Annotated in this window: 93 protein-coding genes and 1 tRNA gene; 49 read left to right on the forward strand and 45 right to left on the reverse strand. The window is 41.5% G+C overall.

Annotated elements, in window-relative coordinates; genetic code table 11:
• Positions 1-69: 69 nt before the first annotated feature.
• Positions 70-591: a YceD family protein gene (locus PSU78_RS10550; protein WP_300387760.1), complete on the reverse strand. Its 522-nt coding sequence runs from the start codon at positions 589-591 to the stop codon at positions 70-72.
• Positions 592-690: 99 nt separating this feature from the next.
• On the opposite strand from PSU78_RS10550, the gene PSU78_RS10555 reads away from it, so the two are divergent.
• The 5 genes from PSU78_RS10555 (at position 691) to PSU78_RS10575 (ending at position 7,174) form a co-directional block, all read left to right on the forward strand.
• Positions 691-2,109: an acetyl-CoA carboxylase biotin carboxylase subunit gene (locus PSU78_RS10555; RefSeq protein ID WP_300387762.1), complete on the forward strand. Its 1,419-nt coding sequence runs from the start codon at positions 691-693 to the stop codon at positions 2,107-2,109.
• 96 nt (positions 2,110-2,205) lie between these two features.
• Positions 2,206-4,062, forward strand: a complete 1,857-nt coding sequence (gene oadA, locus PSU78_RS10560; protein ID WP_300387764.1) for a sodium-extruding oxaloacetate decarboxylase subunit alpha — start codon at positions 2,206-2,208, stop codon at positions 4,060-4,062.
• 136 nt (positions 4,063-4,198) lie between these two features.
• Positions 4,199-4,780: a Maf family nucleotide pyrophosphatase gene (locus PSU78_RS10565; RefSeq protein ID WP_300387929.1), complete on the forward strand. Its 582-nt coding sequence runs from the start codon at positions 4,199-4,201 to the stop codon at positions 4,778-4,780.
• A 120-nt stretch (positions 4,781-4,900) separates the two neighbouring features.
• Positions 4,901-6,364: a DUF4139 domain-containing protein gene (locus tag PSU78_RS10570; RefSeq protein ID WP_300387766.1), complete on the forward strand. Its 1,464-nt coding sequence runs from the start codon at positions 4,901-4,903 to the stop codon at positions 6,362-6,364.
• A gap of 96 nt (positions 6,365-6,460) precedes the next feature.
• Positions 6,461-7,174 carry an SAM-dependent methyltransferase gene (locus tag PSU78_RS10575; RefSeq protein ID WP_300387768.1) on the forward strand — a complete coding sequence of 238 codons (714 nt, stop codon included), beginning with the start codon at positions 6,461-6,463 and terminating at the stop codon, positions 7,172-7,174.
• On the opposite strand, the gene rnhB is transcribed toward PSU78_RS10575, so the two are convergent.
• The 15 genes from rnhB to rpsB all read right to left on the reverse strand — a co-directional run bounded on the left by rnhB (position 7,163) and on the right by rpsB (position 21,910).
• Positions 7,163-7,747, reverse strand: a complete 585-nt coding sequence (gene rnhB / locus PSU78_RS10580; protein WP_300387770.1) for a ribonuclease HII — start codon at positions 7,745-7,747, stop codon at positions 7,163-7,165. The genes PSU78_RS10575 and rnhB overlap by 12 nt on opposite strands.
• Positions 7,748-8,881 carry a lipid-A-disaccharide synthase gene (lpxB, locus tag PSU78_RS10585; protein ID WP_300387772.1) on the reverse strand — a complete coding sequence of 378 codons (1,134 nt, stop codon included), beginning with the start codon at positions 8,879-8,881 and terminating at the stop codon, positions 7,748-7,750. It lies immediately after the preceding gene.
• 9 nt (positions 8,882-8,890) lie between these two features.
• A complete protein-coding gene (gene lpxA, locus PSU78_RS10590; RefSeq protein WP_300387774.1) occupies positions 8,891-9,673 on the reverse strand; it encodes an acyl-ACP--UDP-N-acetylglucosamine O-acyltransferase in 783 nt (260 codons plus the stop codon).
• Positions 9,674-9,676: 3 nt separating this feature from the next.
• Positions 9,677-10,153 carry a 3-hydroxyacyl-ACP dehydratase FabZ gene (gene fabZ / locus PSU78_RS10595; RefSeq protein ID WP_013148020.1) on the reverse strand — a complete coding sequence of 159 codons (477 nt, stop codon included), beginning with the start codon at positions 10,151-10,153 and terminating at the stop codon, positions 9,677-9,679.
• An 82-nt stretch (positions 10,154-10,235) separates the two neighbouring features.
• On the reverse strand, positions 10,236-11,273 hold the full coding sequence (lpxD, locus tag PSU78_RS10600; RefSeq protein WP_300387777.1) for a UDP-3-O-(3-hydroxymyristoyl)glucosamine N-acyltransferase: 1,038 nt from the start codon (positions 11,271-11,273) through the stop codon (positions 10,236-10,238).
• Positions 11,274-11,321: 48 nt separating this feature from the next.
• Complete coding sequence (locus tag PSU78_RS10605) at positions 11,322-11,825, reverse strand: OmpH family outer membrane protein (protein WP_300387778.1); 504 nt, start codon at positions 11,823-11,825, stop codon at positions 11,322-11,324.
• A gap of 105 nt (positions 11,826-11,930) precedes the next feature.
• Complete coding sequence (bamA, locus tag PSU78_RS10610) at positions 11,931-14,279, reverse strand: outer membrane protein assembly factor BamA (RefSeq protein ID WP_300387779.1); 2,349 nt, start codon at positions 14,277-14,279, stop codon at positions 11,931-11,933.
• 4 nt (positions 14,280-14,283) lie between these two features.
• On the reverse strand, positions 14,284-15,672 hold the full coding sequence (gene rseP / locus PSU78_RS10615; RefSeq protein WP_300387781.1) for an RIP metalloprotease RseP: 1,389 nt from the start codon (positions 15,670-15,672) through the stop codon (positions 14,284-14,286).
• Positions 15,669-16,859 carry a 1-deoxy-D-xylulose-5-phosphate reductoisomerase gene (gene ispC / locus PSU78_RS10620; RefSeq protein WP_300387783.1) on the reverse strand — a complete coding sequence of 397 codons (1,191 nt, stop codon included), beginning with the start codon at positions 16,857-16,859 and terminating at the stop codon, positions 15,669-15,671. The genes rseP and ispC overlap by 4 nt, the downstream gene beginning before the upstream one ends.
• A 16-nt stretch (positions 16,860-16,875) precedes the next feature.
• Complete coding sequence (locus tag PSU78_RS10625; RefSeq protein WP_300387785.1) at positions 16,876-17,703, reverse strand: phosphatidate cytidylyltransferase; 828 nt, start codon at positions 17,701-17,703, stop codon at positions 16,876-16,878.
• Positions 17,704-17,764: 61 nt separating this feature from the next.
• On the reverse strand, positions 17,765-18,523 hold the full coding sequence (locus PSU78_RS10630) for an isoprenyl transferase (protein WP_300387787.1): 759 nt from the start codon (positions 18,521-18,523) through the stop codon (positions 17,765-17,767).
• Between the two features lie 72 nt (positions 18,524-18,595).
• Positions 18,596-19,153 (reverse strand): ribosome recycling factor, encoded by a 558-nt coding sequence (gene frr, locus PSU78_RS10635; protein WP_300387789.1) that lies wholly within the window; start codon positions 19,151-19,153, stop codon positions 18,596-18,598.
• 91 nt (positions 19,154-19,244) lie between these two features.
• The gene (pyrH, locus tag PSU78_RS10640; protein WP_300387791.1) at positions 19,245-19,961 is read right to left on the reverse strand and encodes a UMP kinase; all 717 of its coding nucleotides are present in this window, start codon (positions 19,959-19,961) and stop codon (positions 19,245-19,247) included.
• 178 nt (positions 19,962-20,139) lie between these two features.
• Positions 20,140-21,015, reverse strand: coding sequence for a translation elongation factor Ts (gene tsf / locus PSU78_RS10645; RefSeq protein WP_300387792.1), 876 nt, complete (start codon positions 21,013-21,015; stop codon positions 20,140-20,142).
• A gap of 148 nt (positions 21,016-21,163) precedes the next feature.
• Positions 21,164-21,910, reverse strand: coding sequence for a 30S ribosomal protein S2 (gene rpsB, locus PSU78_RS10650; protein WP_300387794.1), 747 nt, complete (start codon positions 21,908-21,910; stop codon positions 21,164-21,166).
• Between the two features lie 397 nt (positions 21,911-22,307).
• Between rpsB and PSU78_RS10655 the strand changes: the two genes are divergently transcribed.
• From PSU78_RS10655 to PSU78_RS10665, 3 genes are all read left to right on the forward strand, one after another.
• Positions 22,308-23,159 carry an HDOD domain-containing protein gene (locus PSU78_RS10655; RefSeq protein ID WP_300387796.1) on the forward strand — a complete coding sequence of 284 codons (852 nt, stop codon included), beginning with the start codon at positions 22,308-22,310 and terminating at the stop codon, positions 23,157-23,159.
• Positions 23,160-23,235: 76 nt separating this feature from the next.
• The gene (gene map, locus PSU78_RS10660) at positions 23,236-24,063 is read left to right on the forward strand and encodes a type I methionyl aminopeptidase (RefSeq protein WP_300387798.1); all 828 of its coding nucleotides are present in this window, start codon (positions 23,236-23,238) and stop codon (positions 24,061-24,063) included.
• 4 nt (positions 24,064-24,067) lie between these two features.
• Positions 24,068-26,719: a [protein-PII] uridylyltransferase gene (locus PSU78_RS10665; RefSeq protein ID WP_300387800.1), complete on the forward strand. Its 2,652-nt coding sequence runs from the start codon at positions 24,068-24,070 to the stop codon at positions 26,717-26,719.
• A 102-nt stretch (positions 26,720-26,821) separates the two neighbouring features.
• Here PSU78_RS10665 and PSU78_RS10670 read toward each other — a convergent pair whose 3' ends face one another.
• The 5 genes from PSU78_RS10670 to PSU78_RS10690 form a co-directional block, all read right to left on the reverse strand.
• Entirely contained in the window at positions 26,822-27,100 is a 279-nt protein-coding gene (locus PSU78_RS10670; protein ID WP_300387802.1) for a cupin domain-containing protein, read from the reverse strand.
• Between the two features lie 261 nt (positions 27,101-27,361).
• Positions 27,362-27,985, reverse strand: coding sequence for a trimeric intracellular cation channel family protein (locus PSU78_RS10675; RefSeq protein WP_300387804.1), 624 nt, complete (start codon positions 27,983-27,985; stop codon positions 27,362-27,364).
• 10 nt (positions 27,986-27,995) lie between these two features.
• Positions 27,996-29,681, reverse strand: coding sequence for a choline dehydrogenase (gene betA / locus PSU78_RS10680; RefSeq protein ID WP_300387806.1), 1,686 nt, complete (start codon positions 29,679-29,681; stop codon positions 27,996-27,998).
• A 60-nt stretch (positions 29,682-29,741) separates the two neighbouring features.
• Positions 29,742-31,214: a betaine-aldehyde dehydrogenase gene (betB, locus tag PSU78_RS10685; RefSeq protein ID WP_300387808.1), complete on the reverse strand. Its 1,473-nt coding sequence runs from the start codon at positions 31,212-31,214 to the stop codon at positions 29,742-29,744.
• Positions 31,215-31,385: 171 nt separating this feature from the next.
• A complete protein-coding gene (locus PSU78_RS10690; protein WP_300387810.1) occupies positions 31,386-32,324 on the reverse strand; it encodes a TorF family putative porin in 939 nt (312 codons plus the stop codon).
• Between the two features lie 400 nt (positions 32,325-32,724).
• On the opposite strand from PSU78_RS10690, the gene PSU78_RS10695 reads away from it, so the two are divergent.
• The 18 genes from PSU78_RS10695 to PSU78_RS10780 all read left to right on the forward strand — a co-directional run bounded on the left by PSU78_RS10695 (position 32,725) and on the right by PSU78_RS10780 (position 55,429).
• A complete protein-coding gene (locus PSU78_RS10695) occupies positions 32,725-33,732 on the forward strand; it encodes a GlxA family transcriptional regulator (RefSeq protein ID WP_300387931.1) in 1,008 nt (335 codons plus the stop codon).
• A 200-nt stretch (positions 33,733-33,932) separates the two neighbouring features.
• On the forward strand, positions 33,933-34,922 hold the full coding sequence (locus PSU78_RS10700; protein ID WP_300387812.1) for a choline ABC transporter substrate-binding protein: 990 nt from the start codon (positions 33,933-33,935) through the stop codon (positions 34,920-34,922).
• A 269-nt stretch (positions 34,923-35,191) separates the two neighbouring features.
• Positions 35,192-36,445 (forward strand): sarcosine oxidase subunit beta family protein, encoded by a 1,254-nt coding sequence (locus PSU78_RS10705; RefSeq protein ID WP_300387814.1) that lies wholly within the window; start codon positions 35,192-35,194, stop codon positions 36,443-36,445.
• A 24-nt stretch (positions 36,446-36,469) separates the two neighbouring features.
• Positions 36,470-36,769 carry a sarcosine oxidase subunit delta gene (locus tag PSU78_RS10710; RefSeq protein WP_300387816.1) on the forward strand — a complete coding sequence of 100 codons (300 nt, stop codon included), beginning with the start codon at positions 36,470-36,472 and terminating at the stop codon, positions 36,767-36,769.
• Entirely contained in the window at positions 36,766-39,798 is a 3,033-nt protein-coding gene (locus tag PSU78_RS10715; protein ID WP_300387818.1) for a sarcosine oxidase subunit alpha family protein, read from the forward strand. Before PSU78_RS10710 ends, PSU78_RS10715 begins: the two co-directional genes overlap by 4 nt.
• On the forward strand, positions 39,791-40,429 hold the full coding sequence (locus PSU78_RS10720; protein ID WP_300387820.1) for a sarcosine oxidase subunit gamma: 639 nt from the start codon (positions 39,791-39,793) through the stop codon (positions 40,427-40,429). The genes PSU78_RS10715 and PSU78_RS10720 overlap by 8 nt, the downstream gene beginning before the upstream one ends.
• 4 nt (positions 40,430-40,433) lie before the next feature.
• Positions 40,434-41,840: an L-serine ammonia-lyase gene (locus PSU78_RS10725; protein WP_300387822.1), complete on the forward strand. Its 1,407-nt coding sequence runs from the start codon at positions 40,434-40,436 to the stop codon at positions 41,838-41,840.
• 59 nt (positions 41,841-41,899) lie between these two features.
• Entirely contained in the window at positions 41,900-43,177 is a 1,278-nt protein-coding gene (locus PSU78_RS10730) for a serine hydroxymethyltransferase (protein WP_300387824.1), read from the forward strand.
• A gap of 103 nt (positions 43,178-43,280) precedes the next feature.
• Entirely contained in the window at positions 43,281-44,264 is a 984-nt protein-coding gene (locus tag PSU78_RS10735) for a dipeptidase (protein WP_300387827.1), read from the forward strand.
• Positions 44,265-44,307: 43 nt separating this feature from the next.
• Entirely contained in the window at positions 44,308-44,868 is a 561-nt protein-coding gene (locus tag PSU78_RS10740) for a 4-vinyl reductase (RefSeq protein WP_300387829.1), read from the forward strand.
• A 20-nt stretch (positions 44,869-44,888) separates the two neighbouring features.
• Positions 44,889-46,952 (forward strand): NADH:flavin oxidoreductase, encoded by a 2,064-nt coding sequence (locus PSU78_RS10745; RefSeq protein WP_300387831.1) that lies wholly within the window; start codon positions 44,889-44,891, stop codon positions 46,950-46,952.
• Between the two features lie 8 nt (positions 46,953-46,960).
• Positions 46,961-48,850: a (Fe-S)-binding protein gene (locus tag PSU78_RS10750; RefSeq protein ID WP_300387833.1), complete on the forward strand. Its 1,890-nt coding sequence runs from the start codon at positions 46,961-46,963 to the stop codon at positions 48,848-48,850.
• Positions 48,847-49,980 (forward strand): electron transfer flavoprotein subunit alpha/FixB family protein, encoded by a 1,134-nt coding sequence (locus PSU78_RS10755; RefSeq protein WP_300387835.1) that lies wholly within the window; start codon positions 48,847-48,849, stop codon positions 49,978-49,980. The genes PSU78_RS10750 and PSU78_RS10755 overlap by 4 nt, the downstream gene beginning before the upstream one ends.
• A complete protein-coding gene (locus tag PSU78_RS10760) occupies positions 49,977-50,780 on the forward strand; it encodes a hypothetical protein (RefSeq protein WP_300387837.1) in 804 nt (267 codons plus the stop codon). The genes PSU78_RS10755 and PSU78_RS10760 overlap by 4 nt, the downstream gene beginning before the upstream one ends.
• 33 nt (positions 50,781-50,813) lie before the next feature.
• Positions 50,814-52,121, forward strand: coding sequence for an aromatic ring-hydroxylating dioxygenase subunit alpha (locus tag PSU78_RS10765; RefSeq protein ID WP_300387839.1), 1,308 nt, complete (start codon positions 50,814-50,816; stop codon positions 52,119-52,121).
• Positions 52,121-53,242, forward strand: a complete 1,122-nt coding sequence (locus PSU78_RS10770; protein ID WP_300387841.1) for a hybrid-cluster NAD(P)-dependent oxidoreductase — start codon at positions 52,121-52,123, stop codon at positions 53,240-53,242. Before PSU78_RS10765 ends, PSU78_RS10770 begins: the two co-directional genes overlap by 1 nt.
• 106 nt (positions 53,243-53,348) lie before the next feature.
• The gene (gene proV / locus PSU78_RS10775) at positions 53,349-54,587 is read left to right on the forward strand and encodes a glycine betaine/L-proline ABC transporter ATP-binding protein ProV (protein ID WP_300387843.1); all 1,239 of its coding nucleotides are present in this window, start codon (positions 53,349-53,351) and stop codon (positions 54,585-54,587) included.
• Positions 54,584-55,429 (forward strand): proline/glycine betaine ABC transporter permease, encoded by an 846-nt coding sequence (locus PSU78_RS10780; protein WP_300387845.1) that lies wholly within the window; start codon positions 54,584-54,586, stop codon positions 55,427-55,429. The genes proV and PSU78_RS10780 overlap by 4 nt, the downstream gene beginning before the upstream one ends.
• Before the next feature lie 57 nt (positions 55,430-55,486).
• On the opposite strand, the gene PSU78_RS10785 is transcribed toward PSU78_RS10780, so the two are convergent.
• Complete coding sequence (locus PSU78_RS10785; protein ID WP_300387847.1) at positions 55,487-55,699, reverse strand: DUF3820 family protein; 213 nt, start codon at positions 55,697-55,699, stop codon at positions 55,487-55,489.
• A gap of 225 nt (positions 55,700-55,924) precedes the next feature.
• Here PSU78_RS10785 and PSU78_RS10790 point away from each other — a divergent pair, with 225 nt between their 5' ends.
• The 19 genes from PSU78_RS10790 to mqo all read left to right on the forward strand — a co-directional run bounded on the left by PSU78_RS10790 (position 55,925) and on the right by mqo (position 75,657).
• Entirely contained in the window at positions 55,925-56,194 is a 270-nt protein-coding gene (locus PSU78_RS10790; protein ID WP_300387849.1) for a hypothetical protein, read from the forward strand.
• A gap of 173 nt (positions 56,195-56,367) precedes the next feature.
• The gene (locus PSU78_RS10795) at positions 56,368-58,071 is read left to right on the forward strand and encodes a type II/IV secretion system protein (RefSeq protein ID WP_300387851.1); all 1,704 of its coding nucleotides are present in this window, start codon (positions 56,368-56,370) and stop codon (positions 58,069-58,071) included.
• Positions 58,072-58,086: 15 nt separating this feature from the next.
• On the forward strand, positions 58,087-59,313 hold the full coding sequence (locus PSU78_RS10800) for a type II secretion system F family protein (protein WP_300387853.1): 1,227 nt from the start codon (positions 58,087-58,089) through the stop codon (positions 59,311-59,313).
• A gap of 23 nt (positions 59,314-59,336) precedes the next feature.
• Positions 59,337-59,816, forward strand: coding sequence for a hypothetical protein (locus PSU78_RS10805; RefSeq protein ID WP_300387854.1), 480 nt, complete (start codon positions 59,337-59,339; stop codon positions 59,814-59,816).
• Positions 59,817-60,016: 200 nt separating this feature from the next.
• Positions 60,017-60,592 (forward strand): prepilin-type N-terminal cleavage/methylation domain-containing protein, encoded by a 576-nt coding sequence (locus tag PSU78_RS10810; RefSeq protein WP_300387856.1) that lies wholly within the window; start codon positions 60,017-60,019, stop codon positions 60,590-60,592.
• Positions 60,593-60,670: 78 nt separating this feature from the next.
• Positions 60,671-61,147 carry a prepilin-type N-terminal cleavage/methylation domain-containing protein gene (locus PSU78_RS10815; RefSeq protein ID WP_300387858.1) on the forward strand — a complete coding sequence of 159 codons (477 nt, stop codon included), beginning with the start codon at positions 60,671-60,673 and terminating at the stop codon, positions 61,145-61,147.
• 65 nt (positions 61,148-61,212) lie between these two features.
• Entirely contained in the window at positions 61,213-61,674 is a 462-nt protein-coding gene (locus PSU78_RS10820) for a GspH/FimT family pseudopilin (RefSeq protein ID WP_300387860.1), read from the forward strand.
• Positions 61,664-62,296 carry a type II secretion system protein gene (locus PSU78_RS10825; RefSeq protein ID WP_300387861.1) on the forward strand — a complete coding sequence of 211 codons (633 nt, stop codon included), beginning with the start codon at positions 61,664-61,666 and terminating at the stop codon, positions 62,294-62,296. The genes PSU78_RS10820 and PSU78_RS10825 overlap by 11 nt, the downstream gene beginning before the upstream one ends.
• Positions 62,280-63,107 (forward strand): type II secretion system protein, encoded by an 828-nt coding sequence (locus tag PSU78_RS10830; RefSeq protein WP_300387863.1) that lies wholly within the window; start codon positions 62,280-62,282, stop codon positions 63,105-63,107. The genes PSU78_RS10825 and PSU78_RS10830 overlap by 17 nt, the downstream gene beginning before the upstream one ends.
• Positions 63,104-63,595: a hypothetical protein gene (locus PSU78_RS10835; protein ID WP_300387865.1), complete on the forward strand. Its 492-nt coding sequence runs from the start codon at positions 63,104-63,106 to the stop codon at positions 63,593-63,595. The genes PSU78_RS10830 and PSU78_RS10835 overlap by 4 nt, the downstream gene beginning before the upstream one ends.
• Positions 63,596-63,888: 293 nt before the next feature.
• On the forward strand, positions 63,889-66,867 hold the full coding sequence (locus tag PSU78_RS10840; RefSeq protein WP_300387867.1) for a DUF6701 domain-containing protein: 2,979 nt from the start codon (positions 63,889-63,891) through the stop codon (positions 66,865-66,867).
• 34 nt (positions 66,868-66,901) lie between these two features.
• Positions 66,902-67,840: an agglutinin biogenesis protein MshI gene (gene pilM / locus PSU78_RS10845; protein ID WP_300387869.1), complete on the forward strand. Its 939-nt coding sequence runs from the start codon at positions 66,902-66,904 to the stop codon at positions 67,838-67,840.
• Complete coding sequence (locus tag PSU78_RS10850) at positions 67,837-68,616, forward strand: PilN domain-containing protein (RefSeq protein ID WP_300387871.1); 780 nt, start codon at positions 67,837-67,839, stop codon at positions 68,614-68,616. The genes pilM and PSU78_RS10850 overlap by 4 nt, the downstream gene beginning before the upstream one ends.
• The gene (locus PSU78_RS10855) at positions 68,613-69,353 is read left to right on the forward strand and encodes an MSHA biogenesis protein MshJ (protein ID WP_300387873.1); all 741 of its coding nucleotides are present in this window, start codon (positions 68,613-68,615) and stop codon (positions 69,351-69,353) included. The genes PSU78_RS10850 and PSU78_RS10855 overlap by 4 nt, the downstream gene beginning before the upstream one ends.
• Positions 69,350-69,784 carry a hypothetical protein gene (locus tag PSU78_RS10860; protein ID WP_300387875.1) on the forward strand — a complete coding sequence of 145 codons (435 nt, stop codon included), beginning with the start codon at positions 69,350-69,352 and terminating at the stop codon, positions 69,782-69,784. Before PSU78_RS10855 ends, PSU78_RS10860 begins: the two co-directional genes overlap by 4 nt.
• A gap of 23 nt (positions 69,785-69,807) precedes the next feature.
• Positions 69,808-71,577: a pilus (MSHA type) biogenesis protein MshL gene (gene mshL / locus PSU78_RS10865; RefSeq protein WP_300387876.1), complete on the forward strand. Its 1,770-nt coding sequence runs from the start codon at positions 69,808-69,810 to the stop codon at positions 71,575-71,577.
• A 3-nt stretch (positions 71,578-71,580) separates the two neighbouring features.
• A complete protein-coding gene (locus PSU78_RS10870) occupies positions 71,581-72,486 on the forward strand; it encodes an AAA family ATPase (RefSeq protein ID WP_300387933.1) in 906 nt (301 codons plus the stop codon).
• A 42-nt stretch (positions 72,487-72,528) separates the two neighbouring features.
• Positions 72,529-73,824, forward strand: a complete 1,296-nt coding sequence (locus tag PSU78_RS10875; protein WP_300387878.1) for a tetratricopeptide repeat protein — start codon at positions 72,529-72,531, stop codon at positions 73,822-73,824.
• Positions 73,825-74,157: 333 nt separating this feature from the next.
• Positions 74,158-75,657, forward strand: coding sequence for a malate dehydrogenase (quinone) (mqo, locus tag PSU78_RS10880; RefSeq protein ID WP_300387880.1), 1,500 nt, complete (start codon positions 74,158-74,160; stop codon positions 75,655-75,657).
• A 10-nt stretch (positions 75,658-75,667) separates the two neighbouring features.
• Here mqo and rlmB read toward each other — a convergent pair whose 3' ends face one another.
• Together rlmB and rnr are read right to left on the reverse strand one after the other, a co-directional pair.
• Positions 75,668-76,423, reverse strand: coding sequence for a 23S rRNA (guanosine(2251)-2'-O)-methyltransferase RlmB (gene rlmB / locus PSU78_RS10885; protein ID WP_300387882.1), 756 nt, complete (start codon positions 76,421-76,423; stop codon positions 75,668-75,670).
• A gap of 64 nt (positions 76,424-76,487) precedes the next feature.
• Positions 76,488-78,962, reverse strand: coding sequence for a ribonuclease R (rnr, locus tag PSU78_RS10890; RefSeq protein WP_300387884.1), 2,475 nt, complete (start codon positions 78,960-78,962; stop codon positions 76,488-76,490).
• Positions 78,963-79,049: 87 nt separating this feature from the next.
• Here rnr and PSU78_RS10895 point away from each other — a divergent pair.
• Both PSU78_RS10895 and PSU78_RS10900 read left to right on the forward strand, forming a co-directional pair.
• Positions 79,050-79,134 (forward strand) — tRNA-Leu (locus tag PSU78_RS10895).
• A gap of 37 nt (positions 79,135-79,171) precedes the next feature.
• Positions 79,172-79,387, forward strand: coding sequence for an RNA-binding S4 domain-containing protein (locus PSU78_RS10900; RefSeq protein ID WP_300387886.1), 216 nt, complete (start codon positions 79,172-79,174; stop codon positions 79,385-79,387).
• Between the two features lie 7 nt (positions 79,388-79,394).
• Here the strand turns inward: PSU78_RS10900 and epsA are convergent, their stop codons facing one another.
• Both epsA and infA read right to left on the reverse strand, forming a co-directional pair.
• Positions 79,395-80,162 (reverse strand): XrtB/PEP-CTERM-associated transcriptional regulator EpsA, encoded by a 768-nt coding sequence (gene epsA / locus PSU78_RS10905; RefSeq protein WP_300387888.1) that lies wholly within the window; start codon positions 80,160-80,162, stop codon positions 79,395-79,397.
• Between the two features lie 346 nt (positions 80,163-80,508).
• On the reverse strand, positions 80,509-80,769 hold the full coding sequence (gene infA / locus PSU78_RS10910) for a translation initiation factor IF-1 (RefSeq protein WP_013147958.1): 261 nt from the start codon (positions 80,767-80,769) through the stop codon (positions 80,509-80,511).
• 401 nt (positions 80,770-81,170) lie between these two features.
• On the opposite strand from infA, the gene PSU78_RS10915 reads away from it, so the two are divergent.
• Positions 81,171-81,374 (forward strand): cold-shock protein, encoded by a 204-nt coding sequence (locus PSU78_RS10915; protein ID WP_013147957.1) that lies wholly within the window; start codon positions 81,171-81,173, stop codon positions 81,372-81,374.
• Between the two features lie 126 nt (positions 81,375-81,500).
• Entirely contained in the window at positions 81,501-81,755 is a 255-nt protein-coding gene (locus tag PSU78_RS10920) for a SemiSWEET transporter (protein ID WP_300387891.1), read from the forward strand.
• A gap of 12 nt (positions 81,756-81,767) precedes the next feature.
• Here the strand turns inward: PSU78_RS10920 and PSU78_RS10925 are convergent, their stop codons facing one another.
• From PSU78_RS10925 to rfbF, 19 genes are all read right to left on the reverse strand, one after another.
• A complete protein-coding gene (locus PSU78_RS10925; RefSeq protein ID WP_300387893.1) occupies positions 81,768-83,588 on the reverse strand; it encodes a PQQ-binding-like beta-propeller repeat protein in 1,821 nt (606 codons plus the stop codon).
• A 195-nt stretch (positions 83,589-83,783) separates the two neighbouring features.
• Positions 83,784-84,323, reverse strand: a complete 540-nt coding sequence (locus tag PSU78_RS10930) for a hypoxanthine-guanine phosphoribosyltransferase (RefSeq protein WP_300387895.1) — start codon at positions 84,321-84,323, stop codon at positions 83,784-83,786.
• 45 nt (positions 84,324-84,368) lie between these two features.
• On the reverse strand, positions 84,369-86,270 hold the full coding sequence (locus tag PSU78_RS10935; protein ID WP_300387897.1) for a nucleoside-diphosphate sugar epimerase/dehydratase: 1,902 nt from the start codon (positions 86,268-86,270) through the stop codon (positions 84,369-84,371).
• A gap of 112 nt (positions 86,271-86,382) precedes the next feature.
• Positions 86,383-86,946, reverse strand: a complete 564-nt coding sequence (locus PSU78_RS10940; RefSeq protein ID WP_300387899.1) for a sugar transferase — start codon at positions 86,944-86,946, stop codon at positions 86,383-86,385.
• Complete coding sequence (locus PSU78_RS10945) at positions 86,939-87,901, reverse strand: SDR family oxidoreductase (RefSeq protein WP_300387901.1); 963 nt, start codon at positions 87,899-87,901, stop codon at positions 86,939-86,941. Before PSU78_RS10945 ends, PSU78_RS10940 begins: the two co-directional genes overlap by 8 nt.
• An 8-nt stretch (positions 87,902-87,909) precedes the next feature.
• Positions 87,910-88,836 (reverse strand): glycosyltransferase, encoded by a 927-nt coding sequence (locus PSU78_RS10950; RefSeq protein ID WP_300387903.1) that lies wholly within the window; start codon positions 88,834-88,836, stop codon positions 87,910-87,912.
• A gap of 28 nt (positions 88,837-88,864) precedes the next feature.
• Positions 88,865-90,733: a glycosyltransferase gene (locus PSU78_RS10955; RefSeq protein ID WP_300387905.1), complete on the reverse strand. Its 1,869-nt coding sequence runs from the start codon at positions 90,731-90,733 to the stop codon at positions 88,865-88,867.
• Positions 90,734-90,754: 21 nt separating this feature from the next.
• A complete protein-coding gene (locus tag PSU78_RS10960) occupies positions 90,755-91,744 on the reverse strand; it encodes a glycosyltransferase family 2 protein (protein WP_300387906.1) in 990 nt (329 codons plus the stop codon).
• Positions 91,744-93,582 carry a glycosyltransferase family 2 protein gene (locus PSU78_RS10965; RefSeq protein ID WP_300387908.1) on the reverse strand — a complete coding sequence of 613 codons (1,839 nt, stop codon included), beginning with the start codon at positions 93,580-93,582 and terminating at the stop codon, positions 91,744-91,746. The genes PSU78_RS10960 and PSU78_RS10965 overlap by 1 nt, the downstream gene beginning before the upstream one ends.
• A gap of 5 nt (positions 93,583-93,587) precedes the next feature.
• Complete coding sequence (locus PSU78_RS10970) at positions 93,588-94,808, reverse strand: glycosyltransferase (protein ID WP_300387910.1); 1,221 nt, start codon at positions 94,806-94,808, stop codon at positions 93,588-93,590.
• Between the two features lies 1 nt (position 94,809).
• The gene (locus PSU78_RS10975) at positions 94,810-95,697 is read right to left on the reverse strand and encodes a class I SAM-dependent methyltransferase (protein WP_300387912.1); all 888 of its coding nucleotides are present in this window, start codon (positions 95,695-95,697) and stop codon (positions 94,810-94,812) included.
• Positions 95,698-95,778: 81 nt separating this feature from the next.
• Positions 95,779-96,645 (reverse strand): dTDP-4-dehydrorhamnose reductase, encoded by an 867-nt coding sequence (rfbD, locus tag PSU78_RS10980; protein WP_300387914.1) that lies wholly within the window; start codon positions 96,643-96,645, stop codon positions 95,779-95,781.
• A 40-nt stretch (positions 96,646-96,685) separates the two neighbouring features.
• Positions 96,686-97,780 carry a putative sugar O-methyltransferase gene (locus PSU78_RS10985; RefSeq protein ID WP_300387916.1) on the reverse strand — a complete coding sequence of 365 codons (1,095 nt, stop codon included), beginning with the start codon at positions 97,778-97,780 and terminating at the stop codon, positions 96,686-96,688.
• On the reverse strand, positions 97,777-99,051 hold the full coding sequence (locus PSU78_RS10990) for an ABC transporter ATP-binding protein (RefSeq protein WP_300387918.1): 1,275 nt from the start codon (positions 99,049-99,051) through the stop codon (positions 97,777-97,779). The genes PSU78_RS10985 and PSU78_RS10990 overlap by 4 nt, the downstream gene beginning before the upstream one ends.
• Positions 99,052-99,058: 7 nt before the next feature.
• Entirely contained in the window at positions 99,059-99,892 is an 834-nt protein-coding gene (locus PSU78_RS10995; RefSeq protein ID WP_300387920.1) for an ABC transporter permease, read from the reverse strand.
• A complete protein-coding gene (locus tag PSU78_RS11000; protein ID WP_300387921.1) occupies positions 99,892-101,121 on the reverse strand; it encodes a class I SAM-dependent methyltransferase in 1,230 nt (409 codons plus the stop codon). Before PSU78_RS11000 ends, PSU78_RS10995 begins: the two co-directional genes overlap by 1 nt.
• Positions 101,118-101,678, reverse strand: coding sequence for a dTDP-4-dehydrorhamnose 3,5-epimerase (rfbC, locus tag PSU78_RS11005; RefSeq protein WP_300387923.1), 561 nt, complete (start codon positions 101,676-101,678; stop codon positions 101,118-101,120). Before rfbC ends, PSU78_RS11000 begins: the two co-directional genes overlap by 4 nt.
• Positions 101,678-102,745, reverse strand: a complete 1,068-nt coding sequence (gene rfbG / locus PSU78_RS11010) for a CDP-glucose 4,6-dehydratase (RefSeq protein WP_300387925.1) — start codon at positions 102,743-102,745, stop codon at positions 101,678-101,680. The genes rfbC and rfbG overlap by 1 nt, the downstream gene beginning before the upstream one ends.
• Positions 102,745-103,515 carry a glucose-1-phosphate cytidylyltransferase gene (rfbF, locus tag PSU78_RS11015; protein ID WP_300387927.1) on the reverse strand — a complete coding sequence of 257 codons (771 nt, stop codon included), beginning with the start codon at positions 103,513-103,515 and terminating at the stop codon, positions 102,745-102,747. Before rfbF ends, rfbG begins: the two co-directional genes overlap by 1 nt.
• Positions 103,516-103,717: the final 202 nt, after the last annotated feature.

Raw genomic sequence — 103,717 nt, forward strand, 5'->3', positions numbered from 1 at the left:
TAGCCACACATAGTCTCAGTTTGCAAAATTATGGTGGATTTTTAGAGATGCCCTTTATATATATGCAGTCTAGCTCTTAATTAAACCCTTAAGCACCGCAAACGGATTTGGCTTCTCGCCACTTTGTGTCGTTAGCTCGCTGCAACCCTCTTCATGCATAGGCGCAATGGGCATGGCCATGATGATTTCATCTTCAATTAACGCGATTAAATCCATCGCTTTATTCGCCTGCTGTAAGTCATAATCGTCGCTATTATCAACATCAACCGCTTCGACATCTGTATCGCTCACTTCGCCGATTAAATAATTGAAATTTAAACTTAAATTAAGCGGCATTGCATTTAAGCAACGCTGACATGCTGTAGTCAGGTTGCAAGCTACCGTTAACTGTAAAATATGTTGGCCCACTGAGTCAGTCTTGCCTTGCAGCACGTAGCTAATTAAGCCTGTGTAGCTTATTTTTGTAGGGTTTGTTAAGTTAGAAGATTGCATTAACTCTTCTAACCTAGGAAAGTCTTGAAGAGATAACTCGCCTTCTATACGATCATTTTTTTTCGAAAAAGCAATGTTGTCTATTAATATTGTGTTCATGCTCATTTTTAGTGCTCAAAATTTAGTGTTGGGGATTTAGCTCTAACGATACACATGTTACAATTGCTGGGTTTGAGTATCAAATTTAAGGGCTGTAACGTGTTCAAAAAAATTCTCGTAGCTAACCGTGGTGAAATCGCAGTGCGTATTGTACGCGCTTGCTCAGAAATGGGCATTAAGTCTGTCGCGATTTATGCGGATGCAGATCGCCAAGCTTTGCATGTTAAAAAGGCAGATGAGGCTTATAACATAGGCGCAGACCCAGTTGCAGGCTATCTAAACGCGCACAATATTGTTAATCTTGCAGTAGCTTCCGGCTGTGATGCGCTACATCCTGGTTATGGATTCTTGTCAGAAAATCCAGAATTAGCGGAGATATGCGCACGCCGGGGTATTAAATTTATTGGGCCAAATGCTGCAGTCATTCGCCAAATGGGCGATAAAATCCAAGCTAGAAATGCCATGACAGGCGCTGGCATTCCATGCACTCCAGGTAGTGATGGCAATTTAAAAGACTTAAATGAAGCAGTAGCTTTAGCAGCAAAAATTGGCTACCCAGTGATGTTAAAAGCCACTAATGGTGGTGGTGGGCGTGGCATTCGTCGCTGCGATAGCGAAAAAGAATTATTAGGTAATTATGACCGCGTTATTTCAGAGGCAAGTAAGGCATTTGGTAAACCTGAAGTATTTTTAGAAAAATGTGTGGTTTCCCCACGCCATATTGAAGTGCAAATTTTAGCTGACTCACAAGGCAATGTGATTCACTTATTTGAACGTGACTGTTCAATTCAACGTCGCAATCAAAAGTTAATTGAAATTGCGCCATCACCACAACTTACTCAAGCGCAACGTGACTATATTGGCGGCTTGGCAGTTAAAGCGGCTAAAGCTGTTGGCTATGAAAATGCTGGGACGGTGGAGTTTTTATTAGATTCTGACAATACTTTCTATTTCATGGAAATGAACACGCGCTTACAAGTTGAGCACACCGTGACTGAAACCATTACCGGTATTGATATTGTACAAGAGCAAATTCGTGTAGCTTTCGGCCTGCCACTTCAATACGAGCAAAAAGAAGTGCAATTTAGAGGTTATGCGATGGAGTTCCGTATCAATGCGGAAGATCCAAAAAATGATTTCCTACCTAGCTTTGGCAAAATTACACGATACTACGCGCCTGGTGGACCTGGCGTGCGCATGGATGCTGCGATCTACAGTGGCTATGTTATTCCGCCCTATTATGACTCTATGTGTGCCAAGCTGACTGTTTGGGCGCTAGACTGGGAGAGCGTTATTGAACGTGGTCGTCGTGCACTCGACGATATGCTGATTTATGGTGTAAAAACTACGATTCCATATTACCAAGAGATTTTAAAACATCAAGATTTTAGGGATGCTAACTTTAACACTAGCTTTGTTGAGTCACACCCAGAACTCACAAATTACAAGAATGAAATTCCACCTGAGATGATTGCTGCAGCAATTTCAGCAGCAATCGCTGCGCATGAAGGTATTTAGTTGATTGATTCTTAATTTATAAAACAGGAATGTTTCATAAAAATATAATCATAAAAACATATAGTTAAACGTATTAATTAAAGTAAAGAGTTAAATATGAGCCAAACACCAAAAGTACACGTCACCGAGCTTGTTTTACGCGATGGGCATCAATGTCATATCGCAACGCGCATGCGCACAGAAGATATGTTGCCCATTTGTAGTAAGTTAGATGCGATTGGCTTTTGGTCACTTGAGGCTTGGGGTGGTGCTACTTTTGATGCTTGCGTACGCTATTTAAAAGAAGATCCTTGGGAGCGCTTACAAAAACTACGTAAAGCACTGCCAAACTCGCGCATTCAAATGCTTTTGCGTGGTCAAAATTTGCTTGGTTATCGCCATTACTCTGATGATGTAGTGCAGGCTTTCGTACAGAAGTCTGCTGATAATGGCGTTGATGTGTTCCGTGTTTTTGATGCACTTAACGACACACGCAATTTAGCAGTTTCAATTCAAGCAGTTAAAAAAGCTGGCAAACATGCTGAAGGTACCATTAGCTACACAACAAGCCCTGTGCATGATGTAGCGCACTTTGTTGGCATTGCTCAAGAACTCGAAGCAATGGGATCAGATACCATTGCTATTAAAGATATGGCTGGACTACTTACACCACAAGCCACTGTTGATTTGGTAAAAGCACTGCGTGCAAATGTAAACTTGCCGATTCACATACACAGCCATTCTACAAGCGGCTTAGCTAGCATGAACTTGCTACGCGCACTCGAAAATGGCGCTGTCATGATTGATACCTGTAGCGCAGCATTCTCAGAAGGCGCAAGCCATCCTACGACTGAGAGTATGATCGCGGCTTTGCAGGGTACTGAGTTTGATACTGGCTTGGACATTGCTGCCATGCAAGAGGTCACAGCCTATTTTCGCGAAGTTCGTAAAAAATATTGGCAGTTTGAAAGTGAGTTCTCAGGTGTTGATACACGCGTACTATTGAATCAAGTGCCAGGCGGCATGATTTCAAACTTGAGCAATCAATTAAAAGAGCAAGGCGCGTTAGACCGTATGGATGCTGTATTAGCTGAAATTCCATTGGTACGTAAAGACCTTGGCTACATTCCATTGGTAACACCAACTTCACAAATTGTTGGTACGCAAGCGGTACTCAACGTGATGACTGGCCAACGTTACAAATCTATTACCAATGAAGTTAAAAACTATTTCTTAGGCCAGTACGGTAAAGCGCCTAGCGCTGTGAATGAAGAAGTAAAAAAATTAGCAATCGGCGATGCCGAACCTATTACCTGCCGACCAGCTGATTTATTAACTCCTGAAATGGCAAAGCTCACCAGTGAATCTGAACGCTTTGCTCAATCTGAAGAAGACGTACTGACATTTGCAATGTTCCCAGACATCGGCAAAACGTTCTTACAAGAACGTATCGCTGGTTCGTTACAACCTGAAGCCTTGCTTGATAAAGCCGCAGTAAATGCTTCGGCATCTCGCTTTGCACCAAGTGAATTTAAAGTCACATTACATGGCGAAACCTTCCATATCAATCTCACAGGCAGCGGTCATGCAGGTGAAGAAAAGCGTCCATTCTATGTTTCTATCGACGGTATTGCAGAAGAGGTCATTGTTGAAACCTTGAGTGAAATTGAAGTTTCAGGCGGTGTTAACAATGGTGGCGGTAAGAAAAAGGCCGCTTCAGGCACAGCTAAAAGTGGTCGACCACGCCCTTCTCACGCGGGTCATGTCACGACATCAATGCCAGGTACAGTAGTTGCGGTGAAAGTAAAAGCGGGCGACAAAGTGACGGCAGGTGATGGTGTGTTAGTCATTGAGGCGATGAAAATGGAGAATGAAATTCAAGCTGCAGCTACTGGCGTAGTGGTTGCAGTCCATGTGGTTAAAGGCGACACAGTGACGCCCGATGAGTCTCTACTTGAAATTCAACCTGAATAAATATTTTAAAATTTAACCTAAAAGCCGACAGAATAATCCTGTCGGCTTTTTATTTACCTAGTAATTTATATAGAATCAATCATCTATAAAACATTTATAAACACTTACCAAACACATATAAGCTATGAAAAAAACTATGAAACAAACGCTGATATTAGCTTCCTCATCTGAGTTTAGGCGCGAGCTTCTGCAAAAGCTACAAATTCCATTTAGCAGCATTTCGCCACGCGTGGATGAAACTCCACTTAAAAATGAAAAGCCGCATGAAACGGCTTTAAGATTGGCGCAAGATAAAGCTAGAAAAATTGGAGCTGAATATCCACATGCTCTAGTGATAGGCTGCGATCAAGTGGCTACGTTAGATAGTGAACAGCTCGGTAAGCCTCTCAATCACATCAATGCCACTAAGCAGTTAAAGTCCATGCGTGGCCGCGAGGTTACTTTTCACAGCGCACTTTGCTTATACAATGCAGCTACAGGCAATATGCAGGCTGAAGTTGTGCCTTATCTCGTACGTTTTAGACAACTCAGTGATGAGCAAATCGAAAACTACCTCAATAAAGAACAACCTTACCAATGTGCTGGCAGCGCAAAATCTGAAGGCTTAGGTATCGCATTAATGGAACGCTTGATAGGTGAAGACCCGAATGCGTTAATTGGTCTGCCACTTATAAAGTTAATCAATATGCTAGAGAACGAAAATATTTCGGTTTTATAAATAACTTTAAAAATATTAAAATAATTTAACCCTTTTCGCAGCTTGCCACGTTTAATGAATCATAGCGTGTTGAACTTAACACTAACACGCTTATCATTTAACCAATTTTGGAGATTAAATATGTCACTTATTCGCCAGCCAATGAAGCACAAGCTCATCTTGCTAGCTACACTATCTACAATTTATACAGGAGCATTTGCGATGGATTTAGATGAAACGCGCAGCACATTAAACGACCAGCAGAATGTAGCCGTCACCATCTACAACGGTGATTTAGCGTTGGTCAAAGATACACGCCATGTGATGCTTAAAACTGGCTTAAATGCCTTAGCATTACGTGATGTGAGTGCACAAATTCGCCCAGAAACGGCACTGTTACGCAGCATCAATGCACCAGGCAGCCTGACCTTACTTGAGCAAAACTTTGATTTTGATTTACTGACTCCACAAAAACTACTTGAGAAATATGTAGGTAAATCTGTAAATATCGTAAAAACTCACCCAACGACAGGTGCTGAAACCACAGAGAAAGCCACAGTTCTTTCGGCAAACAACGGCATAGTGCTTCAAATTGGCAATCGTATTGAAACAGGCATTCCTGGCAGAATTGTTTATGATGACGTTCCAGATAACTTACGTGACAGACCAACATTAGTCACACGAATCAATAACAAAGGTGCAACTGACCAAACCGTTGAGTTGAGCTATTTAACAGGTGGGCTGGGCTGGAAGGCCGATTATGTTGCCGAGTTAAGTCCGAAAGAAGACAGCATTGATTTGTCTGGCTGGGTAACGCTCACCAACACGAGTGGTGCAAGTTATAAAAATGCTAAATTGCAATTAGTGGCTGGTGATGTGAATCGAGTTCAACCTCCACAAATTTTTCCCATGGCAAAAGCGATGCGCGGCGATGTGATGATGGCTGAAGCTGCCGCACCAATGTCTGAAGAGTCCTTACTCGAATATCACCTCTATACCTTGGATCGTGCAACCACAATTGCAGAAAACCAAACCAAACAAGTTGCCCTACTCTCTGCATCGAATGTACCTGCGCGTAAAGAATTAGTCTTACGTGGTGCGGATTATTACTATCAAAGTAGCTATGGCGATCTCGGGACTAAAATGAAAGTTGGGGTGTTTGTTGAGTTTGAAAATAAAGAAGCCTCAAAATTAGGCATGCCATTACCCAAAGGCATATTGCGTGTTTATAAAAAAGATGGTGCTGGCAATGCACAATTCGTGGGTGAAGACAGCATCGACCATACGCCTAAAAATGAAGTGGTACGCTTAAAACTAGGTGAGTCTTTTGATGTGACTGCCGATAAAAAGCAAACTAGTTTTAAAATACTACCTAATCCGCAAAAAGGTCACAGTGCGTATGAAAGCGCCTATGAAATTGTCTTAAAAAACGCGAAGAAAGAAAAAATGACGGTTATCGTGCAAGAGCCTATTTCTGGCGATTGGACCATTACCTCTGAAAGTCAACCTCACAAAAAGGTGAATAGCCATTTAGCTGTTTGGAAAGTTGAAGTCCCTGCTGAAAGCAATACAACATTAAGCTATAAAGCGGTTGTTAAGTACTAAATTAGTCTGCAAGTAAAACTCCGTTCCATCATATAAGTTGGCGGGAGTTAAGCAGAACAAGCAATATCCCCTAAAGATTACTATGAAATCAATAACATGCTAAAACTAGGAACACTTTACTTAATTCCAGTCACTCTTGGAGAAGATAATATCACTAAGGTGTTGCCGCCCGACGTCATCAGCATCGTGCAGCAATTAGATGTTTTTGTGGTGGAAAGTGAAAAATCCGCACGGCATTTTTTAAGCACAATTAAGACGGCTAAGCCAGTCCGTGAGCTCACGTTAAATTTGCTCAATGAACATACTGAAGATAAAGCCTTACCAGATTTATTAAAACCACTCCTAGCAGGTAGAGATGTAGGCTTAATGAGTGACGCTGGCTGCCCAGGTGTGGCAGATCCAGGGGCTAGACTAGTGGAATTAGCCCATCAAAAAGGGATTCGCGTCGTACCATTTGTGGGACCAAGCTCCATTTTATTAAGCATGATGGCCTCAGGTCTTAATGGTCAACAATTTGCGTTTCTAGGTTATTTACCAGTCGACAAAACGCAACGTAACCAAAAGCTCAAAGAAATTGAGAAGCGCTCGCTCTCACACAAAGAAACGCAACTATTTATAGAAACACCCTATCGCAACCAACATATGTTAGAGGCCATACTGAGCGTCTGCCAGCCCAATACAAGGCTGTGTGTAGCATGTGATATTAGTTTAGAATCTGAAATGATCGTGACAAAAACAATCACTAGTTGGAAAAAATCACAACTGCCTGATTTGCATAAACGGCCGACGGTATTTCTGTTATTGGCTTAAGCGTCTCACTGGAGCATAGCTGAGTCTATGCACTGGTGTAATTCCATGTGCATCCAACATTTCCAAATGAAAAGCCGTTGGATAACCTTTATGCTTTGCAAAGCCATATTGTGGGTAGATTTTATCTAGCTCGTACAATTCAGCATCGCGCGCTACTTTAGCAAGTATAGACGCAGCAGAAATAGCTTGTACTTTACTGTCGCCTTTCACTATAGCTTCGCATGGTAGACTAATTTTTGGACATTTATTGCCATCTACTTGTACTAAATCAGGAGTAATGCCAAACTGTGCTTGCATAGCTTCAATGGCACGTCTCATGGCTAGCAAGCTAGCTTGTAGGATATTGATTTCATCTATTTCTTGCGCGCTGCAACTAGCTATCGCCCAAGCCAGTGCATGTTGTTTAATTTCAGCGCTTAGAGAATCACGTTTCTTTTCAGAGAGTTTTTTAGAGTCTGCGAGTCCAATGATTGGTCTGTCAGGATTTAAGATAACGGCGGCAGCATAAACTGCACCAGCTAGAGGCCCACGCCCTGCCTCATCGGCACCACAGATTAACGTTGATGTTGTCACTTAGGCCAAGTAAGCAAGAATGGCATTTGCTGCTTTTTCTGCCGTATTTTGCTTTAAACTATGGTGAATTTTTGTAAATTCAGCTTTAATTTCTGCGAGGTTGTCAGCGTCACTTAACAGTTTGATAGTGGCTTCTGCAAGCTTTTCAGGGGTAGATTCATCCTGCAACAATTCGGGTACTACAAACTTCTCAGCTAATACATTAGGCAATCCTACATAAGGCTGCAAACGCATGCGCTTAAGAATTTGCCAGCTTAGTTTAGGCATTCTATAAGTAATCACCATCGGTTTCTTTAATAGCGCGGCCTCTAGCGTGGCTGTGCCAGAGGCTACAATTACAATATCAGCGGCTTCCATAGCATCATGCGCATGGCCGAATAATATTTGAATAGGCAAACTTTCATTTTCGTGAAAAATAGCTAATTCAAATATTTGTCTAGTTTCTCGTGTGATGAGTGGCACTAAAAACACGGCATTAGGAAAGTCTGCATAGATCAGTTTTGCCGTCTTAACAAACAACTCTGCATGTTGCTGCACCTCACTTTGACGGCTACCAGGTAACATAGCCACTACCAAAGCGGAAGGCTTTAGCTTTAAACCTTCACGTGCTGCTGTAGTATCTGGTTCCAACGGCAATATATCTGCTAACGGGTGACCAACATAGGTGACTGGTATACCGGCATGCTGATATAACGCAGGTTCAAATGGAAATAGTGCCAAGATATGTGACACTGAATGCTTAATTTTCTTAATTCTATTTTTACGCCAAGCCCACACAGAGGGACTCACATAATGAATAGCGGTAATACCTTTACTCTTTAATTTCTTTTCAAGCCAAAAGTTAAAGTCTGGTGCATCAATTCCTATGAATAAGTCAATGCGATTAGCAAGCAAGTGATTTAACAATTGACGACGTAATCTAAGCAGCCCAAAAAGATGTTTAATGACTTCAACATAACCACGTACGGATAATCGCTCGATAGGAAACAGCGACTGAGCACCTTCACCCAACATTTTTGGCCCAGCTATGCCGACAAACTCAATATCAGAGCGTTTTAACTTTAATGCTTGCATCAGGTGACTGCCAAGCAAATCACCTGAAGCTTCTCCAGCAACAATACCTATTCTCACCATGATGATAAATTAACGGACGATGCCGCGCGTTGAGACATTCAAGAAATCAGTCAGCAAACCGATTTCGGGGGTGGTAGCTTGCATCGCTGCAAGTTCAATTTTTGCCTCATCTAAAGTAAGGCCATTGCGATATAAAGCTTTATAACCACGTTTGATTTGTAAAATGCTGTCGGCACTAAAGCCGCGACGCTTCAAGCCCTCAGCATTAATGCCATGTGGTTTAGCATCATAGCCCGCAGCTGTTACGTAAGGAGGAATATCTTTGAACACAACCGAACCTACCGCAGTAATGACATGCGAGCCAACTTTACAAAACTGGTGAATCAGCGTAAAGCCACCCAATATTACATGGTCGTGAATATCCACATGGCCAGCCAGTGATGAGTTGTTCGCGAGAATAGTGTGATTGCCAACATCGCAGTCGTGCGCAATATGAACGTAGGCCATAATCCAATTGTCACTACCGATTTTAGTCGTGCCTTTATCTTGAATTGTGCCGCGATTAAATGTGCAAAACTCGCGAATAGTGTTGTTATCACCTATTTCTAATAGCGTTGGCTCATCTCGATACTTTTTATCTTGAGGCGCTTCACCTAGTGATGAATATTGAAATATTTGATTGTTTTTTCCAATGGTTGTTGGGCCGTTAATCATCACGTGGCCCGCTACACGCGTACCAGAATCAATTCTGACATTTGCGCCAATAATAGAATATGGGCCAATTTCCACACTAGAATCTAGTTCCGCCTTGGCATCAATAATAGCCGTTGGATGAATTTTTGTTACTGACATCGCTTATTTTTCTTTTTTTTCTATCGTTTTTAAAATGCACATCATTTCTGCTTCGGCAACCACCACACCATCTACACGTGCCACGCCAGAGTATTTCCATATACCTTTTAGAATACGGTCAATCTTAACGTTTAAAATAACCTGGTCGCCCGGGGACACTGGCTTTTTAAAACGTGCACTATCAATACCTGCAAAATAATAAACAGAGTCATCACTTGGTTTTGCACCCATTGTTTTAAATGATAATACTGCAGCAGCTTGCGCCATCGCCTCCACGATTAACACGCCAGGCATGACTGGATGGTGAGGAAAGTGACCAGGAAAAAAAGGTTCGTTGATAGTCACATTCTTTAACGCAGTGATTTCTTTACCTAACTCTAGTGAAACAATACGGTCTATCAGTACAAAAGGATAACGATGAGGGAGATGTTCAAGGATTTCATGGATGTCCATGCTGGTAGATTCGATATTAGTGGTCATTATTGCCTCAACTTACTTCTGATAGATTATGCTTCTTATAGATGATGACTATATTTTCAATAGTATTTATTTTCTATAGTTCTTAATTGTTAGATTTTAACAGAGCTAGCGCTTTTTCAAGTTGTTTAATTTTATCTGACAGCTCATCTAAATGACGAATCTTTGCTGCCGTATTAAGCCATGCTTTATGTGTTTGAAATGGCATCAGCGCTGTATAGGTGTCGGCAGTGGGTAATGAGCGCGTAATCATGCTGCCTGGCGAGATAGTGACGTTGTCTGCTATCTCTAAATGCCCCAATATCATGGCCGCACCACCAATCTTACAATGCCTACCAATTTTTGCGCTACCTGCAATCCCCGTACACCCAGCAATCACTGTGTGTGCACCAATCACGCAGTTGTGACCTATCTGAATGAGGTTGTCTAGCTTAACCCCTTCCTCAATAATCGTGTCATCTAACGCGCCACGGTCAACCGTAGTATTGGCGCCTATATCGACATAATCATGAATGATCACACGCCCAACTTGTGGGATTTTAAGCCATCTACCAGCTTCTTCTGCATAGCCAAAGCCATCTGAACCGATGACAGCACCAGAAAAAATATGACAATTTTTTCCAACAAGACAATGGTGTTTAATCGTGACATTAGGTTCTAAGCGGGTATTGTCGGCAATTTTTACGTCATTTTCAATCACACAACCACTGCCAATAATAACATTATTCCCTAGCACTACATTGGCTCCAACCACAGCTAATGCTGAAACACTACATGACTTAGGAATAGTCGCACTTGTATCGACAACCGCACTTGGCGCTACACCTAAAGTGTACTCCGCTGGTGGATTTAGAAATGCTGATACCTTAGCAAAATATGCATAAGGATTTTCTACGATAATTCTTGGTAGTGAAGTTAACTCAGCGTCTTTCTCTCTTAAAACAAACGCACTGGCTTGGCTGGCAGACAGCGCTTTTAGGTATTTGGCATCATTAATGAAGCAAATGTCGCCAGAACTGGCATTTTGTAGGGAAGAAACTCGTGAAATAATGGTCGTATTATCACCAACAATACGACCACCTAATGCATCTACAATATCACTAAGCGCGTAATTTTTACTCATAGCTCTTGCCCTAAAAATTACTTTTAGTGACTAAATGTTAACTTTAAATTATTTTTTACCTAACAGTTTCAATACCTTATCAGTAATGTCGATTTTATCTGCAGCATAAGCAACGCCACTATACATCACTAAATCATAGCTCTCAGCTTTAGCTACAGATTGCACTGCTTTGTTGATACGATCTTGTAAGCTACCTAACTCTTCATTTTTACGTAAATTGATGTCTTCACGTAACTCACGTTGCTTGCGTTGAAATTCTGTTTTGATATTTTGCACATCGCGCTCTTTACTGCGACGATCAGCTTCTGCAATGGTTAACCCATCTTTATCAAGTGCAGCTTCTAAATCTTTGATTTGCTTAGCCATGCGGTCTAACTCTTGAGAGCGCGGACTAAACTCCTTCTCCAATTTTTTACCACTTTCAGCCGTCTGCGGTGCTTCTTGTAGAATTTTGTCTACTTGCACATAACCGACTTTCAACTCTGCAGCATTTACACTCATGGCAAAAGTCATCAAACTTACTATCAATAATTTTTTCAAGGTACTACTCACTTAAAACCTCCTAAAACAACTACTTTAATTTACTCACACTATTATGCCATAAGGCTTGGCAACACTGCATCACGATTCATCTTACTTTGGAGAATAATCCAGAAACTAGAATTGAGAACCCAATTGGAATTGTATGCTCTGCGTATTATCAGTAGACTTGCTATTCAATGGTTTAGCATATACTAGCTTTAACGGTCCAAACGGTGAAAGCCAACTAATACCAAGTCCAGTTGAGTAACGAAGATCACTTAAACTGTATGATGAATCCGAACCCCATACATTACCGCCATCTAAAAATGCGCTTAGTCTAAATTGTTTTGAATCTTTTAACCCAGGAACTGGGAAAAACAACTCAGCATTACCTAATAAGCGCTTAGTACCACCTACAGCAAAATCTAACCCTGATATAGGGTCAATATCTCTAGGACCTAACGAGCCATTATCATAACCTCTCACGGAGTTGACGCCACCCATAAAGTAGTTTTTGAAGAAAGGGTAGTTTTTATTACCGTATGAATCGGCATAACCTATTTCGCCATTCAACATAAATGTGAAGTCTTTATATACGTTTTTGAACCACGCCTGTTTGTAATCGATTTTGTAGTAGTTCAAATCTAGCACAGGCAAAGAAACCTCGCCGCTAAGTTTTTGCAATACGCCATTATTAGTAAACATAATGCTATCGCGTGTATCGTGAGACCAACCTCCAGAAACTACGATAGAGTTGCTACTGCAGCCAGTAGCATTGCCACAAAATTTTTGATATTGTATGGGGCTGTTTGTATTTAAATCTACTGTAGTAAAGTCAGCTGCTAGTCCAAAGTTGATGCCATCGCGCTCATTTAAAGGTATCCCAAACCTTACGCCACCACCATAAGATGAGGTGTTATAAGATGCAACATTAAGTGAACTTGTATCAACATCACGACGGTATATATCAAACCCGCGGCTTACACCATCTGGCGTGAAATAAGGATCGGTATAAGAAAGTGAATATGTAGTATTTACCTTACCAGTGTTAATTTGAGCGCTTACACGATTACCAGTACCTAAAAAGTTATTCTGATTAACGGTAATTCCTAGCACCACTCCTTCACTACTAGATAAACCTGCGCCAAACTGTATACTTCCTGTCGACTTTTCAGTAACACTGATATTTAGATCCACTTGATCAGTTGTACCTGGTACAGCGGGTGTTTCTATGTTTACGTCAGAGAAAAAATCAGTACGGACTAAACGTTCTTTTGAACGATTAATCTTATCTGAAGCATACCAAGCAGACTCTAGCTGGCGCACTTCACGACGAAGCACTTCATCACGCGTTCTGGTATTACCAGCGATGTTAATACGTCGAACATATACGCGCTTACCTGGATCTACAAAAAAGGTAAATGCGGCAATATGTTGCTCTTTATTAACCTCAGGTACTGGGTTAACATTTGAAAATGCATAACCTTCATTGCTTAATCTATCACTAATGGCTTTGCTAGACTCAGTAATTTTTTCACGACTAAATGTATCGCCCTTTTTAACTGTAATTAGTTGCTGTATTTCAGCATCAGGCACAATGGTATCGCCAGCTAATTTCACTTCTGAAATTGTGTATTTCTCACCTTCAGTCACATTGACTGTAATGTAAATATCTTTTTTATCAGGTGTAATTGAAACTTGTGTTGAATCGATATTAAACTCAAGATAACCGCGATTTAAGTAAAATGAACGAAGTGCTTCAAGGTCGGCATTGAGCTTTTGTTTTGAATATTGATCGTCTTTATTCCACCAACTCATCCAATTAGGCGTGGTGAGTAAAAATTCAGCGCGTAAATCATCCATACTAAAGGCTTGATTACCCACGATATTAATACTGCGGATTTTTGAAACGGCGCCCTCTTCAATATCAAAACGCACAGCCACGCGATTACGTTCTAATGGCGAAACAACAGCCTTAACCGTTGCACCATATTTACCTTGAGATAAATATTGGCGCTTTACTTCTTGCTCAGCTCTGTCTAATTGCGACTTATCAAAAATCTGACCTTCAGCAATACCAATCTGCTTCAAGCCCTCTTTCATTTTATCTGTTGGGAATGATTTATTACCGCTGAAATCGATTTGTGCAATTGATGATCGTTCTTGCACTGTTACTACTAAAACATCACCTTCGGCCTCTATACGCACATCTTTAAAAAAACCAGTGTTGTATAGAGATTTAATCGCTTGCGAAGCAAGATCATCATTCATCGTTTCGCCAACTTTAACTGGCAAATAAGTAAACACGGTACCTGCCTCGGTACGTTGTAAACCTTCCACACGGATGTCTTTTACTACAAAGGGTTCAAGTGCCAATGCTGAATTTGCAAACAATCCAGAAACTAACATTAGAACAGACTTAAGTTTAAGGTTCTTGAAAATATGGTCTGTGTTATTTGAGTGTTTTAGTTTTTTTAATGCCATGCAATCAGCCTGTTATTAATCTGTTAATGTCGTTATAAAACGCTAAGATCATCATACAACCCAGCAGAAAAAAACCAACTCTTTGCCCAATATTCAAGGCGAAATCAGAAGTCGGTTTTCCCGTAAAAATTTCAACTATATAATACATCAAATGCCCGCCATCTAACACTGGTATAGGCAATAGATTCAACACTCCGATGCTTATGCTAATCAGCGCCAAAAATCCCACAAAGACATTCAAGCCCATTTGCGCACTTTGTCCAGCATAACTGGCAATCGTCAATGGCCCACTTACGCCTTTTAGTGAGACCTGCCCAGTAAACATTTTCCCCAACATTTTTAGTGTAAACACTGAAATATCCCAAGTTTTCTCGGTGGCTTTAATGAGTGCAGCAGATGCACTGTAATGTGTAGTGATAAAAAGCTTATCTTGAGTAGCTTCATCCATTTTAAATGCAACACCAATGCGGCCAAATTTTTTACCATTTTCAGTAAATTGCTCAGGTTTAATAGCGATGTTTAACACACTAGAATTTCTTTGAATCTCAATTTCTAATTTTTTATTAGGACTCTGTCTGACTTCTTGTACAAAGTCTTCCCACACGCTAATTTTAGTTTTATTGACACGTAACACCAAGTCGTTCACCTTTAAGCTGGCCAAATCGGCGATACCATTCTTAGTGACTATACCAATCTTCGCAGGAATATCAGGCTGGTCAATAGTTAAGCCCGATTCCGTTAAAATGTCTTTAGCTGCAGCCTCTTGATCAATACCTGATAAATCAAGTTGATGGAGATGAACTTCATGACTGCTATTTACAGTTTCAACTTCTACATTGCTATTTTTTAGTGACTCATTTAAAAGCAGCCAGCTAACGTCTTGCCAAGATGCTACTTCCTTACCATTAATTTTTTGTATAGTTTCACCATAGGTAAAATTTGCAACCGCTGCAGGGCTTTGCGCAATCACGTTGCCTAAAACAGGCTTCATACCAACGATGCCCATCATAAACAATATCCAATACAAACCAATGGCGAGCAATAAATTAGCCATTGGCCCTGCAATCACAATGGCGATACGCTTAGCTACTGATTGCCGATTGAATGCTCGCATCAACTCTGCTTCGGAGTATGTCACGGCTGGCGACTCTAATGTTGACTCAGCAGCCATCTCTCGCTCATCGAGCATTTTTACGTAACCGCCTAATGGAATAGCGGCAATTACAAACTCAGTTTTATCTACTCCAAATGGCTTAATCCATAATGGTTTACCAAAACCGATAGAGAATTTTAATATTTTTACACCGCACCATTTCGCTACTTGATAATGCCCGTATTCATGCACGGTCACCAATACACTCATGGTTAACAAAAAAGCGAGTGCCATTATCATAATGCGCTAATTTGCTTTCTAGCGGCCAATCTCGCACGCGTATCAATAGCCACAAGCTGCTCAATCGATTCTACTTGCTCAACACTAGAGGCTGCCAAAACGGCTTCAATGGTATTGGGAATATCCATAAAGCCAATTTCCTCAGCTAAAAATGCCTCAACAGCAACTTCATTGGCAGCATTTAAAATAGCTGGTGCTGTTCCTCCCATATTCAAAGCATCATAGGCAATGCGTAGACATGGGAATCGAATCAAATCTGGCGCACAGAAGTCTAATCTAGCAGTTCTTAGCAAATCTAAGCTACTCACGCCGCTAGCAAGCCGCTCTGGATAGCCCAAACCATAAGCAATGGGGGTACGCATATCAGGGTTACCAAGTTGCGCCAAAACACTGCCATCAACATACTCTACCATTGAATGAATCACGCTTTGTGGATGCACCACCACGTCAATTTGGTTTGGCAAAGCATTGAACAACCAATGTGCTTCTATAACCTCCAAACCTTTGTTCATCATGGTGGCGGAGTCTACAGTGATTTTTGGGCCCATCACCCAGTTTGGATGATTTAAAGCTTGCGCACGTGTAACGGTTTTAAGTTCTTGCAAACTAGCATTGCGGAAAGGTCCGCCTGATGCAGTTAGCAAGACACGCTTTACGCCTAAACTGCTTAATGTTGCATTTGATAGATTTTTTGTACGCTCTTGTGGCATTACTTGGAATATAGCGTTATGTTCGCTATCAATAGGTAATAAGCTAGCGCCGCCATCAATCACCGCCTGCATAAACAGATTGCCAGCCATGACTAAGGTTTCTTTATTGGCAAGCAAAATACGTTTACCTGCTTTTGCCGCAGCCATAGCTGGATGTAAGCCTGCTGCGCCAACAATGGCCGCCATCACAATAGCTACTTGCTCATGAGCTGAGATGTCATTCAGCGCAGCTTCGCCATGCTTCACGATAGTTTTTGAGCCAATGTTCTTTAGCTCAACGCTTAGCTCTGTTGCAGCAGCTTCTTGCAACATTACCGCATATTCTGGAACATAGGTGTTACATAGTGCCAGCATAGATTTAACGTTGCTATTAGCGGCTAAGGCAAATACATTAAAGCGTTCTGGATGTTGCGAAATAACATCTAAGGTTTGCAAACCAATGGTGCCTGTCGCCCCCAATATTGTTACATTTTGCATTTGGTGACTTACAGATTTAGCGTGCATGTAGTTGTAGGCTTGAGAATAAAGGATAGTAGATGTAAAACAGCACGAACGGTAAGGTGGGTATTAGCCCATCAATTCTATCTAAAACACCGCCATGTCCTGGCAATAAATGACTACTATCTTTCACACCAGCTTGGCGCTTTAATAGTGATTCAAACAGATCACCCATAACACTTAGTATCACTGTTAGCCATAAACCTACAATAATCCAACGACTATAGTGCATATAATAAGATAGCACTAAACCATAAATTGTTACGGCTAGGATTGCACCTGCAACGCCTTCCCAAGTTTTCCCAGGACTAATTTCAGGGGCTAGTTTATGACGTCCGAAACGTTTACCAGCAAAGTAGGCCGCAATATCTGCCAACCAAACAATTGCCAGCACCCCAAGCAACAGCCAAGGGCTTATGCTCTGCAATCCATTCAAAGCGAGCCAAGTTGACATTAAAAGCACTAAACCCAAAAAAGCCATCAGTATTTTTTGGTTTATTTTTTTTCGTGTAATCAACCAAAGCGGGGAAAATGCAATCCAAAATAAAGCAGACAAACTTAACAAGCTAAATACAATGCCATCGTGATATAAAGCTAACGGTGTATCAATAGTGAAAATCCACAACAAACCCATTGCAAGGGCTGAAGCCACATAAATAGGTACATAATGCTTATTGAGCTTAATGAGTTTAGCCCACTCCCAAACACCGACAAGCGTCGCAGCTAGCGTAAAACAAGTCCAAACCATTTTAGAAGCTAAAAATAACACCATTAAAAAACCAATAGTTAAAAATACAGCTGTGATGACTCTAGTTTTTAGCATAAGTATGGGGTTTGATTATTGAAATTGGCACTTTAACGTTTTTGTAATTAAGCTAGTGCAATTAAACTTTAGGTTCAACCAACTGCTCGCTAGTACGGCCAAATCGACGCTCACGATTTTGGTAAGATTGAATAGCCAAGTTAAAGGCCGCTTCATTGAAGTCTGGCCAAAGCGTATTCGTGAAATACAATTCGGTATAAGCCAGCTGCCATAAAAGAAAATTACTAATCCGAGTTTCCCCGCCAGTACGTATAAACAAATCTGGCTCTGGTGCGTAACTCATGGAAAGATAAGGGGTAAGATGATCTTCTCTATAAAAACCTGTGAGTTGTGGGGTCGCTAATTGCATTTTATTCACGGCCTGCAAAACATCCCAACGACCACCATAATTGGCAGCAATCGTTAAAACCAGACCGGTATTACTTGCGGTTAACTGCTCGGATGCCTCGATTTGAGCCACTAACTCTGCATCAAAACGACTGCGATCACCAATCATAATAAGCTTGATATTATTTTGATGTAATTTAGCAACCTCGCGCTTAAGTGCGTGCATGAATAGCCCCATCAGATATGAGACTTCTTCCGTTGGCCTGCGCCAATTCTCACTACTAAAAGCGAATAGTGTTAAATATTCAACCTTTAAAGTGACGCAGTATTTAACAAGATCACGTACTGTCTCCACACCGCGTTTATGACCTGCAACTCTAGGTAAAAAACGCTTACGGGCCCAACGACCATTACCATCCATAATAACGGCGATGTGCTTAGGAATTTCAGCCGCAGTCGGAATGGTTTGTGTCGCGCTAGTAAAAAAACCCACGTAGGCTCCAGTCCATTTGAGCTAGTTTTTTAAATTGAGGAATAATTTGCAAGTGTATGTTCGCTATTTTTCTTACACAGCCATCAATTCAACTTCTTTTACTTGCAGCATTTTATCAATCTCTATCACGGCTTTGTCTGTCGCTTTTTGAACATCATCTTGTGCACGACGCTCTTCATCCTCAGAAATTTCTTTGTCTTTTAGTAATTTTTTCAAAGTGTCATTGGCATCACGACGAGCATTACGGACAGAAACTTTAGCGCCTTCAGCTTCCGAGCGTACAATTTTGGTCATATCGCGACGGCGCTCTTCAGTAAGCATAGGCATCGGCACGCGAATTAAATCGCCGTTAGTTGCAGGGTTTAAACCTAAATCACAGTCACGAATGGCCTTTTCAACCTTACCTATCATGCTTTTTTCAAAAGGCTGCACGTGAATGGTACGAGAGTCGCCCAAATTAACGTTGGCCACTTGATTGACTGCAACCATAGAGCCGTAGTACTCGACCATTACATGATCTAGCAAGCCTGTATGAGCCCGGCCTGTACGCACTTTGGCTAAATCTGTCTTCAATGCCTCTAAAGACCTTTGCATTTTCTGATCTACAGTTTTTTTAATATCGTCTAACATTTCTTTCTCCAACTTAATACTTATAATTTTTATGCATTTACTACGATGCTAAAGATTCCATCTTTAAAGCTAAATATTGCTGGTGTAACGCTTATGGCGTCACCATCGTACCTTCATCTTCACCCATCACCACCCTTTTAAGCGCGCCTTGCTTAAAAATACTAAATACTGATATTGGTAATTTTTGATCACGGCACAAAGTAAGCGCTGTCGCATCCATTACTTTAAGATTTTTATTAATGGCTTCATCAAAGGTAATGGTTTTATAACGCATCGCCTCAGGATTGGTTTTTGGATCATCGGTATAAACACCATCAACTTTCGTTGCTTTAATGACGATTTCTGCATTCATTTCCATGCCACGCAAAGCAGCTGCAGTATCTGTAGTGAAGAATGGATTGCCTGTACCCGCACCAAATATGACCACACGCCCTTCTTCCAAGTAGCGGATGGCTTTGCCGCGAATGTAAGGCTCGGCTACTTGTGCAATGTTTAGCGCGCTTTGTACGCGTGCGTTCAAACCGATATTCTTCATAGCATCTTGCAGCGCCATGGCGTTCATCACTGTGGCAAGCATGCCCATATAGTCAGCTGTCGCTCTATCCATACCTTCAGCAGCGGGCGCAACTCCACGAAATATATTCCCACCGCCAATCACAACCGCGACCTGAACACCTAAATCAACAACTTCTTTCACTTCTGTGACAATTCGAGTAATGGTGGCGCGATTAATACCGTATGCATCATCCCCCATTAAAGCTTCGCCAGATAGTTTAAGTAAGATGCGTTTGTAGGCTGGTGTAGCCATAATATTCCTCTTTTTTAAGTTTGCTTATTTAAGCATAAAACCACTATTCATGGGCAAAATAAGCGCAATTATTCTTAATTTTTCGCTAAAAAAAATGGACTAAACGATTCGCTTAGCCCACTATTTTTGAATCTAGCAATCAATCAAGTCGCGTTATGCAACCTGATTGACGCGTAGATTACACTTTTGCAGCTGCTGCAACTTCTGCAGCATAATCCACAACAACCTTCTCAATACCTTCACCTACAGTGAACATTGTGAATGAAGCAACTGAAGCGCCTTTAGATTTAAGCAACTGCTCAATCGTCATTTTGTCGTCTTTAACAAAAACTTGGCTTAACAAAGTCACTTCTTTTAGGAATTTTTGCACTGTACCATCAGCAATTTTCTCTAGCATAGCTTCTGGCTTGCCAGCTTCTTTTGCTTTTTCAATCGCTACACGGCGCTCAGCTTCAATTAAGCTAGCATCAATACCTGAAGCGTCTAGTGATTTTGGTTTAGCTGCAGCAATATGCATAGCAATATCTTTAGCTAAGTTATCATCACCGCCAACCAAATCAACTAACACGCCAATTTTGCTGCCGTGTACATAACTAGCTAACTTACCTTGTACAGCTGGGCGCGTAAAGCGACGTGGCGTAATGTTTTCGCCAATTTTACCAACCAATTGAGCACGTGTTTCTTCAACCGTTGCGCCACTCATTGGTAGAGCTGCTACAGCCTCGATATCAGCCGCAGTACTGTTAGCAACAATGCTAGCCAATTCATTCACAAACTTCAAAAAGTCTTCATTTTTAGCGCAGAAATCTGTTTCTGAGTTAACTTCAACCATCGCACCTGTTTTACCATCAGCGCTGATTGAGATACCTACTGTACCTTCAGCAGCTACGCGGCCAGCCGCTTTACTAGCTTTGTTACCAAAACGTACACGTAGAATTTCTTCTGCGCGTGTCATTTCGCCTTCAGCTTCAGATAACGCTTTCTTACAATCCATCATAGGCGCATCAGTGCGCTCACGTAATTCTTTTACCATACTTGCGGTAATTTCAGCCATTTTGAGCTCCTAAATTTGATAAGTCACCTTCAATTGATGACTTAATATATTGATTTAATGTTTAATTTTATATTTAGAACAAAAATCTAATCAAACAAGTTCTAAAATTAAAAAAGGGGCTCTTAAGCCCCTTTTAAGGTGTAGCTAGTTACGCAGCTGCAACTTCAGCAACTTCTGCCGTCTCTTCACTTGCTGATTTAACAAGCTCAGTAATCACAGAGTTACGGCCTTCCAATACAGCATCAGCAATACCACGTGCATACAAGCGAATTGCACGGCTTGAGTCATCGTTACCTGGAATTACAAAAGCAACGCCATCAGGTGAGTTATTTGTATCAACAATACCGATTACTGGAATGCCTAATTTAGCAGCTTCAGTAATTGCACCGCTTTCATGACCAACGTCGATGATGAAAATAGCATCTGGCAAACCGCCCATTTCTTTAATACCACCGATTGAACGCTCTAATTTTTCAATTTCACGTTTGTAACCTAGCGCTTCTTTTTTACCGAATTTTTCTAAGCTACCATCTGCCAACATCACTTCAAAGTCATGAAGACGTTTAATAGACTGTTTAACAGTTTTAAAGTTAGTCAACATACCACCCAACCAACGGTGATTTACATAAGCACAACCAGCACGGCTAGCTTCTTCTTTAACGATGTCGCGCGCTTGACGCTTTGTACCAACGAATAAGATACGACCTTTGTTTGCAGCCAATGTGCGCACGTGTTTAAGCGCGTCTTCAAACATTGGTAATGTTTTTTCAAGGTTAACAATATGAATTTTGTTGCGATCACCGAAAATGAACGGTGCCATTTTTGGATTCCAGTAACGGGTTTGATGGCCGAAATGAACGCCGGCTTCCAACATATCACGCATAGTGACTGACATAATAATTCTCTTTTCAAAAGGGTTATATATTCACACAACTCCAAAAACACCTTAATTAACAAGTCATTACATTAACGTAACAAACGAAATTTTAGGCACCCTTGATTGGGTTGTATGTAAATTTTAAAACTGCACTCAAATACTACATTTTTACAAATGCATTTCTGCCAAATTGCAGAGGCAAGATAATACCACTAAGCAAATGAGTTTACTAGCTTATCCCTTCACTTTATTCAATATGAAATAAGACTTAATCTAATCAACCTGAATTCTGCGGAATGACATTTCAATTATAAATGCACCAATTGCAAGGTTAGCACTATTTTTGCAGCTCTTTTTATCGCATATAAAGCCACTTGACTAGCGTATGTTACGAAGTTACTGAAGGAGATTGTAAATGACATCAACACCCCAAGAGCTTGCCTCACAAGACATCCATACTTGGATTAACTTTATTCGGAGTGCAGAAATCCCTGTTCTAAAGCATACAGCACGAGAAGTCGCACGCCTTAAAGAGGATGAGGATAACATAAGCGCACGCGCCATTTCTACCGCCGTGCTTAATGACCCTATGATGGTATTTAAAGTATTAAGCTTTTCCCAAAATCATAGAGGTAAAAAACAGTTACAAGATTTAGTTCAGGCTGACCAAGCGATATTAATGATGGGGACAACGTCGTTTTTCACAAACCTATCACCTAAAATTTTAGTCGAAGATATGCTAAAAACCAACCTCCCTGCTTTAATGCACCTGCTTAAGTTAGTACGTCGCTCGCATCAAGCTGCTCATTTTGCAGCTGATTGGGCTACACATTTAGCCGATTTACATGCCGAAGAAGTACGAACTGCAGCATTACTACATGATTTATCTGAAATGCTGATGTGGTGTTTTGCACCAGACAAAATGAATGTGATATATGCTATGCAACAGGCAGATAAATCTCTACGCAGCGCGGCAGCGCAAGAAGAGGTGCTAGGCTTTAAGTTGTTAGACCTACAAAAAGAGCTAGTCGAAGCATTTCAACTGCCTCCACTTCTCTCCAAACTCATGCAGGATAGCGCATCAAGTGAACAACGAGTGCGCAACGTCACACTAGCAGTCAATCTTGCTCGTCACGCTGCTAACGGTTGGGATGATGCGGCCTTACCCGATGATTATAGTGAAATTGCCGAACTTTTACGCATGGATGTTGCCAAAGTAATAAGGATTGTTGGCGCACCTGCGATTGGCACTTCAAACATTCCGTAAACATTGAATTAGAAATTAAAATTATGAATATATTGCTATGCTAAAATACGACTAATATTCACAAGTTAGTAAGTTCATGGCGATCTCAATCAAAAATCAGCAAGATATAGAAAAAATGCGCATTGCGGGCAAGCTTGCCTCTGAAGTGCTCGATTTTATTACCCCGCATGTTGTACATGGCGTGACAACCGAGCAATTAGATAAACTCTGCCACGATTTTATTGTTGACGTACAGCAAGCAATCCCTGCACCGCTTAACTATGCGCCTGATGGACATAGACCTTATCCTAAGTCCATTTGCACTTCGATTAACCAACAAATATGCCATGGTGTTCCTAGCGATAAAGCACTGAAGAATGGCGACATTGTTAATATTGACATTACCGTGATAAAAGATGGCTACCACGGCGACACGAGCCGCATGTTTTATGTGGGTGAAGTCACCAGTCAAGCCAAGCGCTTATGTGAAATCACTTACCAAGCCATGTGGCTAGGCATCAGCAAGGTTAAACCAGGAGCTACCTTGGGCGACATAGGTTTTGCCATTCAAACGTTTGCCGAGAAAAGTGGCTATAGCGTAGTGCGTGAGTTTTGCGGCCACGGAATTGGTAAGGTGTTTCATGAAGACCCTCAAGTGCTGCATTACGGCAAACCAGGTATGGGTGTAGTACTTAAAACAGGCATGATGTTTACCATTGAGCCGATGATTAATGCGGGCAAGCGTGACATTAAACACATGCCAGACGGCTGGACCATTGTTACGAAAGACCGCAGCCTATCTGCGCAATGGGAACATACGATTTTAGTCACTGAAACAGGCTATGAAGTGATGACTTTATCTAGCGGTTCACCAGCAATCCCAGAGCTTGTGCAAAAAATAGAGTCATCTCAAAAGCCAATCTAACAAAATGTTGTTGGATGATCTGAACAGTCAAGTTAATACGGGAAGTCAGCCTGAAAAGAACAATATTGCGACGCTGAGACAATATCTGAAGGATGGCTTTGTAGCGCTAAAAACTGATTTCTTAAAGGCGCCTAATAATACTCGGCTATTTAAGCAGCATTGCAAGCTGATTGATCGCTTACTCCTCAACATTTGGGAGCAAGCAAACATAGATAAGCGTTGCTGCTTAATAGCAGTGGGCGGTTATGGTCGCGGTGAACTTTACCCCTACTCTGATATTGACTTACTTATATTACTGCCCGAGTCTGATGACCTACAAGCCAGTGCTGGCATCAATGCCAAACTTGAAACATTGGTAGGTTTATTGTGGGATATTGGCTTAAATGTCGCCCATAGCGTACGCAGTTTAAGTGAATGTATCCACGAAGCAGAAAAAGATATTACGGTACAAACTAATTTAATCGAATCTAGATTAATTACAGGTGAGGCTCATTTCTATAAGGAGTTTTTAGATGAAATTAATCAAACTTTCAGCAGCCCAGCAGCAATTGCCAACTTCTTTGCTGCCAAGGTAAAAGAACAAAACAATCGTCATGCGAAATTTAATGATACTGCCTATAATTTAGAACCCAATATTAAAGAAAGTCCTGGCGGACTGCGTGATTTACACATGATATTGTGGGTTGCACAAAGCTTAAACATGACCAGCGTACGTCCATCTGCCGCCAACAGCACTTGGGCCTTACTTACCAAACAGAATATTATTTCAGCGCTCGAAGCACGACAGATTCAACAGCATCAAAGCAATTTACAATTACTTCGCATACGCTTACATTTCATTAGTAAACGCCGTGAAGATCGCTTGTTGTTTGACTTTCAAAATGAATTAGCTGATTCGCTAGGTTACGTCAATACACCACGCAAACGCGCCAGCGAGCAGCTGATGCAAAGTTATTACCGCAGCGTAAAATTCGTTAGTCTGATGAACGAAGTATTACTCAAATCTTTTCAGCAAATCATTTCCATTAATCCGCCAATCATAAAATCAATTAATGCGCACTTTGAGTCGCATGACCAATTGTTAGAAGCTAAAACAGCGGGATTACTGCAGCAAGAACCTTCAGCTATTTTTGAGGCTTTCTTACTGTTGCAGCAACACCCAGAGCTAGATGGCATGGGCGCGACATTATTGCGCAACATGCAAAGAGTTAAGCGCTTAGTTAATCGTGATTTCAGACAAAATCCAGTCAATAAAAAACTATTCATTGACATCATTTCGCAGCCAAGCGGTGTCAATCATGCACTTCGCGCCATGAATCGTTATGGTATTTTAGGCAGTTACATTCCAGCATTCGGTAAAATTATAGGTCAAATGCAGCATGACTTATTTCACGTATACACCGTAGATGAGCACATCCTAAATGTATTAGCTAACCTACGCCGCTTTGCTAAGCCAGAGCTTAAACATGAGTTTCCATTATGCAGTAGATTATTTGCAGAGTTTGACGCACCGCATTTATTATATTTAGCTGCTCTATTCCATGACATTGCAAAAGGCCGTGGTGGCGATCATTCAACACTTGGCACGGTAGACGCGATTAAGTTTTGTAAACTTCACGGACTTTCTAAAGCTGATAGCACATTTGTTGCATGGTTGGTAGCAGCACACTTACAAATGTCCTCTACCGCACAAAAATCAGACTTATCTGACCCTAGCGTAATCGAAACATTCTCACGCTTCGTTCAAAATGAACGTAGACTGGTGGCACTATATTTACTTACCGTTGCAGATATTCGAGGCACAAGCCCATTAGTATGGAATGCCTGGAAAGCAAGGTTACTGGAAAGCCTATTCAACGCCACCAAGCACGCATTAGCTAACCAATTGCTCTATGTTCAACAAGCCATTACAACCCGTAAATCAGAAGCTGCCGAGCGACTAAACAAGTTTGGCCTAAGCAGACACTCATACGAGCATTTATGGGAAAAGTTTGGCTCCAACTACTTTATTCGACATGAAAGTGATGAAATCGCTTGGCATAGCCGCCTACTAACGCCACATCTCAATACCACACACGCCATAGTTCGTGCTAGATTAAGTCCTAGCGGTGATGGTATTCAGGTAATGATTTACAGCAAAGATCAAAATGACCTATTCGCTAGAATATGTAACTTTTTTGATCGTATGGCTTATAACATTGTAGAGGCAAAGATTTACACCACTGATCACGCCTATGCATTAGATAGCTTTATTGTTTTAGATCAATCAGGTAAGTCGGTAAGTTACAGTGGTTTATTAAAATTTATTGAAGTGGAACTTGCTCAAAAACTTGATAAAACCCAACCACTAGAATCACCACTTAAGGGCCGTATAAGCCGCCAAGTGAAGCACATGCCTATATTAGCGCAAGTCACTATTACACAAGAAGCCGACAACAATAACCATAAACTAGAAATAATCGCCAACGACCGCACAGGCTTACTAGCGACTTTAGCGCATCAGTTTTTAGTGCTAGAGGTCGAGCTACATAATGCAAAAATTAACACATTAGGTAATCGCGCTGAAGACATCTTTTTAATCTCGGCAAATAAAGGCCAAAAACTTGATGCTTTGCGCATCATCGCACTGAAAGAGGCTATTATTTCAGAAATTTAGCTTCCAATAATTTGGTAGCCAATCTAGAAGGCTAGGTATTTAAGCAATAAAAAAGCCTTGAATCATCAAGGCTTTTTTTATTTAACGCTCAGTCAGTGAAGACTATGAGTGTTTGTAGTGTTTTTTCAATTGTTTAGTGACTTCCCAGTTTGATTTCAAACCTTTTGGAAACACAACAAAGTCACCTGCTTTAACTACAACAGTTTCGCCACCAACTGGAGTAACGTGAATTTCACCTTCGAGCAAGTAAGCGCTTTCAGTTGCTGAATCAAAATTCAATGGGAATTTAGACGGTGCGCAATCCCAGATAGACCAGCTAGAAACGCCTAGTTCTTTTAATTTAGCTTCAGATGGGTTATGGTCAATGATAATTTGAGTCATTTTTTAGTCCTATATAAAATGGTTTGATTTAAAAACAAATGCCGCATCATGCGGCATTAAAAAATTTGGCGAAAACTACTATTCAACGCCTCCTAAATTGCAACAAAAATGCATTTGTTACGACTGTATCGCACAATTATAACAACCAACACAATTATCGTCAAAACTAATGGGAATTAACTTAACATCGGCTCTTAATAAAATACTGGTCACTTTATCGCCATCAGACGCTTTAATTACCCTTGCACCTAACAACAAGATTTAAAAAGGTAATTTAAGGTGATACTTTATTGAGGTTATTCTTAGTACAGTTGTAAAAGCAATTGCGACTAGTGTGCTAGGTAGTTCATCTAAACCTAAATATAGGCATATTAAAAATACCGCGCTACCTAGTGCGGCGCATGTCGCGTAAAGCTCGTTGCGACGAAAAACATTGGGGATTTCATTGCAAATAATATCGCGAATAATTCCGCCAAATACGCCTGTGACTACACCCAGCAACATTGAGATATAAAAATCACAACCCACTTGGTGGGCCATACTGGCACCTATTGTGCTAAATAAGCCAAGGCCAAGTGCATCTAATGTGACAAAAATTTTGGTAACCGTTGAGTTTTCATAAAAGTTGATCGAAAGCGGCGCGGCAGCTATTGCAAAACCCAGCAGCATTAAAGCATAGCCTGAGTGTTGCACCCAATATAGAGGATAATGCCCTATCATCAGATCTCGCACAGTTCCGCCACCAAAGGCGGTAATCATGCTCACAGTATAAACACCGATCAAATCCATCCCTTTTTTGCGCGCTTCTATAATGCCAGTAAATGCAAACGCTAGTACACCGAGTAGTTCAACTAAAGCTAGTACATTGATTTGGGAGAAAATCACTTAATATTTGTTATGTGTTTGAAGCTGCATCTGCATAGCGATGAAGTGGATGAATAAACACTGGTACTACTTTCGCAGAAAGTGGTTTGCGACCTCGAATATTATCTGATATTTTCTCAGCCATCATAATGGTAGGTGCGTTTAGATTGCCAGTGACGATTTCAGGCATGATAGACGCATCAACCACACGCAGACCTTGTAGACCATGCACGCGACCTTCTGTATCAACAACAGCCATTTCATCGTAGCCCATTGCGCATGAGCAGGATGGGTGATACGCCGTTTCGCCATGTTGGCGGACGAATGCATCTATTTCCGCATCGGTCTGTACGTTTTCACCAGGTGAAATTTCTCGCTCCACATAAGGTGCTAGCGCAGCTTGTTTCATGATATTGCGTGTAATACGCACACCAGCACGAAACTCCCGTTTATCTTGCTCGGTAGACATGTAGTTAAACAAGATACTTGGATACTCTAGCGGATCTTTTGAGCGTATTTGCACACGCCCACGGCTAGGTGAGCGCATAGAACCCATATGTGCCTGAAAACTATGAATCTTAATTGGATTACTACCATCGTAATTAATCGCCACAGGCAAGAAGTGATATTGAATGTTAGGCCAAGTAAAGCTATCGTCACTACGAATAAAACCGCCCGCTTCAAACTGATTACTCGCGCCTATACCAGTGCCTAAAAAGAGCCATTCGGCACCAATTAAGGGCTGATTATAGAGCTTTAGAGCCGGTGCTAATGACACTGGTTGTTTGCATTCGTATTGTTGATATATTTCCATGTGGTCTTGCAAGTTTGCACCTACTCCGGGCAAATCATGCACCAATGGAATGTCTAAATCACGCAACAAAGCTGCTGGACCGACTCCTGAGCGCTGCAATATAGGTGGCGAGGCGATAGCGCCAGCACACAACAAGACTTCACGCTTGGCATTGGCTTGTCGGGACTTGCCACCAAGCAAGTAAGCCACCCCCGTTGCGCGCTTACCCGTAAACAAAATGCGGTCAGTCAGTGCATGGGTAATAATAGTGAGGTTTTTACGATCGCGCGCTTGGTCTAAATAGCCGCGTGCAGTACTTGAGCGCCTACCTTGCGGCGTGGTTGTGCGATCCATTGGACCAAAGCCTTCTTGCTGGAAGCCGTTTAAATCTTCAGTATGCGGATAGCCCGCCTGGACGCCTGCTTCAACCATCGCTGCATATAGCACATTATTGCCGCGTTTTGGGGTAGTGACACTTACAGGGCCGTTATCGCCATGATAATCATTGGAGCCAATATCTCGTGTTTCGGCTTTCTTAAAATAGGGTAGGCAATCGAAATAAGACCAATTTTCCAAGCCCTTACGTTTAGCCCATCCATCATAATCTAAAGCATTACCACGGATATAACACATGCCATTAATCAAAGATGAGCCGCCTAAGCCTTTACCGCGACCACATGAAATTCGCCGATTATTCATATGCGGCTCTGGCTCGGTTTCATAAGCCCAGTTATAACGCCTACCTTGTATGGGATAAGCTAAAGCTGCAGGCATTTGTGTACGAAAATCTAATCGATAATCAGGCCCACCGGCTTCTAGCAAAAGTACCGTTACATCAGCATCTTCGGTCAGGCGCGTTGCCAAAACATTACCCGCAGAGCCTGCGCCTATAATGATGTAATCGAACTCAATACTTTTACCCATGACTTTCCTTAAAGACCATACGTTCAATCAATAGACCGACAATAAACTGGTAATCAACCACTAAAACACAGACGTATAATTACCCAACTCAACTTGAATCGACTTAACTCGCGTGTAGTTTTGTAGCGTCATTAAACCATTCTCGCGCCCTACTCCAGACTGCTTATAGCCACCAACTGGCATTTCGGCAGGTGACTCGCCCCAAGTGTTAATCCAACAAATACCTGCCTGAAGCTGATGTATAACACGGTGCGCACGACTAATATTTTCTGTAATTAATCCTGCGGCAAGACCGTATTCAGTATCGTTAGCGCGGCGAATCACTTCGTCTTCATCGTCATAAACGAGGATACTCATTACAGGCCCAAAAATTTCTTCACGAACAATCGTCATGTCATCTTTACAATCGGTGAACACGGTTGGCTGTACATAAGCACCATTAGCAAAATCGCCGCTAAGCTCTCGCTTTCCGCCAGCTAACAAGCGTGCGCCTTCTTTGATACCAGAATCAATATAGCGTAGCACGTTTTGCATATGCGACTGGCTAACTAGTGGGCCAAAATTCGTATTTTCGTCTTGTGGATTACCAAGGCGGATGCGCGCCACACGCTCGATAATTTTTTGTTCGAATTCCTGAATATTAGAACGATGCACAAACACGCGCGTGCCATTGGTACACACTTGGCCTGAACTATAGAAGTTCGCCATCATCGCAACATCTGCGGCTTTATCCATATTGGCATCTGAGAAAACAATCAAAGGTGACTTTCCACCAAGCTCCATCGTCACATCTTTTAAGGTTGAGCTTGAAGCACTCGCCATGACTTTTTTACCTGTAATCGTGCCGCCTGTGAATGATATTTTCTCAATGCCGGCATGTGCCGTTAACCATGCACCTACTTCAGCACCACTTCCGTTCAGTACATTAAATACGCCATCTGGTAACCCAGCTTCAGTATAAATTTCAGCTAATTTCAAGGTGCTCAGTGGCGTGACCTCGCTGGGTTTGAAAATCATTGCATTACCAGCGGCTAAGGCCGGAGCGGATTTCCACAATGCGATTTGAATGGGGTAGTTCCATGCGCCAATGCCAGCCACCACGCCCAGCGGCTCTCTGCGCGTATAAGCAAAAGCGCTTTCACGTAATGGAATTTGTTGGCCTTCAAGTGCCGGGACTAATCCAGCGTAATACTCAAGCACATCAGCGCCAGTGACAATATCGACATAACGCGTTTCAGAAATTGGCTTGCCTGTATCTAAGGTTTCCAACTCAGCAAGCGCATCATTACGCTCACGCAAAATTTCTACGGCCCGTCGTAAAATACGAGAACGCTGCATGGCCGTCATCGCAGCCCAAACACGCTGACCTTGATTGGCGCTGGCAACAGCAGCATCCACATCAGCTTCTGAGGCAACTTGCACATCAGCCAACACTTCACCATTGGCAGGGTTAATGGTCTGGAATGTTTTGCCGCTTGTTGCTTCTACCCGCTTACCACCTATGTAAAGTTGTTGTAATTCAAAACGTGGCAAAATGGCTCTCCAAATTAAAATTAATGAATATTACTCAATAGTAAGAGTCTAGAGTACTAAGCACCACTTAAATAACGACTTAAATTTAATCAAAACCGACTGATACTAAACAAAATTAAAAAGGACGCCTAGGCGTCCTTTTTTACTTCAAGTAAATTTGCTGAAGAGTTCTTACCAACTACGTTTAATATAGAAGGTAAATTTACGGTCATTAATCACTTGACCATTGTCATCTGTATAATATTTAGTATCAATTGAACATTGCTCTTCACCAAAAGTGCCTGTGTAATTAAAGCCTGCATTAAAGCCATCAAGCGGTTTGCCAGCCGTTGGTAACGAGAAGTTTCTGTTCAAACCAATCAAATAATCTTTTTGATTTAAGCAGATGTCGCTAGAGCGTTGATAACCGACTTTGGCAGCTAAGTTTAAACCTGCAAATGGCAAAGTATTAGCATATTTTAATTCATGATACTCAACACCACTAGTATCAGCAGCGGCATTAATCACATTAGCTGGGTTTGTAAAGCTTATAGCGCTTGCTGGATCACGCTTTGTGTTACCAATACCATACCAGTCTGTAAAGGCGTGATAGAACGTATAGGTGAAGCCGTAAGCAGAAACGTTTAAATTACCTTCAAAAGTGTCTTGGTTTCTATTGTGGTAAGATTTCTCACCTTCTGGATACCATACATAGTTACCACCCACACCCAACGTAACTGGGCCAAATGTATGTGCGTAGCCACCGTACCAATCAGTTTCCACATGGTTACCTGACCCTAACGGATTACCACTAGGGTCAGTAGCAGTAACGCTTCCTGCAGCTCCTAAAGTTTGTGGGTCAGTGGTTGAAAACCAAGTTCCCAGATAGAAACCACTGCTATGCGCCCAATCAACACCACCTTGCAACGCAGGGCCACCTCCCCAGTCATTACCACGTGAAATGTAATTAGAATAAACGCCAAGATTATAAGTTAGGGTATAAGCGGGTGCTGGCTCAGCTACGGCTGGAGCCACCTCTTCTGCTGAAGCATAAGCACAGCTTAATAAAATTGGTGCTGCGCACAGTGCGCTTACTACTTGACGATTTGTAATCCAACTCAGCGCTTTCATTTGATTTCTCCCATAATATTCAAAAGATAAAACTAAACAGACTATATATAAAAATTATATTCAATTATGCAACTTCATTATCAAAGAATACTTTAGAAAAAAATTAGTAATTACGACATTAATCATAGCAAAAACGCCGAGCTGGTTTTTTTATTTAAGAATCAGAAATATAATCAACTCAATACTGCTAACGCTTAAATGCAATCAAATCTTTGTGAGCATTAAGACTTTTTCATCATGGCTTACAGTAAAAAATAATATCTACAATTATTATTTCAAAATATGATCTTCGGGACTATCATGTTGTAAACCTTAAGAATTATGTGGCATTGAAAAATATATAAATTGTTAAGCGTTCATTGTAAGTCATCGTGATTGGGGTCGTATGTCTTGTAAGGAAATGTCACAGGTCAGGCATGTTGGGTTCTTGACCCTGAATAATTTTTCTATGATTGCATTTTCGAATGCGATTGAAATCCTTCGAATGGCAAACTACTTGCTAGGCCAAGAAGTCTACCAGTGGTCAGTCATCACCCCAGATGGCCTACCCGTTGAGGCAAGTAATGGTTTAGCTTTTGCCAAAACAACCATGCTAGACAATATCGCCATGCCAGACATGCTGCTTGTTTGTGGTGGCGTGGATGTGCAAACTTCCGTCAATTCAAGCGTTATCAAGTTAATCACCCAAGCTAGCAAGCAAAATGTATGGTTAGGCAGCTTATGTACTGGTAGTTACGCATTGGCAAAAGCTGGCGTGCTAGATGGCTACAAATGCACTATTCATTGGGAGAACATGGCAAGTCTGCGTGAGAAGTTTCCATATATCACCTTTATGGAAGAGCTTTTTGTGATTGACCGTGACCGCTGCACATGCGCAGGTGGAACAGCGCCGATAGACTTAATGTTGGCATTTGTTTTTGCGAGATTTGGCAAAAATTTAGTGGCTGAAATTTCAGACCAATTTATGGTGGTGCGTGCAAGAGATAGTAAGGATCAACAGCACATTCCAGTTGCAGCGCGTGTTGGTTATAGCCATAAAGCCTTAGTTGAAGTGTCGGCTTTAATGGAGGCAAATATTGAAGAACCTCTGCCGTTGGATGAGCTGGCGCGGCTTGCTGGACTCTCTCAGCGCCATTTACAACGTATGTTTAACCACACGCTTAACATGAGCCCTATGCATTACTATTTGAACCTTAGGTTAAGGCGTGCTAGATCTTTGCTTTTACAAACGGAGATGTCGATTATGAGCATTACGGTCGCCTGCGGATTTCAGTCTTCCTGTCACTTCAGCAAATCATACCGCACGCTGTTTGGCTACTCGCCAAGCAAGGAAAGACGTAAGAACCAGCATACGCCAGCTATTCATTCACTTACCAGCAACACCAATATGCACATAAGTCATACCTAAAATGACTTTTCATGCGCCGTGATTCACATGTCGTGATTTAACAAGATTCTGTCGTAATTCTTTATTTAAATGTTGACTACTCGCTATATTTTACTACCTGTAACAAAACTTTCTTATTAGTGAGAGTTTCAGTGCGATAACGGGCGTGGTTTAACCATGCTATCTTCTTTGGGTACGATCAATTTTACGTAGGAGCTAAAATGAATCACTTTGCAAAATCTGTTTTAATCGCCGCACTATTCCCTCTAGCCTTTACTGCCTGCGGCAAAAAGGAAAGTGAAGTTTCCACTCCTGCGGCCACTGCAGCAGCATCAAGTACTGGCGAAGCTGCTAGTTGTAGTGCTGTAAAATTTGCTGATATTGGCTGGACTGACATTACCGCAACCACCGCACTCTCCTCTGTCGTTTTAGAAGGTTTAGGTTACAAACCTGTTTCTACTATTGCATCTGTACCCATTGCATTTGCTGGCATTAAAAAGAGTCAGATTGATGTTTTCCTTGGTTACTGGTCACCATCAATGACACCAATCGTTGAGCCGTTTCTTAAAGACATTAAAGTACTCGAAAAACCTAACTTGGTTGGCGCCAAATATACTTTAGCCGTACCTACTTACGCCTATGAAGCTGGTTTAAAAAGCTTTGCTGATATTGCTAAATTTAAAGATAACCTTGAAGGCAAAATGTACGGCATCGAGCCAGGTAATGACGGCAATAAAATCATTGCAGATATGATTACTAAAAATGCATTTGGCCTTAAAGATTTCAAAATGGTTGAATCTAGCGAGGCGGGCATGTTGACTGAGGTTAGTCGCTCAGTTAAAAATAAGAAATGGATTGTATTCTTAGGTTGGGCACCTCATCCAATGAATGTACAACAAGACATTACTTACCTAAGCGGTGGTGACGACTTCTTTGGTGCAAATTATGGCGAAGCAAAAGTGTACACCGTGACAGCCACTGATTTAGGAACACGTTGCCCGAATGTGAATAAACTCGTTACCAATTTAGAGTTTAATTTGGACATGGAAAACCAAGTGATGCTGCCAATTATGGATAAAACAGCACCTAATGAAGCGGCAAAAGCTTGGTTAACTAAAAATCCTGCCGTGTTAGACAAATGGTTAGATGGTGTAAATACTTTAGACGGTAAACCTGGTTTAGAAGCGGTGAAAAAATACTTAGGCGTTTAAATCCAAGTAATATAAATTAAGTCATATTAAAAAGGCCATAACAGTATTTAGCTGTCATGGCCTTTTTTTCGTGCTGCTATCCTATTACTTTTCAACTAATCACCAAGGTCGTAGACGCAACGCGTTAACGCTTGATTATTTTATGTTGGCTTAAAACGTCACATGTCGTAAAAAGCCAAGAAACAGTCTGATGTAGCACATTAAACAAAGCGCTGAAACAGCAGAATGTAAATTAACAACTAGTGTTTTAGATTATCGCCGGAGGCCGCTTGAAAAAAGATTATTCCATTTGGAAACTACTCTCACAAGGGTTAAAACATCACGAAGGATGGACGCCAGCTTGGCGCAGCCCTGAAATTAAATCTTCCTATGACGTAGTGATTATTGGCGCTGGTGGTCATGGTTTAGCCACAGCTTACTATCTCGCTAAAGAGCATGGTATTAAAAATATTGCGGTATTAGAAAAAGGCTATTTAGGGGGCGGTAATACTGCGCGCAACACCACGATTGTCCGCTCTAATTACCTTTGGGATGAAGCCGCCATGCTTTATGAGCACTCACTCAAGCTGTGGGAAGGATTGACCGAAGATATTAACTATAACGTGATGTTTAGTCAGCGCGGTGTGTTCAATTTAGGCCATACACTGCAAGATATGCGCGATATTGAGCGTCGTGTGAACGCCAATAATCTAAACGGTATTGATGCCTTGGCGTTGAATGCGCAAGAAGTGAAAGACCGTATTCCAATGATTAACATCTCTAAGGACACGCGCTTTCCAATTATGGGCGCAAGTTTTCAACCTCGCGCAGGGGTGGCTAGGCACGATGCTGTTGCTTGGGGCTTTGCTCGTGCGGCGAGCAATTACGGAGTTGATATTATCGAAAACTGTGAAGTGACCGCGATGGATATTGTTAATTCAGCCATTAAAGGTTTACAAACAAGTAAAGGTTATATTTCAACATCAAAAGTTGGCTGTGTGACAGCAGGCCATTCATCAGTGATGGCAAAAGCTGCTGGTATCCGCATGCCGCTTGAAAGTCATCCGCTACAAGCGTTTGTTTCCGAGTCACTCAAACCTATATTAGATACGGTGGTGATGTCTAATGCAGTGCATGGTTATGTGAGTCAATCAGATAAAGGTGAGCTTGTGATTGGCGCAGGCATTGACCATTACACTAGCTATGCCCAGCGTGGCAGCCCACATGTAATTGAGCACACCGCAGCCGCGATTATCGAACTATTTCCGATGTTTTCACGCGTACGCATGAATCGCCAGTGGGGTGGCATTGTTGACACAACGCCTGATGCCTGCCCGATTATCAGTAAGACTAAAGTCAAAGGCTTGTACTTTAACTGTGGCTGGGGGACAGGTGGCTTTAAAGCAACGCCTGGGTCTGGCAATGTATTCGCCCACACCATTGCTCATGATGAACCACACCCATTAAACGCTGCATTCACGCTTGACCGTTTCCATACAGGTCATTTGATTGACGAGCATGGTGCGGCTGGTGTTGCGCATTAAAGCTTAAGCTAAAAAGGAAAAATCATGTTTGTTATTAAATGCCCGCATTGTTTTGAAGCGCGAGAAGAAGAAGAGTTTAGCTATGGTGGCGAGGCCTTTGTCGCACGCCCAACATCACCCGAAACTGAAAGCGAAGAAAGTTGGGGCGATTACTTGTTTATGAAACGAAATCCGAAAGGTTGGCACTGGGAAATGTGGGGACATAGCACAGGTTGTCGTAAGTTTTTTGTATTAAAGCGCAACACTGCAAATCACACCACAGTAGGCGCTTGGACATTGGCTGAAGCTCGTAAAATTTATGATGCAGAAGAGGCAACAGCATGAGCAACAGAATCAGTCATAAGAATAGTCGCGTTGATTTAAACCGCCCACTTACATTTACTTTTGATGGTCAAAGCTATCAAGGCTTTGCAGGTGATACCCTTGCTTCTGCGCTGCTTGCTAATGGTGTTAAAGTGGTTGCACGCAGTTTTAAATATGGGCGCCCTCGCGGTATTATTGGTTCGGGCGCAGAAGAGCCTAACGCTCTCGTGCAAATCGACGTTGGCGCACGTACAACCCCAGATTTAAAAGCTACTCAAGTTGAATTGTATGATGGTTTAGTGGCGGGCCGTACCAGCGGCTGGCCATCGTTAGCGTTCGATCTTAAAAGTGTAGGCGGTAAATTCTCACGCTTTATGCCTGCAGGCTTTTACTATAAAACTTTTAAATGGCCAACTAAGCTTTGGCCGTTCTATGAAGACATTATTCGCCGCGCAGCGGGTTATGGTAAATCACCTATTGAAGCAGATACGGAAACTTACGACCATCAGCATCATCACGTAGATTTGCTTGTGGTTGGCGGCGGCGCGACTGGTTTGCTAGCCGCGCTGTTAGCTGGACGTAGCGGCTTAAAAGTTTTATTGGTTGATGACCAATCTGAACTTGGTGGCTATTTGCTCTCTATGCCTAATATATTGATTGGTGGTGTAAGCGCAAGTACATGGTCAGCTAACATCATTAATGAGTTGCAGAGCTTGCCTAACGTATCCACTCTTTCTCGTACCACGGCCTTTGCCCTGCATGACATGAACATGATTCAAGCGGTAGAGTTACTGCAAGACCATCTGCCTCATGCAGCAAGAAACAATGCACAACGCCGCGAACGCTTGCATCGCATTCGTGCGTCTAAAGTAGTGTTGGCGACGGGGGCATTTGAGCGCCCTTTAGTATTCGGCAATAACGACCTGCCAGGCATTATGACGGCTTCTGCGTTAACCACTTATCTAAACCGCTATGGCGTTGCTTGTGGCAAAAATGCAGTGATTATGACGAGCAATGACTTAGTCTATCAAGGTGCGGTTGACTTGGCTGAGGCTGGTATTACGGTAACCATAGTTGACACTAGAGAACAGATTAACCCTGAATGGGCTGCTAAAACGAATCAATTAGGTATTAAAGTGTATGTTGGTTATGGCATTAGCGAGGCGGTTGGTTCTGGCGCGGTGCAAGGCGTACAATTAGTTAAATTAGGTAGCTTAAAAAATGTCGTCACAGCTAAAGGCCCTTATGTGCCATGCGATGTTTTAGCTAGCTCTGGCGGATTGTCTCCTACTGTGCACTTGTTCTGCCACGATGGTGGTCGCCCACAATGGGATGATGCTCGTCTAGCATTTGTGGTTTCTGCTAACGGCCGTGCCAAAGATGGCATTTTCTGTGTAGGCGCAATTACAGGTGTGTTTGCCTTACAAGAAGGCTTAGCCAAAACGCATGACACCATTGCAGAGCTTTTAACTGGCCTTGGTAAAACAATCAATGCCTCAGGATTAGTATTAGAAACCGATGAAATTGCTGTCACGCCAGCGCGTCGTATATTTAATGTGCCTGATGGTAAAGATGGATATGGTGCTAAAGCTTTTGTAGACTTTCAGAATGATGTTGCTGTCACAGATATTCACCTAGCTGTACGTGAAAATTATCGTTCAATTGAGCATATCAAACGCTACACCGCACTGGGTTTTGGTACGGACCAAGGTAAGTTATCCAACGTTAATGGCTTTGCTATTGCCGCTGAGGCTTTGGGTAAAACAATTCCAGAAGTTGGCACAACCACTTATCGCCCTGCTTACACGCCAGTTTCATTTGGAGCATTAGCTGGTGCGCATGTCGGTGATAGTTTTGAACCTCGCCGTTATACCGCAGTGCAAACCACGCATGAACGCTATGGCGCGGAGTTTGAGCCAGTCGGTCAATGGATGCGCCCTTGGTACTTTCCTAAACCGGGTGAAGATATTCACGCAGCAGTCAATCGCGAATGCTTAGCCACACGAAATAGTGTGGGTATGTTAGATGCTTCTACTTTAGGAAAAATCGACATTCGCGGTAAAGATGTACGTGAGTTTTTAAACCGCATCTATGCCAACGCATGGTCACAACTTGCGGTAGGGAAATGCCGTTACGGCTTAATGTTAGATGAAGCTGGCATGGTGATGGATGACGGTGTGACAGCTTGCATTTCTGACACACACTTTTTAATGACCACAACATCTGGCGGCGCAGCCCGTGTGATGACTTGGCTAGAAAAATGGCACCAAACTGAATGGCCTGAGCTAGAAGTGTATATGACCTCTGTGACTGACCATTGGACAACCGCCGCTTTAGTTGGCCCCAAAAGCCGAGAAGTATTAGCTAAACTTTGCACTGATATTGACTTATCAAAAGAAGCATTCAAGTTTATGGATTGGCGCGATGGCAAAGTTGCAGGCGTGCCTGCACGCGTGTTTCGTATCAGCTTCTCTGGTGAGTTAGCTTATGAAGTCAACGTTGACGCAAGTTATGGTGATTACATTTGGAACGAGCTTATGAAGGCAGGTAAGGAGTTTGACATTACGCCTTATGGTACTGAAACCATGCATGTGTTACGTGCAGAAAAAGGCTTCATTATCGTTGGGCAAGATACTGATGGTTCAGTCACGCCGTTTGACTTGGACATGGCGTGGGCAGTCGGTATGAAAAAACCTTACAGCTTCTTAGGAAAACGTTCACTTGCACGGTCTGATACTAGCCGCACTGACCGTAAACAATTGGTTGGTTTGCTACCAGAAGACCCTAATGTAGTACTGAAAGAAGGCGCACAACTAATTAATTCGTCAGATATTACGCCACCAGTCGCCATGTTAGGTCATGTAACGTCTAGCTACCACAGCGCATTTCTTGGTCGCTCTATCGCCATGGGGTTTGTGATTGATGGCATTAAGCGTCGCGATGAAGAAGGCAACAATATCGTTTACGCATGGGCAGAAGGTAAAGCCGTTAAAGTGAAAATCGTTTCATACGTGTTTGTTGATGCAGAAGGAGCGCGACATAATGCTTAACTCAACTACTACCAACATCTCCGAATTCAGCCCTGTTATGCAATCACCATTGCATCCATTTGGCTTAACTTCAAAACAAGAAAAAGTAAATGATGGCAAAGGCGTATGGGCGAATGAAATTCCACTATTAGGTTATATTAGCCTGCGTGGAAATTCGCAAAATGCGGCATTTGTTAATGCAGTCAACTCAGCACTCAATGTCGCACTGCCAACGCAAGCTTGCAGTATGAGTTATACAGCGTGGGGTTCTATTCTTTGGCTTTCCCCAGATGAATGGTTAATCACTTGCAAACGCGATCAACGCGCCTCGTTGCAAGGTGCACTTGAAACAGCATTGGCAGACATTCACAGCCAAGTCGTTGATAACTCTGGTGGGTATACCACGGTTTTACTTAAAGGTAAAAATGCCAGTGAAGTATTGCACCACTGCACGGTGTATGACCTCAACATGCTACAAGCAGGCAAGGTAGTAGGCACAACTTTCGGTAAATTGAACTTTTACCTGCATCAACATGAAGATGGGTACTACTTAGTGTTTCGTCGTAGTTTTGCAGACTATATCTGGCGTTATCTCGAGCGCAGCGCCCTGCCCTATGGCTTTGGCATTGCTCAACTAAACGACGGGTTGTAACAGCATGAACTATAGCGTATTTGAAGTTTTCCGCATTGGTATTGGCCCCTCAAGCTCACATACAGTTGGGCCGATGATTGCGGTAAACCGTTTTCTTTTAGAGATTGAAAAGCGCGGCTTAATTCAACAAGTCGCTGAAGTTAAAATCCACCTATTTGGATCGTTAGCGCTCACAGGTAAAGGTCATGGAACAGATTATGCCGTGATTGCTGGCTTGGTTGGCGCACTGCCTGACCAAGTTGACCCTGCAAGCATCATTCCGCTAGTTGAATCCATTAAAGAAACTGGCCGTTTAATGTTAATGAATACCGTTGAAATTCCATTTGATTTCAATACGCATTTGGTTTTTCATCATCATCAATCATTACCTCAGCATCCTAACGGCATGGTATTGCAGGCATTTTATGATGATGGAGATTCACTGCACCGTAATTCATACTTTTCAATTGGTGGCGGCGCAGTTTTGGATGAGCAAGAAATTCTCCGCACCACAAAAACTAGTGCTATCGTTAAAGAAACCCCTACTTCTACTCCATTCTGGTTTGATAATGCAGCAGATCTATTGAAAATGGGCAACGCAAAAAATCTTTCAATTGCTGAGATCGTTTGGGGCAACGAATTAAGATACCAAAATGCAGAAGAAACACGCAGCAAGTTACTGCGCGTTTGGGATGTCATGAATGCCAGCATTGAACGTGGACTTGTGACAGAAGGCATGTTGCCAGGTGGGCTAAAAGTAAAACGTAGAGCCCATTTACTCTACAAACAAGCCAGCACAGTCGGCGGTAAATTATCATCAGATTTTCAATCAATGGACATGGTGAGTGCCTTTGCCATTGCGGTGAATGAAGAAAACGCTTGTGGTGGGCGCGTAGTCACCGCACCAACTAACGGCTCTGCTGGCGTAATACCAGCCGTGTTAAGTTATTTCACGCGTTTTTGCCAACAGCAAAGAACAAAAACTGAAATCGAAGACAACATCATTAAGTTTTTACTCACCGCTGCGGGCATAGGCATGCTTTACAAAAAGAATGCCTCTATATCAGCCGCTGAAATGGGCTGCCAAGGTGAGATTGGCGTTTCATGCTCGATGGCGGCAGCGGGTTTAGCAGCTGTGCTCGGTGCAAATAACGAACAAATTGAAAATGCAGCTGAAATCGCTATGGAACACAATTTAGGCATGAGTTGCGACCCAATTGGTGGCTTAGTTCAAATTCCATGCATTGAACGCAATAGCATGGGTGCAGTTAAAGCCATTAATGCGGCACGCTTAGCGATGATGCATGAAGGTGGCCACATTGTATCGTTGGATGCCGTGATTGAAACCATGCGCCAAACGGGTGTGGATATGCAATCAAAATATAAAGAAACCGCGCTTGGCGGATTAGCGATAAATGTCGTCGCTTGCTAGTCATTAATTAAGTCAATGTCCTGCCAAAATCATATCTTAATGAATTGGAAAGAGTCCAAATGAACCAGACTAAAGCACCCTTCTTCTCAGCATCTCTTGCCGACGCTGACCCAGCAATTCAATCTGCGGTCAATGAAGAGCTAGTTAGACAACAATCACAAATTGAACTGATTGCTTCTGAAAATATTGTCTCGCGTGCGGTGCTAGAAGCACAAGGCACAGTGTTAACCAATAAATATGCTGAAGGCTATCCTGGTAAACGTTATTACGGCGGTTGTGAATTTGTCGATAAAGTTGAAACGCTGGCTATCGACCGATTAAAACAACTATTCGGTGCAAAATTCGCCAATGTGCAGCCCCATTCTGGCGCGCAGGCCAATGGTGCCGTGATGTTAGCCATTGCAAAACCTGGGGATACTATTTTAGGTATGTCACTGGATGCTGGCGGACACTTAACTCATGGTGCCAGACCCGCGCTTTCAGGAAAATGGTTTAACGCAGTGCAATACGGCGTGCGACGTGAAGACTATCGCTTAGATTATGAGCAAGTTGAGGCGCTGGCCAACGAGCATAAACCTAAAGTGATTATCGCTGGCTATTCAGCCTATCCACGTGCTGTAGATTTTGCTCGCTTCCGCGAAATTGCGGATAGCGTAGGCGCTACTTTGATGGTGGATATGGCGCATTTTGCTGGAATCGTAGCGGCTGGCCGTCATCAAAACCCAGTTGAACATGCACATATCGTGACATCGACCACACATAAAACGCTACGGGGCCCTCGCGGTGGTGTGATACTGACTAATGATGAAGATTTGATTAAAAAAATAAATTCTGCCGTTTTCCCTGGCTTGCAAGGAGGTCCACTCATGCACGTGATTGCAGGTAAAGCTGTTGCCTTTGGTGAGGCACTTCAACCTGAATTCAAAACCTATATTGACCGAGTATTAGCCAATGCAAAAGCATTGGGTGAAGTGCTAGTTGCTGGTGGAGTTGACTTGGTAACAGGTGGCACAGACAATCATTTAGTCTTGGTTGATTTGCGCCCAAAAGGTTTAAAAGGAAATCAAGTTGAACATGCATTAGAGCGCGCGGGTATTACTTGTAACAAAAATGGTATTCCATTCGATGACGAAAAACCAACCGTCACTTCTGGCGTACGTTTAGGCACACCAGCAGGTACAACACGTGGCTTTGGTGAGTCTGAATTCCGTCAAGTAGGTGAGTTGATCTTACAGGTATTTGAAGGTCTTAAAAACAACCCGGATGGCGATGAAGTCGTTGAAAAACGTGTTCGTGGTGAAATTTTGGTCTTATGTAATCGTTTTCCAATTTACTAATCATTACCCCTGCAAACATTAGTGACTTGAAATGAAGTTTTAATCACATAGCCTATGTAATATTACTTAATCAGTTTCTTAATTTTTTATTTAAGGAAGCAAGATGTCAGAATCGTCAACAAAAATACATCAAGAAAGCATCGTCATTGATGGTTTAAATATTTCAAAATGGGAACGCCCTGTTTTTGAAGATATGAAAAAAGGTGGTCTCAGCGCTGTCAATTGCACAATTTCCGTGTGGGAAGGCTTTCAAGGTACGGTTGGCAATGTCATCGACATGAAAAATCTCATTCGTGAAAGCAGCGATTTATTAACCTTAGTCAATAACGTTGCTGATATTCGTCGTGCAAAAGCTGAGGGTAAAACTGGGATTATTTTAGGCTTTCAAAATGCCCATGCTTTCGAAGATAATTTAGGTTATATCGAAATATTTGCTGATTTAGGTGTGCGTGTTGTTCAGCTCTGCTATAACACACAAAACCTTATTGGCACCGGTTGTTATGAGCGCGATGGCGGTTTATCTGGCTTCGGTCGCGAGGTGATTGCAGAAATGAATCGTGTTGGCATTATGGTAGATTTGTCACATGTAGGCGGCAATACTTCTACCGAAGCGATTCTAGCTTCAAGCAAACCAGTCTGCTATTCACATTGCCTTCCAACTGGCTTAAAACAGCACCCTCGCAACAAAGACGATGAACAACTCAAATTCATCGTAGATCATGGCGGTTTTATTGGCGTTACAATGTTCCCGCCATTTCTTAAACGTGGCAGCGAAGCCACCGTAGATGACTACGTTGAAGCTTTTGATTACATCATCAATTTGGTAGGTGATGACTGTGTCGGGATAGGTACTGACTTTACTCAAGGTTACGGAAAACCATTTTTTGAATGGTTAACACACGACAAAGGTCGCCATCGTCGGTTAACCGATTTTGGTACTGTGATAAACCCAGAAGGCTTCCGCACCATAGGTGACTTTCCAAATTTAACAGAAGCAATGGAACGCGCTGGTTGGAGTGAAAACCGTATTCGCAAAGTACTAGGTGAAAACTGGTTACGTGTTTTTGGCGAAGTTTGGACTGCATAATTTAAGCAGAGCAACACTATTATTAAGAATTTAGGAGATAGAAATGCAGCCATTAGTACCGATTGAAGTTGACGAAAAAACAGGCGTTTGGACCACTGATAGTCTTCCTATGTTGTATGTTCCACGTCATTTTTTTACAAACAATCATTTGGCGGTTGAAGACGCGCTTGGCGTTCAGAAGTATTCTGAAATTCTTTACGAAGCTGGTTATAAATCCGCCTATTTCTGGTGTGAAAAAGAAGCTGAAAAACACCAGTTAACTGGCATGGACGTATTTGATCATTATCTGAAACGTTTATCACAACGTGGCTGGGGTCTATTTAGCTTTGAGTCCGTAGACCCAAAATCAGGCCGTGCAGAAATCAAATTAGAATATTCATCATTCGTGCTTGCACAACCTGATAAACCTGGAAAGTTATGCTATATGTTCTCAGGTTGGTTTGCTGGTGCGATGGATTGGGTAACGCAAGAGAAAGGCCATACAGCACATACAAATTGTGGTGAGGTTAGCTGCGCTGAAACATATTGCACAGAATCACAGTGCGGTGGAAGTGGGCACGGTCACTGCATATTCACTGTGACGCCATTACCTCACAAAGCCTAACCTGACATATTGGAAAACCCATGCGCTACCCTAACCTTTTCTCACCCTTTACGCTGAATAAGCTAACACTTAGAAACCGTATTGTCAGCACAGCACATGCTGAAGTGTATGCAGAACAAGGCGGCTTGCCTGGTGAGCGTTACATTCGCTACTATGAAGAAAAAGCCAAAGGTGGTTTAGGATTGGCAATTTGCGGCGGTTCAAGCCCCGTGTCGATTGATAGCCCACAAGGCTGGTGGAAGTCTGTGAACTTATCTACAGACAAGATAATAGAGCCACTTTCAAACTTAGCAGAAGCCATGCACAGGCATGGCGCTAAGATTATGATTCAAGCTACACATATGGGCCGTCGTTCTGCATATTATGGTGAACATTGGCCGCATTTAGTCACCCCAAGTGGCGTGCGCGAGCCAGTACACCGCGGTAACGCAAAAACCATTGAAGCTGAAGAGATTCGTCGCATTATTAAAGACTTTGCATTAGCCGCCAAGCGCGTACAAGCCGCAGGCATGGATGGCATTGAGATATCGGCCGCGCATCAACATTTAATTGATCAATTCTGGAGTCCTCGCAGCAACTTTCGTACTGATGAATTTGGCGGTAGTTTAGCCAATCGCATGCGCTTTGGTGTTGAAGTGCTAACAGCAGTCCGTGAAGCCGTAGGTGCAGACTTTTGTGTCGGTATGCGCATGTGTGGCGATGAATTCCATGAAGATGGTTTAGATCATGAAACGCTAAAAGAAATTGCCCAGTACATGTCAGAAACTGGTTTGATTGATTTCATCAGCGTTGTTGGCTCAGGCGCCGACACACATAACACCATTGCCAATTGCATGCCACCGATGGCATTGCCACCTGAGCCATTTGTACATTTGGCAGCTGGTATTAAATCTGTGATTAAAATCCCATTAATGCATGCGCAAAGCATTCGCGATGCAACTCAGGCTGAACGAATATTAGAAAATTGCTGGGTAGATTTAGTAGGAATGACCCGAGCCCACTTAGCTGATCCGCATTTAGTGACCAAAATCCGTGACGGTCGCGAAGATGAAATTAAGCAATGTGTAGGTGCGAATTACTGTATTGACCGGCAATACCTTGGTCAAGATGTATTGTGCATTCAAAATGCGGCCACTTCACGTGAAGCCACCATGCCGCATATCATTGTTAAAACCACTGGTAAAAAACGTAAAGTAGTTGTAATTGGCGCAGGCCCAGCAGGTTTGGAAGCTGCGCGAGTTTCTGCAGAGCGCGGTCACGATGTGGTTTTATTTGAACGCAATATGAGTGTTGGTGGCCAAGTAAACTTAGCGTCAAAAGTGCCTCAGCGTGAACAAATGGCGGGCATTATCCGCTGGTTTGACATGGAAACAAAACGTTTAGGCATAGACAGACGATTTGGTGTAGCTGCCGACAGTGCGATGATACTTGCTGAGAAACCAGATATTGTTGTGTTAGCCACCGGTGGCAGCAGCCATATGCATCAAGTCCCCGCTTGGGGCGTTGCTGAAGGGCTAGCTGTTAGCTCATGGGATATTTTATCCGAGCGCGTAGCCCCTGGCAAAAACGTGCTTATTTATGACTCCATGAGCACCCATGCGGGCTTTGGTACAGCAGACTTCATTGCAAGTCGCGGCAATAATGTTGAACTAGTGACGCCTGACGTGAAAGTGGCAGATGATGTAGGTGGAACTACCTTCCCTATTTTCTATCGCCGCCTATACGCGCTTGGCATCATTCCAACACCTAACTACTGGCTAGACCGTGTGTATGCAGAAGGCGATAAAAAAATTGCCGTGATTCGTAATGAGTATACCGAAGAGCTAGAAGAGCGAGCAGTAGATCAGGTGGTGATTGAAAATGGCACCACCCCAAATGATGAGCTGTATTGGGCGCTTAAAGAACAATCAGCCAATCATGGTCAAACCGACATCAACACCTTATTCGCTTCAGAGGCACAGCCTGCTTTATCCATGCCGTTAAAAGAAGGTGAGTTTTTGCTCTACCGTGTAGGTGATTGTATTTCTATGCATAATATTCATGGTGCAATTTATGATGCGCTACGTCTATGTAAAGACTTCTAATCATGCTCATGATGAACTACAGCATTACCGCACTATTTTGGCTAGCAACAGCAACATTGTTGCTAGGTCTGTGGAAACGTACAAAATTATGGCGTGCAGGCCAGCCTGCGGAATTTGCATGGTTAAATCTATTAGCCATTCCTAAACGTTATTTTGTAGATTTGCACCATGTGGTTGCGCGTGAACCTTTTATTGCCCGCACTCACGTTGCCACCGCTGGTGGCGCTGTAGCAGCATTAGGCTTAGTCGCGATTAATTACGGTTTAATGCTGTATTGCGCGGCGCTAAATTGGGCTATATTAGCCGCCACGGCAATCATGTTGATTGGTGTGTTTTTTGTATGGTTAAGACGCCGCAACGCCCCCGCTCGCCTATCTCGTGGCGCATGGAGCCGACTACCCTACTCACTTGCTGCATTCGCACTAGGTTTGCTGATTGTTAATCTGCCAGTCACTGTACTTTCTGCTGGCGTTGCAGTGTTTGCTTTATTACTACTCTTAGTAGGCTCAGCCGAACTAGCTTTAGGCATTGGTCTCGGCGGCCCAATGAAGCACGCCATTGCTGGTTTGTTACACCTTGCTTTTCATCCACGCCAAGAGCGCTTTAGCGGTAAATTATCTACTGCACTCATGACCTTAGACCTGACCAATCAAGAGTACGGCATTAATAAACCTTCAGACTTTAAATGGAATCAATTATTGGGTTTTGACGCCTGCGTGCAATGCGGAAAATGTGAAGCGGCTTGTCCGGCCTTTGCTGCAGGCCAACCACTTAACCCTAAAAAACTCATCCAGGATTTAGTGCTAGGCTTATCCAATGATGAAAAATCTGGCAAAACGGATGCCAATTTTGCAGGTAGCCCGTATCCGGGACTGCCAATTGGTGAGCATTCTGGCAGCATGCATGCGCCTATTGTACCCTCGCTCATAGAAGCCGAAACACTATGGTCTTGCACTACTTGTAGAGCTTGTGTGCAAGAGTGTCCAATGTTAATTGAGCATGTAGATGCCATCGTAGGTTTGCGCCGCAACCTCACCTTAACGCAAGGGGCTGCGCCAGGCAAAGCACCTCAGACCTTAGAAAACCTACGTCAAACCGCTACGGTTGGTGGTTACGATAGAAATGCACGCTACCATTGGGCCGTTGATTTAGACGTTAAAACCATCCAGCCAAATATGCCTGTTGATCTATTATTGGTGGCTGGAGAAGGCGCATTTGACATGCGTTACCAACGCACCTTACGCGCACTAGTTAAGCTTCTCAAGGCAGCAAAAATGGATTTTGCGGTGATGGGTGCCTTAGAACGCGATACTGGCGATACTGCAAGACGACTTGGTGATGAAGCTACATTTCAGTCATTGGCAAAGCAAAATATTGATACGTTTAATAGCCTTACATTTAAGCGTATTGTCACGGCAGATCCACATGTGATGCACAGTCTAAAGAATGAATACCCTGCCCTTGGTGGCAACTATGAAGTATTGCATCACACCACATTACTTGCGCAGCTAGCTAGCAGCGGTCAATTAAAATTAGGTAAGTCCGCTGAAACTCGGAAATTAACTTACCACGACCCCTGTTATTTGGGGCGTTACAACGGTGAAACTGATGCGCCACGCGATTTGCTTAAAGCCATTGGTTTACAAGTGAATGAGATGGAACGTTCAGGCTTACGTGGTCGCTGCTGTGGAGGTGGTGGCGGTGCGCCGCTGACAGATATTCCAGGCAAACAACGTATTCCAGACATTCGTATTCAGGATGCTCGCAATATAGGCGCAGAGTTGGTTGCAGTCGGCTGCCCACAATGCACCTCAATGTTAGAAGGTGTCGTTAGAAATCGTCCTGACGTATTAGATATTGCTGAACTAGTGGCATCGGTTATGGAGCATGCATCATGAGTGATGAAAATAACATTAAGCGTATCAACCCGCGCCGGGCTTATAAAATCATGGCGGATGGCGTCAAGCGTATTGTATTAGGCAGTATCTCTGATTTCGTGGCGCATGAAGCGACATCTCACCATGGCACAAACAAACCTGTTCGTACACCAAGCGCACCGAAAGCGCGTGTATTGGTAATTGCTCATAGCGATAGAGGTATGCTGGATGACCATGCAAGGCAGGCGCTAGCCGCCGCGGCCATTCTAGCGGATGCCAATACGGCAGTTGTAGTTTTGGTGTTAGGTGAATTGCGTGAAGATTTATCCAATGCTGGTGCAGATGAAGTGCTAGTGATTGCTGAGTTAGATTATCAAACATTTCAACCTGATGTTGAAGTGAGTTGTGCAAAAACAATCATAGCGTCAATTGTGCCGAAGCATATTTTTATGCCAGATAATTTGATTGGTGACGGCGATCTAGGACGCAGGCTAATCGCTTGCTATCCAGAAAAATCAGCTGCAACGCATGTCATAGAGCTAAACAATGTACAAGTGGCGAACTATCAATTAGGCGGTACGTCTTTAGCATTAACCAGCTTACCTTATATCGTTTTACTTGCCGCCGATACAACTGACTCGCGCCTAGCCTTTAGCGCTGCAGCACAAAAACTGGATAGTACATTCGCTAACCAAAATACAGCTAAAAGCCAAAAAAGCAACTATACAAATTTAGGTATGCAAACTATCTCTGCAGCCAACATCGCTTTAGAAGAAGCTGACTTTATCGTTTCTGCGGGCAATGGGGTGGATAACGTAACAACCTTACAAGCATTGGCTGCGTCTTTAGATGCAGCGATTGGTGCCAGTCGCGTGGCGGTAGATGATGGAAAATTTACGCGCGACAAGCAGATTGGTGCAACGGGTAAAACAGTCACCGCCAGCACTTACTTAGCCATTGGTATATCTGGTGCGGTACAACATTTACAAGGTATTAAAGATTGCCGCCATGTGATTGCGATTAACCGCGACAATAGCGCGCCCATTATAAAGCGGGCAGATTTGTCTGTGATTGGCGATGCCGAAAGCATTATGCAAGAACTGATTACCGCTATTGCACAAGTTAAATCATCTGCGCAGGAGGCCGCATGAGCATTAAAAACATTGTTGCACTAGTTTCTGCTGGACGTCACCCCATTAGTGGTCAAGCTAGACATTGCCGAAATGACAGTTTGGCTATGACGATAGGCTTAGCATTGACCAGCGATCTCAATGCAGAAAATGCCAATAGCGTTAATTTAAAAGTGATACATGCGGGCCATGCGAAGAATGCCGCATTAACGGATTACTTAGCATTAGGAGCTAGTCAAATTGATGTAATTCCAGCTTTGGAAAATGCAGATATTGTCGATAGTCTTGCAGAGAATCTTAAAAATGTAGATGTTATTTTAATGGGCAGCCGTGCAGAAAGTGGACAAGATAGCGGCCTACTGCCCTACTTGCTTGCCGAAAAGCTGAATTATTCATTAGTCGCAAATGTACTCACCATCAAGCAAACAACTGAGGGTATCGAAGCCTTGCAGTTTTTACCAAAAGGCAAGCGTCGGAGTGTCAAAGTGACAATGCCGACGGTTATCGTCATTCACCCACTAGCACCCGTACAATTACGCCACGCTTACGCTCGCCAAGCAAATGGTCATATCAGCCAGTTTGCAACACAAACGCCAACACAAGAATCTAAATACTCATGTACGGTTGAATGGCAAACACAATCTACGATACGCAAACCAAACAAGCTAAAAGCCAAAGAAAACAAATCTGGACATGCGCGTATGTTATCGGCGACAGTCAGTGAAAACAAAGGTGGCGCTGTCGTAAACGATGGAAATTCTGTCGAAAAAGCACAAGTTATTCTGAGCTATTTGCGTGAACATCGTCTTATCAACTTTTAATGTAATTGAACGAAAATTAAGCTAGGAGATTTCATGAGTATTTCATCAGACATACAAAATATGATTAAAAATCGTCGCAAAGGCTACACGCTTGAAGCTCCCTTTTACTTGAGCCCTGAAATCAATGCGCTAGATATTGAAGCTATTTTTGGTCAGCACTGGATTTTTGTTGCTGTAGAACCTGAAATTTCTGAGCCTGGTGACTATATAAAAGTAGATATTGGTCATAATTCAGTGATTATTTTGCGTGACGACGATATGGATATTAAAGCATTTCATAATGTTTGCCGCCATCGTGGTTCACAACTTTGCGACGACGCTAAGGGTAGTGTTGGTAACTTAGTATGCCCATACCACCAATGGACTTACGATCTATCTGGCAAGCTTATTCACAATGCACATATGGGAGATGATTTTGATAAGAATATCCACAATCTAAAGCCAGTGCATGTAGGAAATATTGCAGGACTTATTTTTATTTGCTTGAGTGATGAACCGCCTGCTGATTTTGAAGTGATGAAACGCTCAATGGAGCCTTATATAGCGCCACATCAACTTGCGAATTGCAAAGTAGCCCTTCAAGAAGATATTATCGAGAATGGCAATTGGAAGCTGACGATGGAGAATAATCGCGAGTGCTATCACTGCGTGGCTAACCATCCTGAGTTATTAAACTCGATGTATGAATTTGGTTTTGGCTATCAGCCATCTCCAGAAAATGCTGAGAAAGTCCAAGAGTTTCGTGATCTGATTGAAACAGAAGCAAACCGCTGGGCTACGTGTGGTTTGCCGTCGGAAGAGATTGATTTACTAGATGGCTGCGCAACAGCTTATCGCACACAAAGACTTCCACTAGAGAAAGCTGGCGAATCTCAGACTATGGATGGCAAAGTAGCAAGCCAAAAACTATTAGGCAGTTTTACTCAACGCAACTTGGGTGGCTTATCATTTTGGACTCAACCCAACTCATGGCACCATTTCATGAGTGATCATATTATTACATTTTGCGCTTTACCAATTGATGCTGAACATACATTGGTTCGCACAACATGGTTGGTGCACAAAGATGCAATCGAAGGTGTGGATTACAACATTGAAAGATTATGCGAGGTGTGGCGCGCTACTAATAAGCAAGACTCTACGTTGGTCGAGCGAACACAACGTGGCGTGAATAGTGAGTGGTACGAGCCAGGTCCTTACTCTCCTTATACCGAAGAGTTAGTAGAAAAATTTACTAATTGGTATATACAGCGCTTAGAAGCAACACTAGAGAACCCTGAGTTTATTAAAAAGCAAGCTGCGGCTAACGCTAAAACTGTGCCGATTATGGTGTGTCGCTAATGATCTCAAGGAATACGCCTGAGCTTTGGAACGCTAACTTGCCACAATGGGATAGCGACAAGAACAATGTACTTGTTTGCTGTCAGATAAGGCAAGAAACGCATGACGTGAAAAGCTTTTTCTTTGCACCACAAGAAGCAAGCGTATTCAAATTTTTGCCAGGACAGTTTATTACTCTAGAACTCAGCATTGATGGCGAAATTATCAATCGTAGTTATACCATCTCATCTTCACCAAATCGCCCACATGTGATTTCGATTACCGTTAAACGTAAGCCTGATGGCGTCGTATCAAATTGGTTACATGACAACATGAAAGTGGGTATGCCAATATCGGCATTAGGGCCAACAGGCGATTTCACTTGTGTGCTTTACCCTGCGCAGAAATATCTATTTTTATCAGGCGGCTCTGGCATTACGCCACTTATGTCGATGGCGCGCTCTTTTCATGAGCTAGCCGAAGACGCTGATGTTATATTTTTGCATAGTGCAAGATCGCCAGCAGACCTCATTTTTAAACATGAACTTGATTTAATGGCGTTCAATCAAACGAATTTTCAGCCAGTCTATATTTGTGCAAAAGTGGATAAATCGCCTAATTGGCGCTTACAGCCAGAGTTTATCACCGAGGGTATGCTGACCGCAGAAAGCCTAAAACTAAGTGCGCCAGACTTTTTAGAGCGCGAAGTGTTTACCTGTGGCCCTGCGCCGTATATGGCATCGGTACGTCATTTACTGGCAACTGCTGGCTTCAATATGGCACATTACCATGAAGAAAGCTTCACTTTTGACGAGCTACCCGCAGAAACCCAAGCTAGCGTTCAAGCTGAAGAAGAACTCTCAAATCACAATAATATACAAACGTTTTCAGTGGAGTTAAGCAAAAGCGGAACGACTATTCAGTGCGCACCAGACCAGTTTGTTCTAGATTCGGCGCGTGCAGCAGGCTTAAGACTGCCATCGTCATGCAGCAAGGGTTTGTGCGGCACTTGTAAAAGTAAATTAATTTCAGGTCAGGTGGAGATGAAGCATGGCGGCGGCATTCGTCAACGTGAGATAGATCAAGGCATGTTTCTACCCTGCTGCTCTAAGCCATTAAGTAATCTGGTCATTGAAAAATAGGCTAATCGAAAGAAAAAATACAATTTATATTCAAATCATTATTTAGCATTTTCATTACTTCGCATTTTAGGGATAGCTTCATTTTTGTAGTAAAGGGGAAATTAAGATGGGGGTCATACAGTCTGTAAATACATCGACGACTGAAGCAAAAGTAGTCGTCAGAAATCTGCATAAAGTGTTTGGTAATAAACCTGAAGTTGCGTTACAGATGTTGAAAGAAGGATTCCATAAGGATGAAATTCTCAAAAGAACTGGACAAGTAGTTGGTGTACAAGACGCCTCCTTCGAAATTAACAAAGGTGAAATCTTTGTCATCATGGGACTTTCTGGTTCAGGGAAATCCACTTTAATTCGACTACTTAATCGACTCATAGAACCCACTGCTGGCAATATTATTGTTGATGGTGAAGACGTTGCGGCAATGAGTAAAGACAAGTTGCTTAATTTGCGTCGCAAAGACATGAGCATGGTTTTTCAGTCATTTGCATTGTTACCGCATAGAACTGTGGTCGAAAATGCAGCATTTGGATTAGAAATCGCTGGTATCAATCTTGCTGAACGTGAGCGTCGTGCAATGGAAGTATTAGAGCAAGTTGGTTTGCATACTTTTGCCAAACATTTACCCGCCCAACTCTCTGGCGGTATGCAACAACGTGTAGGACTTGCGCGCGCGCTCACTGTTAATCCTTCTTTAATGTTGATGGATGAGGCGTTCTCAGCATTAGATCCCCTACGCCGCACTGAGATGCAAGACGTACTGATGAAGCTACAACAAGAACAAAAACGGACCATTGTTTTTGTTTCTCATGATCTTGATGAAGCGCTTCGTATTGGTAACCGTATTTGTATTATGGAAGGCGGTCGCGTCGTGCAAGTCGGCACTTCAGAAGATATTCTTCAACGACCCGCAGATGACTATGTGAAAGCATTCTTTACCGGGGTTGATGTGAACAAATATCTGACAGCTAAAGATGTTGCTCAAAAAGAAGAAGTCACCATTTTTGATCGCCCAGATGATTTAGTGGCTGGGTTCAGTGCCGCGCTTGCTCGCATGCGCTTATTTAACCGAGATTATGCCTTTGTATTAGATGAACTACAGAAAGTGGTGGGGGTAGTTTCTGCAGAATCGCTGACTAATTGCATGAATCAAAAAGGGAAAAAACTGCGTGATGCGCTATTGCCCGGAGAGTTTGCTATTCCAGGAAAAACGCCAGTGAATGAAGTCCTGAATAAGGTAGTTGGCTGCGCTTGCCCACTGCCAGTCATTGGTTATAGCGGCGAATATCTCGGTGCAATCACTAAAACAGTTTTACTGCGCAAGCTATATAAGGAGAAAAAAGCATGAGCTATAAAATCCCTCTAGGTGAATGGGTTGCGGGTGCAGTTGGCTGGTTAGAAGTCAATGACCATGGTCTGTTCAATGGCTTGGGCGGAATCATTGACAGCTCAACCGCAGGTATTGAAAATGGCTTACAAGCCATCCCTTTTTGGCTATTCGCCATCATCTTTATAGCTATAGGCTATTGGCGCCTTGGCTGGAAGTTTGCCTTATTCTGTACGGCTTCTCTTTGGTTAATCAATAACATGGGCTTTACCGCTCAAACATTAGTGACACTCGCACTCATCATATCTGCGACATTAATTAGCTTAACTGTTGGTATTCCGCTCGGCATTTGGGCAGGCAGAAATGATAAGGCAGAAGCCATTATTCGACCAATATTAGATTTTATGCAAACTATGCCAGCGTTTGTTTACTTGATTCCAGCGGCAATGTTCTTTGGCTTAGGTCGAGTACCAGGCGTCATTGCCACTGTTATTTTCGCGATGCCGCCAGTGGTTCGTCTAACGTCACTTGGTATCCGCCAAGTGAATAAAGAGCAAGTGGAAGCTGGTATCGCTTTTGGTTGCACGCCTACTCAGTTGCTGATGAAAGTACAAATACCTAGTGCAATGGCTGCATTGTTTGCGGGCATTAATCAAACCATTATGATGGCATTATCCATGGTGATTATTGCTTCAATGGTTGGCGCTGGCGGCTTGGGTAATGATGTGTTATCAAGCATTTCACGCTTAGATATAGGCTTGGGGTTTGAAAGTGGTTTAGGCGTAGTATTGCTAGCCATTATGTTAGATAGAATTACTGAAAGCTTTGGGGTAAAACGTAACGCTAAAAATGGCATTAAGTAATTTCCATGCTGAGGTATCTGTACTAATTAAAGACTTTAAAATAGTAAGAATTTGACCTTAACTTTTGCGTAACGGCTCAAGTAACGGTGATAAACCGTTATGGTCAATTTCTTGCATTAAAGCCAATAAACGACCTAATTCATTTTTTGGAAAACCTTCACGCGCGAACCAATTAAGATACTGGCTAGGCAAATCTGCAATTAGTCTGCCTTTGTATTTACCGTATGGCATATTGGTGGTGACTAAGCGTTGCAAGTCGTCAGAGTTCATATTCGCTTTTATATTAGTTTTGTTGGCATTATAACCTGATGAAAATAGCGCATCGGGCTTTTGCACTGAAATTAACAACACAACAATCTGTTTTACATTGATAGTCTTTTTGCAGCATAATTATCCATATATTAGCACTCTGCTATACCCACTAAAACCGCAGGATAATGACCGATGAAAAGCCTAAAACCAATAGTAGCTCCCCTATTCATTTTGCTATGCCTAATGAGCTCAACACCAGCACTGGCAAAGGATGTCGCACTGGAGCAAGCCAGCGTTACGGCCGCGCGGCAGGATTACGACCGAGCTAAAACGGCTTATGATGATGTGACAAATTCGGTTAATTTACAAGAAAGCCGCATCAAGGATGAGCAAACACGCTTAAAAGAACTACAAGATGAACAAGCTGCCAATAAAGTGAACCTTACCAATGCAAAAGCACTGCTAGAGAAAAAGCAAAAGATGCTAGACCGCGCATGGAACAGTAGTAAATAGTTGCGCCAGCTTTGCTTATTGGCATTAGCTGCTGCCTCACACTTAACAGAGTCAAAACCTACCAGCGCCAGCCTGCAACTTAGATTTCAAGGCAAAACCCCTCTTTATTCTCACAATTGAATTGTTATCATCCCGTTTATATTTGAGCCTGTACGAATATAAATGAGGTTTAAATGGCACGTCCTGAAAAGATTCGCCTTGGTGAGATTCTAGTTCAGCAAAATTTAATTACTGCTGATGATTTAGATAAATCACTTGATGAGCAAAAACGCACCGGTCGCAAACTGGGTCGTATTTTTGTGGATAAAGGCTATGTCACAGAAATACAGATTTCTGAAGCTTTGGCACGTCAGTTAAAAGTTCCATTTATTGATTTACAGCAGTTCAGCACCAAACCTGAAGTCATCAACAAACTCCCAGAAGCGCAAGCGCGCCGTCTACGCTGTGCAGTGCTTGCAGACAAAGGGAGCAGCTACTTGGTGGGCATGGTTGACCCTACTGATTTATTCGCTTACGACGAATTAGTACGCTTATTACATCGTGATATTGAGTTAGCTGTTATTCAAGAAAGTGCCCTACTCCAGCTGATTGACCGCAGTTACCGTCGCACTGACGAAATTTCAAATCTAGCATTAGAATTAGGTCAAGATTTAGGTGATACCGCCATTGATTTTGCGGCAATGGGAATGGGCGGGAGCGCAGAAGAAGCGCCAGTCGTTAAGCTACTACAAACTATTTTTGAAGATGCCGTGCAAGTACGCGCTTCTGATATTCACATTGAACCACAAGAACATAAACTGCATATTCGTTTTCGTATTGATGGCGTGATGCATTTACAAACAGAGGCTGATTTAAAAATCGCTTCAGCTTTAGCACTACGTTTAAAACTCATGTCTGGCTTGGATATTTCAGAAAAACGCTTGCCTCAAGATGGTCGATTTGCGGTTAAAGTGAAACAACAAGCAGTGGACGTACGTATTTCTTCTATGCCAACACAGTACGGCGAATCAGTCGTGATGCGTTTGCTCATTCAAAATACCGCAGGTTTTTCATTAGAAAAGCTAGGTATGCCGCAAGATATGCTGGAGCGTTTCCGCAAGCTCATTCATCGCCCAAGCGGCATGGTCCTGGTAACAGGTCCAACAGGTAGCGGTAAAACAACAACTCTTTATGCGGCTTTAAGCGAGCTTAATTCCACATCAAACAAAATCATTACCGTTGAAGACCCTGTTGAATATCGCTTATCTGGTATCAACCAAGTGCAAGTGAATGAAAAAATTGATTTAAGTTTTTCACGGGTATTACGCTCAACATTACGTCAAGACCCTGACATTATTTTAGTCGGTGAAATGCGAGATCAAGAAACCGCCCAAATCGGCTTGAGAGCAGCCATGACAGGTCACTTAGTGCTTTCAACCCTGCACACCAATGATGCGATTAGCACGCCAATTCGTATGATAGACATGGGAGCGCCTCGCTATATGGTTGCAATGTCGATATTAGCCGTAGTTGCTCAACGCCTATTACGACTTGTGTGTGAAGGCTGCGCCGAAACTTATACGCCAGAACCATTTGAGCATGCATGGTTAAAGCATGAGCTTGGTGATGCCGTAGACAAACATCGTTATGTGCATGGCAAAGGCTGCAGTATGTGTAATGCCACAGGGTACCAAGGACGTGTAGGTGTTTACGAGCTGCTAGAAATGAATAATCAATTAATAGACGCTGCAAGTAACCACGACCCTAACCATTTTATTAAACTTGCCAGAGAGCACATGGCAGGCAAATCGCTACGTAAAAGTGCAGTAGATTTAGTGATTGCAAAACGTACAACCATTGCTGAAGCCATGCGCATCAGCAATCAATTTGAAGAATAGGCTAAGGAAAAGTAAATGCCATTTTTCACATACAAAGGTCGCGATAAACAAGGCGCTTTAGTGCAAGGCGTTTTGGAGAGCCAAGATAGCAGCACGCTTGCTAGCCAGCTTTTTGGACTAAATATTACGCCTATAGAAATCTTAGCCAAAAAAACGGAATCTGGCTCAAAAAATATTTCAATTCAACTATTTGAAGAGAAAATTGAAACGATAGATGTCATGTTGTTTAGCCGCCAAATGTACACGCTATTAAAAGCTGGTATTCCGATTATGAACGCGTTGAATGGCTTGCAAGCCTCTACCAACAATAAAGCATTTTCTAGTGTAGTTGGCAATATTCGCGAGAGCCTAGGGAGTGGACGAGAACTTTCGTCCGCCCTATCTCAACACCCAGAAGTATTTTCTAGCTTTTACATCAACATGGTACGCGTTGGTGAAACGACGGGTATGTTAGATACTGTATTTCTGCGCTTATTCGACCATCTAGAATTTGAGCGTTTTATGCACGATCAAATCAAGTCTGCCCTGCGCTACCCTACCTTTGTCGTGGTTGCGATGGCTGTGGCAATTGTTGTGGTGAATCTATTTGTTATTCCAGCGTTTGCCAAAGTCTTCCAAAGCTTTGGCGCTGAACTACCTTTAATGACGCGAATACTCCTAGGCTTTTCTCACTTTATGGTTGCAGCTTGGCCTTATCTACTTGTAGGTATTGTAGGTGCAGTAATACTGTTTCGTTCATACATCAAAACCAGTATCGGTAAATTCAAATGGGATAAATTCAAACTCGGTACACCGCTTGCTGGCAAGATTATTCATAAAGCGACCATGTCACGCTTTGCCAGAAGCTTTGCACTCGCCAGTAAAAGTGGCGTGCCAATTACCAGCGGGCTAAAGTTAGTGGCACAAACTGCCGATAACGATTATATCGCGAGCAAAATTGAAGGCATGCGAGAAGGCGTCGAGCGCGGCGAAAGTATATTACGCACCGCAACCAATAGCGGAGTATTCAACCCAATTGTATTGCAGATGATTGCGGTAGGTGAAGAATCTGGTGCACTAGACGACTTAATGCAAGAAGTGGCTGATATGTATCAGCGTGATGTGGAATATGAGATTAAAACGCTAGGCGCTCAAATTGAACCGATTTTAATTGTGTTCTTAGGGATCATGGTACTGATGTTAGCGTTAGGTATTTTCTTACCGATATGGGATTTAGGCAATGTGGCACTGCACAAAGGCTAACGCTCAGAAAGTAGAGAATTAAAGTGAGTGCGCATTTAGCAAGACATGCTCCAAGTGCGCGTCGTTTCGACTTTGCCGTCACGCTAATAGTGATTGGAATACTAGCGACCTTGTTACTAGGTTATTTAAACAAGGCGCAACAAGATATTGAAAGACTAATTGTTGAAACAGAGTTAAATAGCTTGCGCTTAAGTTTGGCTGAGAATTGGGTGGATAAAAGCGTTAGTAATCAATCTATTGATAGCGTGGCACTGCAAAACAGCAACCCGATGCTACTAATCGCTGATAATCCTGAAAACTATATAGGCGAGCTTTCGGAGGCGCCGAGTAACAAAATAGAAATTTGGTATTTTGATACCACAAGAAAACAGCTGATTTATGTATTTAATGACGGCAGCCAAGCCAGATATAGATTCAGTAAAACGGCTGGGCAGACTAAAGCCTCATTATTAACAGTGGGTGGTTTAGATTTAGTGAAAGACGTAGCAGAGGTAAAGAACTGAGTTACCGTCATTCTCGCGAAAGCGGGAATCTAATTTGACTTTGGTTTTAAAACCTAACATGGATTCCCGCTTTCGCGAGAATGACGGATGTTTGATAGGTTTACTCAAAACAACGAGTCAAATTGATTTGTACAAAACACTTTAGTAAAAACTTAGTAGAAGTAAATTGATAGATTATTATTTTTTAAGGATACAACATCATGAACAACACCAAACGCTTAAGCGCATTTAATCTAAGTAAGATTAAGCATGCCAAGGGCTTCACCTTAATTGAATTGATTGTGGTGATTCTCATTCTGGCTATTTTGGCAGCCATCGCATTGCCACGGTTTACTAACCTACAAAAAGACGCCCGCATTGCAAAACTTAACGCTGCTAGAGGTAGCGTTGCAGCCTCTTCAGCTTTAGTACGAGCCACCATACTTGCAAGAAACAGCTTGACTGATGCTGCAGCTTGCCCTGGCGGTGGTGGTACAGCCAACAATACCAGTAACGTTTGTACTGAAGCTGGAGTTGTTGCCGTCGTATTTGGTTACCCAGATGTAACTGCCATAGGCACTGCAGGTTTGTTGTCTGCAGCTGGTTTAACTACATCATTTAACCCAACATTAGCAGAACTTAATGGTGACGGTTACAACTACACAGCAACGGGCACAGTGGCGACATTCCAAATTCAAGGTGCAGTAGCGCCAGCAACCTGCCAATTCACTTACACAGAGCCAACTTTAGCAGGTGCATCACCTGTCATTACGCCTGCTGTGACAACGGGTTGTTAGTCATATAGATTTTTTAGTTGATTGTGATTTAAAGCGTGAATGTAGTCTAATTTTTATATTTTTTAAGGAGTCATTAAAATGAAACAGCAAAAGTTTGGTTTTTCAAAAGTAGGCGCAAGCCAATCTGGTTTTACATTAGTTGAATTAGTCGTGGTGATTGTCATTTTGGGAATTTTGGCAGCCACGGCTTTGCCAAGATTTATTAATTTAACAGGTGATGCTAGAAGGTCATCAATGAATGGTTTGGCTGGTGGTTTACGCTCTTCAATCGGCGTAGTGCAAGCGCGTTACTTTGCAACAGGTGATTCAGCAGCAACTTCAGTGACTATGGCTGATACTTCATCTGTAACGGTAATTGCAGTTAAAGGCTTCCCTACTGCTGATGCTGCTGGTATTGAAAAAGCACTAACATCTATTGATGGTTTTACCGCTGCATATGCAGCTGGAGTAGCTTCTTTCACACAAACCGGTGGTCCAGCGGCATGTAAAGTTACCTATACTGCTTCAACTGGGGCCGTAGATGCCTCTGCAATTACTACTACTAACTGTCCTTAATAGGGTATTCATCATCAGAGACAGGATATTCCCTCTGATGATGAGTCCTTAAGCGACACCTCAATATGCAGCAAGAACATGGATTCACAATAGTCGAGCTTGTCGCCGTAATGGTGATCACTGGCATTATTGCTGCCATCGCAGCGCCGCGCTTTATTGGTGTGGATGCTTTCGATGCACGGGGGAGTTATAGCACCTTAGTTTCTGCGTTGCGTTATGCACAAAAAACCGCAATAGCGCAACGTAGAAATGTCTATGTGAGTATTAATACGACTACTCGCTTTGTGTGTTTAGGTTATACCAACAACTGCAGTTCAGCGGTGATTGACCCGGCTACGCAAGCTGCGTACTCAAAAACCTTATCAAGCAATGTAAGCATTGCAGCAAGCACTACACCGCTTGGTTTTGACGGATTAGGCAGACCAGTGCCTAACGCCACAGCTACTTTTACCTTTCAAAATGCTGTTGTACCGAGTGAGTCTACACGCACGATTACCGTAGAAGCGGATACTGGCTATGTACGTTAATCAATCTAAATTTAAGAAAACTATTATTAAACATCAGCTTGGCGTATCTTTAGTTGAGTTAGTTGTTTTTATGGTCATTGTAAGTGTCGCCTTAGTGGGTGTGCTTAAAGTGCTTGATATTACCAATCGCGGTAGCGTTGATCCGCTTGTTCGCAAGCAGGCTATTTCGATTGCAGATTCATTATTGTTAGAAATAGAACAACAACCTTTTACGTTATGCGACCCAGAGGATACTAATGCCCCTACTGCGGTTACTACAGCCGACTGCACTGGTGGCGCTGCTGCTTCTGAAGATAAAGCCGGTGCGGCACTCATAGGCCCATCTCCCAGTTCTGAAAGCCGTTACAGCGCAACATCGCCGTTTGACAACGTTGCAGATTACGGCGGCTTTAGCATGCCAGATGCTAACTGTGCAGGCATTTGTAGCCCAGGTGATAATACGCCGTTAGCAGGTCTTGGCGCCTACAAAGCCGCCGTGACTGTTACCCGCGTAGGCGGTGCAACACCCTTTGCTAGTTTTCCACTGAGTGCAGTGCTGCAAATTGCTGTGCGCGTAACGGGACCAGCGAATACTGATGTGACATTAACAGGCTATAGGTTTAGGTATGCGCCCAATATTTAAATCCATATCAAAAGACTCAGCTGGCTTTACCTTAGTCGAAATGGTCGTAGTCATCACTATTGTAGGGATTCTTGCGGCAGGTGCGGCATTGTTTATTCGCAACCCTACTCAAGCATTTATTGATAGCGAAAATCGCGCCAATTTAACTGATCGTGCCGATACTGCGCTACGACGGATGGCGCGTGATATTCGAAATGCTTTACCAAATAGTGTTCGCACCTCAGTCAATGGGGCAGATAGCTTTATCGAATTTGTGCCAGTAAAAGCGGCAGGTCGATACCGTGCAGCTGTAGGTACATCAGTGAGTGATAATCCATTAGACTTTTCACTCACTGCAGATACTTTTGACGTATTAGGGCCAACGGTGAATGTTGATGCTGGCGATAATCTTGTGATTTACAATTTGGGCATTTCTGGTTCAGATGTTTATGAAGGCTCAGATAGGCACGCCTTACAGACGACAGGACTACTCAGCACATTAAGCTTTAGCGGTGGTACTTTTCCGCAAGCATCGCCTTCAAGCCGATTTTTTGTGGTTTCTACACCAGTTTCATATGTGTGCGATATGACAAATAAGCTGCTTTTAATGTATAGCGGTTACAACATGCAAACGACGCAACCAGCAAGTGTGACCGCCTTAAATGCTTTAACTACAGCAAAACTAATGGCCTCTAACTTAAGTTCTTGCCAAATCAATTACGTTTCAGGGGTATTACAACGAAATGGCGTAGTGACTATTTATTTAGGTTTTACTCAAGATGTGGCTAAAGTAACACTAATGCATCAAGTGAATGTGGTGAACTCACCATGAATAAAACAAGCGCAAAAATCACGTTCATGACTTCAAAAAAAATTCACCAAGGCTTTTTATTGCCAGCTGCAATATTTATTCTTGTTATTTTGGCTGGCTTAGGTGCTTATGCGCTTAACATTACCAGCATTCAACAAGTTACTTCTACACAAGATGTGCAAGGCACTAGAGCATACCAATCAGCGCGCGCAGGTGTGGAATGGGGAGCTTATCAAATTTTGCAAACAAGCCCAGATAACACCACAATTTTAGCTTGTTTTACTAGCCCTAGCGTATTAAGCCTTGATGGATTTACAGTCACGGTGCGTTGCACAAAGTACGGTGATTACAATGAGCAAAATAGTGATCACACAATAGCAGTTTATCAAATTACCAGCACAGCTACTTTTGGCACGGTAAATACTTCAAACTATATAGAACGGCAAATTCAGCTTAACTTAAGTAAGTGCCGCGGTACTGATGCCAGTAGCGCTTATATTTGTAGCTGAGTTACCTAGTAATTTTAATCATAGAAAATACTTAATAGAAACTTACTTAATAAGTAACTAATTGATTCTTGCTTAAAAGTGTGTTGCAAAAGTTTTTTTGTTGGATTAATCATTGTACTGACATTATCAAACTCATCTCATTCTAATAATTTAGCAGGTAATCACCTGTTTTTCTTTTGCTTAAAATCTAAATTTTTTCATCATAATTCAGTAGAAATTTCCGTAATACTTATTTGCTAAATTAAGAAGTAAGTATTTAAGTTGACTAACTATATCGACTGTATTGTAGGTAAATGATGATAAGTAAATATTTTTATGGTGTTTTATTAGTAGTGTTCTCAATGTGCACTCAGGCCGCATATTTCCCTATCGCATTATCAACCAATACATTAAATGTAGACCTCAGTACTAAAACAAATGGATCCGTTTACTCTCCGTACATGAGCGGTAACCAGACTTTTGGCGGCATACCTTTCTCAATGGTGACAGATGCTAACGGGGAGAACGTTATCCATAACACTACAACAACAATTAATACGAACTTATATGGCGCAACAACGGTTTACACGCTTATCAATTCTTTCTATGGCAAATCAGGAGTGACGATAGGTTCAATCAAATTTAATGCATCAGATGGTACAAATTACACAGTTAACTTGGTAGAAGGCGTCAACGTGCGCGACCATTATATTGGTTCATTTGTAAATACTACTAGCGCAAGTTATGTAACCCTCAATGTGATTGGTACAAATACAAATAATACGGCGCATCTTGACATGCAAGCATTCGCATTGCCTGCATCATTTAGCACTAGAACATTAACAAGTATTGTTTTCACAACCACTAATAGCAATGGTGGTGAACCATTTTTAGCTGGAGTTACAGCAAATGCTACAAATATGAAACCCATTGCCTACTATGCTATGGACGAAGCAAGTTGGAATGGAACATCAAATGAGGTATCTGATACGGCTGGATATGCTGGCGGGCCTTTTAACGGCCAGGGTATAGGCACACCAACACCAACTGCAACCTATACTAGCCCAGCCAGAGCAGGGTCTTCAGGCACATGTGGCTACGCTGTTTTTGGCGGTTCAGCAAATGGTGGCGGTGCATTTACCCTTGATAACTTACCCATTGATTTAACTGATAAAGCTAAAACATCAGTTAGCTTTTGGATGTATTGGGATGGGTCAGATGGCGTTATGCCTATTGGATGGGGGCTGTACGACCTTTGGTTTAGAGGTGGTACATTTGGCTTTAATACTGATAATAGTGATGTATATGGAATAAACTCATCTACTTTAAGTAATGGGTGGCACCATGTAGTGGCTGTATTTACTAATGGAGGTGTTACCTCAAATAAATTGTATATTGATAATGTTAGCCAAACAATCAGCTCACAAATTGGATCGCAAATCAACGCTAACGCCATCGTCCAATCTACATTGCAAGTAGGTGGGTACACTAAAACCACTTTATGGAGATTTAAAAGCCAAATTGATGAAGTTAAAATTTACAATGGTGAAGTAACCCAAACGCAAGTTTCACTTGATTACAATGCAACACATAGCTGTCCAAACTATAATGTAATACCTAGTAATTTCAATTGCACATTCGTTGGGGGAGCCGCCAGTACTGGACATCTTTATACGCAGGTAGCTAGCTCATCCTTTAATGTGGATGTTATTGCGCTTAAATCAACTGGAGCTGTTGAAACAAGTTATGTAGCGAGCGGCACTAAGAATGTCACCTTAGAATTTGTCGATGGTTCTGGCGCTACAGCTTGTGCTAGTCGCGCCGTGTTATCGCCCGTTGTTTCACAAACCGTCACATTTGCATCCACCGATGCTGGTCGTAAAACCGTGAGTAATATTACAATCGCCAAAGCATATCGTGATTTAATGTGTCGCGTAACAGATGCCAATCAATCACCCAGTGTAGTGGGTTGTTCCACAGATGACTTTGCCGTGCGTCCTTCAAGCTTGTCTGTAACATCCTCAGCAAATGCCGATAGTGCTGGTACAAGCACCAGCTTAGCGCCTATAGTAAAAGCTGGTGCAAGCTTTACTTTAGCGGCGGGTTCTGGCGTGGTGGGATATGATGGCGCGCCTTTGTTTGATACCACTAAGCTAAATGCACATACTGGCGCAACTCAAGCAGGCACATTGGGTGGTAGCTTTAGTGCCGCCAATGCTACAACGGGCACTGCCACAGGCAGCGCCTTTAACTATAGTGAAGTGGGCTATTTTAGGTTAGCCGCTAACGGTGTTTACGATAGTACATTTACCGCAGTAGATTCTGCCAATGGTGATTGCGTGTCAGGCTTTGTGGGCAGCGGCGGAAAATATGGTTGTAGTTTTGGCAATACCGCTACTACCAACTATTTTGGGCGGTTTATTCCAGATCATTTTTCTTTAACAACTGGCTCAACCACCCCAGCATGTAGCACGAGCGCTGTGACTAGTGACCGCTTTACATACTTGGGTCAAGATGGCTTCACTACAAGCTTTACTTTAGTTGCACAAAATTCGAGTAACCAAACAACCCAAAATTATGTAGGTAGCTTTGCAAAATTTGCCTTAAACACTTGGGCAAATTACACCTTTAAAGCCAATGGATTACCTGTAGGCACTAGGTTAACAGCCAGCTCCACTGCGCCGACAGGCACTTGGAGCAATGGCACATCTTCTGTTGTGGCAAAACACATTGTCACTCGCCCCAGCGCACCCGTTGCAGGTGGAAGTATTAGTATTAGTACAACCCCTACGGATAGTGATGGCGTCACCATGCCATTAACATATGTCTCATCCTCAAGTTTATTCCGATATGGCAGATTGTGGGTACCTAATACTTACGGTTCTGAGTTACTACCACTTTCGGTACCCATTGAAGCACAGTATTGGAACGGCACAAGCTACCAAAGAAATCAATTGGATATCTGTAGCGTCATTACTGCTGCTAGCATCATTATGGACAGCTACAAAGCTAACTTAACGGCCTGTGAAACGCAAATTGGTTACTCAAGTAGAACAGGTACTTTTGTAAATGGCTTATCTAAATACTTAAGATTAACTAAACCAGGTGCAGGCAACAATGGCAGCGTAGACTTAACGCTTAACCTGAACGCTGCGAGCGGTAGCACCTGTAATACAGCAAGCCCAAGTGCCGCAACAGCTGCAGGCATGTCATGGTTTGGTAGCAACCCTGTATCACGCGCAACTTTCGGCATTTACAAAACGCCGATTATTTATATGCGCGAAAACTTTTAATAGACACTTTAAGCCACGAATAGAGATATTGATTATGCGACTATTTTCTAAGAAAAAATCACCAGGCTGGTTTGCATTACGCAACTCAGAAAACGGCACTTGCGTGGCGCATGTCATTAATTCAGAAGCAAAACCCACTGTTGAATATATCGCCATTCAGCGAGGTAGTTTAAAAGACGACAGTTCCGTAAAGACCTTAACTACCAATTTAAGTATGGCTAACTTGCACTGCTCACTTTTACTCGCTCAAAATGAATATCAACTATTTCAAATTGAAAAACCAAACGTACCTGCCAATGAGCTAAAGCAAGCCATTAGCTGGAAACTAAAAGACATGATTGATTACCCTGTAGATCAGGCCACGATAGATGTCATTGATATTCCAGCCGACCCCAATAATGCTAATCGACAGTCTTATGTATACGCTGTTGCCGCTAAAAATAGTGTGATTGGTGACTACATGACGCGACTCATTGATTATGCAGGTTCGGGCTTAGAGGTGATTGACATCCCCGAGCTTGCACAGCGCAATATCGCAGCTTATTTAGAACAAGAAGGTCGTGGACTGGCCATGCTTTCCATCAACAGCCATGGCGGATTGCTTACTTTTACGTCAGGCGGCGAACTTTACCACTCAAGACGAATTGAAATAGATACCAAGCAAATACAGGACGACAATAGTGAACTAAAATCCAGCGTTTTTGAGCGTTTATTACTAGAAATTCAACGTTCACTCGATAACTTTGAACGCCAATTTCCCTACATTACAATCAATCGTCTTGTATTGGCGCCATTTATGGGTCGTGAAGACTTCTATGATTATTTAAAAGCTTATCTCTATATACCGATAGATCGGTTTGATCTATCCGACGTATTTGAATTTAAAGATCAAGCCAGTCTGGGTGATTTATCCATGCAGGCCAGCCTAATGCCCGCGCTAGGGGCGGCATTGCGAGGAGCCTCTTCATCATGAGTCAGCAGATTAACCTACTAAATCCATCTCTTATCAAACAAAAGGATTTTCTAAACCCTAATACTATAGTGATAACGCTTGGGGTTTTATTGGCGTTGATGTTGGGATATTACAGCTATGCGCAAAAACAATTGTCCATGTTAACAGCACAGCGTAGCCAAACAGCGCAAGAACTATTGGCAATACAAGCAGCATTGCAGCAAACGACTTTGTTACATACACCGCATATAGCGAACAAAGCCTTAGTAGATCAAATTGCACAATTGGAACAAAAAGAGGCCATGCAACAGCACATTTTGCAGACTGTAAACCTAAGCTCAGCGACCCCTGAAAAAGGCTACGCGGCTTTGATGCGCGCCTTTGCAAAACAAAGCTTAGATGGCTTATGGTTAACCAGCTTTAGTATTGATAGTACATCTGAACAGCTTAATATCAGCGGCCGTGCGTTACAGGGCGAGCTTGTACCAGAATATATTGCAAGATTAGGTAATGAGCCTGCGTTAAGAGGCAAGTTATTTTCTGCGTTGAACATGAACCTGCCCAAAGCCACTGCTTCAACAAGCGCAGCGCCAGTAGCAGTGACAACTACTTCAGCTTCAGCCAATACCACAGCTTCTATGATTAAAAATGGCGTATCTGCACTACCCGTTAACAACGCAGCCCCTACAAAAAGCGTTCAAAGTAACGCACCTAAATATATTGAATTTTCACTGCAATCGATTGATGATAAATCCGCGACCATTAACGCGGACAGCAAAGCTGGGAGTAAGCTTTGAAAAAGTCATGGCTAAGCTTAAGCACTAAGTTTGATGCGCTGAAAAGACGTGAGCGTTGGATGGTGGCTTGTGCGCTATTTGCAGTCGTATTTGCTGCGATGAATAGCTTATTCATCAACCCTGTATTGGCTCGCCAAAAAATAATCAGCAGCGAGCTGGCGACTGATCAAGCGCAGATTCAAAATATAACCCAACAAATTAGCGCATATTCAAATCAAGCAATCATTGACCCAGATGCAAGCAACAACCAACGTATTACTGAGTTAAATAGTCACCTAAAAACCCTTGAAACTCAATTAAGTGGCTTACAAAATACGCTTATCAGCCCAGACAAAATTCCTGAACTGCTTCGTAGTTTGCTAAAGAAAAATGGCAAACTCCAACTGATTGAGCTAAAAACACTACCTACTAAAGGCTTGCTTGAAGCTGAGGCTGCAGATAAAAACACTGCCGTATCAACAACTGAAAACAGCAGCCTAAATAAACTAGATACGGGCAAACTAGATGCAGGCAACCAAGATTCATCAGTATACAAACATGGCGTAGAAATTACGGTTGAAGGCCATTACTTAGATCTTCTCGAATATGTTTCTGATTTAGAGAAAATGCCTTGGCACGTACTTTGGAGCAAAGCCGCATTAAATGAAGAGCAATTATCAGGCAGCGTTTGGCCGACAAACCGTTTAAAACTCACGGTTTACACTTTAAGTTTAGATAAAACATGGTTAAGCATATGACATTAAATACAGATAAACACTCAGCGCACTCAATGCATCTGGCGCACAACCCTGTGAAACTATTACTTAGCGTTTCATGTGGCATGTTTTTGCTCATGATGGAAAGCGGCTTAAATGCTGAAGTATTAAAAGACCCTACTCAGCCGCCTGCCTCATTATCAGACGAAACCTCAAATGGCGAAGCGCGCGGTCCGATACTGCAATCTGTAATGATAGGTTCGCAATACCGCGCAGCGATTATTAGTGGTCAAAAGGTTATGCTAGGCGGTAAATACGAGAATGCCACCTTGATTAGAATTAACGAACGTGAAGCTGTCTTACGTAATTCCGACATGTCGACACAGACGCTGGCAATGGATTATGCAATGGTAAAGAAAACCAAACCTACAGTTCAGACTAAACCAATAGCCCAGTCTAAACCAAGAAATTGAATGAAGTAATCGAGAATAATATCATGCAAAAATTACCAATACGATTATCAGCATTACTCACATTAATACTTAGCCAAACGGTGCTACTAAGTGGCTGTGCGACTAATGAACCCCAACATAATGCCACGCTCAATAAAATAACTAATGAGTTAAAACAAGCCGCAGAAGTGAAAGCGCCTACAGCGACTCCAAAGGCGATTAATGATGCATTGTTGCCCCCATTAAAAATTGCCATGCCTAAAGCTTCTGCTAAACAATTGGAGCAACGTTTTGATTTAGTCATTAGCAATGCGCCTGCCAGCCAAGTATTAATGGGCATTGTAAGTGGCACGCGTTACAGCATGTTGGTTTCCCAAGATTTAACTGGCACGATTTCAGTGAACCTGAAAGACGTTACAGTGTTTGAGGCACTTGATTCGCTGCGCGAGTTGTATGGTTATGAATACAAAGTAGAAGGCACTCGTATTTTTATTGAGCCACAATCAATCCAAACACGCGTATTTCAAGTGAATTATATTATTGGTCAACGTAAAGGTTCATCTGACACGCGTGTGACTTCTGGCTCAGTAAGCGATGGTACAAGCTCTGGTCAAAGTACTGGATCAACAAGCACGACCAATTCAAGCGGCTCAGCCAATCGTGCGTCTATGATTAGCAGCAGCATTGCTACCACCACTAATAATGATTTTTGGAAAGACTTAACGGATTCACTTAATGGCATTGTTGGTAATGAAAATGGTCGCCGTGTTGTCGTCAACGTACAGTCTGGCGTCATTATGGTACGTGCAATGCCGGCGGAAGTACGTAATGTGGAAGCGTTCTTACGTTTGATGCAAGTCACCATAGAGCGCCAAGTGATATTAGAAGCAAAAATCATGAACGTGCAACTGAATGACCAATCTCAAAGCGGTGTGAACTGGTCTGTATTTGGCAAAAGCGGCTCTAATACGGGCATTGTAGGTAACTTGAATGCTAATACCCAATTAGCCAGCTCAGGTAATGGTAATCTGCTTAGTGGCGACTTAGGTGCAGCATCGGGTACCGCAATTGCCAATGCAGCAACGACATCGCTCGGTGGTCCATTATTTGCGGTCGCTTTGCAAGGGGCTAATTTTGCCGCCCTACTCTCATTCTTAGAAACACAAGGCGATGTACAAGTGCTTTCTAGCCCAAGAATTGCCACCATCAACAATCAAAAAGCAGTTCTTAAAGTCGGTACCGATGAGTTTTTTGTCACTGGCATTTCATCTAATACGACCGCCTCAACTGGCGCAACCACAACATCGCCAGAAGTGACGTTACAACCGTTTTTCTCAGGTATTGCGCTAGATGTTACTCCGCAGATTGATAAAGATGACAACATTATCTTGCACATGCACCCTTCTATCAGCCAAGTGACTACCGTGAATAAACAATTGAACCTTGGTGGTACGTCTGGTGCTATCAACCTACCGCTTGCTTCTAGCAATGTGAGCGAAACCGATAGCATTGTGCGTACCCATGATGGTCGCGTGATTGCGATTGGTGGATTGATGACAGAGAGCGCTATCAGCAATAAATCTAAAGTGCCAGGCTTAGGTGACATTAAAGGCGTTGGCAATGCTTTCCGCCAAAAAGGCTCAACAACCAGTAAAACTGAATTGGTGATCTTGCTTAAAGCCACCGTTGTGCAGGGCCAAGAGAGCTGGAGTAATGATGCTTTATCTAGCCAAAGGCGTATTGAAAGCATGCAACGTAGCGACTATGTGCAAAGCTCAGGCAACATTGCACAAACATCGACTGTGAGCGAATAAATGATGTACCTAAAACACTTTGGATTAAGCGAAGCACCTTTCAGCATTACGCCTGATACCAGCTTCTATTTTGCATCGCACAGCTATCAAGAAGGCCTGAATACTTTGCTATTTGCCGTTCTATCTGGCGAAGGATTTATCAAAATTACAGGTGAAGTTGGTACGGGTAAGACGCTGTTATGCCGCAAGCTTATGTCTAGCCTCGATAGCAGTTTCAAAGTGGCCTACGTACCAAACCCTTATTTAGAGCCGCAATCATTATTGATGGTGTTAGCAGAAGAGTTAGGTATCGCCCTACCTAATGTGGTGACTCAACATGCGCTGTTAACTGCATTGACTCATGCATTGTTAGATTTTGCTCGTAAAGGCATCAAAGTAGTCGTTTGCCTTGATGAAGTGCAAGCCATGCCTATAGAAACATTAGAAGCGCTGCGCTTACTTAGTAATCTGGAAACTGAAAAAAGAAAACTACTACAAGTGGTAATTTTTGGTCAGCCAGAACTTGAAGTTAAACTGAACCATGCCTCTATCAGACAGCTAAAACAACGTATTACTTTTGAATATCAGTTGGATAGATTAAGTCGCGACGAGATGCAGTATTACCTTAGCCACCGTCTAATCATTGCTGGTTACCAAGGAAGCCGCATGTTTAGTGGCGCCGCATTAACGCTTTTGTATTTTAAATCTAACGGTGTACCAAGATTAGTGAATATATTGGCGCACAAAGCCTTACTAGCCGCCTATGGCAAAGGCAAACAACAAGTAGGTTTAGTCGAAGCTTTTGCAGCGATTTCAGACACTAAATCGATAGAGTCAACATGGAAAAAGTTACGCTTACATAGCTTTACTTTATCTCTATTTTTATGTATGTGCGGCAGTGCATTTTTGGTTTTACCTAAATTAAGTTAATAAAAATCCATCACCCTTGAAGACTGAAATCGTAGACTGAACATGAGCCTAATTAATCAAATGCTAAAAGACCTAGAACAGCGCGGTGCTGGGTCTAATGACGCCGAAAAAATGATTACATCCAGTCCAAGCGATGCACTACAACCAGCTGTGGTCACGCCCTATATGAATCAGCATTATCAGGCTAAACATGGCGTACCATTTTTAAAGATTAGTGGGCTAGTAGTATTGTTGGCTGGTGGCGCTTATTTGTGGGTACAAAGCGCACCCGCACTATCTCACAGTATTGATCATTTAAAAGTACAAGCAACGCCACAAGCGGCGATGATACATGCCGACTCTGTAGAAGCTGCAAAACCCGTAGAAGAAATTAAAGCTATTGCTCAAACTGCAGATTCAGCATTACTCCCATTATTTGAAAACGCACTTAAATACACGCCAATAGAATACAAACCAACAGCCTCGCAAACGCAAGTTAACAAGCTTGAAAAATATCCTCAAAAAGATAAAGTTATTGCAAATATTATGCCTGCAGAGTTAGTAGCTAACAATCTTGGAAATACCAATCAAGCAACTAAAACGGCTGAACCAGTAAAGTCAGTGGATATAGTAGAGCCTGCAAACACTTCAGTGGTTTCTGATAATTCAGCTGTATCAGCAAAGCTTGTTGTTGCGGCAAAATCAGCTGCTCACTCAAGTAATAGCAGCATAGTCAAACAAATCAGCACTGAACAAAAATCAGGCAATTTATATCGCCAAGCCTTGGCAAACTTGCAACAAGGTCGCGTAGCCGAAGCTCAAAGTAATTTAGCTCAATCATTAGAGGTTTATCCAGCGAATCAAGAAGCTAGGCAAACGCTTGCAGGTTTATTACTAGATAATAATCGCAATGATGAAGCCAGAGCCACGCTTGCCGCAGGTCTTGCAATAGCCCCAGAGCAAACTAATTTCCGCATCGCGCTAGCCAGATTACAAATAGAATTGGGTGATAAATCTGCCGCGCTTACGATTATGGAACAAGGCCTAGCTTATGCAAATAACAATGCTGACTATCAAAGCTTTTTAGCAACCTTACTTCAACGCGCAAATCGCCATGATGAAGCCATCAGTCACTATAAAACGGCGCTATCAATGAATGCATCATCGAATAACTCTAGTTCCGCAAACTCCTTAGTGGGCCTTGGTATTTCACTGCAAGCGACTGGCAAACTAGAAAACGCACAAGAAGCCTTTACTCGCGCGCAATCTGTCGCGACACTGAGCCCAGAACTTGCGCAATTTATAGATCAACAACTCAAACAAATTAATCAACGTTTGCAAAATTCAGCAAGCAAGTAAACCTTACTGCGAATAATTATATGTAATCCATAACAGTACTGTCTTATATAAGTTAGTACTGTTTCAATACAATTCATTCTTGAAACGTTCAATACTTGTTGATAAAAACACCAATACAGATTTGAATGGTCTCCCTTTATTCTAGCCACTTGCCAGCCGATTAATATTCCACAAAAATCAATTTTTTTACTGTAAAATTCACACCACGGTAATTAAGTTGTGCAGTGCACGATTCATTAAAACCAACATTAAAAATGCTAAAGCCTGTGGATTACAGGCTTTTTTGTTGACCAAATCTTGAAGAGAATTGAAACAATTTGATGGCTAAACTGAATGACAACAGCAAATAAAATTGATGTGCTATTAGTAGGTGGCGGCGTCATGAGCGCAACGCTAGGCGTTTTGCTTACGCAGCTTGATCCTACACTGACAATCAGGATGGTGGAGCAACTATCAGAGGTGGCGCTAGAAAGTTCAGATGCACTGAATAATGCTGGTACGGGTCATGCAGGCTATTGCGAGCTTAATTACACGCCACAAGATGTTGACGGTAGTATTGCGATTGGGCGTGCTTTAGAAATTAATGCAGCATTCGAAGTTTCTCTACAGTTTTGGTCGCATTTGGTTGAAACCTCTGCCCTACCCGATCCTAGTCAATTTATCAGCAAAACACCACATTTAAGCTTTGTGTGGGGGGCAAAGAACAGCACGTTTTTAAAACAACGACATGCCCTCCTTAAACAGCATCATTTATTTGAGCACATGCAATTTAGTGAGGACTTTGCTCAACTTCAAGAGTGGATGCCGCTTATCGTGACTGGCAGAAATACAGATGAAAAGCTAACTGCAACTTATGTTGAGAACGGCTCAGACGTAGATTTTGGTTCTCTCACGCGCCATTTAGTTGACTACTTAAAAAAACAACCCAATTTTAGTTTGCACACCAATACACAAGTTAAAAATCTTAGCAAAATAAAAGACCGTGCTAAAGATAATACATGGCATGTCAAGCTCCATGACTTCAATACAAAACATACGCAAACCATAAGTGCTAAGTTTGTGTTTTTAGGTGCCGGAGGTGGCGCCCTGCCCTTGCTACAAAAAGCTAATATTGATGAAAGCAAAGGCTATGGTGGCTTTCCTGTGAGCGGTCAATGGCTTATTTGTCACAACCCAGAAGTAATTAAGCAACATTATGCCAAAGTGTATGGCAAGGCTGCGCTTGGTGCACCACCAATGTCTGTACCGCACTTAGATACACGCGTGATTAACGGCAAGCGAGCTTTATTATTTGGGCCATTTGCTGGCTTTACCACTAAATTTTTAAAAGCAGGCTCTAAATTTGATTTAGCAAAATCTGTCAAAGTTAATAATCTTAAAGCTATGTTAGGTGTAGGGCGACACAATTTAGCACTGACTAAATACCTGTTGAAAGAGGCTACCCAAACCCATGAGCAACGGATGAATGCGTTACGCGACTTTTTGCCCAATGCAAATAGTAGTGATTGGACACTCGAAAATGCAGGTCAACGTGTACAAATTATTAAACAATGCAACGAAAAATGGGGTAAGTTAGAATTTGGCACTGAAATAGTAGCCGCCAAAGATGGTACTTTAGCGGCTTTATTGGGCGCATCCCCAGGGGCCTCAGTCAGCGTTAAAGCAATGATTGACGTACTTGAGCGCTGTTTTAGCCAACAAATGAAGAGTGATGCTTGGCAACAAAAAATGAAAGTTTTGGTACCAAGCTACGGTGAGTCGCTCATCAACAATGCAGCATTATTGCAAAGCATTAGAAAAAGAACGCTAAGTACTTTAAAGCTTAGCGCTTAATACCTTTAGCTTACACCGTAAGTAAGCTACGTTGACGCCTAGCTTCATATAAGCAAATTCCACTAGCAACGCTTACGTTTAAACTTTCAACTGAGCCGTACATAGGAATCGTCACCAGCGCATCACAGGTTTCAGCCGTTAATCGCCTAATGCCGTCACCTTCTGCGCCTAGTACAATCGCAATTGGACCATCTAGCTTAGTATTGAGCAGCGTACTAGGTGCATCCATGGTAGTCCCCACCACAAATACGCCAGCTTCCTTCAACTCACGTATCGTTCTCGCCAAGTTAGTCACAGCTATAAACGGTACAGTTTCTGCTGCACCACAAGCAACCTTACGCACTGTGGCGTTCAGGCCTACTGCACGGTCTTTTGGAGCGATGACGGCATGCACGCCCATCGCATCAGCCACTCGCAAGCAAGCACCTAGGTTATGCGGATCTTCAACGCCATCCAAAATCAAAAAGAATGGCGGTTCCGTCAGGTCAGATTCTAAAATATCATGAATATCTTTATAGGGAATTGGCGTATCAACCACACGTGCAATCACCCCTTGGTGCCGGCCATTCATGCCAGCCATACCATCCAAGCGGCTACGCTCAACTTCCATCGTACGAACACCTGCTGCTTCTGCCATCTTCAGCAGATCTTTCATACGTGCGTCCATGCGGTCGCGATCAATCAAAATCTCTTGCACGCTAGCACCATGCTGGCGCAAACGGCTTAATACGGCATGAAAGCCAAATAAAATACGGGCATCGCTCATTTCTTTACCTTATGTTTAATTCTTAACGGTTGACTTTTACTATATGATTACTAAAATTAATTCATTAATGTTTACTTGTTTTTTTGATAGCTTTTTTTGATTTAGTCGGCTTAGGTGGATTCTTTCCAGCCGTTTTACTCACCACTTTTGAGCTGGATTTTGATTTAGGCTTAACACCTAAAGTTAGTTTCCCACCTGTTTTTGAGGCAATTCTTGGCGTGCTTTTACTCGTAGGTTTATCACCAAACTTATCGCCAAATTGAGTGCTGGATTTTACAGGTTTTCTCTCGCCACCGCGCAACTTATTAGTCACACCTATTTTCGAAGATTCAACTTCAACACCACCGTCCAATGTATTGTTTTTATTCACTAAAATAAAATCTATTTTTGTGGTTTCTAAATCTACGCGTGCCACTTTAATGATCAGTCTATCGCCTAAACGATAACGTACACCAGTCCGCTCTCCCGCCATTTCATGTCGCGCTTTGTCATGATGAAAATAATCATTACCCAACTCCGTCACATGCAACAAGCCTTCAACATACACGCCATCCAACGCAACGAATAAGCCAAAGCTGGTCACGCCAGCCACTGTACCTTCAAACACCTCACCGATTTTATCTTGCATGTAGAAACATTTGAGCCAATTGGTCACATCACGAGTTGCATCATCGGCGCGGCGCTCTGTCATGGAGCAATGCACGCCTAGGTCAGCCCAACTACCAGCTTTGTATTTATCGCCATTTAAAACGGCTTTAATCGCTCTATGGATTAACAAATCTGGGTAACGACGTATAGGTGAAGTGAAATGGGCATATGCCTCATAAGCCAAACCGAAGTGTCCGACGTTATCTGGACTATAAACAGCCTGCTGCATAGAACGTAATAACACTGTTTGCAATAACTGCGCATCAGGACGCTCCCTAATGCGCTCTAAGAGCTTGCCGTAGTCTTTCGCATGTGGCGAATCACCACCGCCCACCCCAAAGCCAAACTCGCCCATAAATGCACGTAGTAGCTCTAGCTTTTCAGGTGTAGGTCCTTCATGAATACGATATAAAGCAGGATGCTCGTGCGCTTTCAAGAAATCTGCCGCACATACATTGGCAGCTAACATACATTCTTCAATCAGCTTATGCGCCTCATTACGCGTGCTCGGCACAATACGCTCAATTTTACCTTGCTCATTAAACTCCATGATAGTTTCTGAAGTCTCAAATTCTATTGCACCGCGTTTTTGACGCTGAACCAACATTAATTTATACACGCTATTGAGATGTTCTAAATGCGGCATCAACCAAGCGAACTCTTGCGCTAACTCGCCTTCTGGATTCTGCAATATCTCATGGACCTTGGTATAAGTCATACGAGCTTGTGAACGCATCACAGAAGGATAAAACTTGTATTGCTTCACAATACCCGCGCCATCAACCTGCATATCACAGATCATGCATAGACGCTCAACATCAGGATTAAGCGAGCACAGGCCATTGGAAAGCGCTTCTGGCAGCATAGGGATCACGCGTCGCGGAAAATACACAGAGTTTCCACGGTCATAAGCGCCTTTATCCAAAGCATCATTCGGTTTGACGTAAAAGCTCACATCTGCAATCGCCACGACCAAACGCCAGCCCTTGCCTTGTGGCTCTGCATAAACCGCATCATCAAAGTCACGTGCTGTTTCACCGTCAATGGTAATCAACGGCATTTCACGACAATCAATACGACCTTTATAATCTTCAGGCTGAACTAAGCGCGGATAAGCCTCAGCTTGATTCGTCGCTTCACGACTAAACTCATGTGGCAGATTGTGCTTACGTAGTGCAATCTCAATTTCCATGCCGCTATCAGCATAATTACCTAAAATTTCAATCACTTTACCCATAGGCTGCGCTAATGACGAAGGCTGACCAGTCAACTCAACCATCACCACTTGTCCAGCTTTGGCACCTAGGTCTAAATGGTAGGGAATCAAAATATCCAAATTTATGCGCTTATCTTCAGCCGCAACAATCGTCACACCGCTTGTCTGCACCACGCGTCCAACGAGTTTTTGCGTACGGCGCTCAAGTACTTCAACAATCTTGCCTTCTGGCCTACCTTTTCTATCTAGGCCACTCATACGTACCATAGCGCGGTCGCCATGCATCACTTGCGACATCTCTTTAGGGCTTAAAAATAAATCCTCACCACTTACTTTTGTTTTGTCATCAGGAATTAAAAAGCCAAAGCCATCAGGATGGCCTTGAATCACGCCTGAAATCAAATCCAGCTTATCGGCAATACATAGCGCGCCTTTTCTGTTTTTAATAATCTGACCTTCGCGCTCCATTGCATTCAAGCGCTTATTGAAAATGATTCGCTCATCTTCACTAATATCTAACAATATATAGAGCTGCTCCACACTAAGTGGAATGCCTTGGTCGCTCATCGTAGTGAGAATAAGCTCACGACTCGGCAATGGCGTATCGTATCGACCGGCTTCGCGCTCAGCGTGTGGATCAGAACTTCTGTTGTTTTTGTTACTATTTTTTGTCATTGACAAAGCTTACCTTTAATATAAAATTCACCGCAACTATTAGCCTGAGTCAAAATCTCAGCGGTGCAATAGCTAAACCATATAGTTGCCCAAATGGCGGAATTGGTAGACGCGCATGGTTCAGGTCCATGTGCCTTCGGGTGTGGAGGTTCGAGTCCTCTTTTGGGCACCAAATCAGCTCTATTCTACTCCATTCAACGAGATTCATTATGTCACAAACCATGCAATTTGATTTAACTACAGAATACGTAGCGTTATGTAACCTACTAAAATTAACAGGGCTAGCTGACAGTGGCGGTCGAGGTAAGTCAATGGTTGCAGAAGGATTAGTGAAGGTAGATGGTTTAATCGAAACTAGAAAAACAGCTAAAATTCGTACTGGTCAAACGGTAGTGGTCGGCAATCAAACGATTAATATTAAGTAAATTACTTTCAATTTAGCTTATTCATTAAAATAGCAACGGCTTGTGCGCGCCTAGTTACATTCATCTTCTGAAAAACCCGCTTTAAGTGACTTTTGACAGTGTTCTGGCTAATGTCCAGAATTGTTGCTATCTCTTGGTTGGTCTTTCCTGATTTTATCCAATGAATTATTTCCAATTCACGCACGCTCAGTCCGGTACCATCCAAGATGATGGCTGGTTCAGTAGGTGTTTTTAACGGCTTAAGATGCTGAATTTTTCTTAGCACATTATCGATATGCGGCATGATTAAGCCCATCACCGAATCTGGCACATCAAACACCTTCTCTTTACTGAAGAAAACGTACAAACAAACATTACTACCACGTACATCGCTTACGCCATAGACCATCAATGAATTTAATTGCTCAAGATTATTTGGCAAAATGACATTAAGTTGATTTTCGACTTCATGATGATCAAGATTGTTAACAACAAACCAGCAACGATTATTGCTTAACCACCTTTGATGTAAATGCAACATACATACATCATAGCCATTATTAGAGTCGAATACAGTTTGTGTATTGATGTCACTTAGATTAGAAGCCACATCGTAACTTAACTTACTCTTTACCGATTTTTTCTCAAAATCGCCCCAGCAAGCAACTAATACATCATGCGGCAAAAACTCATTCACGCCATTTTGTAACCAGCTAAAGAACTCGAGGTGATTTTCTATTACATACGATCTTTGTATCACTGAGAATATTTTTTCCCAATGCTTGTTTACTATCATGTTATCCATACTATTTAAATAGGCAAATCATTATGATAGTTACATTACCTTGGAATTCGCTTTAAACAAATTAAATACAACATGGCTGTTAGAAAATTAACAATACTTTACATTTAACCGCATCACTGAAAATATGAAAATACTCAAGTGAAAAAATATTAGCTTCAGAACACACTTGAAAAGCCTTAGGCAAGGAATCTGACTGAGCCGTACCCAACACTTAGAAGTTTGCTTTATTGAAGATCTATATGAATATGAGGGTAAATAAGACGTTAATTTGAGCAGAATTGAACAAACTTAACATTCGCAATAAAATCAGCATTTATTACGAATGAGTAGCAACGTATTAGTAGGTGCGTTTTCTTGGTGTGAATGTCGCGCCACCAGCTTCGATATGCCTAAAAGTAATACGTCCATTATTGATATCGTATGGAGAAAGCTCCAAAGTAACCTTGTCGCCAGCTAAAATTCGAATGTGATTTTTTTTCATTTTACCGCCAGTGTAAGCAATTAATTTATGCCCGTTGTCCAGCGTTACACGATAGCGTGAGTCTGGTAGAATTTCCATTACCACGCCATTCATTTCAATCAATTCTTCTTTAGCCAAATCTAGTTCTCCAGTAATATTTTGTAGCAATCTTTAATTAAGCAACAATCTCTATAGAGTTTGAAGCTTAAAATGAAAGTACTAGCAAATATCACTAACACTTAAACTACCCGCAACACACCCATACAACGCTCGCGCGCATTATAGCGCCAGAGCCATGATTAATCAATCGCTTATTTATATAAATTAAGTGCTAAATACCAACAAATTAATAAATTTAATATCAATTTTTGTTGTCAATCACGATTAATGTCAAATAATGCTTGACACGACAATTATTTACCAGTAAAAAGTAATTTCGGCGTTTGGATGTTTAAAGTGGTTAAGTTCTCAAGACTGATTATTTGTTAAAAACCCAATCATTTAGGGTGCCTCCCTTTTTTAAAAGTATGGAATAAGATATGGCTACAGGTTTAGTTAAATGGTTTAATGATTCAAAAGGTTTTGGTTTCATTACTCCTGATGCAGGCGGCGACGATTTATTCGCTCATTTCTCAGCTATCGTAGATAGCGGCTACAAAAGCTTAAAAGAAAATGATCGCGTAAGTTTTGACGTTACAGACGGTCCAAAAGGTAAACAAGCTTCAAACATCCAAAAAGCTTAGTTAACTAGAATCCAGTTAATGGAATTCAAAAAAAATAGCCCTTCATTGGGCTATTTTTTTATCTTAAAATTGATGGTTTTAATTCAAACCTAAATGTATTCTAGCCTATTAAAATTTAACACCCACATGACTCCTACCGACTTGATTGGCTATTCCTCAGCCTTTTTAACTACATTTGCTTTCGTGCCACAAGCATTGCACTCATGGAAAACACGAGATTTATCAGGTGTTTCACTACCCATGTATAGCTTGTTTAGCTTGGGCGTATTAGGCTGGTTTATATACGGCCTGTTAATTACAAGTTGGCCCGTAATTCTGGCCAACGGCATCACCTTAGTTTTAGCCTGCGCAGTGCTTATTTTAAAACTAAAGCACCGCTAACACATTCAAGCGCTACTTCCCCAGAGCATAAACCACAATATTATCCCCTGCAGTATAGCCAAATATAGAATTACCCCCTGCAGCGACTGCTACGTACTGCACACCATCAATTTCATAGCTTATAGGCGGTGCATTAACACCTGCATCGACTTTAGTTTGCCACAATAAATCACCTGTATTACTGTTGTACGCATTGAAGTTGCCGCTACCTTCACCCATAAACAATAAGCCGCTTTGAGTCGCAAGCAGTCCACCCATCAAAGGTTGTTCAGTTTTAACTTGCCATCTCATTTTACCTGTAGAAAGATTGATTGCTGAAATAACGCCCCAGCGCGGATCTTTGGTTGGTTCAGAGGAGGCATATCGAATAGCTGGTTTACCAGCTGCTGCATCCTCTTCTACTAGAGTATATTTAATAGGTGCATGTATACCAGCGACAAAGCTGGTTTGATTATGCTCATCTAGCGCACTAGGACTCCAATTTGAACCACCTAAAATCCCAGGATAAAGCACAGTGCCCTCCTTACTTGCTTTTGCGAATAGATTTTTTTGTGGCACAAATGCATCAGACTTCATCAGTAGCTTACCTGTTGCTCTATCGTTCACGTAATACCAACCTGTTTTACTGGCCTGTCCTACAGCGGCGATGGTCTTGCCATCTTTCTTATAGTCAAACAAGACTGGCGGACTTGCTAAATCATAACCCCAAACATCATGTGGAACCTGCTGGTAATGCCATTTAAGCTTGCCTGTTTCCGTATCTAAAGCAACTAACGAAACCGTATACAGATTATCACCAGGACGGGAAATATCGTTCATTTGTGGCGAAGGATTACCCGTACCAAAGAAAAGAGTATTGGTTTTAGTGTCGATCGCTGGCGTGCTCCAAGCGGAGCCGCCACCAAAGCGCCAAGCTTCTTTATTATTCACCATATTAGCTTTTTCAGCAGCAACATCTCGATTCAGTGAGATACCATCCGAAGTTGTTTCAGCAAATATGCCCTCCCAACCTTGCGTTGGAATGGTATCAAAAGTCCAAACACGCTTGCCACTACCAATGTCATAAGCGGCCAGAAAGCCTGGTCGACCATAACGACCGTCAACACCTACCACAGCACCTAGAGGTGCGTTTACTGTCGGTTGGTCAATATGCAAGCCATAACCCACACCGGTGATGCCAACAATGACCTTGCCGCGATAAACCACTGGTGCCATTGCCACACCAACACCAGTGCCGCCATAGGCTTCTTTATGGCTTTTAGCGTCTGCCTGACTTAATGAGCTGGTTTTTTCTGTTAATGCCGTGTCATCGGCAACATCAATATCCCAAATTTTTGCGCCAGTTTTAGCATCAAGTCCAATCAAGCGCGCATCAACCGTACCAATAAAGACCTTACCATCACTTACCGCCACACCTCTATTTGCAGGGCCGCAGCACATTTTCCAATTCGCTCTACGCTCATGTTGATAGCTCCAAAGCTCTTTACCTGTTTTGGCATCTAAAGCAACAACATGGTTAAAAGGCAAAGCCACATACATAACGCCACCTGTGACGATAGGTGTGGCTTGAAAACTTGCAACTACACCACTTTTAAATTGCCAAGCCAACTTTAAGTCTTTAACGTTTTGTGGATTGATTTGCGTGAGTGGAGAGAATCGCTGATTAGTAAAATCACGACCGAAACTTGACCACTCTTTATCTGAACTACTTGATTGAACATTTATTTGACTAGTAGGAGAGATGCTGCATGAAAGCATGGCGAAACTACTTAATAAAACTAAACCAAATAAACCAGCATTGCTCAACTGCTTGCATTGTAAAAGACTACGCATACAACCTTCCTTTGGACTCATCAATAGCATTTAAAATTAAAGTATACAGATGTGTATACCATTTGCAAATTTTTATGTCTGATGAAGTGAAAGTTAAACCCTAGATATGCGGCAAGCGATTACGGTGATTGAGTGTCAACTTAAAGAGAGAGTTAAAACTTAAGGAAAATCTCGATTGATAAGATAGCCCGAATTTTAAGGTAATGCGTATATAGCTGGCAAATTTCGCCACCAGCCATAAGCGTCCATGCCGCAACCAAACACATAGCGATTAGGCACTTCCAGCCCAACAAAGTCTGCTTTTATCGGTTTTAAATGCGGCAATTTCTTTTCTATCAGCACAGCAGAGTAAACATCTTTAGCACCTAGTGCTAAGCATTTTTCTTTAATTGCCAATAAAGTAATTCCCTCATCCAAAATATCATCCACCAATAATACTGTTCGATTATTGATATCTAATTTAGGTAAAGACTGCCAGACAAGAGCATTACCTACCGTATTGTTTTGGTAGCGGCTAGCATGCACATAGTCTAGCTCGAGTGGGAATGTTAATTGTGTGAGTAATTGCCCAGCAAAAACAATTCCACCACCCATCACGCAAATCACTACGGGAAGAGTATGCTCGAATTGTATAGTAACTTCTCTACCTATCCTGCTAATTGCGTCTTGAACAGCTTCCGACGTATGAATGAGCTGCGCCTGATCGAGCAAAGTTTGTGGATTTTGTGTATTCAATTTAGCTCAATTGCAGGTTAAAAAAGTTAATTAACGTTTAGAAAACTAATGCAGAGTCACTTGTTCTACATCTAAAATAAAATGTTTTTCTGCGCCCGCTTGATGCTGCGGGCTGTACTCCTCCACCCAAAGTTTCAATTCATTTTTAATCATCGCTTCATTCGCACTTTCAGTGCCTTCTATCCATTTCAATAGCTTCTTTACCCAGGTAATATCAACCTCACGGGCTTGAGCTATGCGCAGCTTTTCATGCGGAGTTGGCATTGTATGCTCATCATCGGCAAGCAGCTCTTCGTAAAGCTTTTCGCCAGGCCGTAGCCCCACATATTCAATTTTAATTTCATCCGCTTGAAGACCTGAAAGCCGAATCATGTCAGCGGCTAATGCTGCTATTTTAACGGGCTCACCCATATCAAGCACCAAAATCTCGCCGCCCTTACCCATTAAACCTGCTTGTAAAACCAACTGCGCAGCTTCTGGTATCGACATGAAGTATCGCGTAATTTCTGGATGAGTAATTGTGACTGGCCCGCCTTTGGCGATTTGCTCTCTAAATTTAGGTATAACGCTACCACTACTACCTAGCACGTTACCAAAGCGTACAATGACAAAACGAGTACTCATCGCTTCGCGGGCAAGCTTCTCTTGCAAACCTTGGCAGACCATTTCAGCAAGACGTTTGCTTGCTCCCATTACGTTAGTTGGATTAACCGCTTTATCAGTAGAAATAAGAACGAACTTCTCAACTCCAGCTTCTTTGCAGGCATTGGCGATGGTGTGCGTACCAATGACATTATTCGAAAGCGCCTCCCAAACATTACCATTTTCCATCATTGGCACATGCTTATAGGCTGCCGCATGAAACACTACTGCTGGTTGAAACTGTCCAAGCAAACTTTTAACGCGTTGCTTATTTTTAACATCGCCCGTCATAAAAAGTAATTTAGTCGTAAGCTTTAACGCATTAAGTTCTTGCTCCAACTGGTAAAGAGAAAACTCTGAAATATCAAAACAAATCAATACACTAGGGTTAAACTTCAGTATTTGGCGACAAAGCTCAGACCCAATTGATCCCCCTGCTCCGCTTACCAATACGGCATGCTCCGCAATCAAATGCTGCAAGCCTGAGTTATCGAGCAATACTGCGTCGCGACCCAGCAAATCTTCCACATCCACTTTGCGAATTTGAGAAACACTCACTTTACCGCTCATCAAATCGTCAATTGCTGGCACAGTTAGTACTTCTAAACCTAGATTGTTGGCTAAATCTATCGCAGCACGGCGTTTTTGATGATGTTCAGATGGCATCGCAACAATCACATGCTCAACACCTAAGCGTCGTTGCATGTCATTTAAAGTCGCAATTGAGCCTAATACCCTAACGCCAAATATCACGCGTCCCAACATAGTTTTATCATCGTCAAGCAGGCCAACGACACGCCATTGAGTGCTACGTGATAAGTCCTTTAGCAAAGCCACTGCGGCATCACCTGCACCTAGAATTAGCGTTGGCTTACCTAATGTTTGTGCTAGTCCATAAAGCGAGTGCTCTTTCCATGCACGATAGGCAAAACGACTTCCGCCCATCATCAAGGTTAGTAAAAGCGGATCTAAAATCAATACAGAACGGGGAATAACTATTGAACCACTCAACATGAATAGCAAGGCAGCAACTAAAATGGCAGCTGAACCAACAGCATACAAAATGCGCTTTAAATCTGACACGCTTGCAAAGCGCCACATACCCCGATACAAACCATAAACGACAAAAACAGAACCTTGCAACGGCACAACCCAGACGATTGATTGCAACATGTACTGAAGATGTAAAGGGGGGATGGCGAAGTTAAAGCGTAACAAGTAGGCAGCAAACCAAACAAAAGCCGCTACTGCAATATCATGCAATAGCGCCAAAAAAGTAAGTGGGTTAATCAGTGATTTGGTCATTTAGTAAAGCTATTTGAGTAAGTTAACATTATATTTTTGGTCTTTCATATTGTATCAACATAACATCACTAAAATATAATATATACCTACAAAGCATATTTAGAGCTCGATACTAGTGTTGAATACCATCTCTACGCAGTACTTTTAAAAATGTTAAAAAGATAATTTTCAAATCCAGTAAAAAAGACTGCTTGTGCAAGTACTCTACATCAAGCTTTACTTTCAATGGAATCGGCAATTCATCCCGACCGTTAATCTGCGCCCAACCAGTTAACCCAGGTAACAACTTATCAACACCATACTCCGTTCTTAATGCCACTAAGTCATCCTGATTAAACAACGCAGGGCGAGGCCCAACAAAGCTCATATCGCCCTTAATAATACTCCAAAGCTGTGGCAATTCATCTAAGCTAGACTTACGCAAAAATGATCCTATAGGCGTTAAAAACTGCTCAGGATTATTAAGTAAATGTGTTGCAAGGGCTGGGGTATCCAAGCGCATCGAGCGAAACTTAGGCATTTTAAATATTTTATTATCACGACCTACGCGGTCTGACCAATACAAAATTGGCCCCTTCGAAGTTAAGCGCACAAATAGCATTACTATCAAAATAGGCAAGACCAACATTAAAAACGCAATGCAGGCCAAACATAAATCAAAAAGCCGTTTAATCATAGAGTTTTTTCTTTACAGTGGCCTTCAAACCGTCATCCACAGAAAATGGCGGCACCCAGCCTAACTCACGGCGGATTTTACTGCTATCCACTCGCAGTGAACCAACGACGCGGGAAATTTGATCTGACTTACCCACTAAACGCCCAGCCAGCTTTAACAAAGCAATAGGGAAAGGAAACAATCGTGGACTTTTACCCATAGCCAGCGACAACTTATTTAACAAATCTGGCGTAGATACATCTTCACCATCGCTCACTAAATACGTCTGCCCCGCAGCTGCTGGATGCGTTGCACATAAGATCAATACGTCTACTAAGTTTTCAACGTAAATTAAACTACGTCGATTTGTAATTGTTGCAAATGGAAGTGGTAAACCACGCGCGAGCACTGACAGCATTTGAGCAAAATTACCTTTTACGCCAGCACCATAGACTAAAGGTGGACGCACAACTCCAACTTCAAGCCCTGTCTCTTGGGCTATTTGATGTAACACCTGTTCAGCCTCCCACTTAGAAATCCCATAAGGATCTTGCGGTGCAGGTACATCTTGCTCACAATAAATATGATTACCAGAAGTTTCTTCGCCATTCACCTTAATAGAACTCACATACACCAAACGCTTAACGCCCGCTTTAGCTGCACTACGCGCCAAATGCTCAGTTCCCTCTACATTCAAACGGCGAAACTCCGCTAGAGGGTTACCAGAATGCTCTCGCATCACATGTACTCGAGCAGCAAGGTGAACCACGACATCGCAACCTTCTAAAGCCAACGCCCAATCAGTCGAACTGTTAATATCGCTCACCACGTAATTTTTAAGGTGAGGGATAAAAGAAAATGAAGTCCTTGTCGCACCAGTTACATTAAAGCCACGAGCTAAAGCCTCAGCACAAATGGCTTGACCAACAAAACCATTGGCACCAGTCACCATGATACGCTTAATACTAAAGGTCAACTTGCGCCCTAAAATAAACCAAAAATAATCATTAGTGCCAAAAATAAACAATCAGTCATTTTACGTCTGGCTTGTGGAATAAATCGCAATAACTTTATACGTGAAACTACATCTGACTTTTCAAGTAAACTTGAAATATTTAGTAATTTAGGATTATTAGATAGTTGGTAAGAAACTGCTAAAACTTTTAACACTTCACGCCTATACCAGCCATTAGATACTTTTCTTAATCGAGACAGCATAGCTTTTAAACCACTATTCGCACCAACCACATTTTTATCATGCTGACGGTAGTGTAAAGATGGCTTTGAATCAATCAACCATTTTTTGCCGGATGCTCGGCAAACGGCATAAACAAGCCAATCATGCAAAGCCACCTGACTTGCAACACTAGATGAATCAATAAGCAGCTTCTTTACTTCACTCACCAGCCAAGATGTCATTAAAAATGTACAGCCAGGCCCTGCAGACTCGAACAAAAAATCTAATTCACGCTGTGGTTGTGATTTATCGATTAATTTTGTTTTACCGTCAGGCCAAAAAGCGATTACATTTGATGACACAGCACATACGTTATTATCTTGCATAAGCTTAATGTGCCTTATAAGCTTATGTTGGTCCCAAATATCATCTTGATCAGCAAATGCAATGTAATCAAAATCCGTAGTATTCACATCTTTAATCAATCGATAAAAATTCTTTCCAGCACTACCATATCGCTCCTTTTGAGGCAGGATTATAAGTTGCGAAGAAACTTCTGCTCGATCAAGTAAATATGTATAAGTAGCATCTTCAGACATATCATCAGACACATACACAGTAATATCGACAGAAGTTTGATTTAGTATGCTGTCAATTTGGTCATTAATCCAAGGCGAACCATTATACGTTGCCATGAGAACTGCAACGGTTGGTCTGCGCTGATTTATTAGCATATTTTAGCCAAGACTTGAGCTTAACTGACTATGCCAAGATGAAATTGGGTGGGTTTGCACGAAAGTAATGGCTATAGTAAGGATCAACAATAGTTGCATCACGCCAAATGGATAAAAATAAATCTTCTTCGTGCTTTGCCACTTCTCGTTTTCGATTGCGACTTTCAAAATGAAAAAGTTGAGCTTGTCCTGTATATACAATTCTTAAACCCAATTTCCATGCTTTTAAACATAAATCTATGTCATTGTAATTAATTGCAAATCGCTCATCAAACCCATCAATTTGATTAAATAAATCTTTTCCTATCAACATACATGCACCAGTCACTGCCAGATAATTCCTTTGTCCCTCTGAACTGAAGTAGTAGCCATGCTCATCTCCTGGATAACCTCTACGAATATGGTCAGGCAACCCATTGCAAAAAGTAACCCCGGCATGTTGAAGAGTACCATCCTCAAAGTGAAGCTTTGCCCCTACCACACCTACATTGGGCTGCTGAGCAACACTTAGCATTGCCTCTAACCAATCTGGACTAACAACCTCTATATCGTCATTAAGAAATAAAAGGAAATCTCCAGTAGAGTGAGTTGCACCTAAGTTCATCTTTTCAGCAATGTTGAATATTGATTCTTTATAGTGAACGAATTTTATTGGGAAGTGTGATAAAGATTGAAGGGTATCAGGTCGCAAATCGTTATTATCAACAACAATAATCTCAATATTTTTATATGTGCTCAATTGCATAATCGATGTAATACAATTCACTAGTAAATCAATGTCTTCGCCTCGAAGATGTGTATTTTTTCCCGCTGAAGGTATGACAATACTTACCTTTGGTGTATTAATTACTTGGCGGCGAACGTGAAAACAACCTTTGAATTTACTAGCTTCCACAAAATCCAGATTACCTGTTCTCTCAACGTGCTCTCTAAGAACCAATAATGCAGCATCAATTACATAATCCTTATTATCCATGGAGGCTGCAGTTGATCCAGGAATCGCTCGCCAGTGGTAAAGAATTTTGGGAACATGTGCGACATTTTTGGCATATTCTGAAAAACGCAGTACAAAATCATAATCTTGCGCTCCGTTGCACTCTTTTCTGAACCCACCAGTTTTCACAACTAGCTCTGTTCGATAGCATGCAAAGTGTGCGGTATACATACAGCACTCTAAATACTCTGGTGACCAGTCTGGCTTAAAGTGTGGCTCATACCGTAGTTTGCCATCATAAGAGATTTTATCTTCATCAGAATAAATAAAATCTAATAATGGATTTTCATTTAACTTACTCGCAAATTCATAGAGTGCATTTGGAGCAATCAAGTCATCATGATCCATAAAACATACAAAATCACCCGTAACCAAAGTTAATGCGGTATTTGTGGCCTCTGCAATATGCCCGTTAATATCACGAAATTTCACTTTAATCCGTGGATCTTTTTGCGAATACTGATTCAACAAATCTTTCACATAAGATTGGCTTGAGTGATCATCGGCAATACATAACTCCCACTCTTGATATGATTGTGATAGAACCGACTCGATAAACTCTATTAATAAGTTTTTAGGAGTATTGTATGTTGGAACTACAATTGAAAATTTTGTTTTATATTCAAAGAGTTTTGATTCAATACGTTGAAAATTCAATATCTCATTGTCAAGATTCTCATGAACTATTAACCAATCAGCATAACTAGTAGCGTCCGTATTTCTAGCAATTAAGCTAGAAGTAACACGCTTGAAATCTTCACAACTTCTACTTCTCATTGTTGCCTCTGCCAAACTAACAACTCTTGAAAAAAAATTGAGGGAACCATATTGCTGACGAAATGTATTTGATGCTTTTAGTAACAATACAACCTTAATCAAAAGTCGTTTTAACTTTACTATCATTTAAATATACAACCTTTACAATTAATCAGAATTACTTAAATCAACTTTTAATTTGCCACTATTCCCATGCCAAACATCGACTAATCCATGCCACATCATGCGTAAATTCAACCATCGATTGGGTGCAAATAATACAAAGTATCCAAAAAGCATACAAAGTTGGTTGAAACAATATAATTTCCAAGCCAAAGAAATATAAGGGCGCCTCATTAAAATCACACCATTTCTAAAAATATAGTAATAGCGGAAAGGCAAGTGATATGAAATGTATCTCCAACGTAAAAACCAAAACTTTTGTCTTCTATCGCCCAATGTATGATACATATAAGCATCACAAACACCGAAAATTGACCACCCAGCAAATTTGGCTCGTAAACACCATTCGGTGTCAACATGATCAATAAATAACGTTTCATCCATCAATCCTATTTGATCAATAGCACCAATTGATAGTAATGTGCCCGAAGAGATGAGAATATCGACCAAGACACTTTTTGTGCCTTCGTTGCATTCTAAGCGCTGCGTTCTCCAATAAGAATGCCGAGAAAAATATGAAAGGTTTTTACCATTAGAATCACAAAATCTTGGTCCTGTTGCTGCCACATGGAAACCACTACTTTCCAATTCAATCATATTTTCTTGAAGAGTTTTTACCATATTAGGTAACGGAATACTATCCTGATCCATCAATAGCACATAAGAAAAACCTTGATCACGCGCTCTATTAATACCCTTGTTCAGACCACCCGCAATCCCAGTATTTTCAGTCAGTTGTAAGAACTCTAAATCAAGTTCAATATTTTTCTTTAAATTCAATATAATATATTCATTGATATTTAGAGAATTATTATCGACTAAAATAACATGTTTAACTTGTAAAGATAGTTCAAACAAACTCTCTTGTAGTCGATTTAAATCAGGATAAAACGTCACCAATACAACAGCGACCTTAGAATTATACTCATCGTTAATTGAAGATTGGATTGAATGAGAAATCAAAGGGAAACTCACTATGCTTTTACTGCTAAAAATCTAGAAAAGAAGAAATTCTTTATTTTACGTGAAGAGTAAATTACTAAGCTTATAACTGGAATAAATAGGTAGTAAAAAATTAAACTAGATTGCAATCTTAATATCTCATTTTTTCTTTTAGTTTCGATAAAACTCTTACAAATCCATACACGATATGCCATCCGCATTTTACGTTCAATCTTTACTAAATATGTATGCTTGATATATGGTTTATTTTTATACATATCAAACAACCTCACATTATCTTCAACCAGAACACCTGATTGAATGTTTCGCTGAGTCATTTGTAATTCATGACGACGAATGGCACAAAGTGGTTGCGGAATTGAGACTAAATCACCTTTTTCTAAAAGACGAAACCACAACTCTAAATCAACTAGATGCGGAAACTGTAAGTTCAAGCGATTTTCAAGTCCGTCTCGTCTAAACATAGTTGCTGAGGGTTCACCAATATAGTTCCCCCCAAATAAACACCTATTTATTGCATCCGTACCTTTTACTACCACTTCATTATCAGAATAACTTTTAATCCCCAAAACTTCATCATATTGATTCACAAGAAGGCGTCCTACTGTCACTAAAGTTGCTACCTTATTTAACTCTAAAACACTGACCATTTGCTCCAATGCATTAGGCATTAAAAAATCATCAGCACATAAGAACTTAACATAATCGCCATTTACTTTACTCAAACACAGATTGAAATTTTGAATTAATCCAATATTAAATTCATTTTTATAAAATTTTATTTTAATATTTTCTGCTGCTAACCGCTCAACCCAAATAGCAGTATCATCTGTAGAAGCATTATCTATAACAATTAACTCATAATTGGTATATGTTTGCTTTAATACTGAATCTAAAGCAGCATGAAAGAACTCCCCTCCGTTTCGAACAGGTATACATACACTTACCATAGGCTGCTCAATAATATCTAAATTAGTAACAATATCAACCGAAGCCTGCCAAGCCGACATTGAAAGATATCTTCTCCTTCCTAAGGATCCATATTGATAGTCTCTTGTTTGATTGTCTGCAACCAATAAATTATCTTGGTTACTTTGCCAAAAAGTCTGACTTTTGTTCCAACCCTCTTTTTTATAAGCTTTACCATCTTTACCTATTATCAGTATTTTTTTTCCCATTCTCATAATTTGCTGAGACAATCCTTCATACCCACTCTCAACTTTATATGCATCATACTTACTCAAAATTGGATTCATCTTTATAGTGTTTATTAGAGATGAAGATATTAAAAATGCATTTGTGCGGATATGTGGATTAGGAAATGGAGGAAAATCGATCCTAATTAAAGTATGCTTTACACTCTCAACTAACAAAACAATGCATTTTTTCCAAAATGCTTTACTGGCAAATGGTCCATCGTAATCAAAAATTACTTTTATTTTACTTTTAAAATTAATATTGTGACTTTGCCAACTACCTGAAGCACCCACTAATCCCACTTCTGAATTTAATGAATGTTGATAAAGCTTTTTCAACCAATTAGCATCTAGAACTTCACTAAATGAATTTAAAAAACAGAAAAAACGATACTGATTACCAAAAACTTCTGCTGCCTTAAAATAGGCCGTTAAATCAAAACCCGCATCAGGTATTTCAAGCGATAGATATTGGAATGGTTTTAATATTTCTCGGTATGCTTTTAGATCAGAGGACTGGCTAAATCCTTTAAAAACCAGCAAAAAATCGTGATTAATTCCACCATGGTTTAGCTGATAAGAAACCAAGAACCGTCGAAATGGCTCAATACCATTTTGAGCACGTACTAAATGAACGACACAAAGTTCTTTCATTTACATTAACCAATATTGCTAATGTTTTCATTACAAGTATCTAACATAACATGCTGTGGATTTACCTGATTGAATACATCAAGAATAGTCTTAAATTCCCCTTCAACTTTTGGCATGAAAATATTAGGATGTGAATCAACCAAGTTAATGAGCTTATGTGCAAGAAAATTACGATAGCGTGCTGGCAGTACTCTAACTAATGGAAACAAAAATAAACCAAATTTAACGCTTTCATAAAAACTAACTTTATTTTTTAGATCATTAAATATTTCCCTACCATTTTTACTAGATAATATAAAAGCAGAATACACACTACATATTTGAATTAATCTATATCGCTTATAGGAAACCTTTAAATCAAACTCAGAAACAAGGTTTTTAACTAAGGTTTCCATAGAGATTAGCCATGAAGTGTTCATTTCTGAACCAGGTAAAATTACATTAACAAGATTATTTACAACTAATGGATCAGGAATATTTTTAAGAAAAGCATTGCCGCCCACTTCTTCATCATTAAAATAATAAAAACCAAATGATTTAGGACTTATTCCTATTGTTACCAATGGCTGTGGAACAACTAAAATACGTTGAGCCTTTAACATTATTGCATTAGAGGCGTAATAATCTGGATATGGTGATTGATAAAAATCACCATATTTTTTCATGTCATTTATAAGCTTTCTACTTACTAACGAGAATTGCATGTTGAAATCGAACATTACTTTAAAATCTAATGAGTATTTAACCAACTTAATTGCATTTTCTCGCTCAAGCCAATAAGGATCTTTAACTCTATGAAATAAACTTCTATGACTATAAGTTCTAAGGAATCCTTCTGGTATACCAGGCATTACACTTGGGTATGCATAAAGAAAAGCATTCGTATAAATAAAATCTGGCGTATTAAATTTTTTAATTAAATCATATAAAGTTGAAAAATAGCCCTTCATTATTCCGTCATCATCGCCCAGCATTATGATGTAATCACCATCACTTTTATTTAATGCATTATTCCAATTTTCTGTAACTGGAACAAAACTCTCTGTACGAAAATATTTTATTCGTGTGTCTGATAGTGATGAAACATAGCCACTAATATCTTCGTCAGAGAAATTGTCAGAAACTATAATTTCCCAGTCATCATAATCTTGCCTTCGAACCGTTTCAATTGCTCTAGCAAGTAGTTCTTTGCGGTTTCTGGTTGGCAATAATACTGAAAATTTCATGTTACTCTACTTTCCTTAAAACTATTGTATATGCACTTCCTTTTCCTTCCAATCGATCAAACACACCAAATACTTTTGCTACCTTGCGGCCAAATGAATGGAGATAGCGATTAATTCTAGGTTGTGAGCTTAAGTTAGAGAAGAAAAATTCCCAGCCAAAAATATTCCATCCTAAACCACCCTCATCATTAGTCGTATTGTATTCAAGTTTCATTCCTAGTGACTCAAGCTTTTCAATTATTAACGAGGAAGGTATGAGCATCACATGCCTTGGGGCATCTACATGCGGCCAATAACGTCCCAAAACTTTGAATTGAAATGCGTCAGGATTAGGTGCAGCAATGACTACAACACCACCCTTGTTTAAACTCTTAACAATAGCCTCGAGCGTCTCCCATGGATTTGGTAAATGCTCAATTACATGCCATAAAGCAATTACATCAAATGGGGGTAAGGTCTTTAATGCCTCACATGCATTATCACTATTAACAGTAGGAATATTGGCAATCTCATTCAGAAACTTACTACATCTAGCATCCATTTCAATCGCTTCAGCGTCAAACCCAGAGTGCTTGGCAAGGTAAGTGAAGCATCCGAGTGACGGTCCAATTTCAAGCAGCCTACCTTGTTTAATAAACCTCTGAATTATTTCTATTTTGTATCTCTCATGAGCAAAACCAGATTTCAGTACATCCACTGAGTCAGGAATAGAGTAATAAGTCTGTGGGTAGTAATCACCAAGATTTTCTGGAATCGGATCAATAAAAATTAACTTACATTTCGGGCATTTATAATGATCAAAAACAGTATTTGTGACTTTTCTGTTGTAATCTTTACTCTGAAATAAGAGATTTGATTTTGTATTACAATAAGAACAATTTTTTTTCATAGAATCCAAACAGTCAATCTTAACTAGGGCGTGAATTGTTTACAACTTTTAATAAAACTTATGCAAGATGAAAAATGTATTTCAAGAAACCTCATATTTTTCTTTTAAAAACCGGCTCAATGCATCCCGCCAGTGTGGCAAGGTAACCCCTAGAGTTAAAGCTTTAGTATTTGCTAACACTGAATACAGAGGTCTTCTCATGCTACCAGACATCCCACCTCTATCAACTGGAGTGACTTTAACACTTAACCCCGAAAGCTCATAAATCGCTTTTGTAAACTCATACCAAGTACACTCACCCTCATTAACAAGATGATATATCCCAGCTTTTAGTTCAGGATGCTGTATTAGGCGCAATACTGCAACAGCTAAGTCTTTTGAAAAAGTAGGAGAAACTACTTGATCACAACCCATTTCAATTAGTGTATTGGTTTCAGCATCTAATATACGCTTATCTACAAAGTTTCCACCTTTTGAAGCGGCTCCACTCAACCCGTACAATCCACAGGTCCTTATAATAATTGAGTTTTCTAGTGCAGCTGACATTACAGCCAACTCACCAGCCAACCTTGAAATACCATACATTTGCAAAGGCTTAGGGCAATCACTTTCAATATATGGGGTATTCTTCTCTCCACCAAACACATAATCTGTACTAAACGTAACAAACAAAGCATTAGCTTTTTTGCAAGCTAATGCCAAGTTTCTGACTGCAATTACATTTATGTCAAACGCTCGATGGGGTTCTATTTCACAAATAGGAACATTATGAAACGCTGCCGTATTGATTACAACATCAGGTTTAATGTCATTTAGAGCAACCTCAAATGAAGATAGATTTTCGACATCTAAATCAACCCGATCTGGGGCAAATATCACATTAGAGGTATTTTCTGATAATATGCTTGAACCAAGTTGGCCCGATTTACCAATTAATAAAATTTTCAAAATACTTAACCTGTAAGACTTAACATTATAATTATGTTAGCTATTTAATCTTAAAAATAGCTTCAAAGAACTCTGTATGTACTGGGTTTAATCTTGCTGCAACTACTTCCCAAGTAGGCTTCGTAGGGTAAATAATAGCGGGTACAGTCATTTTATCTTCCGAATTTTCCCATAATACCCATTGTTTAGTATAAAAATACTTCGCTTTCTCATTCACTAACTCATAGTAATAATTTATTTGTTCACGTGACATTTCTTGCAAGCTACTTACATTAATCAATAGATCTAATGTGCCTTTTGGAAGTAATTCAATCTGATGTGGCAACAAAAAGCATATAGATGACTCATTGAACTCCTGCTCAACTTCTGAGAAATGGGTGAAATTGCGGTAGTCCATTATCTTGGCTTCAGGAAAGACCTCATGCAGATACCAATGAGCCACATATAAAGCGGGAGGCAAATCAATCAGAACAATTTTAACCCCTTCGTTCTGATGCAATAAGTGAAATAGATAACTTAATCTACCATATCCTCCACCAATCTCTGCAATAGTTTTCACATCAGAGAAACTATTACCTAAGGAACTTCTAATATAGGAATATTCCATGTATGAATTTGAAATATCTTGGCTAATGTGCTTGCCATTTATTTCAATAAAAATCGGGTTACCAATATTTGGCTCCTCTAATTTTTCGAATATTCCAAATTTATCTTGAGCCCTCACATACTCATAAAGAAACAACAAGTAAAGCGCATAAACCTTCCTTTGAACATATGATACTTTTGTATTCGTCGATACATATGTCCGATGAAACATCTCACCAACATTTGAAGTAAAAAGTTTCAAAAGTTTATCTGGATGACGTGCTATGTTGTGAAAATAAAATTGCGCAACATTTCGAAAATAAACTGATTTCGTAGTTACCATCCAATTAAAATAATTGTTATTCACAGTGCGCTTAAAGTTTTCAAGACCATCTTTTTTAAGCCACTCAACGTTTAATTGGTTTAACTTCTCCCAAAACTTGGATGCATGATATATTTCAGACGCAGCATGATGGTCTTGATTCATTTGTTCTATTAAATTAAAACTAATAGTTTCAATTGAATTATTTTTTAATTCCTCATTACTCATACCTTATGCGTCTCCCAGTTTAGTTTTGGCCTTAATACGCCAGGCATAGCACCTGCCCATCCTGACCTCGTTGAGCTAGTTTCGATCGAATCAACTACATTGAATGAAAGTGAATTTTTTTCAAAAAAATGAACATTCACCCCTGAATCAAAAGATGATAAAGCTAGTCCAACAAAATAAACGCCTTCATTTAGTATATTGCTAGGTATATGGCATATAGCCATATATTTATCTTTAGAAAAATTTAATTGAGAATCAGAAACACTTACAAACGCACATTCTCCATTTGCCGTATAAAAATAAAAATTAGGAACAAGCTTAAGCTGTTGATTTGTAGTTACCTCAAAGGTCATTTCAATTGTTATTGCTTCTTGAATTTGCACTTCTAATGCAACTTCAGCCTTGCTATTTTTAACCTCGCCTTTAAGTAACCTCACAGCGGTGTCGCCAACAAAACTTGTTGAAAAATCGTTGCTTGCAGGAGAGCTTTGACCACTTGAATAATATTCCATTACTACATCAGACACTAATCCAGATTTAACAATACGTCCTGAATCTAATAAAACCGCCTTATCGCATAATGAAGTAATCATCGGCATGCTATGACTCACAAAAATTACCGTACGTCCACTCTTTCCAACGTCATCTAATTTTCCCAAACACTTTTTCTGGAATTGCGCATCACCAACGGCTAAGACCTCATCAATAATTAAAATCTCTGGTTCTAAACTCGATGCTACTGCAAAAGCTAACCGAACATACATACCACTTGAATAATGTTTAACTGGTGTGTCTAGAAATTTCTCCACCTCAGCGAATTCAACAATCTCATCAAATTTCTGAGAAATTTCAGCTTTACTCATACCTAAAATTGCACCGTTTAAATAAACGTTTTCTCGCCCACTTAGTTCTGGATGAAATCCAGTCCCTACTTCTAGCAAACTGGATACTCGACCCCTTAAGGTAACCCGACCCTTAGTAGGCTCAATAATTCTAGAAATAACTTTTAGTAACGTAGATTTACCTGCACCGTTACGTCCAATAATACCTAAACGCTCGCCTTGTTGAATTTCAAGATTAACTCCATTCAACGCCCAAAACTCTTCTTCTTGCGCCTGTTGATGAGAAGAGTTTATCGGACTTTTAAATTTATTAGCGAGTTGTTTTGCTGTGTTTGTTAGTTCATCACGCAAAGAACCATAACGTTTATTGACGTTATGCTTAAGTATGTATTTTTTATGCAGGTTTTCTATAGAGATAATAGCAGTCATAGTTTCATCAAATCACATCAGCAAAGCTTCTTTCAGTTGCTCTAAAATATTGAACACCCGAAAAAATAAGTAAAATTACAACTACAACAGAAACAACAACACCCTGCCAATACAATGGTGTATTTGTACCAGTGATAGACCACCTAAAACCATCAATAATACCAACCATTGGATTAAGTGCGTACAGTAACCTCCATTTTTCGGGAACTATATTGCTATTAAAAGCAACTGGAGAAACATAAAGTCCAAATTGAATTACAAAAGGCACAACATAAGCAAAATCTCGATATTTCACATTAAGTGCAGCTACCCATAAACCAGCACCAACAGCAGCTAAAATTAATAATACAATAAAGAATGGTAGAAAAAGAACTCGCGAATCAGGCAAAACATTAAACCAAATCATCAAAATAACGAGCAGAACCCCAGAAATCAGAAAATCCACCAAACTTACAATCACAGAGCTTAATGGCACGATTAACCTAGGAAAATACACTTTGGAAATAATGTTTGCATTTCCTACTAGACTATTACCCGCTTCTGAAAATGCACTTGCAAAGAACAGCCAAGGTAGCATCCCTGATAAAACAAGTACCGGGTAAGGGACTCCATCAGAAGGTAGCTTAGCAAGCTTGCCAAAAACAAAAACAAAAACCATCATCGTAAGTAAAGGCTTTATCACCGACCATAAAACGCCTATGAATGTTTGCTTATATCTAACTAAAACATCTCGCCATGCCAAAAAAAAGAATAACTCACGGTAACGCCAAAGATCTTTCCAGTACGCAGATTCTATGCGCCCTGCTTCTATCACTACAATATGTTGACTAGAACTGCTCATTAAGCCGAAATCTTTAAAGAAGGTACAGCAGTTACAAATTGTCCGCCCCAATCACGGATATATGACAATTGAGCAATCACTTCTTCACGCAAATTCCATGGCAAAATCACCACATAATCCGGTCTATATTGTTTCAAATAGTCTTCAGCAACGATAGGAATGCGACATCCAGGTAGAAATTTATTTTGCTTTGCAGGATTTAGGTCAACGACATAAGGTAGTAAATCTGAACGTACACCAGCATAATTCAACAAAGTATTTCCTTTAGCAGCGGCGCCATATCCTGCAACAGTTTTACCTGCATTTTTAGCTTCGATTAAAAAGGTGACGAAATCATTTTTTACTTTGTTGGCTTTAGCTTGAAATCCATCATAAAAAGCCGAGGTTGAAATTCCAGCAGCGCCTTCTCTCTGCAAAAGTGCCGATACGTTTGAACCTATTTCTCGTTTTCCTAAATCAGTACGTTGCGCATAAACTCGCAAACTACCACCGTGAGTTGGCAGTTCCTCTACGTCAAAAATACTTAATCCATTTGTTTCAAAAATTTGCTTTACTGCCGTTAATGAAAGGTATGAATAGTGCTCATGATAAATAGTATCAAATTGATTTTCCGTTACCATGCGCAATAAATGGGGAAACTCAAAAGTTGACACCCCTGACGGCTTAAGTAAAGTAACAAAGCCGCTTACAAAATCATTAATGTCAGGCACATGTGCTAATACATTATTAGCAGCAGTTAGATCAGCTTGCTTCCCCTGCTGAACAAGTTGCTCTGCCAACCTTACACCAAAAAACTCTTCAACAACTTCCAACCCTTTTTCGCGTGCTGCACTTGCCGTACTTTTTGTAGGCTCAACGCCCAGGCAAGGAATACCTCGCGCTTTCGCATATTGCAACAAATAGCCATCATTCGCAGCCACCTCGACGATATGAGAACTTGCATCCAACTTAAACCGTTCTACCATATCCACAATATATTTTTCAGCATGCTTCAACCAAGTTGTGGAAAATGAACTGAAGTAAGCATAATCCTCATCAAACAATTCTTCAGCACCAGCATAGTCCTCAGTCTGCACCAACCAACAAGTATCACATACCAACACTCGAAGAGGAAAATACTTTTCTGGCCCATGTATAGTTTTATTGGTCACATATGAGTTTGATGGCGGAGACGTGCCCAAATCAATTAGCGTAAAGGTTAATTCCGTTTGACAATGACGACACTTCATAAAGCGATTCCCTGATAATTTTGATCAATATAAAGATGGTTACGATCTCGTTCAGAAAGATCGCTAATGGGCAAAGGCCAATTAATATTTAGTTTAGGATCCAGTACATTAAGCGCGCCTTCTGCATTCTTTGCGTAAGGAGCTGAATGAAGATAGATCAATTCACAATCTTCGGTTAGGGTTTGAAATCCATGAGCAAAACCCTCAGGAATGAAAAAGCTACGCTGATTTTCTTTACTTAGCACCACACCATGCCATTGCAGAAATGTAGGAGAATCTTTACGCAAATCTACAGCAACGTCAAACACTTCACCATTTAGGCAACTCACTATTTTGGTTTCAGCATGAGGCGAATACTGAAAATGCAAGCCGCGTACCGCACCTTTTTGACGGGTCAATGTGTGATTGATCTGGCTAATACCGCTTTTTAAGCCTATTTCATGAAATTCATCCGCGCAAAAAAACCGACTTAAAAACCCTCGCGAATCCTCAATTTTTTTACGTTGTACTATTTTTGCCCCTAATAATGGCGTATCAATAAAATCAAACCGCCCCATTATGACAGTCCAGTCTCAGTTTGCTGATAAGTCAGTATCTGCCCTAATGTGCATTGATGCATGTCAACACCAGCATTCCAATTGGCATGCCATTCTAGAATTTGATTCAATGCGGTATGTAATTTCCAGCGCGGTTGCCAACCTAAACGAGCATGTGCTTTGCTACTATCTAATCTCAAATGGTTAGCTTCATGTAATTGTGGATTTTGATCTAACTCCCAAGAGGCATTTGGAATTGTAGCTACTAACCGTTTCACAATCCACTCAACAGTTCGAGCATCTTCATCAGAAGGTCCAAAATTCCAACCTTCAGCAAACTCAGCACCCTTGGTATATAGTTGCTCTGCTAGCATTAAATAACCAGACAATGGCTCTAAAACATGCTGCCATGGACGTATAGCATTAGGTGAACGCAGAACTAAAGCATTACCTGAATCTATCGATCGTAAAAAATCTGGGATTAAACGATCTTGCGCCCAATCTCCCCCACCAATCACATTGCCTGCTCTAGCGCTTGCTAACGCTATACCTGCTTCTGCTAGAAAAGAGCGTCGATAAGCAGACGTCACTAGCTCCGAACAGCCTTTACTACTAGAATATGGATCATAACCGCCCATTGCTTCATCTTCACGGTACGGCCAAACCCACTCACGATTTTCATAACATTTATCCGTAGTAACATTCACAACAGATCGTACACTTGATGTTTTACGCACGGCTTCAAACAAATTAACTGTTCCCATCACGTTGACAGAATAGGTCTCAACTGGATCAACATAAGAGTAACGAACTAGCGGCTGAGCCGCCAGATGTAAAACAATATCAGGCTGTGCATGCTGCATCACTGCTGCCAGCAAGGAGGTATCGCGAATATCCGCAATTGTGCTGCTAGCCATCCCAGCACCGACATTCGCAACTGTAAAAAGATTAGGTGTAGTTGGGGATTTTAATGCGTAACCGTGCACTTCAGCACCTAAACTTTGCAACCAAAGAGATAACCAACCTCCTTTAAAACCAGTATGCCCTGTTAGGAAAACTTTTTTACCAGACCAGAATTCTGAGTTCATTACCATGATTTCCAAGGAGCTTTACCACTCTGCCATAAATCTTCCAACAGAGTTTTCTCTCTCAATGTATCCATTGGCTGCCAAAATCCAGCGTGTTCATAAGCCATCATTTGGCCGTCTCGTGCTATCTTAGATAGCGGCTCAACTTCCCATGACATATGATCCCCAGAAATATAATCTAGGCATTTAGGGGACAACACGAAGAACCCTCCGTTAATCCATCCGCCATCCCCTTTAGGCTTCTCAATAAAGCCACGAACAACCCCTCTATCTATATTAAGTGCGCCATAACGCCCTGGTGGTTGAACAGCGGTTACAGTTGCAAGCTTTCCATGGTTACGATGATAATCAACTAGAGCTGAGATATTTACATCTGCCACACCATCACCGTAGGTAAAACAGAAAGCATCTTCATCTTTCAAATACTCTTCCACCCTCTTTAAACGTCCACCAGTGAGTGTTTCTTCACCAGTATCGACTAGAGTTACGCGCCATGGCTCAGCATTTTGCTGATGAACTTCCATTTTATTATTGATCATATCAAACGTAACATCTGACATATGGAGGAAATAGTTTGCAAAATATTCTTTTATAATGTAACCCTTATAGCCACAGCAAACTATAAAGTCATTAATGCCATGCGAAGAATACATCTTCATAATATGCCAAAGCATGGGCTTACCACCCACCTCAATCATAGGCTTAGGCTTTAGATGCGTTTCTTCAGAAATGCGCGTTCCCAAACCACCCGCGAGTATCACTGCCTTCATTTAATCTTCCTCGATTTAACATTCCAAGTAAATGTCAAATTTGAATTAAAGCACATTCGAAATGTTAGTTTACAATTATAAATAGCAAAAAATTTAGCTTAAATTATCGTTAGGCACCTATCAACATCTGCCTATTAAATATTAGCATTAGGGCACCTCTAAAAATACGATTTAATCGCACCATGTTAGATAGTGATGCAAT

The organism is Methylotenera sp. (assembly GCF_029945705.1).
Lineage (GTDB): Bacteria > Pseudomonadota > Gammaproteobacteria > Burkholderiales > Methylophilaceae > Methylotenera.

Coding starts and splice junctions, on each gene's coding strand:
- map (WP_300387798.1), top strand. CDS start 23,236: ATGGCGATCTCAATCAAAAATCAGCAAGATATAGAAAAAATGCGCATT.
- rfbF (WP_300387927.1), bottom strand. CDS start 103,515: ATGAAGGCAGTGATACTCGCGGGTGGTTTGGGAACGCGCATTTCTGAA.
- PSU78_RS10790 (WP_300387849.1), top strand. CDS start 55,925: ATGAGCTCAACACCAGCACTGGCAAAGGATGTCGCACTGGAGCAAGCC.
- oadA (WP_300387764.1), top strand. CDS start 2,206: ATGAGCCAAACACCAAAAGTACACGTCACCGAGCTTGTTTTACGCGAT.
- rpsB (WP_300387794.1), bottom strand. CDS start 21,910: ATGTCAGTCACTATGCGTGATATGTTGGAAGCCGGCGTTCATTTCGGC.
- PSU78_RS10800 (WP_300387853.1), top strand. CDS start 58,087: ATGCCATTTTTCACATACAAAGGTCGCGATAAACAAGGCGCTTTAGTG.
- PSU78_RS10755 (WP_300387835.1), top strand. CDS start 48,847: ATGAGTGATGAAAATAACATTAAGCGTATCAACCCGCGCCGGGCTTAT.
- PSU78_RS10575 (WP_300387768.1), top strand. CDS start 6,461: ATGCTAAAACTAGGAACACTTTACTTAATTCCAGTCACTCTTGGAGAA.
- PSU78_RS10725 (WP_300387822.1), top strand. CDS start 40,434: ATGAACTATAGCGTATTTGAAGTTTTCCGCATTGGTATTGGCCCCTCA.
- PSU78_RS10715 (WP_300387818.1), top strand. CDS start 36,766: ATGAGCAACAGAATCAGTCATAAGAATAGTCGCGTTGATTTAAACCGC.
- lpxD (WP_300387777.1), bottom strand. CDS start 11,273: ATGAGTAAAAATTACGCGCTTAGTGATATTGTAGATGCATTAGGTGGT.
- PSU78_RS10985 (WP_300387916.1), bottom strand. CDS start 97,780: ATGAGTAATGAGGAATTAAAAAATAATTCAATTGAAACTATTAGTTTT.
- PSU78_RS10770 (WP_300387841.1), top strand. CDS start 52,121: ATGATCTCAAGGAATACGCCTGAGCTTTGGAACGCTAACTTGCCACAA.
- PSU78_RS10760 (WP_300387837.1), top strand. CDS start 49,977: ATGAGCATTAAAAACATTGTTGCACTAGTTTCTGCTGGACGTCACCCC.
- PSU78_RS10695 (WP_300387931.1), top strand. CDS start 32,725: ATGTCACAGGTCAGGCATGTTGGGTTCTTGACCCTGAATAATTTTTCT.
- PSU78_RS10665 (WP_300387800.1), top strand. CDS start 24,068: ATGTTGTTGGATGATCTGAACAGTCAAGTTAATACGGGAAGTCAGCCT.
- PSU78_RS10870 (WP_300387933.1), top strand. CDS start 71,581: ATGTACCTAAAACACTTTGGATTAAGCGAAGCACCTTTCAGCATTACG.
- PSU78_RS10655 (WP_300387796.1), top strand. CDS start 22,308: ATGACATCAACACCCCAAGAGCTTGCCTCACAAGACATCCATACTTGG.
- PSU78_RS10750 (WP_300387833.1), top strand. CDS start 46,961: ATGATGAACTACAGCATTACCGCACTATTTTGGCTAGCAACAGCAACA.
- PSU78_RS10735 (WP_300387827.1), top strand. CDS start 43,281: ATGTCAGAATCGTCAACAAAAATACATCAAGAAAGCATCGTCATTGAT.
- PSU78_RS10570 (WP_300387766.1), top strand. CDS start 4,901: ATGTCACTTATTCGCCAGCCAATGAAGCACAAGCTCATCTTGCTAGCT.
- PSU78_RS10730 (WP_300387824.1), top strand. CDS start 41,900: ATGAACCAGACTAAAGCACCCTTCTTCTCAGCATCTCTTGCCGACGCT.
- PSU78_RS10940 (WP_300387899.1), bottom strand. CDS start 86,946: ATGATTAAACGGCTTTTTGATTTATGTTTGGCCTGCATTGCGTTTTTA.
- PSU78_RS10670 (WP_300387802.1), bottom strand. CDS start 27,100: ATGACTCAAATTATCATTGACCATAACCCATCTGAAGCTAAATTAAAA.
- PSU78_RS10710 (WP_300387816.1), top strand. CDS start 36,470: ATGTTTGTTATTAAATGCCCGCATTGTTTTGAAGCGCGAGAAGAAGAA.
- PSU78_RS10850 (WP_300387871.1), top strand. CDS start 67,837: ATGAGTCAGCAGATTAACCTACTAAATCCATCTCTTATCAAACAAAAG.
- PSU78_RS10900 (WP_300387886.1), top strand. CDS start 79,172: ATGTCACAAACCATGCAATTTGATTTAACTACAGAATACGTAGCGTTA.
- PSU78_RS10995 (WP_300387920.1), bottom strand. CDS start 99,892: ATGAGCAGTTCTAGTCAACATATTGTAGTGATAGAAGCAGGGCGCATA.
- lpxB (WP_300387772.1), bottom strand. CDS start 8,881: ATGGTGAGAATAGGTATTGTTGCTGGAGAAGCTTCAGGTGATTTGCTT.
- PSU78_RS10720 (WP_300387820.1), top strand. CDS start 39,791: ATGCTTAACTCAACTACTACCAACATCTCCGAATTCAGCCCTGTTATG.
- PSU78_RS10840 (WP_300387867.1), top strand. CDS start 63,889: ATGATGATAAGTAAATATTTTTATGGTGTTTTATTAGTAGTGTTCTCA.
- PSU78_RS10795 (WP_300387851.1), top strand. CDS start 56,368: ATGGCACGTCCTGAAAAGATTCGCCTTGGTGAGATTCTAGTTCAGCAA.
- PSU78_RS10955 (WP_300387905.1), bottom strand. CDS start 90,733: ATGATAGTAAAGTTAAAACGACTTTTGATTAAGGTTGTATTGTTACTA.
- frr (WP_300387789.1), bottom strand. CDS start 19,153: ATGTTAGACGATATTAAAAAAACTGTAGATCAGAAAATGCAAAGGTCT.
- betA (WP_300387806.1), bottom strand. CDS start 29,681: ATGGGTAAAAGTATTGAGTTCGATTACATCATTATAGGCGCAGGCTCT.
- bamA (WP_300387779.1), bottom strand. CDS start 14,279: ATGGCATTAAAAAAACTAAAACACTCAAATAACACAGACCATATTTTC.
- PSU78_RS10830 (WP_300387863.1), top strand. CDS start 62,280: ATGCGCCCAATATTTAAATCCATATCAAAAGACTCAGCTGGCTTTACC.
- lpxA (WP_300387774.1), bottom strand. CDS start 9,673: ATGTCAGTAACAAAAATTCATCCAACGGCTATTATTGATGCCAAGGCG.
- rfbG (WP_300387925.1), bottom strand. CDS start 102,745: ATGAACTCAGAATTCTGGTCTGGTAAAAAAGTTTTCCTAACAGGGCAT.
- rfbC (WP_300387923.1), bottom strand. CDS start 101,678: ATGGGGCGGTTTGATTTTATTGATACGCCATTATTAGGGGCAAAAATA.
- PSU78_RS10765 (WP_300387839.1), top strand. CDS start 50,814: ATGAGTATTTCATCAGACATACAAAATATGATTAAAAATCGTCGCAAA.
- fabZ (WP_013148020.1), bottom strand. CDS start 10,153: ATGACCACTAATATCGAATCTACCAGCATGGACATCCATGAAATCCTT.
- rnr (WP_300387884.1), bottom strand. CDS start 78,962: ATGACAAAAAATAGTAACAAAAACAACAGAAGTTCTGATCCACACGCT.
- PSU78_RS10550 (WP_300387760.1), bottom strand. CDS start 591: ATGAACACAATATTAATAGACAACATTGCTTTTTCGAAAAAAAATGAT.
- PSU78_RS10810 (WP_300387856.1), top strand. CDS start 60,017: ATGAACAACACCAAACGCTTAAGCGCATTTAATCTAAGTAAGATTAAG.
- mshL (WP_300387876.1), top strand. CDS start 69,808: ATGCAAAAATTACCAATACGATTATCAGCATTACTCACATTAATACTT.
- mqo (WP_300387880.1), top strand. CDS start 74,158: ATGACAACAGCAAATAAAATTGATGTGCTATTAGTAGGTGGCGGCGTC.
- PSU78_RS10975 (WP_300387912.1), bottom strand. CDS start 95,697: ATGAAAAAAAATTGTTCTTATTGTAATACAAAATCAAATCTCTTATTT.
- PSU78_RS10935 (WP_300387897.1), bottom strand. CDS start 86,270: ATGACCAAATCACTGATTAACCCACTTACTTTTTTGGCGCTATTGCAT.
- pyrH (WP_300387791.1), bottom strand. CDS start 19,961: ATGGCTACACCAGCCTACAAACGCATCTTACTTAAACTATCTGGCGAA.
- PSU78_RS10990 (WP_300387918.1), bottom strand. CDS start 99,051: ATGACTGCTATTATCTCTATAGAAAACCTGCATAAAAAATACATACTT.
- PSU78_RS10915 (WP_013147957.1), top strand. CDS start 81,171: ATGGCTACAGGTTTAGTTAAATGGTTTAATGATTCAAAAGGTTTTGGT.
- PSU78_RS10780 (WP_300387845.1), top strand. CDS start 54,584: ATGAGCTATAAAATCCCTCTAGGTGAATGGGTTGCGGGTGCAGTTGGC.
- PSU78_RS10875 (WP_300387878.1), top strand. CDS start 72,529: ATGAGCCTAATTAATCAAATGCTAAAAGACCTAGAACAGCGCGGTGCT.
- PSU78_RS10565 (WP_300387929.1), top strand. CDS start 4,199: ATGAAACAAACGCTGATATTAGCTTCCTCATCTGAGTTTAGGCGCGAG.
- PSU78_RS10925 (WP_300387893.1), bottom strand. CDS start 83,588: ATGCGTAGTCTTTTACAATGCAAGCAGTTGAGCAATGCTGGTTTATTT.
- PSU78_RS10785 (WP_300387847.1), bottom strand. CDS start 55,699: ATGAACTCTGACGACTTGCAACGCTTAGTCACCACCAATATGCCATAC.
- pilM (WP_300387869.1), top strand. CDS start 66,902: ATGCGACTATTTTCTAAGAAAAAATCACCAGGCTGGTTTGCATTACGC.
- PSU78_RS10970 (WP_300387910.1), bottom strand. CDS start 94,808: ATGAAATTTTCAGTATTATTGCCAACCAGAAACCGCAAAGAACTACTT.
- proV (WP_300387843.1), top strand. CDS start 53,349: ATGGGGGTCATACAGTCTGTAAATACATCGACGACTGAAGCAAAAGTA.
- PSU78_RS10745 (WP_300387831.1), top strand. CDS start 44,889: ATGCGCTACCCTAACCTTTTCTCACCCTTTACGCTGAATAAGCTAACA.
- PSU78_RS10700 (WP_300387812.1), top strand. CDS start 33,933: ATGAATCACTTTGCAAAATCTGTTTTAATCGCCGCACTATTCCCTCTA.
- PSU78_RS10835 (WP_300387865.1), top strand. CDS start 63,104: ATGAATAAAACAAGCGCAAAAATCACGTTCATGACTTCAAAAAAAATT.
- epsA (WP_300387888.1), bottom strand. CDS start 80,162: ATGATAGTAAACAAGCATTGGGAAAAAATATTCTCAGTGATACAAAGA.
- PSU78_RS10690 (WP_300387810.1), bottom strand. CDS start 32,324: ATGAAAGCGCTGAGTTGGATTACAAATCGTCAAGTAGTAAGCGCACTG.
- PSU78_RS10965 (WP_300387908.1), bottom strand. CDS start 93,582: ATGAAAGAACTTTGTGTCGTTCATTTAGTACGTGCTCAAAATGGTATT.
- rseP (WP_300387781.1), bottom strand. CDS start 15,672: ATGATAATGGCACTCGCTTTTTTGTTAACCATGAGTGTATTGGTGACC.
- PSU78_RS10625 (WP_300387785.1), bottom strand. CDS start 17,703: ATGCTAAAAACTAGAGTCATCACAGCTGTATTTTTAACTATTGGTTTT.
- PSU78_RS10815 (WP_300387858.1), top strand. CDS start 60,671: ATGAAACAGCAAAAGTTTGGTTTTTCAAAAGTAGGCGCAAGCCAATCT.
- PSU78_RS10860 (WP_300387875.1), top strand. CDS start 69,350: ATGACATTAAATACAGATAAACACTCAGCGCACTCAATGCATCTGGCG.
- tsf (WP_300387792.1), bottom strand. CDS start 21,015: ATGGCTGAAATTACCGCAAGTATGGTAAAAGAATTACGTGAGCGCACT.
- rlmB (WP_300387882.1), bottom strand. CDS start 76,423: ATGAGCGATGCCCGTATTTTATTTGGCTTTCATGCCGTATTAAGCCGT.
- PSU78_RS11000 (WP_300387921.1), bottom strand. CDS start 101,121: ATGAAGTGTCGTCATTGTCAAACGGAATTAACCTTTACGCTAATTGAT.
- PSU78_RS10920 (WP_300387891.1), top strand. CDS start 81,501: ATGACTCCTACCGACTTGATTGGCTATTCCTCAGCCTTTTTAACTACA.
- PSU78_RS10740 (WP_300387829.1), top strand. CDS start 44,308: ATGCAGCCATTAGTACCGATTGAAGTTGACGAAAAAACAGGCGTTTGG.
- PSU78_RS10825 (WP_300387861.1), top strand. CDS start 61,664: ATGTACGTTAATCAATCTAAATTTAAGAAAACTATTATTAAACATCAG.
- PSU78_RS10950 (WP_300387903.1), bottom strand. CDS start 88,836: ATGCTAATAAATCAGCGCAGACCAACCGTTGCAGTTCTCATGGCAACG.
- PSU78_RS10820 (WP_300387860.1), top strand. CDS start 61,213: ATGCAGCAAGAACATGGATTCACAATAGTCGAGCTTGTCGCCGTAATG.
- ispC (WP_300387783.1), bottom strand. CDS start 16,859: ATGCAAAATGTAACAATATTGGGGGCGACAGGCACCATTGGTTTGCAA.